This window comes from Rathayibacter sp. AY1H2 (assembly GCF_002931985.1).
GTDB lineage: Bacteria > Actinomycetota > Actinomycetes > Actinomycetales > Microbacteriaceae > Rathayibacter.
This window is the reverse complement of the sequence record NZ_PSUV01000017.1, coordinates 1-84,090: the sequence shown is the minus strand read 5'-3', so window position 1 is coordinate 84,090 and position 84,090 is coordinate 1. Positions and strand designations below refer to the sequence as shown.

Here is an 84,090-nt window from a genome sequence, read left to right as displayed (position 1 = left end):
CGATCGCCGCCTCCTGATCCCGGATCACCAGCCCCACCCCCCTGCACCACCCCGCCACTCGGGAGCCGGGACGCTCCTGAGGCGTCCCGGCTCCCGAGTGGCGGGGTGGTGCAGGGGGGTGGGGCTGGTGATCCGGGATCAGGAGGCGGCGATCGCCTCGGTGACCGCGGAGCGGGCGTCGGCGGCGCTGTCGGCGGCGAGAGCGAGCTCCGCGTACCGCTTGGCGTCCTCGAGGGTGTGCTCGGCCAGCTCGGCGCGGACGTCGGCGAGAGCCGACGGCGACATCGAGAGGGTGGTGGCGCCGAGGCCGACGAGGACCACGGCGAGCAGCGGGTCGGCGGCGGCTTCTCCGCAGATCCCGACGGGCTTGCCCAGCGCCGCTCCCGCGCGGCCGACCTCGCCGACGAGGCGGAGCACGGCCGGGTGCCACGGGTCCTGGAACGCCGAGACCGTGCCGAGCATGCGGTCGGCGGCGAGCGTGTACTGGGTCAGGTCGTTGGTGCCGATCGAGGCGAAGTCCGCGACTCCGAGGATGCGGTCGGCGAGCAGGGCGGAGGAGGGGACCTCCACCATCACTCCGGCGGTGCGGATGCCGAGCTCCCGCGCCATCGAGGTGAAGTAGCGGGTCTCGTCCACGGTCGCGACCATCGGCGCCATGACCCAGAGGTCGGCGTCGGTGGCGGCGTCGGCCTGGGCGAGGGCGGTGAGCTGGTCGCGGAGGATCTGCTCGCTGGCGCGGAGGGCGCGCAGTCCGCGGAGACCGAGGGCCGGGTTCTCCTCGTGGTCGTCGTTGAGGAAGCTCAGCGGCTTGTCGGCGCCGGCGTCGAGCGCGCGGACGACGACCTTGCGGCCGGGGAACGCAGCGAGCAGGCGCGTGTACTGCTCCGCCTGCTCGGCGACCGAGGGCGCCTCCTTCGCGTCGAGGAAGAGGAACTCGGTGCGGAACAGCCCCACTCCCTCGGCGCCGAGCTCGACCGCGTTCGCAGCGCCGTCGGCCGAGCCGAGGTTCGCGAGCAGCGGCACGGCGTGGCCGTCGGCCAGCGCGCCGGGGACGACCGGTGCGGCGAGCATCTCGGCGCGCTCGGCGATCGAGGACTTCGCGGCGCCGATCTCGGCGTCCGAGGGGTTCACCGTCACGACGCCGGAGGTGGCGTCGAGGATGACGAGCTGGCCGTCCCGCAGGTCGAGGGCGCCGGTGGTGCCGACGATGGCGGTGATCGACTTCTCCCGGGCGAGGATCGCCGTGTGCGAGGTCGGTCCACCGTCGCTGGTGATCAGGCCGAGGACCTTCTCGAGGTCGAGCAGCGCCGTGTCGGCCGGAGCGAGGTCGCGGGCGACGAGCACGAACGGCTCGTCCGACTCGGGGACGCCGGGAGCGGCGACGCCGCGCAGGTGCGCCACGACGCGCTGCGAGACGTCGTCGAGGTCGGTCGCGCGCTCGGCCATGTAGCCGCCCATCGCCACGAGCAGGTCGCGGAAGCCGGCGAAGGCCTCGTGCACGGCGCGCTCCGCGGTCTTGCCCCCGGCGATCCGCGCCTTGACGTCGTCCCCGAGGGACGGGTCCTCGGCCATCAGGGCCTGGGCGTCGAGGACGTCCTTCGCCGAGCCGCCGGCCCGCTCGCCTCGGTGGCGGATCGTCGCGGCGGTGGCGGACAGCGACGAGACGGCGCGCTCCTCCTCCTGGGCGACGCTGCGGGTGCTGGCGGTGTCCTCGGGCTCGGGCAGCGGCTCCGGCATGCGCAGGACCGGCCCGAGGGCCAGCCCGCGTCCCACTCCGGTGCCCTGGAGCTTGGCGGAGGCGTAGGCGGTCTGAGGAGTGGACAGCGTCATGGGTGCTCGTTCCTGTCGTGCGGAGTGCGGGCGGGAGAAGAGGATGCGGGGGGCCGGGAGAGAGCGGGGCGGCGGCGTGGGCCGGGAGAGGGCGGGGCCGGGTCCCGCAGGCGCCTGATGCGACCCGGTGAGGGTCGCCGTCACGCTCCAGGGGCTGCCGCGGCTACCGGCGCCGTGGGCGCCGGGGCCGGCCGCCTCGCGTGACGCTAGGCGTCACGCGTCGTGGTCGGTGGTGAGGAAGGTCGCGAGCTCCTCGAGCACGGCCTGCTCGTTGTCGCCCTCGACGCTGACGGTGAGCTCGTCGCCGTGCTCGATGCCGAGCGAGATGATCCCGAGGATCGACGCGGCGTTGACCGGGGTCGCGTCGCCCTTGGCGACGAGGACCTTCTGACCCGACTTCGCCGCGGCCTGGCTGAAGAGCGAGGCGGGGCGGGCGTGGAGGCCCTTCGACGATGCAACCTGCACGGTGCGCTCGACCATGAACGTTTCTCCTTGATCCTGCAGTCGCGACTGCATCAGTGGTGCCCGGAGTCGGGCTGGCCCGGACGGACCGGGCGGGTGGAGGAGTCCCCGTCCGCGCCTGCGACGACCGCGCGAGCGGCGAAGAGGACGGGCAGGGTCTCGAGCACGGCATCGGCACCGTGCGCTCCGAAGACATCGGGCGGGAGGAGGGCGGCCGCGGCTCCCACGAGCTCCGCACGGTGGCGGAGTCCGTCGAACTGCGACTCGAGGTGCGGCCCCACGAGGAGGACGTCGGCCTCGGGGAGGGAGTGGTCGAGACCGGTGAGGGTCTCGGAGCGGAACACGGCATCCATGCCGCGCTCCTTCGCGCCCGCTCGCAGCCGGTGGGCCAGGAACGTGCTCGACGCGCCTGCACCGCAGACGATCAGGATCTTCCGCACCTCGTTCGCCTCCTCGCGTCCGGGTCGTGATTCATCCAAGCATCCCCTCGGAGGGGCGGCACCCTCCAGCAGACAATCTTCCGCGGGGGCGGAAGACGGCCCCTTCCACCCGCGGCGCGGGGGCTCCCGGGCGCGTCGCCGGGGTGATTGACTGACGGGACGTACGACTCGCCGCCCGCGTCCTGCGGGCCCGCGGCAGGGTCGTGGCGCTCCCGGCGCCCGCCCCGACCGCACGCCTGGAGCCTGATGCCTGACAACCGCGAACGACTGCTGGAGTACCTCTCCCGCGCCGACGGCTGGGTGACGGCGCACGAGCTCGCCGACAGGCTCGGAGTCACCACCCGCAGCGTCCGGAGCTATGTCACCGCGGTGAAGGCGCAGGCCGCCCCGCTGGAGCCGGTCGAGTCCTCCGCGAACGGCTACCGGCTCGCGCGCGAGGCGTACGCGGCGTACCTGGAGGCGCAGCGCAGCCGCGACGTCGAGCCCGACACCCCGCGCGACCGGCTGTACAGCATCGTCCGCCGCCTGGTCGACTCCGACGAGGGCCTGGACGTCTTCGCCCTCGCCGACGCGCTGTCGGTGAGCGAGTCGACCGTCGACGCCGATCTGCGCCGGGTGAAGGCCCTCGCCGACGAGGCCGGCCTCGGGCTGGTCCGGCGCGGCCCGTCGGTGCGCCTCGAGGGCAGCGAGGAGGCCCGCCGCCGCCTGATCTCGCGGATGTTCCGCGACGAGAGCGCGCAGGGCGTCTTCACGCTCGACGACGTCCAGCGCGAGTTCGCCTCCCCCGGCCTCGGCGCCTTCAAGACCGAGCTGCTGGCCGAGCTCGAGACCCGCGGCTACTACATCAACGACTACGGCGTGAACAGCGTCCTCCTCCACATCGCGATCGCCGTCGACCGCGTCGCCCGGGGCATCGGGGACCCCTCCGGCTCCCGCCCCTCCCCCGCGGTCCACGGCGAGCTCGCGGCCCTGCTGGCGGAGCTGGTGGAACGGCACTTCGCGACGCACCTGACCGACGCCGAGCTCGCCCAGCTCGCGATCCTGATGACGACGCGGGTGGCGACGCCCGGGCAGAACGAGCCGGTCGCCGCCGTGGTCGAGAACTACCTCGACCCGGAGGACCTCGCCGTCGTCCGCGAGCTCGTCGCCGACGTCAACCGCGAGTACCTGGTCGACCTCGACGACGATGGCTTCATCGTCCGCCTCGCCCTGCACGTGCGGAACCTGATCGCCCGGGCCTCCGAGGGCGGCTACTCCCGCAACCCGCTCACCCGCTCGATCAAGACCAGCTACCCGATGACCTACGAGATCGCGGTGTTCCTGGCGAGCGGGCTGCAGCGCCGGCGGGGCGTCGTGGTCAACGAGGACGAGATCGCCTACATCGCCCTCCACGTCGGCTCCTTCCTCGAGCGGGTGTCCCGGCGGGAGGAGCGTCTGTCCTGCGTGATCGTCTGCCCCAACTACTACGACCTCGCGCACATGCTGCGCCTGCGCGTCGAGCGCTCCCTCGGCACGGAGGTGGAGGTCCGCTCGCTGATCACGCGGAGCGACGTCGACTGGGACCGTCTCACCGCCGACCTCGTGATCACCACGATCGACGAGCGCCCCGCGTCCGACGACGTCGTGGTGGTGCAGCCGTTCCTCACCGACCACGACGTCGAGACGGTGCGCCGCGCCATCGCCCGCGTCCGCCGGCACCGCCGCCGCGCGCAGATCAAGGACGAGCTGCTGCAGTTCTTCGACGAGGAGCTGTTCTTCCGCAACGTGCACGCGCGCGACGAGGCGGCGATGATCCGGATGCTGGGCGAGCGGATGATCGCCGGCGGCATCATCGACGAGGACTACGTCGACGGCGCCATCGAGCGCGAGCGGATGAGCTCCACGGCGTTCACCGACAACCTCGCGGTCCCCCACGCGATGGCGATGAGCGCCCGCCGCACCTCGATCGCGATCGTCGTGAACGACACGGCGATGGAGTGGGGCGAGCAGCGGGTGAACGTGATCGCGATGATCGCGTTCGCCTCGGCCGGCCGCAGCACCTTCCAGTCGGTGTTCGACCAGTTCGTCGAGGTGTTCGCCGACCGGGCGGAGGTGCAGCGCCTCATCCGGCGCTCCACGGACTTCGGCGGCTTCATCGAGGAGCTGGTGCGGGTGATCGACAGCTAGCCGACACCCGCACTCCGGATGGAGCCGGAGGGCGCTGTCGTCCTCCCGCTCCCGCGCTTCGTGGGCGCCCGACGGTCCCCCGCCGGGCGCGAGAGGCCACGAGGAGCCTCCTCCGCATCGGATCGGAGGAGCTCCGCGTTGGGGCCTCTAGGCGAAGGGCGTCGGCACGATCCCGTAGGGGGCGAGGCCGACCGCGCCGCCGTCGGCGAGCGTGGTGACCCAGATGCCGTCGTGGTGCACGGCGACGGAGTGCTCCCAGTGGGCGGCCATGCTGCTGTCCTCGGTCGCGACCGTCCACTCGTCCTCGCGGACGAAGGTCTCGGCGCTGCCCGCGGTGACCATCGGCTCGATCGCGACGACGAGTCCCGGCTTCACCTCGGGGCCGCGCTGGCGCACCCGGTAGTTGAAGACCGGCGGAGCCTCGTGCATGGTGCGCCCGATGCCGTGGCCGATGTAGTCGGTGAGGATGCCGTAGACGCGGCCCGAGCGCTCGGCCTCGTCCTCGATGTACTCCTCGATCGCCGCGCCGACCTCGTTGAGATGGCGGGCGGAGGCGAGGGCGGCGATCCCCCGCCACAGGGATCCCTCGGTCACCCGCGAGAGCTCGGCGCGTGCCGCGACCTCCTCCGGGCGGGAGGGATCGGGCAGGACCACCGTCATCGCGGAGTCGCCGTTCCAGCCGTCGATCTCGGCGCCGCTGTCGATGGAGACCAGGTCGCCCGGCTCGAGCACGCGCCCGCCGGGGATGCCGTGGACCACCTCGTCGTTGACCGAGGCGCAGATCGTGTGCCGGTAGCCCGGGACGAGCTGGAAGTTCGAGTGGCCGCCGAGCGCGACGATCGCCGCCTCGGCGATCGCGTCGAGCTCGAGCGTGGTGACGCCCGGGCGGACCGCCGCGCGGACCGCGTCGAGCGAGGCGGCCGTGGCGAGGCCCGGAGCGAGCATCGACCGCAGCTGCGCGGGCGTCTTGTAGAGCGAGGAGCGGAACGCCACGGCTCAGGCGGCCGGGGTGTCGAGGCGGCCCACGCGGTGGCCCTCGAGGGCGACGACGGTCCGCTCGGTCACCTCGTCGACCGGCCCGAGGCCGTCGACCACGACCACGAGCCCGCGGGCCGCGTAGACGTCGATGAGCGGAGCGGTCTGCTCCTCGTAGAGCGCGAGTCGGCGCCGGATGACGTCCTCGGTGTCGTCGCTGCGCCCCTGCTCGAGCGAGCGCTTGAGCAGGCGGCCGACGACCTCGTCGGGATCGGCCGTCAGCTGGACGACCGCGTCGAGCCGGTTGTCGTCCGCGGCGAGGATGCGGTCGAGCTCGTCGACCTGCTCCGTGGTGCGCGGGTAGCCGTCGAGCAGGAACCCGGTCGACGCGTCCGCCTCCTGGAGGCGGTCGTGCACGATCGCGTTGGTCAGCTCGTCCGGCACGTAGCGCCCGTTGTCGAGGTAGGCCTTCGCCTGGAGACCGAGCTCGGTCTCGTTGGCGACGTTCGCGCGGAAGATGTCCCCGGTCGAGATGGCGGGCACCCGGAGGATGTCGCTCAGCCGAGCGGCCTGGGTCCCCTTGCCTGCGCCGGGAGGGCCGATCAGCAGGAGACGGAAGCCGATCGGGTGCGACGTCATCGGAGGAGTCCTTCGTAGTGGCGCTGCTGCAGCTGGGAGTCGATCTGCTTCACCGTCTCCAGGCCGACTCCGACGATGATCAGGATGGACGTGCCGCCGAAGGGGAAGTTCTGGTTCGCACCGACCAGCGCGAGAGCCACGAGGGGCACGAGCGCGATGAGGCCGAGGTAGACCGATCCGGGCAGCGTCACCCTGGTGAGCACGTAGTTGAGGTACTCGGCGGTCGGGCGGCCGGCGCGGATGCCGGGGATGAACCCGCCGTAGCGCTTCATGTTGTCGGCGACCTCGTCCGGGTTGAAGGTGATCGCGACGTAGAAGTAGGTGAAGCCCACGATCAGGAGGAAGTACAGCGCCATGTAGAGCGGGTGATCGCCCTTGGTGAGGTAGTTCGTGATCCAGGTGACCCAGACCGGGGCCTCCTGGCCCGCGGCGGGCTGGTTGAACTGCGCGATGAGCGCGGGCAGGTACAGCAGCGACGAGGCGAAGATGACGGGCACGACGCCGGCCATGTTGACCTTGATCGGGATGTAGGTGTTGTTGCCGCCGTAGGTGCGGCGGCCGACCATCCGCTTGGCGTACTGCACGGGGATCCGCCGCTGCGACTGCTCCACGAAGACCACGGCGACCACGAGCACGAGGCCCACGCCGAGGACGAGGAGGAAGGTCTCGAAGCCGCGCGACTGCGCGATCGACCACAGGGAGGTGGGGAACTGGGCGGCGATCGAGGTGAAGATCAGCAGCGACATGCCGTTGCCGATGCCGCGCTCGGTGATGAGCTCGCCCATCCACATGATGATCCCGGTGCCCGCGGTCATGGTGATGACCATGAGGAGGATGGAGTACCACTCGTCGGTGATGATGAGCGCCGAGCACTCCGGGACGCCGGAGTTGCCGAAGAGGGCGCCCGAGCGGGCGACGGTGATCAGCGTCGTCGACTGGAGGACGCCGAGCGCGATGGTGAGGTACCGCGTGTACTGGGTGAGCTTGCCCTGACCGGACTGCCCCTCCTTGTACAGGGTCTCGAAGTGAGGGATGACCACGCGCAGCAGCTGCACGATGATCGACGCCGTGATGTACGGCATGATCCCGAGCGCGAAGATCGACAGCTGGAGCAGTGCTCCACCGCTGAAGAGGTTCACGAGCTCGTAGAGACCCGAGGTGCCCTGGTTGCCGGCGAGACAGGCCTGCACGGCGCTGAAGTCGACGAACGGAGCAGGGATGAAGGATCCCAGCCGGAAGATCGCCACGATCGCGAGGGTGAAGCCGATCTTGCGGCGGAGGTCGGGGGTGCGGAAGATCCGCGCAACGGCGCCAAACACTACCTAAGGTCTCCTGCTCAATTCTGTGGTGCGGGATACAGGTCGAGCTTGCCACGCGCTCCCGGAGGGAGTCGGCGTGACAAGCTCGACCGACAAGCTGCTGGTGCTACTTGATGGATCCGCCCGCAGCGACGATCTTCTGCTCGGCAGAGCTGGAGACCTTGTCGACCGCGACGTTCAGCTTAACCGCAATGTCGCCGTCCCCGAGGACTTTGACCTTCTCGTTCTTGCGGACAGCACCCTTGGCGACCAGGTCGCCGATGGTGACGTCGCCGCCCTGGGGGTAGAGCTCCGCGAGAGCGGACAGGTTCACGACCTGGTACTCGACCCGGAACGGGTTCTTGAAGCCGCGCAGCTTCGGGGTGCGCATGTGCAGCGGCATCTGCCCACCCTCGAAGCCGACTCGCACCTGGTAGCGGGCCTTGGTGCCCTTGGTGCCGCGACCGGCGGTCTTTCCCTTGGAGCCCTCACCGCGACCCACGCGGGTCTTGGCCTTCTTGGCTCCGGCAGCGGGGCGGAGGTGGTGGACCTTGAGCACGTGCTCCTTGGTCGCCGGCACCGCCGCGCCCTTCGTGGTGGTCGCCTGCGCGGGAGTCGTGGACTCCGCGGCGGCGGCCTTCTTCGTCTCAGCCATTAGTCAATCTCCTCGACCTTCACCAGGTGGGCGACGGTCTTCACGTATCCGCGGTTCTGGGCGTTGTCCTCGCGGACGACGCTCTGACCGATCTTCCTGAGGCCGAGCGAGCGCAGCGTGTCGCGCTGGTACTGCTTCTCGCTGACCTTCGACTTGATCTGGGTCACCTTGAGCTGGGCCATCAGGCACCTGCCTTCGCGTTGGACGCGGCGGCGAGGGCGTCGGCCTCGGCACGGACGAGACGTGCCGGCGCGACCTGGTCGAAGTCGAGACCACGACGAGCGGCGACGGCGCGCGGCTCCTCGAGCTGCTTCAGAGCCTCGACGGTCGCGTGGACGATGTTGATGGTGTTCGACGAGCCGAGCGACTTGCTCAGGACGTCGTGGATGCCGGCGCACTCGAGGACGGCGCGGACGGGACCGCCGGCGATGACACCGGTACCCGCGGCGGCGGGGCGCAGGAGCACCACACCGGCGGCGGCCTCACCCTGGACGGGGTGCGGGATGGTCGAGGCGACGCGGGGGACGCGGAAGAAGTTCTTCTTCGCCTCCTCGACGCCCTTGGAGATGGCGGTCGGGACCTCGCGGGCCTTGCCGTAGCCGACGCCCACCAGTCCGTTGCCGTCTCCGACGACCACGAGCGCGGTGAAGCTGAAGCGACGGCCGCCCTTGACGACCTTCGACACGCGGTTGATGGTCACGACGCGCTCGAGGAACTGGCTCTTCTCGGCGTCACGGCCACCGCGGTCGCGGCCACCCTGGTTGCGGTCGCGGCCGCCGCGGCGGGGCTCACGAGCCTCCTGCTGCGGCTGCGTGGACGCAGCGGTCTCGACGGGGGCCTCCGACACAGCGGCGACCTCGGGTTCCTTGTTCTCTGCGGCGCTCACAGGTTGAGCCCTGCCTCTCGTGCTCCATCGGCGATCGCGGCGACGCGACCGGCGTACTTGTTGCCTCCGCGGTCGAAGACGACCGCCTCGACACCGGCGTTCTTGGCGCGCTCGGCGACGAGCTCGCCGACCTTGCGGGCCTTGGCGGTCTTGTCGCCATCGAACACGCGCAGGTCGGCCTCGAGGGTCGACGCCGACGCGAGGGTGCGGCCCTGAGCGTCGTCGACGACCTGCACGAAGACGTGGCGGGCCGAGCGGTTGACGACGAGGCGGGGGCGCTCGGCGGATCCGACGACCTTCTTGCGCAGACGGTCGTGACGACGACCGCGCGCAGCGGACTTGCTCTTTCCTCTGGTTCCGAGTCCCATGATCACTTACCGCTCTTTCCGGCCTTGCGGCGAACGACCTCGCCGGCGTAGCGCACGCCCTTGCCCTTGTAGGGCTCGGGCTTGCGGATCTTACGAATGTTGGCGGCCACCTCACCGACGGCCTGCTTCGAGATGCCGTGCACGGTGAGCTTGTTGTTGCCCTCGACCGTGAACGAGATGCCCGCGGGCGGGGTGACGACGACCGGGTGCGAGAAGCCGAGCGCGAACTCGATGTCCGAGCCCTTCGCCAGCACGCGGTAACCGGTTCCGACGACCTCGAGGCCCTTGGAGTAGCCCTGCGTGACACCGATGATGTCGTTCGCGATGAGCGTGCGGGTGAGGCCGTGGAGCGAGCGCGACTCGCGCTCGTCATCGGGACGCGAGACCAGCACCTGGCCGTTCTCGACGGACACCTGGATGGGGCTGGCGACCGAGACGGTCAGCTCGCCCTTGGGGCCCTTGACGGTCACAGCGGATCCGGCGACGGAGACGTCGACGCCCGCCGGGATCTCGATGGGGAGTCTTCCAATACGCGACATGAGGGGTTACCACACGTAGGCGAGGACTTCCCCACCCACGCCCTTCTTCTCGGCCTGGCGGTCGGTCAGGAGACCGCTCGAGGTGGACAGGATGGCGACGCCGAGGCCGCCGAGCACGGTGGGGATCTCGGCCGACTTCGCGTACACGCGGAGTCCGGGCTTCGAGACCCGCTTGATGCCGGCGATCGAGCGCTCGCGGTTCGGGCCGTACTTGAGGGAGATGGAGAGCGTCGTGCCGACGCGCGCCTCCTCGACCTTCCAGTCGGCGATGTAGCCCTCGGTCTTGAGGATCTCGGCGATGTTCGCCTTGAGCTTCGAGCCCGGGAGGGTGATGGAGTCGTGGTGCGCGGAGTTCGCGTTACGGATTCTGGTCAGCAGATCTGCGACCGGATCAGTCATGGTCATGGCTGATGGTGCCTTTCTCGCCTGGTTTCGGCACCCTTTACAAGAGTGACGACCTGTGGTGTGGGACGGCGCCGACGACGTCGACGCCCATGCGGCCGCGCAAACGCAGGCCAACGAGCCATGCTACATGGCCGAGGCCCTGCGGTCGAGGGCCGATCGTGCACGGGATCCGGGGGTCCCGCGTGGCGCCCGCCGCCGGCTCCGGACGGACCGGTCCGGCGGCGGACGCACGACGAGGCCGGAGGGCGGTTCTCACCGTCCCCCGGCCTCGAGGCTTGCTGCTTACGCGTTGTCCGACGACTTGAACGGGAAGCCGAGCTGCTTGAGCAGCGCGCGACCCTCGTCGTCGGTCTTGGCGGTGGTCACGACGGTCACGTCGAAGCCGCGGACGCGGTCGATGCGGTCCTGGTCGATCTCGTGGAAGATCGACTGCTCCGTGATGCCGAAGGTGTAGTTGCCGTTGCCGTCGAACTGGCGGTCCGACAGCCCGCGGAAGTCGCGGATGCGGGGCAGCGCCACCGAGAGCAGGCGGTCCAGGAACTCCCAGGCGCGGTCGCCCCGGAGGGTGACGTGAGCGCCGATGGCCTGACCCTCGCGCAGCTTGAACTGCGCGATGGACTTGCGGGCCTTGGTGACCTGCGGCTTCTGACCGGTGATGGCGGTGAGGTCCTTGACCGCGCCGTCGATGATCTTGCCGTCGCGGGCGGCCTCACCGACACCGGTGTTGACGACGACCTTGACCAGGCCGGGGACCTGGTGGACGTTGCCGAAGCCGAACTGCTCCTTGAGAGCGGGGATGATGTCGGCCTGGTACTTGGCCTTGAGCCGCGGCTGAACCTTCGCAGCCACTGCGGTGGTGTCAGTCATTACAGTTCCTCACCCGACGCCTTCGCGTAGCGCACGCGAACGGTCTTGGTCACGCCGTCCTTGGTGACGGCCACGTTGCGGTGGCCGACCCGGGTCGGCTTCTTGGTCTTCGGGTCGACGAGCGCGACGTTGGAGATGTGGATCGAGGCCTCGACGGTCTCGATGCCGCCCTCCTTCGAGCCGCGCTGCGTCTGGCCGACGCGGACGTGCTTCTTGACGAAGTTCACGCCCTCGACGACGACGCGGTTGCGCTCGACCAGCACCTCGAGGACCTTGCCCTGCTTGCCGCGGTCTCCACCGCGGGCCTGGGTAGCGCCCGAGATGACCTGGACGAGGTCACCCTTCTTGATCTTGGCCATGACTAGATAACCTCCGGTGCCAGCGAGACGATCTTCATGAACTTCTTGTCGCGGAGCTCGCGACCGACCGGTCCGAAGATGCGGGTGCCACGGGGGTCCCCGTCGTTCTTGAGGATGACGGCGGCGTTCTCGTCGAACTTGATGTACGAGCCGTCGGCGCGACGGGTCTGCTTGATGGTGCGGACGATGACGGCCTTGACCACGTCGCCCTTCTTCACGTTGCCACCGGGGATCGCGTCCTTGACGGTGGCGACGATGATGTCACCGAGGCCCGCGTAGCGGCGGCCGGAGCCTCCGAGGACGCGGATGGTGAGGAGCATCTTGGCGCCGGTGTTGTCGGCGACCTTGACTCGGGATTCTTGCTGAAGCATGTGTCTCTCCTGCTAACTCAAGTAGGCCGCGGCCTACTTGGCCTTCTCGAGGATCTCGACCAGGCGCCAGCGCTTGGTGGCGCTGAGGGGACGGGTCTCGCTGATGACGACGGAGTCGCCGATGCCGGCGGAGTTCAGCTCGTCGTGGACCTTGACCTTGGACGTACGGCGGATGACCTTGCCGTACAGCGGGTGCTTCACCCGGTCCTCGACCTCGACGACGATGGTCTTGTCCATCTTGTCGCTGGTGACGTAGCCGCGACGGGTCTTGCGGTATCCGCGAGCGCCCGCCTCCTTCACGTCGTGGGCGGCCGACTCGTGGCCGGCGCTGTCATTGACGGTTGCCATTACTTGGCCTCCTCGTTCGACTCGGTCGCCTCGACCTCGGCCTTGGCGGCCTTCTTGGTCTTCGGCTTCTTCTCCGCCTTGGCCGGGGCCTCGACGGGTGCGGGGGTGGCGCGGATGCCCAGCTCGCGCTCACGGATGACCGTGTAGATGCGGGCGATGTCGCGCTTGACGGCACGCAGGCGGCCGTTGGTGTCCAGCTGACCGGTGGCCGACTGGAAGCGGAGGTTGAACAGCTCCTCCTTGGCCTTCTTCAGCTCGGTGACGAGACGCTCGTCCTCGTAGGTGTCGAGCTCGGCGGGGGCGAGCTCCTTGGATCCGATCGCCATTACGCGTCTCCCTCCTCGCGCTTGATGATGCGTGCCTTGAGGGGCAGCTTGTGGATGGCACGGGTCATGGCCTCACGAGCGAGCTGCTCGTCGACGCCGGCGACCTCGAAGAGGACGCGACCCGGCTTGACGTTCGCGACCCACCACTCCGGCGAGCCCTTACCGGAACCCATGCGGGTCTCGGCCGGCTTCTTGGTGAGCGGACGGTCGGGGTAGATGTTGATCCACACCTTTCCGCCGCGCTTGATGTGACGCGTCATCGCGATACGAGCGGACTCGATCTGACGGTTGGTCACGTAGGCGGGGGTGAGGGCCTGGATGCCGAACTCACCGAACGACACCTTGGTGCCACCGGTGGCCTGGCCGGACCGGCCCGGGTGGTGCTGCTTGCGGTGCTTGACTCGACGCGGAATCAACATGGTTATGCCTCAACTCCTGCTGCGACGGGCGCCTCGCTCTGCTGGCGGGGTGCACGGCGCGGACGGTCGCTGCGCTCGGGGCGCGACGACTTGCTGTTCGCCTGCTCGCGGGCGAGCTCCTTGTTGGTGATGTCGCCCTTGTAGATCCAGACCTTCACGCCGATGCGGCCGAAGGTGGTCTTCGCCTCGTAGAAGCCGTAGTCGATGTTCGCGCGGAGGGTGTGCAGCGGCACGCGTCCCTCGCGGTAGAACTCCGAGCGGCTCATCTCGGCGCCGCCGAGGCGGCCGGAGACCTGGATGCGGACGCCCTTGGCGCCGGCGCGCTGAGCGCCCTGCAGGCCCTTGCGCATCGCGCGGCGGAAGGCCACGCGGGCGGAGAGCTGCTCGGCGATGCCCTGGGCGACCAGCTGAGCCTCGGCCTCGGGGTTCTTGACCTCGAGGATGTTCAGCTGGATCTGCTTGCCCGTGAGCTTCTCGAGGTCGGCGCGGATGCGCTCGGCCTCGGCGCCGCGGCGGCCGATCACGATGCCCGGGCGGGCGGTGTGGATGTCGACGCGGACGCGGTCACGGGTGCGCTCGATCTCGATGCGGGCGACGCCCGCACGGTCGAGCTGCGTGGCGAGGAGTCGGCGGATCTTGACGTCCTCGGCGAGGTAGTCGCTGTACCGCTGGCCCTTCTTGGTGCTGTCGGAGAACCAGCGCGACACGTGGTCGGTGGTGATTCCCAGACGGAAACCGTAGGGGTTTACTTTCTGACCCATTACTTGGTCCCCTCCTCAGGAGTGGCCAGCACGACGGTGATGTGGCTGGTGCGCTTGTTGATGCGGAAGGCACGACCCTGAGCACGGGGCTGGAATCGCTTGAGGGTGGTTCCCTCATCGACGAAGGCGCGGGACACGATCAGGTCCTGGTCGTCGAGGTACTCGTTCGAGGCATCGGCCTTGACGCGAGCGTTGGCCATCGCCGAGGCGACGAGCTTGTAGACGGGCTCGGACGCACCCTGCGGCGCGAACTTCAGGATGGCCAGTGCCTCCTGAGCCTGCTTCCCGCGGATCAGGTTCACGACACGGCGAGCCTTCTGGGGGGTGACGCGGATGTGTCGCACGCGTGCGATCGACTCCACCATTTCTCTCCTCCTTCTCGTCGCCGCGTCAGCGGCGACGGCCCTTCTTGTCGTCCTTCTCGTGACCGCGGAAGGTCCGAGTGGGGGCGAACTCGCCGAGCTTGTGGCCGACCATGGTCTCGGTCACGAACACGGGGATGTGCTTGCGACCGTCGTGGACCGCGATGGTATGACCCAGCATCGCCGGGATGATCATCGAACGGCGCGACCAGGTCTTGATGACGTTCTTGTTGCCGGCTTCGTTGGCCGTGAACACCTTGCGGAGCAGGTGGTCGTCAACGAAGGGGCCCTTCTTGAGACTGCGAGGCATCTTCTACAACTCCTACTTGCGCTTCTTACCGGCGGTGCGGCGGCGAACGATGAGCTTGTCGCTCTCCTTGTTGGGGCGACGGGTGCGTCCCTCGGACTGACCCCACGGGCTGACCGGGTGGCGTCCACCGGAGGTCTTGCCCTCTCCACCACCGTGCGGGTGGTCGACCGGGTTCATCGCGACACCGCGGACGGTCGGGCGGACGCCCTTCCAGCGCATGCGGCCGGCCTTGCCCCAGTTGATGTTCGACTGCTCGGCGTTGCCGACCTCGCCGATCGTGGCGCGGCAGCGCGCGTCGACGTTGCGGATCTCGCCCGACGGCAGGCGGAGCTGCGCGTAAGGGCCGTCCTTGGCGACGAGGCGGACCGAGGTGCCGGCCGAGCGGGCGAGCTTGGCGCCGCCTCCCGGCTTGATCTCGATGGCGTGGATGACCGTACCGGTCGGGATGTTGCGCAGCGGCAGGTTGTTGCCGGGCTTGATGTCGGCGCCGGCGCCCGACTCCACGACGTCGCCCTGCGAGAGCTTGTTCGGGGCCAGGATGTAGCGCTTGGTGCCGTCCACGAAGTGGAGCAGCGCGATGCGCGCCGTGCGGTTGGGGTCGTACTCGATGTGAGCGACCTTGGCGTTGACGCCGTCCTTGTCGTTGCGACGGAAGTCGATCAGACGGTACTGGCGCTTGTGGCCACCACCGATGTGACGCGTCGTGATGCGGCCGGAGTTGTTGCGGCCACCGGTCTTGGACAGCGGGCGCAGGAGCGACTTCTCGGGCGTCGAGCGGGTGATCTCGGCGAAGTCGGCAACGCTGGAGCCGCGGCGACCGGGAGTCGTGGGCTTGTACTTACGAATAGCCATTGTCTGTTTCCTCTACGCTTCTTCGGCTCAGCCGACGCTCGTGAAGATGTCGATGGAGCCGGACTTCAGCGTGACGATCGCGCGCTTGGTGTCCTTGCGCTTGCCGGTGCCGAACTTCGTGCGGCGGGTCTTGCCCTGGCGGTTCAGCGTGTTGATCGACGCGACCTCGACGCCGAAGATCTTCTCGATGGCGAGCTTGATCTCGGTCTTGTTCGAACGCGGGTCGACCACGAAGGTGTACTTGCCCTCGTCGATCAGGCCGTAGGACTTCTCCGAGACCACCGGGGAGATGATGACGTCGCGGGGGTCCTTGTTGAACGCGGCGGACTGGCTCATGCGTTCACCTCTTCCTTGTTGGACTCGACGCCCGACTTGGCCGCGATGAACGCGTCGAGCGCGCCCTTCGAGAACACGATGTCGTCGGAGACGAGCACGTCGTACGCGTTGAGCTGGTCGGCCGGCAGGATGTGCACGAACGGCACGTTGCGGAGCGAGAGCTCGGCGATGTAGTCGTCGCGCTCGAGCACCACGAGGACGTTGCGCGACACCGAGAGGGCGTCGAGCAGGACGAGGACGTCCTTGGTCCGGGGGGTGTCGCCGAGGGCGAGGGACTCGACCACGTGGATGCGGGCACCGCGGGCGCGGTCCGAGAGAGCACCGAGCAGAGCCGCGGCGATCATCTTCTTGGGGGTGCGCTGCGCGTAGCTGCGGGGGGTCGGTCCGTGGACCACGCCACCGCCGGTCATGTGCGGGGCGCGGATCGAGCCCTGACGAGCGCGACCGGTTCCCTTCTGCTTGAACGGCTTGCGACCGGCTCCGGAGACCTCACCGCGGTTCTTCGTCTTGTGGGTTCCCTGGCGCGCCGCGGCGAGCTGGGCCACGACGACCTGGTGGATGAGGGGGATGTTGGTCTGGACGTCGAAGAGCGCGGCGGGGAGCTCGACCGAGCCCGCCTTCTGGCCCTTGACGTCGATGATGTCGACAGAGGTAGCCATGGAACTACGCTCCCTTCACGGCGTTGCGAACGAACACGAGGCGACCGCGGGCACCGGGGACGGCGCCCTTGACGAGCAGCAGGCCCTTCTCGGCGTCGACGGAGTGCACCTTGAGGTTGAGCACGGTGACGCGCTCGCCACCCATGCGACCGGCCATGCGCATGCCCTTGAAGACACGGCTGGGGGTCGAGGAGGCGCCGATGGAGCCGGGCTTGCGGTGGTTGCGGTGCGAACCGTGCGAAGCCGAGACGCCCTTGAAGTTGTGACGCTTCATGACACCGGCGAAGCCCTTGCCCTTGCTGGTGCCGACGACGTCGACCTTGGTGCCGGCCTCGAAGACGGCGTCCACGGTCAGCTCCTGGCCGGCCGAGTAGTCGGCGGCGTCGGAGGTGCGGACCTCGGTGAGGTGGCGGCGGGGGGTGACGCCCGCGGCGTCGAAGTGACCGGCGGCGGGCTTGTTCACCTTGCGCGGGTCGATCGCACCGGCGGCGAGCTGGACGGCGGTGTAGCCGTCCTTCTCCTCCGTGCGGACCTGGGTCACGACGTTGGGGCTGATCTCGATGACGGTGACCGGCACGAGCTTGTTGTTCTCGTCCCAGACCTGGGTCATTCCGAGCTTGGTGCCGAGGAGGCCCTTGCTGGTCTTCAGCGTGGGGGAAACAGTGACAGACATGGTGGCACTCCTCCTTAGAGCTTGATCTCGATGTTGACGTCGGCCGGCAGGTCGAGGCGCATGAGCGAGTCGACGGCCTTGGGCGTCGGGTCGATGATGTCGATGAGGCGCTTGTGGGTGCGCATCTCGAAGTGCTCGCGGCTGTCCTTGTACTTGTGGGGAGAACGGATCACGCAGACCACGTTCTTCTCGGTCGGCAGCGGCACGGGGCCGACCACCGTTGCACCGGCACGGGTGACCGTGTCGACGATCTTGCGCGCCGACGTGTCGATGACCTCGTGGTCGTACGACTTCAGTCGGATGCGGATCTTCTGTCCCGCCATGTGTGATCTCTCACTCTCTTGTTATTGCGTCGTACGCGACTCCCCCGGCCGGAGCCGGACTCGTCTCGCATTGGACGCGCTCGCGAAGGAACTCCGGTGACCCGGAAAAGTGCAACCAGTGTTCTTCTGTCAAAAGCACCGCACCCTCGGAGCGCTCCGATCGGCGTGCAGAACGCACGACGCACGGAGAACCCGTTGAGATGTCGGTTGTTGTCGTTCTGCTACCCGCCGCCTCGACGTCGCACCCGCGCGGCCGCCCTCTCGGGTCGAGCCTCCGCGATGCCGTCTCGGCACTGCCTGGCAGTGTCCCCCTCCGAGCAGCACGCCGCCCGAGAGGAAATTTTGAACTAGAAGAGTCTCCCACAGATGCCCCACCCCTGCAACCCGGGCGTGTCGCGCCGGAGGGCTCCTTCGCGAGCACGTCGTGACGGCCCTGGGGAGCCGGTCGCTCCGAGCAGCAGCGCGGGTCGGAGCGCCTCCCCCGCTACTCGAAGAGCAGCGCCCGGACGGCGGTCTCGGCCGACGCGGGGCGCGACGCGTCGATGGTCTCGCCGGCGCGGAAGTGGTCGAGCAGCCGCGGGTCGACGTAGCTGGCGCGGGCGACCGTCGGCGTGTTCCCGAGCACGTCCGAGGCGTCGCGCATCGCCTGGGCGATCGCGGAGTTCCGAGCGCGCTGCGTGGCCTGCGGGCCCGACTTCGCCAGGCTCAGCGCGGCCGCGACCGTGCCGTGCAGAGTGCGGAAGTCCTTCGCCGTGAAGTCGTCGCCGGCGCGCTCGCGCACGTAGTCGTTGATCTCGGGCGCCGAGATCGGCCGCCACTCCCGCCCGTCCTTCCAGGCGAGCAGGCGGGCGTTCGGCCCGCGACGCTTGAGAGCACGGACGACGCGCGAGAGGTCGTGGTCGAGGATCTCGCTCGTCCACGCCTGATGGCTCTTCCCGGGGAAGGCGAGGGCGACCCGGTCCCCGTGGGTCGTGGCGTGCGCGCACAGGAGCGTCGAGAGGCCGATGCTGCCGTGCTCCTTCGCGTACCTCTCGCTGCCGACGCGGAGCGATCCGGTGTCGAGCATCCGGAAGGCGGTGGCCAGCGCGCGCTCGCGGCTGGGTCCGTCCGAGCGAAGGGCGATGGTCACGGCCCGGCGCGCCCCGGGCAGGGCCTCCGCGAGCCGCAGCGCCCGGTCGAACTTGATCCGGTCCTTCTGCTCGCGCCAGGTCGGATGGTAGATGTACTGGCGGCGGCCGGCGGAGTCGACGCCGGTGGCCTGGATGTGCCCGTTGGGATACGGGGCGATCCAGACGTCCGTCCAGGCCGGCGGGATGCCGAGATGGTCGAACCGCGCGCGCAGCTCCTTGTCGGCGACGGTCGCGCCCTTCGGGTCGCGGTAGCTGAAGCCGGAGCCCGCGCGCACCCGGGTGTAGCCGCGCCCGCTCGAATCGGTCCTGCGGAGTCGTTGCGCGCGAGTGTCAGCCATCGATCCGACGATAGGACGGCGGATCCGAGGCCCGCACCCGCTTGACGGCGGGGAGGAGCAGTCGGACGGCAGCCGCTACTCGTTGCCGATCCGCTTGTCGGCCTGGCGCTTCAGGTCCTCGATGCGGTCGTCGTACTTGCCGTTGGTGAGGCGGCTGGCGATCTCGCCCGCCTTCTCGAGGGTCTGGTCGGAGACCTGCTCGGCCTTCTCGCTCCGCAGCGCGTCCTGGGCCTTCCGGCTGTTGAGCAGTTCGCCGGCCTGGCGTCCGAGCTTCCCGAGATCCACGATGATGCCTCCTAGTAAACGCGCACAGGGCAGCGCGTGCCTCAGTGTGGCGCTCCCGGCTGGGGGAACGGTGCGGGCGCGCCGGTCAGCCGGCCAGTGCGATCACCTGCTCCGCCGCGTCTGCCAGGGCGCGGCCGTAGGAGGGACCGTGACCGGCGGCGTGGACGGCGAGCGGGTGCAGCTGGTGGAGTGGCACCCGCTCCTCGTAGCCGGCCCCCAGCGGATGCTGCTCGCGGTAGCCCTCGAGGACGGCGTCGAGGTGCGGAGCACCGAAGAGGGCCAGCATCGCCAGATCGGTCTCGCGGTGTCCCCCGTGAGCGGCGGGGTCGATCAGGACGGCGTCGTCCGCCGTCCAGAGCACGTTGCCGGTCCAGAGGTCCCCGTGGATCCGCGCGGGCCCCGCACCGTCGTCGAAGGCTCCGGCCGCCACCCGGCCCAGAGCCTGCTCGACGAGCCGCGACTCGGCTGCCGTGAGGTTGCCCGCCTCCACGGCGGGGCCGAGGAACGGCCGCACCCGCTGCTCCGCGTAGAAGCGCCCCCACGAGTCGTCCGGGCGGCACGGCATCCCGCGGCGGCCGATGTACGCGGGGCCGGTCCATCCCGGGGGCGGCGCTCCGAACGCCGCGGCTCCGGCGTCGTGCGTCCGGGCGAGCGCGGCGCCGAGAGCCCGAGCCGACTCGGCCGAGGGACGCACGGAGCGGATCTCCTCCAGCTCGATGCGCCCGGGCGACACCCTCTCCACCCCGACACAGCGCGCACCGCCGTCCGCCTCGCGCAGCCAGTCCAGGCCGGCCGCCTCCCACTCGAAGAACTGCGGGAGGGCACGGGGGTCGCTCTTCACGAAGGGCATGCCGCCACGCTAGCCGGGCGTCCCCGGGAACGACGAGAGGGGCCGCCCGCCGAAGCGGACGACCCCTCTCGAGAGATCGGTAGGACGGACCTACTTGATGATCTTGGTGACCGTACCGGCACCCACGGTGCGTCCACCCTCACGGATGGCGAAGCCGAGGCCCTCCTCCATGGCGATCGGCTGGATCAGCGCGACCGTCATGTCGGTGGTGTCGCCGGGCATGACCATCTCGGTGCCCTCGGGCAGCGTGATGACGCCGGTGACGTCGGTGGTGCGGAAGTAGAACTGCGGACGGTAGTTCGCGTAGAACGGGTTGTGACGCCCACCCTCATCCTTGGACAGGATGTACGCGGTGCCCTCGAAGTCCGTGTGCGGCGTGACCGAACCCGGCTTGACGACGACCTGGCCGCGCTCGACGTCCTCGCGCTTGGTGCCGCGGAGGAGCAGACCGCAGTTCTCGCCGGCCCAGGCCTCGTCGAGCTGCTTGTGGAACATCTCGATTCCGGTGACCGTGGTCTTCTGCGTCGGGCGGATGCCGACGATCTCGACCTCGGAGTTCAGAGCGAGGGTTCCACGCTCCGCACGGCCGGTGACGACGGTTCCACGACCGGTGATCGTGAAGACGTCCTCGATCGGCATGAGGAACGGCTTGTCCTTGTCGCGCACCGGGTCCGGGATGGACTCGTCGACCGCGTCCATCAGGTCGAGGATCGACTGGGTCCAGGTGTCGTCGCCCTCGAGGGCCTTGAGGCCGGAGACGCGCACGACGGGGGCGTCGTCGCCGGGGAAGCCCTGCGACGAGAGGAGCTCGCGGACCTCGAGCTCGACGAGCTCCAGGATCTCCTCGTCGTCCACCATGTCGGCCTTGTTCAGCGCGACGAGGAGGTAGGGGACGCCGACCTGCTTGGCGAGGAGGACGTGCTCACGGGTCTGAGCCATCGGGCCGTCGGTGGCGGCGACCACGAGGATCGCGCCGTCCATCTGGGCCGCGCCGGTGATCATGTTCTTGATGTAGTCGGCGTGACCCGGGGCGTCGACGTGCGCGTAGTGGCGCTTCGGCGTCTCGTACTCGACGTGCGAGATGTTGATCGTGATGCCGCGCTGGCGCTCCTCGGGAGCGGAGTCGATCGACGCGAAGTCACGCTGGACGTTGGTCGCGGACGGGAACTTGTCCGCCAGAACCTTCGAGATCGCCGCGGTGAGCGTGGTCTTTCCGTGGTCGACGTGACCGATGGTTCCGATGTTGACGTGCGGCTTGGTCCGCTCGAACTTGGCCTTAGCCACTGTGGGTCCTCCTCAGGACTTAGGTGCAAGCATCCGCATCCGGGCGGCCGCACGGGGCGGCACGAGGACAGGAGGACTTGCGGGGGTTTTGTGTACGTATGTTACCGGCAGTGGTCGTGCGGCCGTCCCGCTGCGACAGGGGGCGCGCTGCACTCGGCAGCAAACCCGCACGACACTACCAGGCCGCCGCCGTTCCGGGGAACGGCGACGGCCCAGGGGCGGAGCTACTCGCCCTTGTTCTTCTGGACGATCTCCTCGGCCACGGCCTTGGGGACCTCGGCGTAGGTCTCGAACGTCATCGAGTAGACGGCGCGGCCCGAGGTCTTCGAGCGCAGGTCTCCGATGTAGCCGAACATCTCGGACAGCGGGACGTTGGCCCGGATGACCTTGATGCCGGTGGCGTCCTCCATCGACTGGATCATCCCGCGACGCGAGTTGATGTCGCCGATGACGTCGCCCATGTACTCCTCGGGAGTACGGACCTCGACGGCCATGAGCGGCTCGAGGAGGACCGGCTGCGCCTTGCGCGAGGCCTCCTTGAACGCGATCGAGCCGGCGATCTTGAACGCCATCTCGGAGGAGTCGACGTCGTGCGCCGCTCCGTCGACCAGGGTCGCCTTCACGCCGACCATGGGGTAGCCGGCGAGCACGCCGACCTGCATGGCGTCGCGGATGCCCGCGTCGACGGAGGGGATGTACTCGCGCGGGACGCGGCCACCGGTGACGCCGTTGACGAACTCGTAGGTCTTGTCGGCCTCGACCTCCATCGGCTCGATGGTGATCTGGACCTTCGCGAACTGGCCGGAGCCACCCGTCTGCTTCTTGTGGGTGTAGTCGTACTTCTCGACCGTGCGGCGGATCGTCTCGCGGTACGCGACCTGGGGCTTGCCCACGTTGGCCTCGACGTTGAACTCGCGCTTCATGCGGTCGACCAGGATGTCGAGGTGCAGCTCGCCCATTCCCTTGATGACCGTCTGACCGGTCTCCTGGTTCTGCTCGGTGCGGAAGGTGGGGTCCTCCTCCGCGAGCTTCTGGATCGCGGTGCCGAGCTTCTCCTGGTCCGCCTTCGTCTTGGGCTCGATGGCGACCTCGATGACGGGCTCCGGGAAGGTCATCGACTCGAGCACGACCTGCGCGGCCGGGTCGCTCAGGGTGTCACCGGTGGTGGTGTCCTTGAGGCCGATGACGGCGTAGATGTGGCCGGCGGTGACCGAGTCGACCGGGTTCTCCTTGTTGGAGTGCATCTGGAAGATCTTGCCGATGCGCTCCTTCTTGCCCTTGGTCGAGTTGATGACCTGGGCACCGGAGTCGAGCTTGCCCGAGTAGACGCGGACGTAGGTCAGGCGACCGAAGAACGGGTGCACGGCGACCTTGAACGCGAGCGCCGAGAAGGGCTCGGTCGAGTCCGCGTGGCGCATGATGACCTTCTCCTCGTCGCGGACGTCGTGCGCCTCGATGGCGGGGACGTCGAGCGGGGAGGGGAGGTAGTCCACGACAGCGTCGAGCATCGGCTGGACGCCGCGGTTCTTGAACGCCGAGCCGCAGAGCACCGGGTAGATCTCGGAGTTGACGGTCATCTTGCGGATGGCGCCCTTGATCTCCGCGACGGTGAGCTCCTCGCCGCCGAAGTACTTCTCGAGCAGCTCGTCGGAGGTCTCCGCGACGGTCTCGAGGAGCTTCTCGCGGTACTCCGCCGCCTTGTCGGCGAGGTCGGCCGGGATCTCCTCGATCTCGTACTTCGCGCCGAGCGCGACGTCACCCTTCGAGTCGCCGCGCCACGTGAGCGCGCGCATCTCGACCAGGTCGACGACGCCCTCGAAGGAGGACTCCGCGCCGATGGGCAGCTGGATGACCAGCGGCTTCGCGCCGAGGCGCTTGATGATCGTGTCGACCGTGTAGTAGAAGTCGGCGCCGAGCTTGTCCATCTTGTTGACGAAGCAGATGCGCGGGACGTCGTACTTGTCGGCCTGACGCCAGACGGTCTCGGACTGGGGCTCGACGCCCTCCTTGCCGTCGAAGACGGCGACGGCGCCGTCGAGGACGCGGAGCGAGCGCTCGACCTCGACCGTGAAGTCGACGTGACCGGGGGTGTCGATGATGTTGATCTGGTTCTTGTTCCAGAAGCAGGTCGTCGCGGCGGACGTGATCGTGATGCCGCGCTCCTGCTCCTGCGCCATCCAGTCCATCGTCGCGGCGCCGTCGTGGACCTCGCCGATCTTGTGCGTGATACCCGTGTAGAACAGGATGCGCTCGGTGGTGGTGGTCTTGCCGGCATCGATGTGGGCCATGATGCCGATGTTGCGGACCTTGTTCAGGTCGGTGAGCACATCTTGTGCCACGGAGTTCCTCCGATAGGTGATGGAGCCAGCGCACCGGGTTCATGGCCGAATGGCTGGGATTCTGGTGGTGGCGGTCGCCCGGTCGCGGGGATCGGGCGATCCGCCGCCGGGACCGGGCCCGCAGCGGTGACGCCGCGGGCCCGGTGGTCGCGGTCGCCCGGAGGCGGCCGCGGGGTGCGCTACCAGCGGTAGTGCGCGAAGGCCTTGTTCGACTCGGCCATCTTGTGGGTGTCCTCGCGACGCTTGACAGCGGCGCCCAGACCGTTCGACGCGTCGAGGATCTCGTTCATGAGACGCTCGGTCATCGTCTTCTCGCGACGGGCCTTCGCGTAGCTGGTGAGCCAGCGGAGCGCGAGGGTGTTGGCGCGGTGGGGCTTGACCTCGACCGGGACCTGGTAGGTCGAGCCGCCGACGCGGCGGCTGCGGACCTCGAGGGTCGGGCGGACGTTGTCGAGCGCCTTCTTGAGGGTGACGACCGCGTCCTGGCCGTTCTTGCCGGCGACGCCCTCGAGGGCACCGTAGACGATGCGCTCGGCGAGGCCCTTCTTGCCGTCCAGGAGGATCTTGTTGACGAGCTGGCTGACGATGGGGGCGCCGTAGACGGGGTCTGCGACGACGGGGCGCTTGGGAGCGGGGCCCTTACGAGGCATTACTTCTTCTCCATCTTCGCGCCGTACCGGCTGCGAGCCTGCTTGCGGTTCTTGACGGCCTGGGTGTCCAGGGCGCCGCGAACGATCTTGTAGCGGACACCGGGGAGGTCCTTGACGCGACCGCCGCGCACGAGCACCATCGAGTGCTCCTGCAGGTTGTGGCCCTCGCCGGGGATGTAGGCGGTGACCTCGGTGCCGTTGGAGAGCTTCACGCGGGCCACCTTGCGGAGGGCCGAGTTCGGCTTCTTGGGCGTGGTCGTGTAGACGCGCGTGCAGACGCCGCGCTGCTGGGGGTTGGCCTTCAGGGCGGGCGCCTTGGTCTTGGTGACCTTCGGCGTGCGTCCCTTGCGGACCAACTGCTGAATCGTTGGCACTGGTTTTGCTCCTTGAATGCTGCACGGTGACAGCGGATCGATGGTCGACATTCGGCCCTCCCGTCTCCGGGAACGGCCGAGTTCATCTGGACCCGACGCACCCCGCGGCCCCGCGAGCGGGACCGGGAGGGTGAGGGGTATGCCGTGGGGGCCGCCCGATCGGACGAACCCGCGGATCCTCGCGGACCCGGTGGAGCGAAGTGCGGCGACCGCATCGACCCGGAGGCACGACACGAGCGCACGGCAAAGCGCACACCCGAAGAATATTACGGGGAGTGACGGGGCCGGTCAACCGAGCGGCGTTCGGCCTGGGAGATGCCGCAGCGCCGCGCTGAGCCGCGCCGGGACTCCGTCGTCACTCCCGCTCGTCGCCCTCCCAGCCCCAGTGGGGGCTGCGGCCGCCGGCGTCGCGACGAACCAGGAGCAGGAGGAACACGAGCTGGACGGCGGCCGCGAGCACGCCGGTCGCGATCGCGAAGACAGTGGGGGCGTGGTCGAGGATCCAGCCGAGGATCTCCCCCGGCTCCTGGCGGCCGAGCCCGTAGAGCGCTCCGCCCGTGACGAGGAAGAGCAGGTAGACGACGACCCCGGTCAGCAGCGACGGGCCGAGGACGCGGTGGACGGCGGGACGGGCGGCGAGGGTCACCATCGCGACCAGCACGGCGACGACGCAGACCGCCACCGAGACCGGCCCCAGCAGCGGGCCGGCGTCGCGCTCGGGCACGACGTCCTGGTCCAGCAGGAGGCTGAGGACCCCGAACGCGCAGACGACCAGGGCGAGGTAGAGGAACGCGGCGAAGCCGGCCAGCGCGAGGCCGTAGCCCAGGCCGGCTCCGCGGCCCTGCCCCTGCCCCTCCGGAGTCACGACTGCGCGGCCGCTTCGCGCTCGGCGTTGCGGCGCTTGACGCCTCGGGCGCGGCCCGCGATCGCGGCGCCGCCCCAGACGCTCGCCTCCCGGCCGAGGACGCCGGCGGCGAGGACCGCCGCGAGGACTGCGGGATCGCGGACGTAGTCGAGCGCGAGGGAGCGGTCGATCGGCAGGGCGAGCGGTCCGACGGCGCTCCAGCCGCCGACCAGCGCGGCCGCGGCCGTGAGGAGGGCGACGAGGAAGCCGCCGAGGACGTAGGCCCACCAGCCCGCGCGGTTCACGACCAGCACGATCAGCGCCAGGCCGACCAGGAACGCGGCCACCGGGGCGAGGAAGAGCGCGGTCGGCGCAGCGTCGAGCGCGAGGGCGACCGGGTCGCCGCCGACGCGGTCGACGAGGAGGCGGATCGCCGTCAGGGCGACGAGGTACAGGACGGCGAAGACCGCGGTCGTCAGGAGGGCGAGCGCGAGGCCCGCGAGGCGGTTGCCGGAGCGCCGGACCGGCTCGGGCTCGGCCTCGACCGGCCCGAGGGCGCTGGGGGCGGACGCCGCGGCGGCCGGGGCGGCGGGCTCGACGGTCGGCTGCCGACCCGTCACGGGTTCGGGCCAGACGTACTCCCGGGTCGGCTGGGGTCCGGTTCCGCCGGACGTCTCGGTCGCGGAGGGGATCCGCGTGGTCTCGGCGTCGCTGCTCCAGGTCACCCGGACAGCATAGGCACGCCTTCCGCCGCGCCCGGTGCGCCGCGCGGCTCCCCGTCGACGGGGGACAGCGCCGACCGTCTACTCGAGCGGGTGGAGGAGGCGGTGCAGGAACTGCCGTGTGCGCGGCTCGCGCGGCTCCCGGAGGATCTCCGCAGGGGCGCCCCGCTCGACGACCACGCCGTCGGCCATGAAGACGACCTCCGAGGCCACCTGCCGGGCGAACTCGAGCTCGTGCGTCACGACGAGCATGGTCCAGCCCTCCCCCGCCAGCTCCCGCATCAGCGAGAGCACGTCGCCGACCAGCTCCGGGTCCAGCGCCGAGGTGGGCTCGTCGAAGAGGAGCAGATCGGGCCGCAGCGCGAGCGCCCGGACGATGCCCACGCGCTGCTGCTGACCGCCGGAGAGCTCGAAGGGGTAGGCGCTCCCCCGGCCGCCGAGGCCGACGCGCTCGAGCAGGCGCTCCGCCTCAGGGACCACCTCGGACGCGGGACGGCGCTGCACTCGCAGCGGCCCCTCCGTCACGTTCTGGAGGACGGTCAGGTGCGGGAAGAGGTTGAAGTGCTGGAAAACCATCGCGGAGTGGTCGCGCAGCCCGGTCAGCGCCTTCCGTCCGACGCCGCGGTCGAAGTCGAGGACACTGCCGTCGGCGAGCTCGACCACCCCGCCGTCCGGCACCTCGAGGCTGTTCAGCGAGCGCAGGACGGTGGTCTTGCCCGAGCCGGACGGCCCGATCAGGGCGACGACCTCGCCGCGGTGGACCTCCAGGTCGATGCCGCGCAGCACCTCCACCCCGCCGAACGACTTGCGGAGGCCGCGGGCCGTGAGCACGGGCCGGGCGTCGGTCGGAGTGTCAGCGGGCGACATAGCGGTCCAATCGCTTCTCGAGCAGGCCCTGGCCGCTGGAGAGCACCAGGCAGATGAGCCAGTAGATCAGAGCGGCCTCGAGGTAGAGGAGCATGAACTCGCTCGACGCGGTGGCGATCTTCTGCGCCTGCCGGAAGAGCTCGGTCACCAGGATGAGGGAGGCCAGCGAGGTGTCCTTCACCAGCGAGATGAAGGTGTTCGACAGCGGGGGGACGGAGACGCGCGCGGCCTGCGGGAGGATGATGCGCCGCAGCGAGAGCGAGCGGCTCATGCCGATCGTGTGCGCCGCCTCCCACTGCCCCTTCGGGACGCTGAGGATCGCCGCGCGGATCACCTCCGCCGCGTAGCCGCCCACGTTGAGGGCGAACGCGATGGTGGCGCTGGGCCAGGGGTCGATCTTCAGTCCGAGGCTCGGCAGCCCGTAGAAGATCACGAACAGCTGCACCAGGAGCGGCGTGCCCCGGATGACGGAGATGTAGGCACGCGCGATCCAGGAGAGGATCCGCACCCGGGAGAGCCTCATCAGGGCGACCGCCAGCGCGAGCACGAGCCCGATGGCGAAGCTCGCCAGCGCGAGCGGGATCGTCCCGACGATGCCCCCGGAGAGGATCGGCCAGAACGACCGGAGGACGAGGTCCATTGTGTTCTCCCGCCTTCGCGGGAGGATCCGCGGTCGGCTCGATCGGGTGGTGGCGTCGGGGGCGGATCGTCTCCGCCTCCTGGGGAATGCTGGCACGCTTCGCGCCGGGGCGGGCGCCCTTGCGGGCGGACCCGCTGCCTGAGCCGCTCCGCCGCTCCCCCGCGCCGGCGCCGCTCAACCACGAGACGGCCCCTCCCGGAAGGGGAGGAGCCGCCTCGGGGTGGGGCTACTGGGAGACGTCGGCTCCGAAGTAGCGCTCGGAGATGGAGGCGAGGGTGCCGTCCTCGCGCAGCTCGTCGAGGGCGGAGTCGACGGCCTCGACGAGGTCGTCCGAGCCCTTCGGGAAGGTGAAGGCGCTCTCGGAGGTGTCGTCGGTGGTGACGGCGACCTTGAGGCCCGCGGCCTGGTCGGGGTAGGTCGTGGACCAGTCGAGCCAGGTGAGGCGGTCGTTCACGGTCGCGTCCACGCGGCCCTGCTCGACGAGGGCGATGGCCTGCGCCCAGCCCTCGACGCCCTCGACCTCGGCGCCGTTCTCCTGCGCGACGGTGTACCAGTTGCTCGAGAGCGACTGCGCGGTGGTCTTGCCGGAGAGGCCGGCGAGGTCGGTGATCGAGGTGTCGCTCGAGGGGACGATCACGACGCCGGGGCTGACCGAGTACGGCTCCGAGAAGTCGTACTTCGCCTCGCGCTCGTCGTTGATCGAGACCTGGTTCGCGATCACGTCGAAGCGCGCTCCGTCCAGGCCCGCGAACATCGCGTCCCACTGCGTCTCCTGGAAGTCGGGCTCGACGCCCAGCTTCTCGGCCACGGCGGTGATCACGTCGACGTCGTAGCCGGTGAGGGCTCCCGTCCCGCCGTCGGCGTGGAAGGAGAAGGGCGGGTAGGTGCCCTCGGTGCCGATGGTGAGCTTCCCCGAGTCCTCGACCTCGGCCAGTGTCAGGCCGGAGCTCGCGGAGGCGGTGCCCTCGCCGCTCGAGCCGGAGACCACGTCGTCGGTCGAGGCGGGCGCGCAGCCGGCGAGAACCAGGGCGGCGGCGGCGGCGGTCGTGCCGAGCAGGACGCGCAGGGAGGTGCGGGCGGAGAGGGTCACGGTGTTGTCCTTCGGTGCATCACGGAGTCGTGGCGGTCCCGCTGCGCCGGATGCGGCGCGGGGATCGACGAGGGGACGGGTCGTCCCGGGGCGGACCGCTGCTCGGCGGAACCGCCCGGAGTGACGATAACCAGTGGAGGGGGCGGCCCTATTCCCGGATGTCGCCGTGTGACGCCGGGAGTCCGGCCAGGAAGTGCTCGGCACCGGCGACCTCGTCGCTCGTGAGGCCCGTCGCCGACTCCGGACGCACCAGGTGGAAGGGGGTGCTCTGCTCGCGGGCCCAGTCGTAGGCGTCCTCGTGGAGGTTGTCGTCGATCCACACCACGGCGTCGATCGCGCCGCGCTCGGCGGCCGCCTCCAGCCACACCGCGACGGGCTGGAGCTTGCCCGTCCGGCCCGGGAACCGCGGGTCGCGCGGGAGGCCGCCGTCGAAGACGATCGCCTCCGTGCCCGCCGGCAGCCCGAGGTCCTGGGCGAGGACCCGCGTCAAGCGCGGCGGCCAGGTCGTGGCCCACACGATCGTGCCGACCGCGGCCAGGCGGGCGACGAGCGCCGCCCGCTCGGGCTCGAGCTCCAGGCGGTGCGAGCCCGAGGCGCGATCGCTGCGGACGGAGGGGTTCAGGACGCCGTCGACGTCGAGCAGGATCAGGGCGGCCATGCCTGTCACCGTAGCGGCGGCGGGGCGGATCGCGCGAGGAGCGCTAGCGTGACGGGATGCCTCCGTCCCTCCTGCTGCCGGGAGGCCGCACAGCCGCGCTGGGGCCGGATCCCGTGCGGCCGGAGGCGCTGCTGCTCACGGTCGACGGCGCGGAGCAGTCGCTGATCGATCCGGGCGATCCCCGTGCTCTGCACCTCGAGTACCTCGCGCGCCTCGGCGCGGTGGTCGACGCCGCCGCCCCTCCCGGCGAGCCGCTGCGCGTGCTGCACCTCGGAGCCGGAGCCCTGGCCCTGGCCCGGTACGTCGCCGCGACCCGGCCGGGCTCCGAGCAGCTCGCGGTGGAGAGCGCGGCGGGACTCGTGGAGTTCGTGCTCGAGCACGCGCCGCTCCCCCGCGGCGCGCGCGTCCGGTTCCTCACGGCCGACGCCGCAGGGCCCCTGCCGCCCTGGAGCGCTGACCTCGTCGTGCTCGACGTCTACGACGGGGACGAGATCCCGGAGGCGTTCTACCGCGCGTCCGTCCTCGCTCCGCTCGCCGCCCGCGTCGGCGCCGACGGGCTCCTCGCGGTCAACGTCGCCGACGACGCCGACCACCGGAGGCTGGACCGCCTGCGCGGGGTCGTCCGGGAGCTGCTCCCGGTCACCGCAGCGGTCGGATCGACGGCCTTCGTCGAGGGGCGCACCGGCGGGAACGCGATCCTGCTCGCCTCAGGCTCGGCGCTCGCCGACGACGTCGCCGGCCGCCTGCTGCGCGCCGGCCCGCACCCGGTCTCCGCCGCGGCGGATGGCGACGTCGTGGTCGCCGAGGTGGCGGTAGAAGTCGACCCGTGAGTCGAGAGTGACGCCGGTCTCGAGGTACTTGGCGCGGATCCGCTTGATGTAGGTGCGGACAGTGTGCTCGGCGACGCTGAGGTCGACCGCGACGGTGCGGACCGCGGCACCCGCTCCGTAGGCGCGCATCACACGGCTCTCCTGGGGGCTCAGCACCGGGCGGCGCTCCTCGCGCCCGTGCACGAGCCGGTGGCGGGCGGTGTCCGAGATCCAGGTGCGGCCGGAGGCGACGGAGACGACCGCCGCGGCGAGCTCGCTGGGGTCGTCGCCCTTCCAGACGTAGGCCGCTCTCTCCCGTCGCAGCACGGCCCGCACCGGCTCCAGGGAGTCGGAGGAGGAGAGCACGACGAGGCCGACGGTCCGGGTAGCCGCACGCTCGAGGGTGTCGGCCACCTCCTCGCCGGGCACGCCGTCCAGGTCGAGGACCGCGATGCGGTCGACGCCCTCCTCGTCGTGCGAGAACTGCGGCAGCAGCTGCGCGAGCAGCGCCTGCAGCGCGGCGCGCTCGATCGCTGGTCCGTCGACGACGGCCAGCGTGAACCGATCGAATCCGGTCACGGGGGTCCCCTAGCAGGGGCAGGTTCGGGTCCGCCCCGGCTGCACCGTAGCGGTCCGCGACGTCGTCGTGCACGTGATGGGACATTCCGTCTCAGTGGGAGGACGCCCCCAGAGCGCTCCGGATCGGCTCACGGAGCGCGTGGAGGACCACCCGCGGCACCGTCTCCGGCTAGTGTCCCTCTCCATGGACGACAGCGCAGAGGGCTCCCGGCGGGCCCGGAGGATCCCCGCGGAGCAGGTGCGCAGCCGCATGATCGCCACGGCGCGCGACGTCGTCTCGAACCACGGCCTCACGGTGAGCTTCGCGCACCTGCCCATGGAGGAGTACATCCGCCTGGCCGGCGTGCCGCGCAGCTCCGTCTACCGGATCTGGAGCACGCGCGAGGAGTTCGTGGCCGACCTGGTCGGCGAGGTCTTCGTGCGGGACCGGTACGCGGAGGGCGCCGATCCCGAGGCCCAGCAGGAGATGCGCGAGGTCTACGAGCGCTCCACCGATCTGCTCTCCACGGCCGCCGGCCGCCGCCGGGTCGCCTGGGAGACCATCCGCATCGGGGCGCGGGCCAATGCCGAGTCGCTCCGCCGCTCCGCCGACTGGTCGTCGTACAACGCACTGCTCGCCTGCACCTTCTCGATGGAGGAGGGGCCTGCACGCGACGCCGTGCGCGCCACGGCGAAGCGGATCGAGGGCATGCTCACGCGCCGGATGCGCGACTTCTACGAGGAGACGCTGCAGGTCTTCGGCGGGACGATGCGCCCGGGATTCACGACGCTCCAGCTCGCCCACCTCACCGCGATCGTGATCGACGGGCTCGCGCACCGCGGCCGGCTCCTCGACGACGACCTCGACGCTCCGGTGACCGCCCCCGGCCTCGACGGCGAGCCGGTCGAGTGGACTCTGGCGGCCTGGACGATCCGCTCGATCGTCGACGGGATGCTGGAGCCGGTCGCGGAGGACTGAGCGGACCCCGCGACCCGGATCACTCGTCCGGTTCGGTGAACCCGTCGATCAGCAGCAGCACCGACACCACCGCCAGTGACGGCCCCTCGGGATCGGCCGGGTCGAGCGGGCCGGTCACCAGCTCCGGTGCCGCGATCCGCGCGATGCACAGACCCTCGATCAGGGCCGAGACGGCGGAGGCGAGAGCGGCGGCGCCGCGGTCCGGGCGCAGCCGGAGCCCCGCCTCGGCGAGGGTGTGCTCGTAGTACTTCGCCATGTTGTCGATGAAGTGCAGCTGGCGGGACCGCAGAGCGGATCCGATGGCGGTCCGCGCCGGCTCCTCGTGCGAGCCCACCGCGCCGGCGAGAGCGATGAAGTTGCGCCAGTGCTGCGACGAGAAGATGTTGTCGACGTTCGCGTCGACGGCGACCCGGACGGAGGCGATCAGGGCCTCGCGGCGCTGCGCCGGGGTCGGCTCGGGGTCGAGGCTGCGGTGGAGGTGGGAGTTCCCGGCCCGCAGGGACGGCTGGTCGAGGCGGGTGGCGAGGACCCGCTCCGGGATCGCGGCGATCAGCTCGTCGTAGAACGACTGGCGAGTGGGCCAGATCCGGTAGACGGTGCTGCGCGGAACACCCGCCGAGCGGATGACGTCCTCGAGGGGCAGGTGGGCGACTCCGACGCGCAGGCCCTCGGCGCGGACGACCGCGAGAGCGGCGTCCAGCAGGCGGGTGCGGACCTGCTCGCGGGTCAGGCGGGGAGGACGCGCCGGCTCCTCCGCATCGAGGGGGTCGTCGCTCATCAGGCCTCCGGCGCCGGGATGCACGGAGGAGCCTCCGACATCTACTGTCCAGCCGAGCGTACCCGGAGGGAGCGCGGAACGTGAGAGGAGATCGGGGACGGGCGCGGCCCGCGCATGCGGCTCGGGTGCCGCGCGGGCCGCGCTGCCTGTCCCCCAGGCGGCCTCCCCATGGGCCGGTCCGACCGTATGCTTCCCGACAGACGTCCGTCAACTGACGCGACATGGTGTCTCCTCGGCGGTGTCCGCCGACCGGTCACGAGGACCGCCTCCGGGACTCCTCCGCCGCCGGGAGCGCCCTCGCCGCGGTCTGCGCTCGAGAGGCGTGCGGAGCGGACAGCTCGCCCGCGACGACGTCCGACACGACGCCGGCGGCGTGCTCGACGAGGTCGACGTTCCGGGTCAGCCGCGCGTGGTGGCACGGGCTCGCGTCGACGTCGACCACGAGCTTCGCGAAGCGCAGAGCATCGCCGAGCCGCGCGAACGGCGAGAGCTCGGCGACGAGGGACGGCACGTCCGCCGCGGCGAGGTAGGTGTAGCGGCAGGTCGAGACCACGTAGTCGTCGACTCCGGCCGTCGCCGATCCGGTTGCGACCATGATGTCGCCGAGGTCGACCGGCGCGGTGGCGAGGCCGAGCGCCACCGCGGCGGTCACCTGGATGTCACCCACCAGTGCCGTCACGTGCACGCCGGCGGGCCAGGGCGGCAGGGAGCCGAGCTCGGTCGATCCCGTCCGCAGGCCCTTGCCCGCCGCCGAGGCGAGGGCGTCGATCATCGGCACTCCCGTGCACTCCCCCGCGTGCTCGGCGTCCTCCGAGACGGCGTCCCCGCAGGAGGCGAGCATCGCCGAGACGCTCAGCCGGCTCTGCGGGTCCAGTCCTGCGATCACCGCGGGGCTGACCTGGCCGGAGTCGTCGACCATTCGTCCGAGGCGCTCCGCGACGTCGGATCCCGTGTTCGGGGTGCCGAAGGTGAGGACGGACGAGACCATCGAGGCGACGGCGGTCCCGTCGACCGAGCCGCTCAGCGCCTGGCGGGCGGCGAGCCCTCCCATCGAGTGCGCGACGACGACGGCGCGGTGCCCGGTCGCGGAGACGAGGCAGGCGATCGAGGAGGCGAGCGCGTCGCTGATCCCCGGGTCGGTGACCCAGCGCGCGGCGAGCCGGCGGTAGTCGAAGGTGTAGACCGCGGCGCCGTCGATCTGCTGCAGCCGGCCGAGGAGGGACGGCTCGGGAGCGTCGAGCGGAGCGGTCGCCGACTCCGACGACACCATGTCGACGAGATGGGAGAAGGCCCCTGTGCGGTCGGCGTCGTGCGTCGCCGTGCCCAGCCAGCCGTGCAGCATCACGATGGGGACCAGCGCGGCGGCGGAGCGCGGCCGGACGTCGTCGCCCGCGAGCACGGGAGCCAGCTCCGCGACGCCGCAAGACGAGGGTGCGACCGCCTCTGCCGCCTCCGCCCGCACCGCGGGCACCACGATTACGCCGACCACCACGAGCAGTGCGGCCAGCACGACGATCACGAGTCTCATCCGCGCGTTTCCTCACGTGCCGCGACCAGGACGGGGAACGGGTACAGGCTCGACCCGACGAGCACCCAACGAGTCAATCACCCCGCTCCTGCGGGGAAGGCCGCTCGTCGCGAACGGGCGGCCCCCCGTGCGGGTGACCGCGGGTCGGGGACGACGAAGGCCCCGCCGGTGTCCCGACGGGGCCTTCGATCGTTCAGCTCACCTGGATCAGCTGTAGTTGCCCGGCTCGTAGCCATCGCTCGAGAACGAGTCGAAGTCGACGAACGAGAGGTCGGCGTCGCTGAACGCGGCGTCGTCCGCGAAGATGCGGTTGGGGTACCGCTCGGCCTTCGCCTCCTCGGTCGCCTCGACCGACACGTTCCGGTACTTGGGCAGACCGGTTCCCGCCGGGATCAGCTTTCCGATGATCACGTTCTCCTTCAGGCCCATCAGCGGGTCGCGCTTGCCCTCCATGGCCGCCTGCGTGAGGACGCGGGTGGTCTCCTGGAAGGACGCGGCCGACAGCCACGACTCGGTCGCGAGCGAGGCCTTGGTGATGCCCATGACCTCCTGGCGGGCGGACGCTGTCCGCTTGCCCTCGGTCAGAGCCGCACGGTTGACCTCGCTGTAGCGCGAGCGGTCGACGAGCTCGCCCGGCAGCAGCTCCGTGTCGCCGTGGTCGACCACGGTGACCTTGCGGAGCATCTGACGCACGATGACCTCGATGTGCTTGTCGTGGATCGGCACACCCTGCGAGCGGTAGACGCCCTGGACGCCGCCCACCAGGTGCTTCTGGACCTCGCGGACGCCCAGCACGCGCAGGACCTCCTTGGGGTCGACCGTTCCGACGTGCAGCTGCTGCCCGAGCTCGACGTGCTGGCCGTCCTCGATGAGGAGCTGCGAGCGCTTGAGCACCGGGTAGATGACCGCCTCGTCGCCGTTGTCCGGCTGGAGGATGACGCGGCGGGCACGGTCGGTGTCCTCGATGGTGATCCGGCCGGCGGCCTCCGCGATCGGCGACGCGCCCTTGGGGGTGCGGGCCTCGAAGAGCTCCTGCACGCGGGGAAGACCCTGCGTGATGTCGTCGGCCGAGGCCGATCCACCGGTGTGGAAGGTGCGCATCGTGAGCTGCGTGCCGGGCTCGCCGATCGACTGGGCCGCGATGATGCCGACGGCCTCTCCGATGTCGACGAGCTTGCCGGTGGCGAGCGAGCGGCCGTAGCAGGCCGCGCAGACGCCGACGGCGGACTCGCAGGTCAGGACGGAGCGCACCTTGATGTGGCGCACGCCCGCTCCGACCAGCTTCTCGATGAGCACGTCGCCCACGTCCTCGCCGGCCTCGGCGACGAGCTCGCCGGCCTCGTTCGACGCCGGGGTGGCGAGCGAACGGGCGTAGACGGAGTTCTCGACGTTGGAGTCCTTGATCCAGGCGCCGGTGGCGTCCTGGAGCATGATCGGCAGGTCGAGGCCCTTCGAGGTGCCGCAGTCCTCCTCGCGGATGATGACGTCCTGCGAGACGTCGACGAGTCGACGCGTCAGGTAGCCCGAGTCCGCGGTGCGGAGCGCGGTGTCGGCCAGGCCCTTGCGGGCACCGTGCGTGGCGATGAAGTACTCGGCGACCGACAGGCCCTCGCGGTACGAGGAGATGATCGGTCGGGCGATGATCTCGCCCTTCGGGTTGTTCACCAGGCCTCGCATGCCGGCGATGTTGCGCACCTGCAGCCAGTTGCCGCGGGCACCGGAGGTGACCATGCGGTTGATGGTGTTGTCCGTCGGGAAGTTCGCGCGCATGGCCTTGGCGACCTCGTCGGTCGCCTCGGTCCAGATCTTCACGAGCTCCTGGCGGCGCTCGGCCTGAGTGGTCAGACCCTTGTCGTACTCGGACTCGACCTTCGCGGCCTTCTTCTCGTAGCCCGCGATGATCTCGGGCTTCGACGGAGGCGTGAGGATGTCGGACAGCGCCACGGTGACACCCGAGCGGGTGGCCCAGTAGAAGCCGGCGTCCTTGATCCGGTCGAGGGAGGCGGCGACCTCCACCTTCGGGTAGCGCTCCGCGAGGTCGTTGACGATCCCGGAGATGGTCGTCTTGTCGGCGACCTGCTCGAAGTAGGGGTAGTCGACCGGCAGCGCCTCGTTGAAGAGGGCGCGGCCGAGCGTGGTCTCGAGGAGGACCGGCGCGGTGACCTTGCCGTTCTCGTCGATCTCGACGCCCTCGGGTGCCTGACCCTGCGCGAAGTACACGTCCGACATGCGGATCCTGACCTTCGAGTTCAGGTGCAGCGAGCCCTGGTCCTTCGCGAGGATCGCCTCCGAGACGGAGGAGAACGCGCGGCCCTCGCCGGCGGCGCCCTCGCGGATCGTCGTCAGGTGGTGGAGGCCGATGATCATGTCCTGCGTGGGCAGGGTGACCGGACGGCCGTCCGAGGGCTTGAGGATGTTGTTCGACGCGAGCATCAGGATGCGCGCCTCGGCCTGGGCCTCGACGGACAGCGGCAGGTGGACAGCCATCTGGTCGCCGTCGAAGTCCGCGTTGAACGCGGCGCAGACGAGCGGGTGCAGCTGGATCGCCTTGCCCTCGACCAGCTGGGGCTCGAAGGCCTGGATGCCGAGACGGTGCAGCGTGGGCGCGCGGTTCAGCAGGACGGGGCGCTCGCGGATGATCTCCTCGAGCACGTCCCACACCTGCGGGCGCGAGCGCTCCACCATGCGCTTGGCGGCCTTGATGTTCTGCGCGTGCGACAGGTCGATCAGGCGCTTGATCACGAACGGCTTGAACAGCTCCAGCGCCATCTGCTTGGGCAGACCGCACTGGTGCAGCTTGAGCTGCGGGCCGACGATGATGACCGAGCGGCCCGAGTAGTCGACGCGCTTGCCCAGCAGGTTCTGGCGGAAGCGACCCTGCTTTCCCTTGAGCATGTCGCTCAGGGACTTCAGGGCGCGGTTGCCGGTTCCGGTGACGGGGCGGCCGCGGCGGCCGTTGTCGAAGAGGGCGTCGACCGCCTCCTGGAGCATGCGCTTCTCGTTGTTCACGATGATCTCGGGGGCACCGAGGTCGAGCAGGCGGCGGAGTCGGTTGTTGCGGTTGATCACGCGACGGTAGAGGTCGTTCAGGTCGCTGGTCGCGAACCGGCCTCCGTCGAGCTGCACCATCGGGCGCAGCTCCGGCGGGATGACCGGGACGACGTCGAGGACCATCGCGGCCGGCGAGTTGCCGGTGGCGAGGAACGAGTTGACGACGCGCAGGCGCTTGATGGCGCGGATCTTCTTCTGACCCTTGCCCTCGGCGATCTGCAGGTGCAGCGTCTCGGCCTCGGCCTGGAGGTCGAACTGCTCGAGGCGCTTCTTGATCGCCTCGGCGCCCATGTAGGCCTCGAAGTAGACGCCGTACCGGTCGACGAGCTCGTTGAAGACCGCGTCCTCGGGCTTGAGGTCGCCGACCTTGAGGGTGCGGAACTGCTCCCACACGCTCTCGAGCCGCGCGATGTCCTCGTCGAAGGACTTGCGGATCTGGCCCATCTCCTTCTCGGCGCCGTCCTTGGTGCGGCGCTTCTGGTCGCTCTTGGCGCCCTCCGCCTCCAGGGCGGCGAGGTCGGTCTCCAGGCGCGCCAGACGGTCCGCGATGCGGGAGTCGCGCTGGTCCGAGAGGGTCTTGATCTCGAGCCGGAGCTCGTTCTCGAGGCCGGGCATGTCGGCGTGACGGCCGTCGTCGTCCACGTCGATGATCATGTACGCCGCGAAGTAGATGACCTTCTCGAGGTCCTTCGGCGCCATGTCCAGCAGGTATCCGAGGCGCGAGGGGACGCCCTTGAAGTACCAGATGTGGGTGACGGGGGCGGCGAGCTCGATGTGGCCCATCCGCTCGCGGCGGACCGAGGACTTGGTGACCTCGACGCCGCAGCGCTCGCAGACGATGCCCTTGAAGCGGACTCGCTTGTACTTGCCGCAGGAGCACTCCCAGTCGCGAGAGGGACCGAAGATCTGCTCGCCGAACAGGCCGTCCTTCTCGGGCTTCAGGGTGCGGTAGTTGATGGTCTCGGGCTTCTTCACTTCACCGTGCGACCAGCGACGGATGTCATCGGCCGTTGCGAGGCCGATGCGCAGCTCATCGAAAGTGGTTACGTCGAGCAATGTTTTCTCCTTGTCGGAAAACAGGGTGTCTCGTCAGAGACGGGAGGTCGTCAGATGCTGGCGCGGATCAGATGTCGTCGACGGAGGACGACTCGAACCGGGAGGAGATGTTGATGCCGAGCTCTTCCGCGGCGCGGTAGACCTCGTCATCGGTGTCGCGCAGGCTGACCGCGGTGCCGTCGGCCGAGAGGACCTCGACGTTCAGGCACAGGGACTGCATCTCCTTGATGAGGACCTTGAAGGACTCCGGGATGCCGGGCTCCTGGATGTTCTCGCCCTTGACGATGGCCTCGTACACCTTCACGCGGCCGAGGATGTCGTCCGACTTGATGGTGAGGAGCTCCTGGAGGGCGTAGGCGGCGCCGTAGGCCTCGAGGGCCCACACCTCCATCTCGCCGAAGCGCTGTCCGCCGAACTGCGCCTTACCACCGAGCGGCTGCTGGGTGATCATCGAGTACGGGCCCGTCGAGCGCGCGTGGATCTTGTCGTCGACGAGGTGGTGCAGCTTCAGGATGTACATGTAGCCGACCGAGACCGGGTCCGGGAAGGGCTCCCCGGAGCGGCCGTCGAACAGCTGCGTCTTGCCGGACGAGCCGATCAGGCGCTCTCCGTCGCGCGTCGGGGTGGTGGAGTCGAGGAGCCCTGCGAGCTCCTCCTCCGCCGCACCGTCGAAGACGGGGGTCGCGACCTTGGTGCCGGGCGCCGCCTCACGGGCGTGCTCGGGCAGGCGCGCGGCCCACTCCGGCTGACCCTCGACCTTCCAGCCCTGCTTCGCGATCCACCCGAGGTGGATCTCGAGGACCTGGCCGAAGTTCATGCGGCCGGGGACGCCGAGCGGGTTGAGGACGATGTCGACCGGGGTGCCGTCGGCGAGGAACGGCATGTCCTCGACCGGCAGGATCTTCGAGATGACGCCCTTGTTGCCGTGGCGGCCGGCGAGCTTGTCGCCCTCGGTGATCTTGCGCTTCTGGGCGATGTAGACGACCACGCGCTGGTTGACGCCCGAGCCGAGCTCGTCGTCGCCGTCCTGCGCGTCGAACACCTTGACGCCGATGATCGTGCCCTGCTCGCCGTGGGGCACCTTCAGCGACGTGTCGCGGACCTCGCGGCTCTTCTCGTTGAAGATCGCGCGGAGCAGGCGCTCCTCGGCCGAGAGCTCGGTCTCGCCCTTGGGCGTGACCTTGCCGACGAGGATGTCGCCGGGGCGGACCTCGGCGCCGATGCGGATGATGCCGCGCTCGTCCAGGTCGGCCAGGAGCTCCGGGCTGACGTTGGGGAGGTCGCGGGTGATCTCCTCCTTGCCGAGCTTGGTGTCGCGGGCGTCGACCTCGTACTCCTCGATGTGGATCGAGGAGAGGACGTCGTCCTTCACCAGGTTCTGGCTGAGGATGATCGCGTCCTCGAAGTTGTGGCCCTCCCACGGCATGAACGCGACGAGCAGGTTCTTGCCCAGCGCGAGCTCGCCGTTCTCGGTGGCGGGGCCGTCGGCGACGACCTCGCCGACCTCGATGCGCTCGCCGGCCGAGACGACCACGCGGTTGTTGTACGAGGTGCCCTGGTTGGAGCGGTCGAACTTGCGGAGGAAGTAGGTCTGCGTGCCGCCCTCGTCCAGCTGGACGGTGACGGAGTCGGCGGAGACCTCCTGGACGACACCGGCCTTGTCGGCAGTGATGACGTCGCCGGCGTCGATGGCCGCGAAGCCCTCCATGCCGGTTCCGACGACGGGCGACTCGCTGCGCAGCAGCGGGACGGCCTGACGCTGCATGTTCGCGCCCATGAGCGCGCGGTTCGCGTCGTCGTGCTCGAGGAACGGGATCAGCGAGGTCGCGACCGAGACCATCTGGCGCGGCGAGACGTCCATGTAGTGGACGCGCTCGGCGTCGACGAGCTCGACCTCTCCGCCCTTGGGGCGGACGAGGACCTTGCCCTCCGCGAAGCGGAAGTCCTTCGTGAGGGGGGCGTTCGCCTGGGCGACCAGGTACTCGTCCTCCTCGGACGCGGTGAGGTAGTCGATCTGCGAGGTGACGGTGCCGTCGACGACCTTGCGGTACGGGGTCTCGATGAAGCCGAACGAGTTGATGCGCGCGAAGGACGCGAGCGATCCGATCAGGCCGATGTTCGGGCCTTCCGGGGTCTCGATCGGGCACATGCGGCCGTAGTGCGAGGGGTGGACGTCGCGGACCTCGACGCCGGCGCGCTCACGGGAGAGACCGCCGGGGCCGAGCGCCGACAGGCGGCGCTTGTGGGTCAGACCCGCGAGCGGGTTGTTCTGGTCCATGAACTGCGACAGCTGGCTGGTCCCGAAGAACTCCTTGATCGCGGCGACGACGGGGCGCACGTTGATCAGGGTCTGCGGGGTGATCGCCTCGATGTCCTGCGTGGTCATGCGCTCGCGGACGACGCGCTCCATGCGGGACAGCCCGGTGCGGACCTGGTTCTGGATCAGCTCGCCGACCGCGCGGATGCGGCGGTTGCCGAAGTGGTCGATGTCGTCGACGTCGAGACGCAGCTCCACCGGCTCGCCGTCGCGCACGCCGGGGAGGGCGGTGCGGCCGTCGTGCAGGGCGACCAGGTACTTGATGGTCGCGATGATGTCCTCGACCGTGAGCACCGAGTCGGACAGCGCCTTGTCGATGCCGAGCTTGCGGTTGATCTTGTAGCGGCCGACCTTCGCGAGGTCGTAGCGCTTGGAGTTGAAGTAGAAGTTGTCCAGCAGCGCGCGGGCGGCCTCGGCGGCGACCTGCTCGCCCGGACGGAGCTTGCGGTAGATGTCGCGGAGGGCGTCCTCCTTGGTGAGGATGTTGTCCTTCTCGAGGGTCAGCTCGATCGACTCGTAGCCGGCGAACTGCTCGAGGATCTCCTCGCTCGTCAGGCCGAGTGCCTTGAGGAACACGGTGACCGACTGCTTGCGCTTGCGGTCGATGCGCACGCCGACCTGGTCGCGCTTGTCGATCTCGAACTCGAGCCAGGCTCCACGGCTCGGGATGACGCGGGCGGAGTAGATGTCCTTGTCGGACGTCTTCTCCTGCTGGCGCTCGAAGTAGACGCCGGGGCTGCGCACGAGCTGGGACACGACGACACGCTCGGTGCCGTTGATGATGAACGTGCCCTTCTCGGTCATCAGCGGGAAGTCGCCCATGAAGACCGTCTGGGTCTTGATCTCACCCGTGAGGTGGTTCATGAACTCGGCCTCGACGTACAGCGGAGCGGCGTAGGTCTTGCCGCGCTCCTTGCACTCCTCGATCGTGTACTTCTCGGGCTCGAGGTACGGGTTCGTGAAGCTCAGCTGCATCGTCTCGCTGAGGTCCTCGATCGGGGAGATCTCCTCGAAGATCTCGTCGAGGCCGGAGTTGGCGGGGAGGTCCTCCCGGCCGGCGGCCTTCGCCTCGGCGACGCGGGTCTTCCACGCCTCCGAGCCGACGAGCCAGTCGAAGCTCTCGGTCTGCAGCGCGAGCAGATCCGGAACGGTCAGGGTGTCGCTGATCTTGGCGAACGAGAGACGCGAAGCTCCGCGTCCGTTCTTGGGTGAGGTGGTGGTCGCGGTGGACGCAGCAGCCAAGGAAGGAACCTCCGTAGACCCTCGCGGGTCTCAATCTGTGGGATGTGTGGAGTGGGCTCCCGCCGGACGGGCCGCCACCCCTGCCCGCACGCCGTGCGGACCGAGGCGACTCGGTCTTGGGGGCGGGGCTAGAGTGTGGCAACGGCATCCACCATCTGATGCCGGGTTCCGGTGACCTGCCGACCGCGATATGAGGGCATGGGTACTCGGGAGCGCAAAGTACGAATATAGCCGCATCGCGCCACGCCGCGCAAGTGCGGATGCTTGCGTCGCCCCGCGGGGTCCGGTATACGAGGCCACGGCCTCCCGGATCGATCCGACCGGGCCGGGCGCGGAGCCCCGCCGTCCCGCCGCCGCGGCAGACTGGTCGGATGCAGGAACGCACCGGCCGCCGACGCGGAGACGACTCCGAGCACCCCCGCGCCGTGCTCGCCAGCGGGTACACCGCGCGGATCGAGCCCGACCGCCACTCGCCCGAGGCGGCGACCCTGGTCGTCGACGGCACTCCGCAGTCGCACGTCGACCTCGCGGATCCGACGCACCTCTCGTTCGAGTACGTCCGCCGGATCGGCCACGCGATCGACCTCGTCGCCCCCGAGGGCGAGAGCGTCACGGCGCTCCACCTGGGCGCCGGAGCGCTGACCCTCCCCCGCTACGTCGCCGCGACCCGGCCGGGCTCGCGCCAGCAGGTCGTCGAGATCGAGGGCGCTCTGGTCGAGCTGGTGCGCGAGGCGCTCCCGCTCCCCCGCGGGGCGCAGATCCGCATCCGCCAGGGCGACGCCCGCGAGGTGCTCGGCAAGCTGCCGCCCGGGCTGCGCGGCACGGTCGACGTGGTCGTCGTCGACATCTTCTCGGGCGCGCGCAGTCCCGCGCACGTGACCAGCGCCGAGTTCTACGGGGCGATCGCGCCGCTGCTCGCCCCCGGCGGCCTGGTCGCGGTGAACGTGGCCGACGGCGGCGCGCTCGCCTTCGCCCGCGCCCAGGCCGCGACGCTCGCCTCCGTCTTCGCGCACACCGCGATCATGACCGACACCCAGATGCTCAAGGCCAAGCGCTTCGGGAACGTGGTGATGCTCGCCTCGGCCGATCCGCTGCCGCTCGACGGCCTGCCGCGGCGCCTCGCCTCCGACCCCGCGCCCTCCAAGCTGGTGCAGGGGCGGGAGCTCGAGAACTTCATCGCCGGCGCCCTCGTCGTCACGGACGAGACCGCCACCCCGTCGCCGCTGCCGGCGCGGAGCATCTTCCAGGTGCGACGGGGCTGACCCGGGCCGCGCGTCGGGGCGCCGTCCGGGGACCCGCCGGTACACTCGACGCCGGGGTCAGCGACCCCGACCGTCCTCTCGTCCGCCGCGCGCGACGATCCGGATCCGCACTCCACGAGGAAGCATCGCCCTGAGCATCATAATCCGCCACGACCCCGCGACCCTCCACGAGGAGATCGACGTCGACGCCGCCCAGGAGCGCCTGGAGGAGATCGGCGCGCTGCGCAGCCTCGCCGCGCTCACCGAGAAGGCGGAGCTGCTGCGCCTGCTCGGGCGCGTCGACGAGGCGTGGGACCTCGCGAACGAGGCCGTCCGCCGCACCCGCTTCTCCGGCGACCGCGCCGAGCTGCTCACCGCCCGCGTCCGCCGCGCCCGCCTCATGCAGCTGCGGGGCCGCACCGACGAGGCCCTCTCGGAGCTCGCGCTCTGCGTCGAGGAGGCGCGCACGCACGAGTGGCACCTCGAGCACTCCTTCGCGCTCAAGCACCGCGGCCTCACCTTCTTCGAGCTGGGCGAGTACGGCCGTGCCATGCGCGACTTCGACGCCGCGACCGCGCTCGGCGAGCGCGTCGGGGTCCCCGAGGAGGAGCTCGAGGTCGCGCGCCTGGGCTACGCCGCCGCCTCCGAGTTCCAGGACGGGACCGACCGCGAAGCCCGCACCGACGGCACCGCCCGCGGCCGCCGCCGCGCCGACGGCGACGAGTCCTAGGAAGCGCCACCGGTGGCCGACCTCGAGGACGTGGCCCGCTGGGCCGACGCGCTGATCGAGGAGCACCTCGACCCCTCCTGGTCCTTCGCGCTCGACCACGCGCGCACCCGCGGCGGCGCCTGCCACTGGACGCGCCGCCGAATCACGGTCTCGCGCCACCTCGCCGCCCGCTGGAGCGACGAGGAGGTCCGGCAGACACTCCTGCACGAGGTCGCTCACGCGCTCGCGGGGCCCGACGCCGGGCACGGACCGCAGTGGCGGCGGATCGCGGCGCGGCTCGGCTACACGGGATCGCGCACCCACAGCAACCCGACCGCGGACGAGCTCGCGCCGTGGGTCGGCACCTGCCCGGGCGGACACCTCTTCTACCGCCATCGCCGGCCCACCCGGCCCCTGGCCTGCGGCCGCTGCGCGCGCCGGTTCGAGGCCGCGAACGCGATCCAGTGGCGGCGCCGACCGGTCCCGGCGCCGTGACCCCGGACGAGGCCCCGCACGGCGGGCGCACGCCGGTCACCGGGCAGTGGCTCCCCGAGGCCGACGGCCGGCGCTGGTGGTTCGACTCCGGAAGCCTCGCACTCGACTTCGCCACGACCGGAGCACTGCCTCCGGGAGCGGCCGAGCACCTCGACTCCGACGCCGCCCTGGCCGCCTGGCTCGCCGAGCGCTTCGAGGCGGTCGGCCCCGAGAGCCGGGACGCGCGCCTCGACGACGCGCTGATGCTCCGGGGCGCGATCGCCCGGCTGGCCGTCGCGGCCGAGGCCGGCACCGCGCCCGACCCGCGCGACGTCGACGTGGTCAACCTGGTCGCGGCGATGCCCGACATCCCACCGGTGCTGGGCGGAGGGTCGCGGCAGGCAGGACGGCTCCACGCGGCGGGCAGGCAGGCGCTCGCGTCCATCGCCCGGGAGGCCGTGGGGCTGCTGGGTCCGGCCGCGACCGGACGGCTGCGGCGCTGCGCGGATCCGGAGTGCCGGATGCTCTACCTCGACACGTCCCGAGCCGGGTCGCGCCGCTGGTGCTCGATGCAGCGCTGCGGGAACCGGTCGAAGGTCCGGGCCTACCGCGCGCGCGCCGCCGCCCCGCGCGGCTGACGCACCGCGCGGCTGACGCACCGCCGCGGCACCGGGAGCGGCACCGCGGCGGGACGGGTCAGTCGGAGACGCGGACCGAGCGGTCGAAGGCGACGTAGCCCGAGAAGTCCTTGCCGACGCGGTCGAACGCCGTCGGGTAGGGGTGCGGGTACGACCAGGCCTTGTCCTTCTTCAGGCCGTCGCCGGTCTGCACCGAGAAGTACTGGCACTCACCCTTCCACGGGCAGGTGTAGGGCGTAGGGCTCTCGACGAGCACGCCCTCGGCGATGCTCGACGGCGGGAAGTACCAGTTGCCCTCGATCGAGATCAGGTCGGAGTCGAGGGCGTCGGCGAGGACGACGTCGTTGAGGACGGCTTTCATGCGGGCCAGCTTTCGGTCGGGGCGGGGGGCGGAGGGACCGCCTCCGCCGAACGCTACGCCGGGGGCGTGCGACTGGTCGAGGCGGCGGCTCGGATCCGCAGGGGCTTGTGCGCTCCGCGGACGCCCTGCACCGCTCGGAGGCCGCGCACGCCGGAGCGGCGGGTCAGCGGAGGACCGACACCTCGTCGACGGCGTCGACCCGGGCGGCGGCGCGGACCTCGTCCGCCCGCCCCTCGGCGGCGAGCAGGCGGCCGGACTCGGACGCGGTGAGCAGGTGCGCGCACGCCCGGCGCAGGCCCTCGTAGGACGCGCAGGCCACCGCGGCCTCGGGCGAGACGTGGTCGATGCCCAGCCCGATGAGCGCGTCGACGACGGCGCCGGCCGCCAGCTGGTCCTCCATCGCGAACCGCGCCGCTCCGCTGTCATCGATGTCGCCGAGGGCGATCACGTTGACGCTGGTGCGCCCGCCGTTCTCGTGCTGGCGCTCCAGGATCCAGCGGGCGACGGCCGAGCGGTCGGCCAGGCCCGCGCGGACGACGCGGCCCTCCACTCCCCCGAGGTCGGGGCTCTCGCCTCCGGGCAGAGCGTCGACGAGCACCGTGACGTGGGCGGGGGCGAGCACGCGGAGGGCGCGGGCCCCCCACTCGAAGCGGATCTGGTAGGTCGACTGGTCGACGGAGGCGGCGGGAGCGGTCACCCTGACACGGTAGCGAGCACCGGAGGCGCATACACGTCCGGGGCTCCGCGCGCACCCGGTTCCTGCGCAGGGGCGGGCGGAGGAGGATGTCCCTCGTGAAGGTGATGCTCAAGCACGTGCTCGACACCGACGCCGACTCCGCCTGGCGCGCCCTGCAGAGTCCGGCCGTGTTCCGGGAGGTGATGTCCCCGCTCCTGACCGCCGCGTCGCTGGACGAGGGCGGCTTCCGCCCGACCTGGGGGCTCGGCTCCCACGAGGTCGCGATGGACGCCCTCGGGATCGTGCCGATGGGCGCGCAGGAGATCGACCTCTCCTACCGCCGCGTCCCCTCGATGCCCGACGTGCGGATCCTGCGCGACAGCGGCGGGCCCCTCACCGGCTCCCTCCGACTGATCACCGCGTGGGACCACCGCATGGCCGTCGCCCCGCTCCCCGACGGGCGCACGCTCTTCCGCGACCGCCTCGAGTTCTCGGCGGGCCTCGCCTCGGCCGCGCTCTGGCCGTCGATGTGGGCGTTCTGGCAGTGGCGCGGCATCCGCATCCGCTCCCTCGCCCCGTCCTGGCGCCACGATGTCGGTGCCGACACCCGCCCGCGCGGGGAGTCCGCCGCATGAGCCCCGACGGTGTCGCCGAGGAGGAGACCGAGCTGTCGCGCTCGGAGCTCCTGCGCCTCCAGTGGCCCTCCGCCGACGAGGAGGAGCAGGACGACGACGGCGTCTCGCCCCGCCGCCGCCTCACGACCGCGGTCGAGGTGTCGGACTGGCGCCGCCACGTCCAGGCCCTCTACGCGGAGGTGCGCCGGCTCTCGAACGTGGACCTGCTCGCCGCGCACGCGTCCTGGATCCGCGGGCGCAACGCGCTCTTCGCGCAGCACCCCTCCACCCCCCTCCTCCCGGCCGACCGTGCGCACTTCCGCTCGCTGCCGATCGCGCCCTACGACGCGGCCTGGCGCTTCGAGCTCGAGGTGGCCCCCGCCGAGGATGCGCGGCGGATGGACGTGGAGACCGGCACCGACGGCACCGTCCCCTTCGAGCTGATCGGCACGGTCGAGGTGCCGGACGCCGGCAGCCTCGACGTCTGGCGCCTCGCGTCCTACGGCGGAGGCCTGTTCCTGCCGGTCAAGGACGCCCTCGCGGGGACACCCGGCGGCACCTACGGCGGTGGCCGCTACCTCCTGGACACCGTGAAGGGCGCCGACCTCGGTCCGGGCTCCGCCCCGGGGACGCTGGTCCTCGACTTCAACTTCGCCTACAACCCCTCCTGCGCCTACGACCCGGCCTGGGCCTGCCCGCTCGCCCAGGCGGGCAACCGGCTGCCGGTCGAGGTGCCGGTCGGCGAGCGCTACCGGGGCTGACACCGACCCTGGACGTTCTCGGAGGGGCGGCCGATAGCCTCCGGGCGGCGCCGTCGTGCGCCGGAAAGCAGGAAAGCCGCATGCCCCGTCCCGTCCTCCTCGTCACCGGAACCTCCACCGGCATCGGCCGCGCCACCGCGATCGAGGCCGCGCGCGCGGGCTGGCGGGTGGTCGCCACCGTGCGGGATCCGGAGCGGGCGGAGGGCCTGCGCGCCGCCGCCGCCGAGGCACGCGTCGAGCTCGACCTGCGGGCGCTCGACGTGACCGACGCGGACTCCGTCGCCGGCTGCCTCCGCGCCGTGGAGGAGGAGCTCGGCGGTCTCGACGCCCTCGTGAACAACGCCGGAGCCGGCCACCTCGGCACCCTCGAGCTGGAGGATCCGGAGGAGCTGCGCCGCGTGATGGAGGTCAACTTCTTCGGCACCGTCGCGGTCACCCGCGCCGCGCTGCCGATGCTGCGCTCGTCCCGCGGCCGCATCGTCACCGTCTCGAGCGTCGGCGGCGCGATCGGGCAGCCGTTCAACGAGGACTACTGCGCGGCGAAGTTCGCGGTCGAGGGGTTCTTCGAGGCACTCGCCCCCGTCGCCGCCTCCGTCGGCGTCCACGTGTCGCTGATCGAGCCGGGAGCGGTCCGCAGCAGCTTCGTCGAGAACGTCGGCATCGACGCGGCGGCGATGCTCGCGCAGGCCGGCCCCTACGCGCCGGCGCTCGGCGCCTACCTCGACCGCGCCGCGTCGTCCTTCTCCTCGACCCACGCACAGGACCCGTCCGATGTCGCCGCCGTCATCCTGAAGACCCTGCGCGACCCGGAACCGGCCTTCCGCGTGCAGACCTCGGACTGGGCGGGCGACTTCGTCGGGACCAAGCTGAGCGACCGCGACGGCTCCCGCGTGCAGGCCGCGATGCGCGGATGGATCGGCATCCACTAGAGTGGGATGGTGCGAGCGCAGCGACTGCGCTCCCCCGCGTCGTAGAACGCCCCTTGTCCCCTAGGACTCTGACCGTCGAGGATCCGTCCCGACCATCTGGCGCACGTGCATGAGGCCCCCGGCCGCGCGCACCGAATCGTACGGCGAACGGATGTGACCACCGTCACCTTCGCCCGAACGCCGATCACCCGCGCCCCGGCCACCGCCCGCGCGTCCTCGATCGGCATGATGCCCCCGAAAGGCACCACTCCATGTCGAACACCCCCCCCTCCTTCAGCGCCCTCGGCGTGCCGGCCCCCCTCGTGGCCGCGCTCACCGCGAGCGGCATCACCGAGCCCTTCCCGATCCAGGTCGACACGCTGCCCGACACCCTCGGCGGACGCGACGTCCTCGGCCGCGGCAAGACCGGCTCCGGCAAGACCCTCGCCTTCTCCATCCCGATGATCGCCCGCCTCGGCGGCTCGCTCGCCGGCGGACGCCGCCGCCCCGGCCGCCCGCTCGGACTCGTCCTCGCGCCGACCCGCGAGCTCGCCACGCAGATCACCGCCGCGATGCAGCCCCTCGCCGACGCCTACGGCATCGTCACCACCACGATCTTCGGAGGCGTCTCGCAGCAGCGCCAGGTCGCCGCGCTCAAGCAGGGCGTCGACATCGTCGTGGCCTGCCCGGGCCGCCTCGAGGACCTGATGAAGCAGGGCTTCGTGAACCTCGACGCCGTCGAGATCACCGTCCTCGACGAGGCCGACCACATGGCCGACCTCGGCTTCCTGCCGGTCGTCACGCGCATCCTCGACAAGACCCCCCGCGGCGGGCAGCGCCTGCTGTTCTCCGCGACGCTCGACAACGGCGTGGACAAGCTGGTCAAGAAGTACCTCCAGAACGAGGTGCTCCACTCGGTCGACGAGGCCAACTCGCCGGTCGCGCTGATGACCCACCACGTGTTCGAGGTCGACGGCCTCGACGCCAAGAACGCTCTCGTGAAGACGCTCGCGTCCGGCACCGGCCGCCGCATCCTCTTCATGCGCACCAAGCACCACGCGAAGAAGCTCGCCAAGCAGCTCACCGGCCAGGGCATCCCCGCGGTCGACCTGCACGGCAACCTCTCGCAGGTCGCCCGCGACCGGAACCTCGCCGCGTTCGGCGCCGGCACCGTCAAGGTCCTCGTCGCCACCGACGTCGCCGCCCGCGGTGTGCACGTCGACGACGTCGAGCTCGTCATCCACGTCGACCCGCCGATGGAGCACAAGGCGTACCTGCACCGCTCGGGCCGCACCGCCCGCGCCGGCAGCGAGGGAGACGTCGTCACCGTCGTCCTGCCCACGCAGCGCAGCGACGTGAAGACCCTCCTCCGCAAGGCCGCGATCCAGGTCGCGCCCCAGCAGGTGACGGCCGACTCGGCCGCCGTCGCGAAGCTCGTCGGCGACGTCGCTCCGTACGTCACCCCCAGCGCCGCCGTCGAGCCCGTCCGCGGCCAGTCGCAGGGCGGACGCTCGCAGGGCGCCAACGCGCAGCGCAAGCGCGCGGCCCGCACCGAGGGCACCGCCGCACCCCGCGGCGGACGCTCGACGGGTGCCGCGACCGGCGGAGGCGACCGCCCCCGCCGCGACCGCACCGCCGCCGAGGGACCCGCCCGCGGCGGCGCCCGCGGAGGCCGCAGCCGCTCGGCCGCCGGTGCCCCCTCGACTTCGGGCGGATCGCGCTCGTTCTACAGCACCGCGACCGGCGGAGCGGCCTCGGCCGCTCCCGCCCGCGAGTCCGCCGGCGGCGGCGCCCGCCGCGGCGGCCGCCGCGCGCAGGGCTGAGTCCGATTGTGCGCCGCGGAGCGGCGCACCGCAGTCGGCTTCAAGCACGGTCGCGACGCGCAGAGCGTGTCGCGACTGGCTAGGCCGATCCGCTCGCACGCGGATCGACCGTTCGCCTCGCGGGGAGCCGCGGAACGGCGCACCGCGGTCGGCTTCAAGCACGGTTGCGATACGCAGAGCGTGTCGCGACCGGCTAGGCCGATCCGCTCGCACGCGGATCGACCGTTCGCCTCGCGGGGAGCGGCTGGTCCGGGGGCTGAGCGTTCGGTGATCGCACCTCAGCGCTCGTCCTGATCAGGGCGCCGACATCACGAAGGGCCGGGGCCCGCGACTACTGGTCGCGGGCCCGGGCCCTTCGTCGTTCACGCTTCACCTCTTCGAGCGGAGTCCCGCGCAGGGAGCTCCGGAAGTCCTCACCGCGTCCTGATCAGGCGATTCCCTGCTGCGCCGTCGTCGGGCAGGGGCGCCGCCTCTCCTCGCCCGGTCACAGAGGTCCCGTGGACGCCGGATCCACGAGCCGAACGGCCGAGTCGCGTGCCGGCGGATCGGTCCAGGCGGACGCCCGACGCTCCAGCCGGCCCGCCATGCTTGCGAGCCGACCGCGGCGCGCCGCTATCGGCGCGCAGAAGGGAGCGCCGCGGCCGATCCGCACCGCTAGGACAGGCGGCCGACGGAAGCGAGCGCGGCGCGGATCAGCGCGCCCCGCCCGCCCTCCATCTCGGCGGAGATCGCGTCGGAGCAGGCCTCGTCGGGGGTCATCCAGGTGAGCTCGAGGGCGTCCTGGCGGGGGTCGCAGGTGCCGGTGACGGGAACGACGTAGGCGAGGGAGACCGCGTGCTGGCGGTCGTCGGTGAACGGTCCCATGCCGGGCATCGGGAAGTACTCGGCGACGTGGAAGGGGAGCGGGCTCGCGGGGAGGAGGGGGAAGGCCATCGGGCCGAGATCCTTCTCTAGATGGCGGAACAGCGCGTCGCGCAGCGTCTCGCCGTACATCACACGGCCCGAGACGATCGTGCGGGTGATCTGGCCGGAGGGGGTCGCGCGCAGGAGCACACCGACCTCGGTGACCTGCCCGAGCCCGTCGACCCGGACGGGCACGGCCTCCACGTACAGCAGCGGGAGCCGCCGGCGGATCTCGGCGAGTTCGTCGTCGGACAGCCACCCGGAGTTCGGGTCAGGGGTGCGCACGCTCATGCAGCCATTCTCACCCTTCGCGGCTGGTGTTCCGACCGGCGGCGGCGATCCCGCACTCAGGGGGATGATGGTGCGATGGGAATCGACGCGAACGCGGTGCTGTGGTCCTCCTCCGAGCGCGACCGCGTCGGCAGGCCCCTCCTGGTGCTGCTGCACGGCTACGGCTCGCACGAGGGGGACCTGTTCTCGCTCGGCGCCTACCTGCCGCTGGAGCCGGTCCTCGCGTCCCTCCGGGCGCCTCTCGCCCTGGGCGGCGGGGCGAACGCGTGGTGGCCCCTCCGTGTCCCGCTGGTGCCGGACGAGCCGCGGGCCGATCCCGAGGCCGTCGAGGCGGCGGCGGCCGGTGTGATCGAGTGGCTCGACGGTCTGGAGCACCCGGGCCCGGTGGGGCTGCTGGGCTTCTCCCAGGGCGCCGCGCTGGCGGTGCAGCTGCTGCGGCGCGCGCCGGGCCGCTTCGCCTTCGCGGTCGCCCTGTCCGGGTTCGTGGTCCCGCTCGCCGAGGGCGACGACGCGGACGAGCGGCTCGCCCGCGAGCGTCCGCCGGTGTTCTGGGGCCGCGGGACGCTCGACACGGTGATCCCGGAGGAGCTCGTGCGGGACGCGGCGGCCTGGTTCCCGGAGCACACGGCGCTCGACGCCCGGGTCTACGAGGGCGTCGCCCACGGAGTCGGGCAGGCCGAGCTCGCCGACATCGGCACGTTCGTGCGTCTCGGCTTCGCCTGACGGGCGGACTCCCCCGCGTCAAGGGCTCGCCCCCGGGCCGCGGCCCCGGCAATGTCGGAGGTGGCAGGGAGGATGGATGCATGCCGGACGTCCTCGAGCGCTTCTCCCCCGCCACGCGCGCGTGGTTCGAGGGCGCGTTCCCGGCGCCGACCGCCGCCCAGGAGGGCGCCTGGTCGGCCATCTCGAGTGGAGCGCACGCCCTCGTGGTCGCTCCCACCGGCTCCGGCAAGACGCTCTCGGCCTTCCTCTGGGCGATCGACCGGCTCGTGCAGGGCCCGCCGCCGGAGGATCCGCAGCACCGCACGCGCGTGCTCTACGTCTCGCCGCTGAAGGCTCTCGGCGTCGACGTCGAGCGCAACCTCCGCTCGCCGCTCGTCGGCGTCACCCAGACGGCGCTGCGGCTGAGCGCCGAGGGCATCGGCAGCGCGCCGGCCACGGTCACCGTCGGGGTGCGGTCGGGAGACACGCCCGCCGCCGAGCGGCGCGTGCTGCAGAAGACGCCGCCGGACATCCTGATCACGACCCCCGAGTCGCTCTACCTCATGCTCACCTCGGCGGCGCGCGAGTCGCTCCGCGGCGTCGAGACGGTCATCGTCGACGAGGTCCACGCGGTCGCGTCGACCAAGCGCGGGGCGCACCTCGCCGTCTCCCTCGAGCGGCTCGACGCCCTGCTCCCGAAGCCGGTGCAGCGCATCGGCCTCTCGGCGACGGTGCGCCCGCGCGAGGAGGTGGCCCGGTTCCTCGCCGGCCGCTCCCCGGTCGCGATCGTGGCTCCGGCGTCCGAGAAGCAGTGGGACCTCAGCGTCGTCGTCCCGGTCGAGGACATGTCCGAGCTGGGGACGGCGGCTCCGCAGGACGGATCGACGATGGGGGCCACCGGTCCGCAGAGCGGGTCGATCTGGCCGCACGTCGAGGAGTCGATCGTCGACCGGGTCCTCGCGCACACCTCCTCCATCGTCTTCGCGAACTCCCGCCGCCTCGCCGAGCGGCTGACCGCCCGGCTCAACGAGATCTACGCCGAGCGCCGCGAGCTCGCCGCGGAGCGGGCGCGCGAGGCGGGCGAGCCCGTCGCCGTCGGGGCCCTGCTCGCCGAGGCGGCCTCCTCCTCCGTCCGCCGCTCCCCGGCCGAGGCGATGGGAGCGGCCGGGGGCACGAGCGGCAGCGGGCAGTCCGCGCCCGACGAGGAGCCGCTGCTCGCCCGCGCCCACCACGGCTCGGTGAGCAAGGAGCAGCGCGCGATCATCGAGGACGACCTGAAGTCCGGCCGCCTGCGCTGCGTGGTCGCGACCTCGAGCCTCGAGCTGGGGATCGACATGGGCGCGGTGGACCTCGTCGTCCAGGTCGAGACGCCGCCCTCGGTCGCGAGCGCCCTGCAGCGCGTGGGTCGAGCCGGCCACCAGGTCGGCGAGGTCTCGCGCGGGTCCTTCTACCCCAAGCACCGGGCCGACCTGCTCCACTCCGCCGTGACGACGGAGCGGATGCGCTCGGGCCTGATCGAGGCGATCGCCGTCCCCGCGAACCCGCTCGACATCCTCGCGCAGCAGACCGTCGCCGCGACCGCCCTCGAGAGCCTCGACGTGGACGACTGGTTCGACACCGTCCGCCGCAGCGCCCCCTTCGTGTCCCTGCCACGCTCCGCCTACGAGGCGACCCTCGACCTCCTCTCGGGCCGCTACCCCTCCGACCAGTTCGCGGAGCTGCGGCCGCGCCTCGTCTGGGACCGCGACGCGAACACGCTCACCGGCCGGCCCGGCGCCCAGCGCCTCGCCGTCACCAGCGGCGGCACCATCCCCGACCGCGGGCTCTTCGGCGTGTTCATGGTCGGCGAGCCGGGCTCGACCGGCAACCGCGTCGGAGAGCTCGACGAGGAGATGGTCTACGAGTCCCGCGTCGGCGACGTCTTCGCGCTCGGAGCCACCAGCTGGCGCATCCAGGAGATCACCTACGACCGCGTGATCGTGACGCCGGCGTTCGGTGAGCCCGGGCGCCTCCCGTTCTGGAAGGGCGACTCGCAGGGGCGCCCCGCCGAGCTCGGCGAGGCGATCGGGGCGTTCACCCGCGAGGTGGGCGCCGCCGCCCCCGAGACGGCCCGCGAGCGCTGCACGGCGGCCGGGCTCGACGAGTACGCGACCAGCAACCTCCTCTCCTTCCTCGACGAGCAGCGCCTGGCCACCGGGCAGATCCCGGACGACCGCACCCTCGTGCTCGAGCGCTTCCGCGACGAGCTGGGCGACTGGCGGCTGGTGCTGCACTCCCCATACGGGATGCAGGTGCACTCGCCGTGGGCGCTCGCCATCGGCGCTCGCGTCCGCGAGCGGCACGGGGTCGACGGAGCGGCGATGGCCGGGGACGACGGCATCGTCGTGCGGATCCCCGACACGGAGTCGGAGCCGCCGGGCTCCGAGCTGTTCCTGTTCGAGCGCGAGGAGCTGGAGCAGCTGGTCACGAGCGAGGTCGGCGGCTCCGCCCTCTTCGCCGCCCGGTTCCGCGAGTGCGCGGCGCGGGCGCTCCTGCTCCCGAGGTACAACCCGGGCAAGCGCTCCCCGCTCTGGCAGCAGCGGCAGCGGGCGGCGCAGCTGCTCGACGTCGCCCGCACCTACCCGACCTTCCCGATCATCCTCGAGACCGTCCGCGAGTGCCTCCAGGACGTCTATGACCTGCCCGCCCTGCTCCGCCTCGCCGCACGGCTGGACGGGCGCGAGCTGCGGATCCTCGAGGTCGAGACGCCGACCGCCAGTCCGTTCGCGCGGTCCATGCTCTTCGGCTACGTCGCTGCCTTCATGTACGAGGGCGACAGCCCGCTCGCCGAGCGCCGCGCGGCGGCGCTCTCGGTCGACGCGACGCTCCTCGGCGAGCTGCTCGGCCGGGCGGAGCTGCGCGAGCTGCTCGACCCGGCCGTCCTCGCGCAGATCGAGCGCGAGCTGCAGCGCGTCGAGCCCGAGCGCCGCCTCCGCGGGCTCGAGGGCGCCGCCGACCTGCTCCGGCTGCTCGGCCCGCTGACGCTCGACGAGCTCGGGGAGCGCCTGGTCGACGAGTCGGTCGCCTCGGCGGACGTCGCGAAGGCGCCCGCGATCGAGCGCGCGGTGCTCGAGGCCGACGTGGCCGCGCTCGTGAAGGCCAAGCGCGTCCTGCCCGTGGGCCTCGGCGGTGAGCAGCGGTACGCCGCGATGGAGGACGCCTCCCGGCTCCGCGACGCTCTCGGCGTGCCCCTGCCGATCGGCGTCCCCGTCGCCTTCATCGACCCGGTCCGCGATCCGCTCGGCGACCTCGTCGCCCGCTACGCGCGCACCCACGGCCCCTTCACCGCCGCCGCCGTCGCCACCCGCCTGGGCCTCGGAGTCGCGGTCGTCACCGACACCCTGCGCCGCCTCGCGGGCGAGCGCCGCGTCTCGGAGGGCGAGTTCCGCCCCACCGGCACCGGGACCGAGTGGTGCGATGCCGAGGTGCTGCGCCGCCTGCGCAGCCGCTCTCTCGCCGCGCTCCGCAAGGAGGTGGAGCCGGTGGACGCGGCCGCGTACGCCCGCTTCCTCCCCGCCTGGCAGCACGTCGGCGGCTCGCTCCGCGGTATCGACGGCGTGGCCTCCGTGATCGACCAGCTGGCCGGCGCGCCCATCCCCGCGTCCGCCTGGGAGTCGCTGATCCTGCCCGCCCGGGTGCGCGACTACTCCCCCGCGATGCTCGACGAGCTCACCGCGACCGGCGAGGTCCTCTGGGCCGGCGCGGGCACCCTGCCCGGCAACGACGGCTGGGTGAGCCTCCATCTCGCCGACACGGCAGGGCTGACCCTCCCCGTCCCCGCCGCCGAGTCCGTGACCCTGACCGAGCTCCAGCAGGAGATCGTCGGCGTGCTCGGCTCGGGCGGCGGCTACTTCTTCCGCCAGCTCTCCGACGCGGTCGGCTCCACCGACGACGCGGGCCTCGTCGAGGCCCTGTGGGAGCTGGTCTGGGCCGGGCTCGTCACGAACGACACCCTGGCGCCGCTGCGCACCCTCGTCGGCTCGACCGGCGGCGCCCACCGCCAGCCGCGCGCCCCCGCCCGCGCCCGCGCGCCCCGGGGCCGGATGACCGCCCGCCCCACGATGGCCACCCGCGTGGGGCCGCCGACCGCCGGCGGCCGCTGGTCGATCGTGCCGCTCGCGGAGTCGGACGCGACGATCCGCGGGCACGCGCTCGGCGAGACGCTGCTCGAGCGGTACGGGATCGTCACCCGCGGCTCCGTGCAGGCCGAGGGCGTCCTGGGCGGCTTCGCCCTCGCCTACAAGGTGCTGAGCGGCTTCGAGCAGCAGGGCCGCGCCCGGAGGGGCTACTTCATCGAGAAGCTGGGAGCAGCGCAGTTCGGCACAGCCGGCAGCGTCGACCGGCTCCGCACGTTCGCCCCGCAGGACGAGGCGCAGGAGCGCTCACGCCCGGTGCTCGCGCTGGCGGCGACCGACCCCGCCAATCCGTTCGGCGCCGCTCTGCCGTGGCCGCAGGGCGAGGGGCACCGCCCCGGTCGGAAGGCCGGCGCGCTGGTCGCCGTCGTCGACGGAGCGCTCGCGGTCTACCTCGAGCGCGGCGGCAAGACCGCCCTCACCTTCACCGCCGACGAGGCGGCCCTCGCCGACGCGGCCGCCTCCCTCTCGCAGCTGGTCCGCTCCCGCGGGGTCGAGAAGCTGACCGTCGAGAAGATCGACGGCGTCTTCGCGCTCGGCACGCCCTTCGGCGACGCCCTCGTCGCCGCCGGCTTCGTCGCGAATCCGCGCGGCCTGAGGATGCGCTCGTGAGCGCCGGAGGGAGCCCGCGTGCCCGAGGGTGACACCGTCTACCGATCCGCCCACAACCTCGCCGAGGCGCTGGACGGCGAGGTCCTGACCCGATGCGACGTCCGCGTGCCGAAGTACGCGACGGTCGACCTCACCGGCGAGACGATCGACGAGGTCGTCCCCCGCGGCAAGCACCTGCTGATGCGGGTCGGCGACGCGCTGATCCACTCCCACCTCAAGATGGAGGGGAGCTGGCACCTCTACGCCCGCGGCGAGGGCGAGCGGCCGAAGTGGCACCGGCCGGCGTTCCAGGCCCGGATCGTCCTCGAGACCGAGGACTGGCAGGCGGTCGGCTTCGAGCTCGGGCTCCTCGAGATCGTCCCGCGCTCGGCCGAGGAGGACGTGGTCGGCTATCTCGGCCCCGATCTGCTCGGCGCCGACTGGGACGCGCACGAGGCGCTGCGACGCCTGTCCGCCGATCCGGAGCGGCCGATCGGGCTCGCGCTGCTCGACCAGCGGATCATGGCCGGACTCGGCAACGTCTACCGCGCCGAGCTGTGCTTCCTGCGCGGCGTGCTGCCCACGCGCCCGGTCGGCGGGAGCGGCGACCTCGTGCGCACCATCGCGCTCGCGAAGCGGCTCATCACCGTGAACCGCGAGCGGATCGAGCGCACGACGACCGGCGACCTGCGCCCGGGCCAGCAGCTCTGGGTCTACGGCCGCGACCGCAAGCCGTGTCGGCGCTGCGGCACTCCGATCGAGCGCGGTGAGCTCGGCGACGACGAGCTGCAGCTGCGGGTCACCTACTGGTGCCCGCACTGCCAGAGCTGAGGGGCTACTCCTCGACCGCGGAGCGGCGCCCGGGGACGTGCTTCTCGTGGACGCCGACGTCCGTCAGACGCTCGATGCGGTCGACGTGGCGGCCGGGCTCGCCGCCGTCCGCGACGATCCAGCTGCCGACGAGGAGGAACCCGTCGCGGCCGCCGGCCGTCAGCGGGCCCGTGATCGTGAACGACCCGAGCGCCGGAGTCGAGAACGCCACGCGCACCGTATCCCCGTGCTCGAGTCCCTCGGCCGAGCGCTCCCCGCCGACCTCGTCAGCGTCCGGAGCCAGGGCGATGCTCTGGATCTCGGTCCCCGTGCCGAGGAAGACGTCCGCGACGACGAGCTCGCCGCCGACGGCCTGCCGGACGACCCCCTCGATCCCGTAGAGGCCGTAGCGCGGGGAGCGGACGAGGACGCGCACCGAGTCGCCGATCGCGACCTCGGCGAGAGCACCCCGGATCGAGGCGACGTCCCTCCGCGCGGGAGGAGCGGACAGGGCGTCGAGGATCGGGCTGGGCATCCGATCAGGGTAGCCGCTCCGGGAGCGCACCCGCCCGGCGGATCGGCGGCGGATCCCGGGCGGCCGGGGCGCCAGGTCGCATCGGCCGCCGTCGCCGCGCGCGACCGGCGGAGCGCCGGCCGGAAGGCTCCGGCACCGCGAGACCCCGGCACTGCGGAGACACCGGCACCGCCGGGAGACGCCGGTACTGCGGCAGGCACAGGCACCGCCGGGAACGACGAAGGCCCCGCCTGAGCGGGGCCTTCGGACGATGCGGAGTCGGTGGGATTTGAACCCACGGAACCCAATAAAGGGTTCTCCACCTTAGCAGGGTGGTGCACTCGACCGGACTATGCGACGACTCCTGAGCGCCCGCTGGCGGACGCACGACGACCATCATAACCGCACGCGCGAGGGCCTCGCGACACGGGCGCCCGCCCCTCCGCGGGAAGGCGGGAAGCCGCCTACTGGTCCGACAGGGGCCGGCCGATCGTGCAGGTCTCCTGCTGCGCCGTCTGCCCGGAGACGTCGCTCGGGAGGGTGACCGGCCCGTCGGGTGCGCTCGTCGCGGGGGCGTCGGTCGCGGGGGCGTCGGTGGCCGGCGACTCCGTGGCCGCCGGAGCATTGGTCGCCCCGGGCTCCTCCCCCGTCGACTGCGAGCCGCCGCCGGTGGTGCCGCTCAGCGCGATCGGCTGGTCGGCGAGGAGCGCCGCGTTCAGCGCCGCCGCCGCGTCCTCGCTGGGGTACACGCCGTTGCCGTCGATGAAGGTCGGGTACTGCACGAAGACCACGTTCGCGAGGTCGACGTCCTTCACCGCGAGGCCGATCGACACGAGGGTGTTCACGTTCTCGAGCGAGGTGGAGAGCTGCATGTTCGAGACGGCCGCCTTCGCGAGGCCGTAGAGGTTCACCGGGTTCGAGAGCGTCGACGCGCTCTTCACCTTGCGCACCAGCGATGAGAGGTACACCTGCTGGCTCGAGATGCGGGTGAGGTCGCTGCCGTCGCCGACGCCGTGCCGGGTGCGGAGGAACGCCAGCGCCTCGGCGCCGACGAGCGTGTGCGTGCCCGCGTCGAGGTTCAGCCCCGTGTACTCGTCCTGGATCGGGGTGGCGACGCAGACGTCCACTCCGCCGACCGCGTTCGACATCTCGATGACGCCCTCGAACTGGATGAGCGCCGCGTAGGGGATCTCGAGCCCGGTCAGCTGCTCGACCGTCTGCACGGTGCACGCCAGCCCGCCGGCCTCGAGCGAGGTGTTGATCTTCGCCGAGTCCACCGCGTCCGAGACGGCGCCGGTGGCCGGGTCGGTGCAGGAGGGGATCGGGACGTAGAGGTCGCGGGGGAAGCTGACGACCTCCACGGTCGAGTGGTCGGCCGAGATGTGCATGAGCATCGTGACGTCGTTGAGGTTCTCGGCACGCTCGCCGTAGGCCCCGGCGGCCGATCCGTCGGCGCTGTCGCTGCCGGCGAGCAGGATGTTGACGCCGCCCTCGATCGCCCCGATCTCGGGCACGTCGCCCCCGCCCGAGTCGATCCCGAGGTCGACGGAGGGACGCGCGCTCCCGGCGATCAGCGAGGCGGCGATCGCCACGATGCAGACCGCGCTGAGCACGCCGACACCCACGCAGGCCGCGAGGATCCGCGCGGCGAAGCGCACGCCGCTCGGGCGGCGCAGGCGGCCGTGCCGTGCTGCTGTGGTCCGGGTGGACGCGCGTTCGCTCATCGGGTCGTACTCTCTCTCGGCTGCGGGACGCGTATCGTCCCGGAGTCAGCGCGCGAGGTGGAGAGCACCCGTGGTGCCGCCCGCCCTCGGCTCAACCGAAGAAGCCGACCGAGCAGGTCTGCTGGTCGGCGCTCTGGCCGGTGACCGATTCTGGCAGGGCAACCTTGGATCCGTCCTCGGGAGTCGCTGCAGGAGTGCCGGGTGCCGCCTCGGCCGTCGCCAGCGGATCCGCGGTCGCCGGGCCCGACGGAGCGGCGGTGTCGGCCGGGGCCGCCGCCTCGCCCTCCACGGTCGCGCCGGCGCCCGTGCCGCCGGTGATGGCGATCGGCTGATCGGTCTGCAGGGCGCTCGCCAGGACGTCGCCCGCGGCGCGGTCCGGCTCCACTCCGCTCGGAGTCGCCCCGGTCGGGTACTGCGCGAAGACGACGTCCGCGAGGTCGACGTCCTTCAGCGCGAGTCCCATCTGGACCATCGTGTTCACGTTGTCGAGACCGGTCGAGAGCGTCATGTTGCCGAGCGCCGCCTTCGCGAGACCGTAGAGCGCGACCGGGTTGAGGAGGGTGTCCGCGCTCTTGATCCGGCGCACGAGCGCCGAGAGGAAGACCTGCTGGTTGCTGATGCGGGTCAGGTCGCTGCCGTCGCCGATGCCGTGGCGGCTGCGGAGGAACTGCAGCGCCGCCATGCCCTCGAGCGAGTGCACGCCCGGCTCGAGGTAGGTGTTCGTGTAGGGGTCCGCGATCTCGGTCGCGACGCAGACGTCGACTCCGCCGACCGCGTTCGACATCTCGATCACGCCGTTGAACTGCACGACCGCGCCGTAGTCGACCCGGACGCCCATGAGGTCCTCGACGACCCCCGCCACGCAGCCGAGGCTGACGTCGCTGCCCATCGCCTCGTTGATCTTGGTGTCGTACCGGGCGGGGATCGTCTCACCCGTGGCGGCGTTCACGCACTCCGGGATGTCGACGTACATGTCGCGGGGGAAGCTCACGACCGTCGCGTTGCTGTGGTCGGCCGAGACGTGCATCAGCATGTTGACATCGTTGAGGACGCTCGTCTCCTCATCGGGGTCGCCGTAGGCGTCGCCCTGGCCCTTCCGCGAGTCGCTGCCGACGACGAGGACGTTGAAGCCGCCCTCCAGTGCGCCGATCTCCGGGGCGCCTCCGGCCTCGACGCTGGAGCCGGCCGCGCCCGGGTGCAGGTCGACCGAGGGCTGCACGGACTGGACGATCAGCGTCGCCGCGATCGCGACCACCGACACCGAGGCGACCACGCCGACACCGCCCACGAGGGCGGCTCCCTTCACCAGGGTCCGCGCGAGGGTGTGCCGGTTCTGGCGGCCGTGCCGCACGAAGGGGCGCGGCGTGCGCGGAGTGTCGCGAGTCTGTGTCGAAGGGCCCGTGCGGCGCATCCGTCTCCCGGTGTCGAGGCGTCAGTGGTGCGGAGGTGAGGGCCGGGCGTCGATCCCGGGCGTCGCGCAATCCTATACAGAGGGCTGGCGCGTTCCGAAGGAGAGCGGGCAGGCCTCCGTCGTCGCGCGCCAGGACGAGCGTCGGACGGCGCCGGCGAGAAGCGACGCGAAGAACGGGACGGCGTGGCGGACGGCGTGGCGGAGGGCGTGGGATTCGAACCCACGAGACGTTTCCGCCCACCAGTTTTCAAGACTGAGAGCGACCATCCCGCGCCTCCGCGCCAGACCGCCAAACTTCCCGTTGACCAGCTATTTCTCAAAACGAACCTTGACCGCTGTTACCCCCAGGTTACCGCCAGTCGCCGCTACGAGTGGCACGAAGTGGCACGGTCCTTAACTATCTGCGCGCACGCGCGTATCACAAGGCATGACACCCACCACCGCCCTACTCACGGTCCCGGAGGCCGCCGCCTACCTCAACGTCGGAGTCCGCTTCATCTACCGCCTGACCTCCGAGCGACGCATCCGCTTCACCAAGCTCGGATCGCACGTCCGGATCGCCCGCTCGGACCTGGACCTCTATATAGAGGAGCACACCATCCAAACGATGCCCTGACCTCGGGCACCCGCGGTTGTTCGCTTCGGCCACCGTTTGGAGGAGCCGCCTGACCAGGGTTTGGAGGAGCCGCCTGACCAGGGTTTGCAGGAACGAAGCTGTATCGATGGGCTCGTCTCACACCTAAATGGAACCTTTCGATAGGCTCTCGCTCAGCACCACTGGCAGGGGGGTCATGGACAGCATCACTACCGCAGCGTTCGCGCTCGGCGGCACCATCGTCGGCCTGTTCGGGAGTTTGGTGGGAACCGTCCTGGTCCCGTGGCTCCGCGAGAAAGCCGACCTGCGTCGAAAAGATCGTGCCGTTATTCGAGAACTGATCTGGCAATACAACCGCCAGGCTTGGGAAACCTATCTCTTCAGAGAAGATAAGTCTCGATCCCTGAAGGATCAGCTAGACCTTCAAGCAATAGGCTTTCGACTTCAGTCTCTTTTGCAGGGAGAAGATGAACCTATAGGTCGGGTTATCATGCAAACTACGCAGAATATCACTGTCGATGCCAATAAGAAAGGACGTATAACCTTAGCTAGCTTTGAACTCTGTGCCACTATTTGGCTAAATGGAACCGCGGATGCAGCTAGTATCCTCAAGATTTACAACCACAACCTAGCCACGTTCAAGAATGATTGAAGCCATACCGAACACGCAGCAGCAGCAAACGCTCCTGCGCGCCGGAGGGTCAGAAACGGCCGTGCATCCCTTTGTTTGTAAAGAGTTTGTCACACGGGAGGGCTGGTTCTAACTGACACGCCCGGAGCGGCGCCTACCTATTGAGCGCCCTGTAGAGCGTCGGCCTGCTCACTCCCAAGGTCGTAGCAACGTGGGAAATGGTTTCTCCGGCGTCGATCAGTCTGCGTGCGCTGGCGATTTTCTTCGCGTCGAGCTTGGAGGGACGGCCGCCGACCCGACCCGACTCCTTCGCCACAGCCAACCCGGCGTTCGTCCGCTCGATGAGGAAGTCTCTCTCTACCTGAGCGAAGATCGCGAGCATTCCCATCATCGCTTCCCCCATCGTCGTGGAGGAGTCCAGTCCGTCAGCAATGGAACGGACGTGGATGCCGTCCTTCCGGAGCTTGTTGACGAGGGAGATGACGTGTCCGGTGTTTCGGCCGAGCCGGTCGAGCTTGAACACGACGACCGTGTCCTGCTCCACAAGGGTGTTCAACATCTTGTCCAACTCGGGACGGGACACCTTCGAGCCTGACACTCCACGGTCAATGAAAATGTCTCGCTTCTGCACACCTGCTGCGAGTAGAGCGTCAAGCTGCAACGTCTCGTCTTGTGCGGTAGTCGAGATGCGCGCGTAGCCGATCAGGCGGCCGGTCGTGTTCGTCATAGCTTTACTGTAACGGAACTCACGTAACGAAACAAGGAGTGGGCGGACACGAGTTTTGAAACAGGTTTTGGTCTGGTTCTGACACCCACAGCGGTGTTAAGCCCCAGGAACGTTTTCGTACGTCAACAGGGGGGTGCCCGCTAGGTGGGAAACCAATCACCCAGCGGGCACCCTGGGACTCCGGAGCCCCCGACCGCCCTGCGCCAGAAGAGGAAGTAAGCCCGATCAGATCGGAGCGCAGGACGGACGGCGGCACCGGGATCACAACGAACGCCGGTTTCGGGGGACAGAGGCCGCTAGAAGTGCTTCCTCTGCCGCGGTGAGGCGAGCCAGACCTAACGGCGTGTACAACTTGACTCGACCGAGAGGCGTGACCACAATCACCCCGCGCGGGGTTACCTTGAACCGACTTCCGACCGGTATTGACCGTTCGTACTTCCCGAAGAAGCCGACTCTCGAATGGTGCTTTCGGTAATACTTCTCCTTCGGCAGGATCACCCACGGTTCTGGTGCCTCTACGGGCTCAGCCGGTACAGGCGAGGACAAGGCCGCCACGAACTCAGGGAAGAACTTATCTCTTATCTTCGCAGCCTGGTCATCCTGGACGACGAACTCGACCCGCTGCGCGAAGCTCCGCACGGAGTCATCCGGTTCTAGAACCCAGAGACGAGCCCTCTCGGGATCATGGGCGACGCGGGAGCCGTCCGGCACGTCCCACTCCCGTTGACCACCGGGGTAGCTGACCCTCATCGTTCCATCGCCTCTAAACGGGTTGCTACCTCTGCAAAGGTCGCCAAAGACATTACTACGTGGCTGCCGCTTAGAGGGGCCTCTGGGGCCTGGACGACGTAGATGCCCCACGGTTTACCGTCTAGGCGTGCTGCACCTGAGGCGAGCGGGACCCAGTGGCCTGGCATGAACTTACGCATGGCATTGGCTACAACTGCAAAGTGCTTTAAACCCGTAAGGTCGGAGTGCTCAGGCGTTACGTCGTCTTCTAGCGCTTCCGAAACCTTTTTGAATCGCTTCTGTTCCCGAGCGGAAACATCTAAGCCCTCAGCGCGAAGGTAGGCGGCGACCGCATCGATGAAGCGTGCATTCCGAATTTCTGGTTTTATAGAAGTCATCGGGCGCTCCTCAGAAAGAGAATAAATTGTGATTTTGCGGTACGGCTAACCCGAGCTCCTTATTAATCGCGGTTATCGCCTTCTGCCGCGCAACACGGTCAGGCAGAGCATTAGCCTCATTGAGACGCTTCTGTCGCTCCGTAGCCCAGCTAAGTTCCCCCCTTAGGAAAATACTTTTGTCCTCGGGCCAGGGTCCGAGTGCAGCGATAGGCTCAACCTCCGCATTGACATCGGGTTCCTTTAAGTTTTCTATCCATTCAGGTAGCCGGCCGTTTCGGTCTCTCAACTCATCGAGGATTGCCTTGGTGAAAATGAGCTCTCCTCCACGCTCAATGAGTATTGGCCTGCCCTGAGTCGATGCGGGATCAGGATACGAAAAGCTGCGGTAGAAATGGACTCGTGTCCCGGCTAGTGTATTGGTGGTCATTCTAGTTCTCCTTTTTCCTGAGCCTGTTGCTCAATAACGTGCATAGCTTCTATCAAGTCTTTTGAAGCTCCCTGATTGGAGAGAGCAACACCTAAAGCCCGGGCCAATTCGGGATTACTTTCCAATGCGACGTTTCGGATCGCACGCCCCAACTTCTCTGCATCATTAAGTGTTTCTAGGGCTTCCTGATCCCGAAGACCTACCCGACTCATAAGATGATTAAGGGCGGTGGCTTCGGCCTGAGCGGCCTTGACTGCCAGAGCCGGGTTACGCTGACGGAGGGCCAAATCCCTGGTGTCCCTCAGCGAGTTTGCGATATCGAGAAGGCGGTCCCCGAACGTACCGGGGGAAATAATGTCTTCGTCCTCCTGGGTATGTCGCGCTGCTGGCTGTAGGTGAGCTCGAAGGTGTCGGCGTACAGATGCTTCCGATAGCTGGTACTGCGACGCCGCACGACGATTGCTTACCGACGAAGTAAGCAAAAGTTGATTTATCTCGTCCCTGAGCGGGCTGCTGCAGATGCTGCACTTTTGGCTCATGTTGCGCATCCTCTCTTTCAGGGTCACTTATACTATCGACACCCTCGAAACCCATTGGTTCCATCGGTTGCGATGTAGCTAATTTTTGTTTTATCCGTGCCCGTGCACGCTGCACCGTCCGTGGGTGGCATCCCAGCGCGTCCGCCTGCTGAGCCACCGTGAGCCCGTCAAGAGCTAGAAGTTGCTCCTCCGTGATCGTGGGCGTCCTGCGGCTCCTGGCGCCGTACACGGCCATACGTGCCCGTAGGGAGTCGATCCAGTCCGGGTCCCAGAACTCCACCGCCGCTTCTGCGGCCTGAACGATGGTGTTCTCGATGGAAGATGCTGTTATCCCAATGGGACCGTTCATCAGCTCATACGAATAATCTAGATCGGCCTCGTCCCAGACAATTACCCACAGCTCATCGATGAGAGCTTTGAGCGGGAGAGGGTAGTCGTTGAGAAGCCTCAGACTTCTTTGAATGAGCTTTTTGTATATCTTTTGCGCATATCGAGTCTTCGCCGCTGAGTTCGACTCCCAGGGTAACCGAGTGAAGGAAGGGAGAGTAAGGTCTTCTCTGTCCGGTACAAAAGAAGTCTTCTTCCTGCTTCTTTTCTTCTTCTTACTGACTACCTCAGCGTGGAGAGAGTAGATATCTTCTAGAGATAGATACTCGTAAAGATCATCTAGTACGTCGTCCTCTACACCCTCAGGAGAGAAGAGAGTATGTCTATAGTCACTCCCTCCGGGAGCAACTACGTTATATGTCACCCCTACTGCTGTAGCAAATGGGTCTCTACTTACTAGTTGTATCGTTCTCATGGGGGTCCTCCAACCCTGGTCTTACTACTTGTATTCGATTCCTAGATATCTCAGGTGGGCTCTGTAACGGTAGATCGTTGCCTCGTCCACCCCGAGAGCGAGAGCTTGCTTTGACGCTGATCTTCCAAAAAGTTCTGGGTGAAGTAGAACTTCTGGATCAAATTTTCGTGGCTTCGTCATGATGTCCCTTCCTGGTTGTCTCTGCACTATCGACAATATGCGATCCTCGCATTGACCGTGTGAACTATGGCAAAAAGTGTGTTACAGCTCTGTGAACAGCGCCAGGTCTGCTATTTCTAGAAACAAGAAAGGCCCCCAGCCGACCGAAGTCGAGTGAGGGCCTTGCTCTGGCGGAGGACCAAGAAAATTGTATCAGAAGGGCGCCGCTGGGATTTGGATTTCAGCGGCGCCCTCTGCATCTATTCTATCAGATATCAGCACACTAGGATTCACATTCCGAAAGCTTCTTGCGTCCCTTTCGAAGGTTAGAGTCTGCTGCTTTTCGACGGGCGACGAGTGTGCTCGCAGCTGCCGCGATATTCGTAACATATTCGGGGTCCCGCCGGATCGCTAGGTAGAAATCTTCTAGCAGGGCGTGATGGGTGGCAGTCGGGGTGAATTCTGCTAGCACCCGAGCTTTTTGATTCGTCATCCCCCCATATTAACATGGCAAGCGCTCTAGGAGGCTCTGTACGCCCTTCTGCGAGGAGTAGGGGGCAGGAGGGCATATCGCCCTAGGTATGCATGGAAAGTCTTTTAGAGAGGCGTCTGTGACCTCACAATTTGTGATGATGTATCAATATCGTTGATGACTGACGCGAATGCGACCGATGCTGCCTCAGCAACCAACTTGTTTCGCTCCTCGCTCGCGTGCATGTAAATAAGTGCAGCCCGCGGCGTCTTGTGGCCTCCCCGCGCCTGAACTTCTCGGAGGGTGGCACCCGTTTCGCTAGCGAGAGTCAAACTTGCATGCCGAAGATCGTGAAGATGAAACTGTTTTAGGCCGACTGCCGCGCGAGCACGTCGCCACTCGTAGTCGATCATCCCTCTACTTGTCCGGCGTCCATCACTTCTCGTGAAGAGGGGGTCGGTCGGCACCATCGATGGTCGAGAAGCGAGGTAGGCGCGGAGCTCGTCAAGAACAGGGTTCAGGACATGGATCGATCGAGATGTTTGTGTTTTCGTCGGGGCGGATAGGTCACCTCGACTCTCCTGCTTCGAGATTGTGACTGTCCCAGCAGCCGCGTCCAGGTCCGCGCGGAGGAGAGCCGCCGCCTCTCCTAGGCGCAGAGAGGCACCGAAGATGAGTGCTACGACAGGCTGTAGGTCCGGGACGAGCGCGTCATGTATCCGTTTGTAGTCCTGCAAGGAGAGGTACGGCCGCTCCGGCGCCGAGGCCGTACCAGCGTCCTTCACGCGCGCCGGATTCTTCACGACGACCTCGTCGTCTACAGCTTGCGCGAGCACGGCGTGCAAAAGGATGTAAGCGTTCCGAAGGGCGGTCGAGCCCGTCGTCTTCGCCTTCCGCGCGTGCCACTCCCTCACCATCACCGCTGTGATCCGGTCGACCGGGATCGGGTGGAAGTCAGCCAGATGTAGACGAAGGCTGGTCTCGTACCCGTCTACCGTCCGCGGTGCGAGTCCTCTCGCAGCGCCCGCCGAGATGTATGCCCGCGCGTAGGAGACGAAGCTGTCGGCGGTCGTCTTCGGGTCCCTCCACGTACCGCGCTGCTGGTCGGCCTGCACCGTCGCCAGGTACCCTTGCGCACCCTTGCGCGTGTCGAACGTGCCGGGGGCTGTTTGCATCCTGCCGTCGAGTCCACGGTGCCGGGCCTGCCAGCGTCCTGACGGTAGCTGTCGCACCGTTCCGAAATCTCTCTTCACTGTCTTCCTCCTACGTGGTGATACGTCGGAGGACGCAGGGAGTAAAGCTCCACCACAAGATGTGGCACGGGTGTGGCACGGAGCCCTCGTACGTCCTCAGCAGCGGACGGAGGTAGGAGTGAGAAAAACCGTGGTCAGAGGTAGGAATTAGTGGCGGAGGGCGTGGGATTCGAACCCACGAGACGTTTCCGCCCACCAGTTTTCAAGACTGGCTCCATCGGCCGCTCGGACAGCCCTCCCGGCCGCTCCCGCAGGAGCGACACCCGATAGTAACCGCCGAGCGCGCGGGACCGTGATCAGCGCAGCGCCGAGAGCGCGACCGCCACGCCGTCCTGGTGGACCGAGGGGATCACGGCGGAGGCCACGGCCCGCACCTCGTCGGGCGCCTGCCCCATCGCGAGCCCTGCGCCCTCGGCGGCGGCCCAGGTGAGCATCTCGATGTCGTTGCGGCCGTCGCCCAGCGCGACCACGTCGCTCCGCTCGATGCCCAGCTCCTCGCGGACGACCTCGAGCGCGGTGGACTTGTTGACGCCGTGCGGGGCGATGTCGAGCCAGGCGGTCCAGCCGATCGCGTAGCTGACCTGGTGCAGGCCCATCTCCTCGACCAGCGAGGTGAACTCCTCGATCCCGGTCTCGGGCGAGATCACGACGACGCGGGTGCACAGCCGGCCGAGCAGCTCCTCGAAGGGGACGTGGGTCGTCTCGGCACCCATCACGGCACCGCCCGGGAACGCCTCGGTGTAGAAGAAGGCGCCGTCCGCGTCCTCGACGGCGTAGTGCGCGTCGGGGAGGGAGCGGCGGATGGTCTCCAGGACCTCCGTCGGGTCGAAGGTCTCGACCGTCTCGGGGACGTACGCACCGGACGCGTCGCGGCGGAGCGTGACCGCTCCGTTGCAGCAGATCACGTACTCGGGCGAGATCCCGAGGCGCTCGACGACCGGAAGGGTGGAGGAGGGCGAGCGCCCGGTGGCGAGCATCACCTCGTCGCCCTGGGCGGCCACGCGGGTGATCGCGTCCGTCACCGCGCGGGTGATGGTGCCGTCCTCGTGCATGACGGTGCCGTCGATGTCGAGGGCGACGAGGCGGCGGCCGGAGGCGCGGGCCGCGCTCATGCGACGGGCTCGAGCACCTCGAGGCCGCCGAGGTGGGGCCGCAGCGCCTCGGGGACGAGCACCGAGCCGTCCGCCCGCTGGTGGGTCTCGAGGAGGGCGACGATCCAGCGGGTGGTCGCGAGCGTGCCGTTGAGGGTTGCGACCGGAGCCGTCCTCCCCGACTCGGTGCGGTAGCGGGTGTCGAGGCGGCGGGCCTGGAACGTGGTGCAGTTCGAGGTCGAGGTCAGCTCGCGGTAGGTCTCCTGCGTGGGGACCCACGCCTCCACGTCGAACTTGCGCGCCGCGCTCTGGCCGAGGTCGCCGGCCGCCGTGTCGATGACGCGGTAGTGCAGGCCGAGGCTCTGCAGGACGTCCTCCTGGTACGAGAGGAGGCGCGCGTGCTCCGCCTCGGCGTCCTCGGGGAGGGTGTAGACGAACATCTCGAGCTTGCTGAACTGGTGCACGCGGATGATGCCGCGGGTGTCCCGTCCGCCCGAGCCCGCCTCGCGGCGGTAGCAGGTGCTCCAGCCCGCGTAGCGCTTCGCGCCGCCGGAGAGGTCGAGGATCTCGTCGGCGTGGTAGCCGGCGAGGGCGACCTCGCTGGTGCCGGTGAGGTAGAGGTCGTCGTCGCGGAGGCGGTACACCTCGTCGTCGTGCTCGCCGAGGAAGCCGGTGCCGTCCATGATCTCGGGGCGCACGAGGGTCGGCGTGATCAGCGGGGTGAAGCCGGCGGCGAGCGCCTTCTCGAGGCCCAGGTTCATCAGCGCGATCTCGAGGCGGGCGACCAGGCCCTTGAGGAAGTAGAAGCGCGCGCCGCTGACCTTCGCGCCGCGCTGCATGTCGATGCCGTCCAGCAGCTCGCCGAGCTCGAGGTGGTCGCGCGGGGCGAAGTCGAAGACGGGGCGCTCGCCGACCGTCCTGACGAGCTCGAACGACTCCTCGCCGCCCGCGGGGACGCCCTCGATGATCGGGTTGGCGATGCGCTTCACCAGCACGGTGAAGGCGTCGTCGGCCTCGGACGCCTCCTGCTGGGCCTGCTTGGCGGCGGCGGCGAGGCGCTGGGCCTCGGCGACGAGGGCCGCCTTCTCGTCCTTCGGAGCCTTGGCGACGGTCTTGCCGAAGGCGTTCTGCTCGGCCCGGAGCCGCTCCGCCTCGGTGATCGCCGCACGGCGCACGCGGTCGGCCTCGAGCGCCTCGTCGACCAGCTCGACGGAGTCGCCGCGCGCCTCCTGCGAGCGCTTCAGGACGTCCGGGTTCTCGCGCAGAAGTACGGGATCAATCACCCCAGCAGTGTAGAGGAGGGCCGGGACGGGCCGCCGCCCGCGCGTACCCCCGGGGCCGGCTGAGCATCGGCCGCGCGGAGGCATCCGATCGCGCGGACGGCTGCGAATGTGAGTCGTCCCCCGAGAACGTCCCCCCGCGTTCGACACCCCTGCTCCCCTGAAGGCTCTTCCATGCACGCCACCCCCCTCATCGACGCGACCCCCGGCGTCGTCCTCGAGCGCGACGGCTCCGTCGCCCGGATCACCCTCAACCGCCCCGACGCCCTCAACGCGATCGATCTCGGCACCGCGCGACTGCTGCTGAGCACCGTCGCCGACCTCGACGCCGACGCCGGCTGCTCCGTCATCGTGATCGCCGCGGCCGGCCGCGCGTTCTGCACGGGCGGCGACATCTCGGCGATCATGGGGTCCGAGGACCCGGACCACTACCTGCGCGACGTCGCGACCACGACCGCCCAGGTGATCCGCCTGCTCGAGGACAGCCGCGCCGTCGTCGTCTGCGCGATCGACGGCATGGTCGCCGGCGCCGGCATCGCCTTCGCTCTGGCCGCCGACATCGTGATCGCGACTCCCGCCGCCCTCTTCCTCAGCGCGTACGGCGACGTCGGGCTCGTCCCGGACGTCGGAGTCACCGCCGCGCTCCCCCGCGTCGTCGGCCGCCGCCGCGCCCTGGACTTCGTGCTGTCGGGCCGCCCGGTCCGCGCGGCCGAAGCGCTGGAGTGGCAGCTCGTGACCGAGGTCGTGCCGCGCGCCGACCTCGCCGGCCGCGTCGACGAGCGCGTGCGCGCCCTGGCGGCGAAGCCGGCGCACGTCGCGTCCGCCGCCCGCCGCCTCCTGCGCACCGACCCGCTCGACCGCGCCGAGCGCATCGTCGAGGAGACGGACACCCTGGTCGAGTTCCTGGCGGTCCCCGCCACGCGCACGCTCCTGGACGCCGAGCACGAGCGCCAGGCCCGCCGCGCCGCCCGGGCGACCGCCTCGCTCTGACCCGGCGCGAGCGTCCTCGACGACGCTCCGGCCCGGGCCGGGCGGACGTCCGCCCGGCGGCCCACGGATCGGCCGGGCGTTCTCCTCCGATCTCGGCTACGGTGGTCCCCGCGAAGGGGAGTAGTTCCCACCGTCCGCCGAGCGGACGACGAGGCGCGTCGACATGCTGGTCCGGGACGATCCGGGCCCGGCGCTCCACCCCGGCTCCGGCCGGGGCGAACGAGACCTTCGGTCAGTCGACGCACGTCCTGACCGGTCCTCTCGCGCGGGTCGGCGGACCTGAGCCAGGAGATCGCATGGCGACCACCGCCCCCACCCCCAGTCCCGCACAGGTGCGCCGCTGGCGCCGCTACCTCGCCGACGAGCTCGCCGAGGCCTCCGTTTACCGCGACCTCGCCGGCCGCCGCTCCGGCGAGGAGCGGGAGATCCTGCTCGCGCTCGCCGTGGCCGAGGGACGCCACGAGGAGCACTGGCGCGAGCTGCTCGGCTCCGCGGCGGAGCCCGCGCCCCGCCCGGACCTCCGCACGCGCTTCCTCGGCTTCCTCACCCGCCGTTTCGGCTCCGTGTTCGTCCTCGCCCTGATCCAGCGCGCCGAGGCCCGCTCCCCCTACGCCGACGACGACGACGCCACCGAGGCGATGGCCGCCGACGAGCGGATCCACGGCGAGGTCGTCCGCGGGCTCGCCGAGCGCGGTCGCAACCGCCTCTCCGGGACGTTCCGCGCGGCGGTCTTCGGAGCGAACGACGGCCTGGTCTCGAACCTCGCCCTCGTGCTCGGAGTGGGAGCGAGCGGAGTCGGGACGGGCGTCGTCCTGTTCACGGGCATCGCGGGCCTGCTCGCCGGCGCCCTCTCGATGGGCGCGGGCGAGTTCGTCTCGGTGCGCTCGCAGCGCGAGCTGCTCTCGGCCTCCAGCCCGGACCTCGACGCGAACCGCATCGTCCCCGATCTGGACGTCGACGCGAACGAGCTCGCCCTGGTCTACCGCGCTCGCGGGATGACCCAGGAGCAGGCCGACGCGCGTGCCGCCTCCGTCTTCACGGGCCTGCGCGGCGGCGCCGTCACCTCCCCCATCACGCTGGGCGGTCCCGCAGGAGACCCCGACGTCGACGAGCACGAGTCGATCGGCACGGGCATGGGCGCGGCGCTGTCGAGCTTCTGCTTCTTCGCCTCGGGCGCGATCATCCCGGTGCTGCCCTACCTGCTCGGCCTGACCGGGCTCGCCGCGGTGGTCGTCGCCTGCGTGCTCGTGGGCATCGCCCTGCTCGCCACCGGCGCGGTCGTCGGGCTGCTCTCGGGCGCCCCGCCTCTGGCCCGGGCGCTGCGCCAGCTCGGGATCGGCTACGGCGCGGCCCTGGTGACCTACCTCCTCGGCCTGCTCTTCGGCGCGTCCGGAGTCTGAGCCTCGGCCTCGAGGAGCTGCGCGGACTCGCGCGGCTCCTCGGCGCGGGGCCGCACGACGACGCCGCGCCACCGCAGCGCGGCCACTCCGACCGCCAGCAGCAGCGACGCCGGCAGGCAGCCCAGCAGGGGGATGCAGGAGTAGTAGAGGAGCTGCCGCAGGATCCACGCGGGCGAGGGCACGTCGGAGTCGCCGTAGTAGGGCGGAGGCGGCGAGGAGTAGCCGGTGTAGAGGAGCGCGAGGCCGATCAGGGTCCCCGCGAGGCCGGCGAGCAGGAGCACGAGGAGCCACGGGTTCCGCAGCAGGGGCGCCTCGCGCACGGGCTCGGCGGGAGCCGCGGGAGCGGGGTCGGCGGCCGGCTCCGGCAGGGGTGCGGGCGCGGTCTCGGCGCCGAGGCGGTGCGACCGCCGGCCCTCGGCGGCTCCGGCGATGTCGGGCAGGGCCATGATGCGGCGCGGTCCCGGCACGGACGAGGAGCCGGGGCGGACCACGCGCGACTCCGGGAGCGCGGGACGAGCGGCGGCTCCGGACGTGGCGGCGGGAGCGCCGGGGGCGGCACCCGTGCCGGGCCTGGCGAACGCCCGCTCGTCGCCCCTCAGACGCTCCACCGGTCCCGAGAACCCGCGCTGGAAGGCCGGGTCGTAGCGCGGGTCGACCCGTTCGTCGTCGTCGTCAGTCATCGTCGCGACCCGTCATCGTCGTCCCCGGTCATCGTCGACCACCGGCTCGTGGGAGAGGATCCCGCGCAGCCAGTCGCGGGCCTCGAGGAACACCTCGTCGTCGTAGCGTCGCACGGAGGTGACCGGGCGGCGGTCAGCGCGCGGATACGAGCCGAGGAAGATCACCTTCGGGCTGAAGCGCCGCAGCCCCATCAGCGCGTCGGCGACCCGCTCGTCCTGGACGTGCCCGTCGAGGTCGATGACGAACCGGTACCGGCCGAGGGCATCTCCGATCGGCCGCGACTGGATCATGCTCAGGTTCACCCCGCGGGTCGCGAACTGCTCGAGCATGTCGAGCAGGGCGCCCGGCTGGTCGGCCGGGAGCTCGGCGATCACGCTGGTCTTGTCGGCGCCGGTCGGCTCGGGCAGCGCGTGCGAGCGCGAGACGTGCACGAAGCGCGTGACGGCGTTCGGGTTGTCGCCGATCCGCTCCGCCAGCACCGCGACGTCGTGGTGGGCGACGATCCCGGGAGGGGCGATGGCCGCATCCGCGGGAGATCCGCCCAGCAGGTCGACGGTGGCCTGGACGTTGCTGGAGGCCGGCAGGTGCTCGTGGCTGGGGATCTCGCGGTCGAGCCACACCCGGCACTGTCCGTAGGCCACGGGGTGCGCGGCGACGGTGCGCACCTCCTCGAGGCTCGTCCCCGGGCGGCCGACCAGGATGAACGACACCGGCACCAGGTACTCGCCGACGATGCGCAGCCCCGGGATCCGCGCCAGCGCGTCCTGCGCGGCCGTCACTCCGCCCTCGACCGAGTTCTCGATCGCGATCACCGCGCCGTCGCTGCGTCCGGTGACCAGATCGCTCAGCGCCTCCCCCACGTTCGCGACGCTGCGCCACAGCTGTCCGCGCGCCTCCGGGACCTGCGCGAGGGCCGCCTCCGTGAACGTGCCGCTGGGCCCGAGATAGCTGTAGGCACGGGTGTCGGGGGCGCTGTCGGGCATGGCGCAAGCCTAACCAGCCGCGGTACCCCTGGAGGGGGCCGGACTGCCACTATGGACCGCATGACCGATCGCGCAGGGAAGCCGGCACAGGCCTCCGATCTCATCGACGTCGAGGCCCTCGTGAGGGCGTACTACGAGAAGAAGCCGGACGTCTCCGACCCGGCTCAGAAGGTGGTGTTCGGCACCTCGGGCCACCGCGGATCCTCGTTCGACACGGCCTTCAACGAGGACCACATCGCCGCCGTCACCCAGGCGATCGTCGAGTACCGGACGGAGCAGGGCATCACCGGCCCGCTGTTCATCGGCGCCGACACGCACGGGCTCTCCCGCCCGGCCCTCACCACCGCCCTCGAGGTCCTGGTGGGCAACGAGGTCCGCGTGCTCGTGGACGAGTTCGACGACTTCGTGCCGACGCCGGCGCTCAGCCACGCGATCCTCCGCTACAACAACGACCCCGCGCACACCGACCGGGCCGACGGCATCGTGGTCACCCCCTCGCACAACCCGCCCCGCGACGGCGGCTTCAAGTACAACCCGCCGCACGGCGGCCCCGCCGACTCCGACGCGACGACCTGGATCGCCGACCGGGCCAATGAGCTCATCGCCGACGGCAACCGCGGCGTGACCTCGGCCGAGCCCTCCGCGGTCGAGACCTACGACTACCGCACGCACTACGTCGCGGACCTGGCGAACATCATCGACCTCGACGCGATCCGGAAGGCCGGCGTGCGGATCGGGGCCGACCCCCTCGGCGGCGCCTCCGTGCACTACTGGCAGCTGATCGCCGAGATGCACGGCCTCGACCTGACCGTGGTGAACGGGGAGGTCGACCCGGCCTGGGGCTTCATGACCCTCGACTGGGACGGCAAGATCCGGATGGACCCGTCCTCCCCCAGCGCGATGGCCTCGGTGGTCGCGCGCGCCGGCGACTTCGACATCCTCACCGGCAACGACGCCGACGCGGACCGGCACGGCATCGTCACCCCCGACGGCGGGCTGATGAACCCCAACCACTACCTGGCCGTCGCGATCGACTACCTCTACCGCCACCGCACCGGCTGGCGCGAGGACGCGGCGATCGGCAAGACGCTGGTCTCCTCCTCGATCATCGACCGGGTCGCGGAGTCGCTGGGCCGGCGCCTCTGGGAGGTCCCGGTGGGCTTCAAGTGGTTCGTCCCCGGGCTGGTCGACGGCTCGGTCGGCTTCGGCGGCGAGGAGTCCGCGGGCGCCTCGTTCCTCCGCTTCGACGGCACCGTCTGGACCACCGACAAGGACGGCATCCTCCTCGCGCTGCTCGCCTCCGAGATCGTGGCGGTCACCGGGAAGAGCCCGTCGGCGCTCTACCGCGAGCTGACCGAGCGCTTCGGCGACCCGGTCTACGAGCGCGTGGACGCGGTGGCGACGAAGGCGCAGAAGGCGGCCCTCGGCAAGCTGGACGGCGACGCGATCGCGGCGACGACCCTCGCCGGGTCCGAGATCACCGCGAAGCTCTCGAAGGCGCCCGGCAACGGCGCGGCCGTCGGAGGCGTCAAGGTCGTCACCGAGGACGCCTGGTTCGCCGCGCGCCCCTCCGGCACCGAGGACGTCTACAAGATCTACGCCGAGAGCTTCCGCGGCCTCGACCACCTGCACGAGGTCCAGGCCGAGGCGCGCACGATCGTGGACGCGGCGCTGAACTCCTAGGCGCTGCGCTCAGTCGCCCGAGAAGGCTCGTTCTCGGAGTGGAGAACGAGCCTTCTCGGGAGACTGAGCGGCGGTGAGGAAAGGGCCGGCTACCAGCGCGGGTGGACGGTGGGGCGGAAGTGGGTGTCGTAGAGGGCGTTCACGGCCTCCATGAAGGCGGGGCCGAGGGGCGCGGCGGAGGCGGCGGCCGCGTTGGCGCGGGCCTGCTCGGGCGAGCGGGCGCCGGGGATCACCGAGGTGACGCCCTCCTGCTGGATGATCCAGGCGAGCGCGGCCGCCGCGGGGGCGAGGCCGTGGTCGTCGGCGAGGCGGGAGAACTCCTGCGCGGCCTCCACGCCGGTCGCGAAGTCGACGCCCGAGAAGGTCTCGCCGACGTCGAAGGCGGAGCCGTCGCGGTTGTAGCTGCGGTGGTCCTCCGGCGCGAACACGGTCTCCGTCGTGTAGCGGCCGCTGAGCAGGCCCGAGGCGAGCGGGACGCGCGCGAGGATGCCGACGCCGGCCTCGCGGGCGGCGGGCAGCACCTCGTCGAGCGGCTTGAGGCGGAACGCGTTCAGGATGATCTGGACGCTCGCGACGTTCGGGCGGGCGATGGCGGTCAGCGCCTCCTCCGTGCGCTCGACCGAGACGCCGTAGGCGGCGATCGCGCCCTCGGCGACGAGGGTGTCGAGGGCGTCGTAGACGGCGTCGTCGGAGTAGACGGAGGTGGGCGGGCAGTGCAGCTGCACCAGATCGAGGGTGTCGACGCCGAGGTTGGCGCGCGAGCGGTCGGTCCAGGCGCGGAAGTTGTCGAGCACGTAGTTGGCGGGGATCTGCTCCGCGCGACGGCCCATCTTGGTGGCGACGAAGACCTGCGCATCGGGGTGCGCCGCGCGGTAGGCGCCGATCGTCCGCTCGCTGCGGCCGTCGCCGTAGACGTCGGCGGTGTCGAAGAGGGTCACCCCCGACTCCACCGCTGCGTCGAGCACGGCGAGGGCGTCGGTCTCGGCGACGTCCCCCCAGTCGGCACCGAGCTGCCAGGTTCCGAGGCCGACGACGGAGACGGGGGCGCCGGTGCGTCCGAGGATTCGAGTTTCCATGCCTCCACCGTAGGTGCGGCCGAGCCCGCGGCGGACCCCCTTGCGCGTGCTCTAACGTCGAGGGCATGCCCCTCCTCGTGCTCGGAAGCGCCAACCTCGACCACGTCCACCGGGTCGCCCGCATCCCCGCTCCCGGACAGACGGTGCTCGCCCTCGACGCGAGCACCTTCCCGGGCGGCAAGGGCCTCAACCAGGCCGTCGCGGCCGCACGGACCGGGCCCGGCACCGTCTTCGTCACGAGCCTCGGACGCGACTCGGCGGGAGACCGGCTTGCCGCGGTCCTCGGCGAGGAGCCGCTGGAGCTGCGCGCCCGCCGCGGCGACGTCCGCACCGGCACCGCGCAGATCACCGTTGACGAGCGCGGGGAGAACGCGATCGTCGTCGACTCCGGAGCGAACGCCGCCCTGGTCGGGTTGACCGCCGAGGAGTCGGCCCTTGTGGCGGCGGCCGACGCCCTGCTCCTCCAGCTCGAGATCCCGACAGCGACGGTGACGGAGGCGGCCCGCGCCGCGCGCGCCGGCGGCACGGTGTCGATCCTGAACGCCGCCCCGATCGGCCTGCTGCCGGAGGAGCTCCTCGCGGTGCTCGACGTGCTGATCGTCAACGAGCACGAGGCCCGCGAGCTCGCCGCCGATCGCGGCATCACCGCCGCCGACGACGACGCGCTCGCCGCTGCCCTCACCGCGCTGGTGCCGCTCGTGCTGGTCACCCTCGGCTCCGACGGCGTCGTCGTGGCGGTCCGCGACCGCGAGCCGGTGCGCACCCCGGCCTTCCGGGTGGAGGCCGTGGACACCACCGGCGCCGGCGACACCTTCTGCGGCGCCTTCTCGGCCCGGCTCGCCGCCACGGGAGCACGGCTCGACGATCCGGAGCAGCTGGTCGCCCTCACCCGCTGGGCGAGCGCGGCCGCGGCGATCTCGGTCACCCGCGCCGGAGCGGCGGTGTCCGCGCCGACGGCGGCCGAGACGGACGCGTTCCTCGCCGAGCGCGCCTGAGCGGGAAGCTCTTCGGGGAGGCTCGCCTGAGCGGGAAGCTCCTCAGGGGGAGACGGCGCGGACACCGACCTCGGGCGGCCCGCAGCACCGTCGCTCCGGTCGGCACGGTGCACTCCGAAGAAGCACGGGACCGCCCGGCCCGGCTCCGCTCCTCACGGCGAGGCGTCCCGCCCTGCGGACAGCCGCGCCCGCTCCCCGATCCGGCTAGTCGATCGCGGCGACCCGGACGGTCACCCGCGGCCGCAGCTCCGGATGCACCCGGACGCACCACTCGCGCACCGCGGCTCCGATCGCGCGCGCCACGTCCGGCGCGGACGCCTCAGCGGTCACGCAGAGGTCGACGGCCACGAACACCTCGTCCCCCGCGACGCGGACCAGGACCGGATCGGCGAACGTGCCGCCGCTCGCGGTGCCCAGCGGCTCGACCACGATCCCGGTCGCGCTCAGCGCCGTCGCCGCACGCGCGAGCACGTCGCGCACCTCGGGCCTGGCCGGCATCAGGGTCGCGACACCGTCCAGGGCGCGCAGCTCCGCAGCGAGCGCGGACACCGGATCGACCGGGGCCGCCGCCTCGAGGCCGCTCACGACTCCTCCGTCCCGGGGACGTAGACGTCCTCCACGCGGACGTCGATCCTCGACACCCGCAGCTCGGTCTGGGTCAGCAGCCGCGAGTGCACGCGCTCGCGCACCTGCTGGGCCGCCTCGGCGATCGGCACCCCCCAGAAGACCGAGATCGTCAGCTCCACCACGACCTCCGCGCCCGGCTCGGCGATGTCGCCGACCAGGCGGCAGCGGCCGACCAGCACGCCGGCGACGCTGTCGCCCGCCTCGCGCACGAGTCCGCGGACCGCTCCCTCGGTGATCGTGAGCGCCACGTCGGGCTGGACGCTCGCCAGTGGGATGTCGCGTCCGGCCCGCGACTCGCGGCGCACCTGGGTGAGGATCGAGCCGAACCAGCTCTCCTCCGGCGCGGGCAGGCGTGCGGCGTCGTCGTCGATGAGCGCGCCGGAGAGGGCGCGCACGCGCTCGAGGGCGCGCAGAGTGCGCCGGTGCTCCGGCGACTCCTCGATGGCGGGATCGTACGGAGTGCGCCCGCGGTCGAGGTAGTCGCTCAGCTCGTCGATGCCGATGCCGTCGCCCTCCTGCTCCGTCGCGTCCGCCTCCTGCTCGAGCGCGGGCGGCAGCACGACGTCGTGCTCCCCCGCGCGCTCCGGCCGGTCGCCGGGACCCTGGTCCGCGTTCATCGCGTCTGCTCCCTCATCGCCAGTCCTCCATCGCCACGACCAGCGACTCGCGCGCGCGGGCGAGCTTGCCCCGCACGGCGGTCACCGTGAGACCGAGGTGATCGGCGATCTCGTTGTACGACTCCCCACCGACCTCGCGCAGCACCCAGCACTGCCGCTGCGACTCCGGCAGCTCGGACAGGGCGTGCGCGAGAGCCCGCATGGCGTCGCTCTGCTCGGCGGCCTCGAACGGGCCGGGCTCTCGGGCCGGGGGATGCTCCACGGCGTCGACGTCGTCGGTCGGGCGGCGCTGGCGCAGCAGGTCGACGCTGGAGCGGCTGACGATCCGCATCATCCAGCTGCGCACGCTCGCCGGCTCCTTGAGCTGCGGGAGCTGCGCCCAGACCGTGATCAGCGCGTTCTGCACGGCGTCGGAGGCGTCGGCCTGCGAGCCGGTGAGCCGCCAGGCGTAGGCGCGGAGGATCGACTGGTGCCGCTTGACGAGCACCTCGAAGGCGCGCACGTCGCCCTCGGCGGAGCGCTCGGCGAGCAGCGCGTCGCTCGCCGCTTCCAGTCCGGCCACGGCGCCTCCTCCCTCTCCGCTCACGCGACCTCGGGCCGCCTCTCAGGTGACGCTCAGGAAAAAGTCCACCGAGCACCGTGACGAACGCCGTCCGGGCTCCGTCTCACTCATGAAAGCACAGCCCGACCGGATTCCCGCCGGGCCTTCGACCCCGGTCTGCTCAGCAACGGCAGCCGATGAGACGTCCAGGAGACCTCATGAGCGACACCACGCGCACCCCCTCCACCACCCGCGTCGACAAGACCTCCGTCGACACGGTCACGAGCCTCGGCGGCTCCCGGACCTCCGGCACCGCCCAGGGCACCACGGTCATCGACGACAGCGTCGTGGCCAAGGTCGCCGGCATCGCGGCCCGCCAGGTGCCCGGCGTCTTCGCCCTCGGCAACAACGCCGCCCGTGCCTTCGGCGCGATCCGCCAGGCCGTCGGCGGTGCCGACCACGCCCAGGGCGTGAGCGTCGAGGTCGGCGAGACCCAGGTCGCGGCCGACGTGACCATCGTCGTCGAGTACCCCGTGCCGATGCAGAAGGTCGCCGACTCCGTCCGCGCCGCCGTCTCCGAGGCCATCACCGAGCTCGTCGGCATGGCCGTCTCCGAGATCAACGTCGCCGTCGTCGACGTGCACATCCCCGGCGACGACAAGGACGACGAGGCCACCGAGAGCCGCGTCCGATGAGCGACTTCCAGCGCCCCGCGCCCACCGCCCCCGGCGGCCGCAGCACCGTCCTCGGTGTCGTGGTCGGCGCGATCCTCGCCTTCGCGGCCCTGATGTTCGGATTCTGGGGCTTCGTCCTCACCGCCCTCTTCATGGCCCTCGGCGTCGTGATCGCCCGCATCGCCGACGGCACCCTCGACGTGCGCAGCCTCGTGGACGTGTTCCGCGGCCGCACCACCTCCCGCTAGGAGCCCACCGTGACCGCTCTCGACACGCGTCCCGCATCGCGGGTGGCGGGCACCGTCACCATCACCGTCCGCTCCATCGAGCGCGCCGCCGTGGCGATCGTCCACGAGGAGCTGGGCGTGGAGGTCTCCGCGATCCGCGTCCGCCTCTCCGATGACCGGGGCGGCCTCGCCCTCGCGGTGACCGCGCCGGTCGTCGTCGAGCCGGGCACCGCCCCGGCCGGCGGCTCCCTGCTCGAGCGCCTGCACGGCGATCGCACCCGCATCGCCTCCCGCATGGAGGCGCTGACCGGGCGCACCGTCAGCCGGATCGACATCCGGGTCACGGGCACCCGCACCCGAAGCACGAGGAGAGTCGCATGAGCCCCGCACCGTCGGCGCCCGACACCCGCTACAGCCGCTACCTCCGTCGCGAGACCCACAAGTCCCGCTCCGCCGCGCAGATCGTCGTCCTGGTGCTCATCGCCCTGGTCGCGGCCTACGTCGGCACGGAGGCGGTGCTCGCGATCCTCGGCGCCGCGCCCCTGCTCGCCGCACCGTCCGCCCTGCTGGGCGCGATCGTCGGAGTCGCGTCGCTGGCGAACCCCGCCCTCATCGGCGTGGCCGTCGGCGCGGGCGTCCTCGCCCTGGTCCTGCTGGTGCTCGCACTGGCGCCCGGGGCCCGGGCCCGCCACACCGTGGACGACGACCGCCTCGCCGTGGTCGTGGACGACGGCGTGATCGCCTCCTCCCTGGCCCGCGCAGCCCGCACGGCCGCCCACTCCCGCCGCGAGGACACCCGCGCCTCGCTCGGGCGGCGCACCGCACTGGTCGAGGTGACCCCCGCCTCCGGCATCGCGGTCGACCGCGACGCCGTGCAGAGCGCCGTCGACGAGGAGCTCGCCCGCATCGGCGCGAAGCCCGCCCCGCGCTCCACCGTCCGCGTCTCGACCTCCGGGAGGATCTGATGACCACGAGCAACCGCTTCGTCAACCGGCTCGTCCTGCTCGTCATGGGCCTCGTGCTCGCGCTGGTCAGCGCCGGAGCCGTCCTGATCGCCGTCTCGCAGCCGGTCCGCGACTCCGTCCTCTCCTTCGCCGACGGCGAGGGCGCGGCCCTGGTCTCGCGCCTCTCCCCCGAGGAGGGCACCGCCTGGAGCGATGCCGCCGTCCTCTGGCCGCTCTACGCCGTCGTCGGGATCTGCCTCCTCGGCATCGTCCTCGCGCTGGTGATGGCCTTCGCCCACGGTCACGGCCGCACCGGCACCGTCCTCCGCGACGAGGCCGAGGGCGCGCCCGCCGGAGGGATCGAGATCGCGACCGGCTTCGCGGAGGACGTCCTCGAGACGGCTCTCGCCGGGCGGACGGAGCTCCTCGACGTCACGGTCGCGGCCTACCGCCACGGCTCCGAGACCGCGCTGAAGGTGCGCGTCCTCCCCCGCGGCGGCGTCTCGCCCCGCACCGTGGTCGACGCCGTGCACCAGGAGGTCGACGCGCTCGACGCCCTGCTGGGCGCCCGCCTGCCGGTCCTGCTCGAGGTCGCCTCGAGCGCCCGGGCCGGCTTCTCCAAGGAGGACCGGGTCGCCTGACTCCGGTCCCGCAGCTTCCCCGGCACCCGCCGGCGGATGGTCACACCGAACAGAAGGAGCCCCTCATGGGTGCAGACGACAAGATCCGCAACGCAGCCGAGAACCTGGTCGGCAAGGCCAAGGAGGCCGTCGGCAAGCTGACGGACAACGAGCGCCTCGAGGCCGAGGGCCAGGCCGACCAGACCAAGGCCCACACCAAGAAGGTCGGCGAGGACGTCAAGGACGTCTTCAAGAAGTGATCTGACCGGAACCTCGACGGGGCCGTCACCGCATCAGCGGTGGCGGCCCCGTCGTCGTGCGTGGAGCGGGTGCGTCGAGCGTCAGACGCCCCAGAACATGATCCGGCCGGCGGAGGCCGCGTCGATGCTCTGGTCGTGGTTGTCGGCGGTGTGCGAGGAGTAGAGGATCCTGTCGCCGTCGACGCTGGTCACGACGCCCGTGTGGTCCCAGTCGCCCGAGCCGTCCCAGTCGAACTGGACGATGTCGCCCGGCTTCACCCGGCTCCGCTCGGAGTCGGGGATCGCGGTCGCGCGCTCGGGGTGCGCGGCGAGGTAGGCGTTGAACGCTGTCGACGACGCCCAGGCGGAGCTGTACCCGCCGGAGGAGGAGTAGCTCCATTCGCCGTCCATCTCCCAGCCGCGGGCGATCAGCGACTGCGAGGTGAAGTTGACGCAGTCGTTGCCCGAGATCACGCCGTACTGGGCCGAGTTGTAGTCGTCCCAGTAGGTGGAGAGGTAGTCGAGCTGCGAGGCCAGGCGGCTCGCGTCCAGCGCGGCCTGGGCCTTCGCGGCCTCGATCGCCGGGTCGGGCGTGTAGGCGAAGGTGATCGCCGAGGCGACGACCTTCGTGCTGGCGAGCACGCCGGTCGCGGCGAAGCTGGGAGTGGCGGCCGCGGTCGGGGCGGCGAGGTCGGTCGAGGCCTCGGCCGTCATGCCCTCCGCGGAGCCCGACGTGTCGACGGCCGGCTGCACCGTGTCGGCCGGGGTCCCGTCGACGGTGACCGCCGCGGCGGAGTCGGTGACCGCGTCGAACGTGATGGCCTGACCGTCGGCGTCGAAGAAGGCGACCGGGACCTCGCCCGCTGCCTCTCCGTCGGCCGGAGGGGCGGTGAGCGTGATCTGGTCGGGGTTGTCGACCGCGACGCTGCCCTCGGCCTCGCCGAAGCGCACGGTGGCGACCGAGTCCAGGTTCGATCCCTCGAGCGTCACGCTCGTGCCGCCGGCGACGGTGCCGGAGGTGGTGGAGACGGAGCTGAGGACGACCCGGGCGGAGGCGGTGGTCGCGGGGAGCACGGCGACGCTGGTCGAGGTCGGAGCAGCGGACGGCGTCGCGGTGGCCGACTCGGCCGAGGAGCCGGTGCCGACGGTGAGGCTCAGGCTCGACGCGACGGCCACGACGACGAGCCCGCCGGAGACGGCGAGCGCCAGCGTGCGCGGGGACGGGCGGAAGAAGGAGGCTCCGCGGCGGGCGGGCGCGGTGCGGAGCCGGTGCCCCTCCGCTTCGCGGCGGTCGCGGCGGGACGAGAACGATCCCTCCGGGGCGGGGTGCACCGGGGCGGGAGCCGAGG

Annotated in this window: 91 protein-coding genes and 3 tRNA genes; 25 read left to right on the top strand and 69 right to left on the bottom strand. The window is 70.6% G+C overall.

Features of this window, described 5'->3' with window-relative positions:
* Positions 1–138: 138 nt before the first annotated feature.
* From ptsP to C5C29_RS12835, 3 genes are all read right to left on the bottom strand, one after another.
* Positions 139–1,737: a phosphoenolpyruvate--protein phosphotransferase gene (gene ptsP, locus C5C29_RS12845; RefSeq protein WP_374953994.1), complete on the bottom strand. Its 1,599-nt coding sequence runs from the start codon at positions 1,735–1,737 to the stop codon at positions 139–141.
* Positions 1,738–2,043: 306 nt separating this feature from the next.
* Entirely contained in the window at positions 2,044–2,310 is a 267-nt protein-coding gene (locus tag C5C29_RS12840) for an HPr family phosphocarrier protein (RefSeq protein WP_104224553.1), read from the bottom strand.
* Positions 2,311–2,345: 35 nt separating this feature from the next.
* Entirely contained in the window at positions 2,346–2,771 is a 426-nt protein-coding gene (locus C5C29_RS12835) for a PTS sugar transporter subunit IIB (RefSeq protein ID WP_181074977.1), read from the bottom strand.
* Positions 2,772–2,978: 207 nt separating this feature from the next.
* Between C5C29_RS12835 and C5C29_RS12830 the strand changes: the two genes are divergently transcribed.
* Positions 2,979–4,898, top strand: coding sequence for a BglG family transcription antiterminator (locus tag C5C29_RS12830; RefSeq protein WP_104224555.1), 1,920 nt, complete (start codon positions 2,979–2,981; stop codon positions 4,896–4,898).
* Positions 4,899–5,045: 147 nt separating this feature from the next.
* Here the strand turns inward: C5C29_RS12830 and map are convergent, their stop codons facing one another.
* The 37 genes from map to C5C29_RS12645 form a co-directional block, all read right to left on the bottom strand.
* Entirely contained in the window at positions 5,046–5,891 is an 846-nt protein-coding gene (gene map, locus C5C29_RS12825) for a type I methionyl aminopeptidase (RefSeq protein ID WP_104224556.1), read from the bottom strand.
* Between the two features lie 3 nt (positions 5,892–5,894).
* A complete protein-coding gene (locus tag C5C29_RS12820) occupies positions 5,895–6,512 on the bottom strand; it encodes an adenylate kinase (RefSeq protein ID WP_181027194.1) in 618 nt (205 codons plus the stop codon).
* Positions 6,509–7,831, bottom strand: a complete 1,323-nt coding sequence (secY, locus tag C5C29_RS12815; protein ID WP_104224557.1) for a preprotein translocase subunit SecY — start codon at positions 7,829–7,831, stop codon at positions 6,509–6,511. The genes C5C29_RS12820 and secY overlap by 4 nt, the downstream gene beginning before the upstream one ends.
* A 106-nt stretch (positions 7,832–7,937) precedes the next feature.
* Positions 7,938–8,465, bottom strand: coding sequence for a 50S ribosomal protein L15 (gene rplO / locus C5C29_RS12810; RefSeq protein WP_104224558.1), 528 nt, complete (start codon positions 8,463–8,465; stop codon positions 7,938–7,940).
* The gene (gene rpmD / locus C5C29_RS12805) at positions 8,465–8,647 is read right to left on the bottom strand and encodes a 50S ribosomal protein L30 (protein WP_181024623.1); all 183 of its coding nucleotides are present in this window, start codon (positions 8,645–8,647) and stop codon (positions 8,465–8,467) included. The genes rplO and rpmD overlap by 1 nt, the downstream gene beginning before the upstream one ends.
* Positions 8,647–9,351 carry a 30S ribosomal protein S5 gene (gene rpsE / locus C5C29_RS12800; RefSeq protein WP_104224559.1) on the bottom strand — a complete coding sequence of 235 codons (705 nt, stop codon included), beginning with the start codon at positions 9,349–9,351 and terminating at the stop codon, positions 8,647–8,649. Before rpsE ends, rpmD begins: the two co-directional genes overlap by 1 nt.
* Positions 9,348–9,719, bottom strand: a complete 372-nt coding sequence (gene rplR / locus C5C29_RS12795) for a 50S ribosomal protein L18 (protein ID WP_056037296.1) — start codon at positions 9,717–9,719, stop codon at positions 9,348–9,350. Before rplR ends, rpsE begins: the two co-directional genes overlap by 4 nt.
* A 2-nt stretch (positions 9,720–9,721) precedes the next feature.
* On the bottom strand, positions 9,722–10,258 hold the full coding sequence (gene rplF, locus C5C29_RS12790) for a 50S ribosomal protein L6 (RefSeq protein ID WP_104224560.1): 537 nt from the start codon (positions 10,256–10,258) through the stop codon (positions 9,722–9,724).
* Positions 10,259–10,264: 6 nt separating this feature from the next.
* Positions 10,265–10,663, bottom strand: a complete 399-nt coding sequence (gene rpsH / locus C5C29_RS12785; protein ID WP_068209423.1) for a 30S ribosomal protein S8 — start codon at positions 10,661–10,663, stop codon at positions 10,265–10,267.
* 282 nt (positions 10,664–10,945) lie between these two features.
* Positions 10,946–11,530 (bottom strand): 50S ribosomal protein L5, encoded by a 585-nt coding sequence (gene rplE, locus C5C29_RS12780; protein WP_068209425.1) that lies wholly within the window; start codon positions 11,528–11,530, stop codon positions 10,946–10,948.
* On the bottom strand, positions 11,530–11,889 hold the full coding sequence (gene rplX / locus C5C29_RS12775) for a 50S ribosomal protein L24 (RefSeq protein ID WP_104224561.1): 360 nt from the start codon (positions 11,887–11,889) through the stop codon (positions 11,530–11,532). The genes rplE and rplX overlap by 1 nt, the downstream gene beginning before the upstream one ends.
* A 2-nt stretch (positions 11,890–11,891) precedes the next feature.
* Complete coding sequence (gene rplN / locus C5C29_RS12770; RefSeq protein WP_104224562.1) at positions 11,892–12,260, bottom strand: 50S ribosomal protein L14; 369 nt, start codon at positions 12,258–12,260, stop codon at positions 11,892–11,894.
* Between the two features lie 33 nt (positions 12,261–12,293).
* The gene (rpsQ, locus tag C5C29_RS12765) at positions 12,294–12,608 is read right to left on the bottom strand and encodes a 30S ribosomal protein S17 (protein ID WP_104224563.1); all 315 of its coding nucleotides are present in this window, start codon (positions 12,606–12,608) and stop codon (positions 12,294–12,296) included.
* Complete coding sequence (gene rpmC, locus C5C29_RS12760) at positions 12,608–12,934, bottom strand: 50S ribosomal protein L29 (protein WP_104224564.1); 327 nt, start codon at positions 12,932–12,934, stop codon at positions 12,608–12,610. The genes rpsQ and rpmC overlap by 1 nt, the downstream gene beginning before the upstream one ends.
* Positions 12,934–13,353 (bottom strand): 50S ribosomal protein L16, encoded by a 420-nt coding sequence (gene rplP, locus C5C29_RS12755; protein ID WP_068209436.1) that lies wholly within the window; start codon positions 13,351–13,353, stop codon positions 12,934–12,936. Before rplP ends, rpmC begins: the two co-directional genes overlap by 1 nt.
* A gap of 2 nt (positions 13,354–13,355) precedes the next feature.
* Positions 13,356–14,114 (bottom strand): 30S ribosomal protein S3, encoded by a 759-nt coding sequence (rpsC, locus tag C5C29_RS12750; RefSeq protein WP_068209439.1) that lies wholly within the window; start codon positions 14,112–14,114, stop codon positions 13,356–13,358.
* Positions 14,114–14,479, bottom strand: coding sequence for a 50S ribosomal protein L22 (gene rplV / locus C5C29_RS12745; RefSeq protein WP_077221988.1), 366 nt, complete (start codon positions 14,477–14,479; stop codon positions 14,114–14,116). Before rplV ends, rpsC begins: the two co-directional genes overlap by 1 nt.
* A gap of 25 nt (positions 14,480–14,504) precedes the next feature.
* Positions 14,505–14,786 (bottom strand): 30S ribosomal protein S19, encoded by a 282-nt coding sequence (gene rpsS / locus C5C29_RS12740; RefSeq protein WP_055787078.1) that lies wholly within the window; start codon positions 14,784–14,786, stop codon positions 14,505–14,507.
* 12 nt (positions 14,787–14,798) lie between these two features.
* Complete coding sequence (gene rplB, locus C5C29_RS12735) at positions 14,799–15,638, bottom strand: 50S ribosomal protein L2 (RefSeq protein ID WP_068251462.1); 840 nt, start codon at positions 15,636–15,638, stop codon at positions 14,799–14,801.
* Positions 15,639–15,665: 27 nt separating this feature from the next.
* Positions 15,666–15,974 carry a 50S ribosomal protein L23 gene (gene rplW, locus C5C29_RS12730; protein WP_068209445.1) on the bottom strand — a complete coding sequence of 103 codons (309 nt, stop codon included), beginning with the start codon at positions 15,972–15,974 and terminating at the stop codon, positions 15,666–15,668.
* Positions 15,971–16,633: a 50S ribosomal protein L4 gene (rplD, locus tag C5C29_RS12725; RefSeq protein ID WP_104224565.1), complete on the bottom strand. Its 663-nt coding sequence runs from the start codon at positions 16,631–16,633 to the stop codon at positions 15,971–15,973. The genes rplW and rplD overlap by 4 nt, the downstream gene beginning before the upstream one ends.
* 4 nt (positions 16,634–16,637) lie before the next feature.
* A complete protein-coding gene (gene rplC, locus C5C29_RS12720) occupies positions 16,638–17,306 on the bottom strand; it encodes a 50S ribosomal protein L3 (protein ID WP_104224566.1) in 669 nt (222 codons plus the stop codon).
* A gap of 14 nt (positions 17,307–17,320) precedes the next feature.
* Positions 17,321–17,629, bottom strand: coding sequence for a 30S ribosomal protein S10 (rpsJ, locus tag C5C29_RS12715; protein ID WP_005050520.1), 309 nt, complete (start codon positions 17,627–17,629; stop codon positions 17,321–17,323).
* A gap of 484 nt (positions 17,630–18,113) precedes the next feature.
* Positions 18,114–19,097, bottom strand: coding sequence for a DNA topoisomerase IB (locus C5C29_RS12710; RefSeq protein ID WP_104224567.1), 984 nt, complete (start codon positions 19,095–19,097; stop codon positions 18,114–18,116).
* Positions 19,098–19,172: 75 nt separating this feature from the next.
* Complete coding sequence (locus tag C5C29_RS12705; RefSeq protein WP_159939075.1) at positions 19,173–19,382, bottom strand: antitoxin; 210 nt, start codon at positions 19,380–19,382, stop codon at positions 19,173–19,175.
* Positions 19,383–19,467: 85 nt separating this feature from the next.
* Positions 19,468–20,232, bottom strand: coding sequence for a fructosamine kinase family protein (locus C5C29_RS12700; protein WP_104308451.1), 765 nt, complete (start codon positions 20,230–20,232; stop codon positions 19,468–19,470).
* 90 nt (positions 20,233–20,322) lie between these two features.
* Complete coding sequence (gene tuf / locus C5C29_RS12695) at positions 20,323–21,516, bottom strand: elongation factor Tu (RefSeq protein WP_104224570.1); 1,194 nt, start codon at positions 21,514–21,516, stop codon at positions 20,323–20,325.
* Between the two features lie 224 nt (positions 21,517–21,740).
* Entirely contained in the window at positions 21,741–23,855 is a 2,115-nt protein-coding gene (gene fusA / locus C5C29_RS12690) for an elongation factor G (protein WP_104224571.1), read from the bottom strand.
* A gap of 179 nt (positions 23,856–24,034) precedes the next feature.
* The gene (gene rpsG / locus C5C29_RS12685) at positions 24,035–24,505 is read right to left on the bottom strand and encodes a 30S ribosomal protein S7 (protein ID WP_068251443.1); all 471 of its coding nucleotides are present in this window, start codon (positions 24,503–24,505) and stop codon (positions 24,035–24,037) included.
* Positions 24,505–24,879: a 30S ribosomal protein S12 gene (gene rpsL / locus C5C29_RS12680; protein ID WP_011186743.1), complete on the bottom strand. Its 375-nt coding sequence runs from the start codon at positions 24,877–24,879 to the stop codon at positions 24,505–24,507. The genes rpsG and rpsL overlap by 1 nt, the downstream gene beginning before the upstream one ends.
* Positions 24,880–25,234: 355 nt before the next feature.
* Complete coding sequence (locus C5C29_RS12675; RefSeq protein WP_104250880.1) at positions 25,235–25,744, bottom strand: DUF6121 family protein; 510 nt, start codon at positions 25,742–25,744, stop codon at positions 25,235–25,237.
* Entirely contained in the window at positions 25,741–26,448 is a 708-nt protein-coding gene (locus tag C5C29_RS12670; protein WP_104260912.1) for a hypothetical protein, read from the bottom strand. Before C5C29_RS12670 ends, C5C29_RS12675 begins: the two co-directional genes overlap by 4 nt.
* 78 nt (positions 26,449–26,526) lie before the next feature.
* Positions 26,527–27,312, bottom strand: coding sequence for an amino acid ABC transporter ATP-binding protein (locus C5C29_RS12665; RefSeq protein WP_104269386.1), 786 nt, complete (start codon positions 27,310–27,312; stop codon positions 26,527–26,529).
* A complete protein-coding gene (locus C5C29_RS12660; protein WP_104224574.1) occupies positions 27,299–27,952 on the bottom strand; it encodes an amino acid ABC transporter permease in 654 nt (217 codons plus the stop codon). The genes C5C29_RS12665 and C5C29_RS12660 overlap by 14 nt, the downstream gene beginning before the upstream one ends.
* 226 nt (positions 27,953–28,178) lie before the next feature.
* A complete protein-coding gene (locus C5C29_RS12655; protein ID WP_374953121.1) occupies positions 28,179–29,042 on the bottom strand; it encodes an amino acid ABC transporter substrate-binding protein in 864 nt (287 codons plus the stop codon).
* A gap of 148 nt (positions 29,043–29,190) precedes the next feature.
* On the bottom strand, positions 29,191–29,700 hold the full coding sequence (locus C5C29_RS12650; protein WP_104224575.1) for an HAD domain-containing protein: 510 nt from the start codon (positions 29,698–29,700) through the stop codon (positions 29,191–29,193).
* A gap of 707 nt (positions 29,701–30,407) precedes the next feature.
* A complete protein-coding gene (locus C5C29_RS12645; protein ID WP_104224576.1) occupies positions 30,408–31,088 on the bottom strand; it encodes a LuxR C-terminal-related transcriptional regulator in 681 nt (226 codons plus the stop codon).
* Between the two features lie 184 nt (positions 31,089–31,272).
* On the opposite strand from C5C29_RS12645, the gene C5C29_RS12640 reads away from it, so the two are divergent.
* The gene (locus C5C29_RS12640; protein ID WP_146076607.1) at positions 31,273–32,046 is read left to right on the top strand and encodes a hypothetical protein; all 774 of its coding nucleotides are present in this window, start codon (positions 31,273–31,275) and stop codon (positions 32,044–32,046) included.
* 19 nt (positions 32,047–32,065) lie between these two features.
* Here C5C29_RS12640 and C5C29_RS12635 read toward each other — a convergent pair whose 3' ends face one another.
* The 4 genes from C5C29_RS12635 to rpoB all read right to left on the bottom strand — a co-directional run bounded on the left by C5C29_RS12635 (position 32,066) and on the right by rpoB (position 42,018).
* On the bottom strand, positions 32,066–32,824 hold the full coding sequence (locus C5C29_RS12635; protein WP_104308450.1) for a TetR/AcrR family transcriptional regulator: 759 nt from the start codon (positions 32,822–32,824) through the stop codon (positions 32,066–32,068).
* A 253-nt stretch (positions 32,825–33,077) separates the two neighbouring features.
* A complete protein-coding gene (locus C5C29_RS12630; RefSeq protein WP_104308449.1) occupies positions 33,078–34,352 on the bottom strand; it encodes a triacylglycerol lipase in 1,275 nt (424 codons plus the stop codon).
* A 207-nt stretch (positions 34,353–34,559) separates the two neighbouring features.
* Positions 34,560–38,459 (bottom strand): DNA-directed RNA polymerase subunit beta', encoded by a 3,900-nt coding sequence (locus tag C5C29_RS12625; RefSeq protein ID WP_104224580.1) that lies wholly within the window; start codon positions 38,457–38,459, stop codon positions 34,560–34,562.
* 67 nt (positions 38,460–38,526) lie between these two features.
* Complete coding sequence (gene rpoB, locus C5C29_RS12620) at positions 38,527–42,018, bottom strand: DNA-directed RNA polymerase subunit beta (RefSeq protein WP_104224581.1); 3,492 nt, start codon at positions 42,016–42,018, stop codon at positions 38,527–38,529.
* A gap of 371 nt (positions 42,019–42,389) precedes the next feature.
* Between rpoB and C5C29_RS12615 the strand changes: the two genes are divergently transcribed.
* The 4 genes from C5C29_RS12615 to C5C29_RS12600 all read left to right on the top strand — a co-directional run bounded on the left by C5C29_RS12615 (position 42,390) and on the right by C5C29_RS12600 (position 45,080).
* Entirely contained in the window at positions 42,390–43,280 is an 891-nt protein-coding gene (locus C5C29_RS12615; RefSeq protein WP_104308448.1) for a spermidine synthase, read from the top strand.
* A gap of 379 nt (positions 43,281–43,659) precedes the next feature.
* Positions 43,660–43,989 (top strand): hypothetical protein, encoded by a 330-nt coding sequence (locus C5C29_RS17190; RefSeq protein WP_181027192.1) that lies wholly within the window; start codon positions 43,660–43,662, stop codon positions 43,987–43,989.
* Positions 43,990–44,001: 12 nt separating this feature from the next.
* Positions 44,002–44,463 carry a SprT-like domain-containing protein gene (locus C5C29_RS12605; RefSeq protein WP_104263210.1) on the top strand — a complete coding sequence of 154 codons (462 nt, stop codon included), beginning with the start codon at positions 44,002–44,004 and terminating at the stop codon, positions 44,461–44,463.
* Entirely contained in the window at positions 44,433–45,080 is a 648-nt protein-coding gene (locus tag C5C29_RS12600; protein WP_258069495.1) for a CGNR zinc finger domain-containing protein, read from the top strand. The genes C5C29_RS12605 and C5C29_RS12600 overlap by 31 nt, the downstream gene beginning before the upstream one ends.
* 58 nt (positions 45,081–45,138) lie before the next feature.
* Here the strand turns inward: C5C29_RS12600 and C5C29_RS12595 are convergent, their stop codons facing one another.
* On the bottom strand, positions 45,139–45,441 hold the full coding sequence (locus C5C29_RS12595) for a DUF427 domain-containing protein (protein WP_104308447.1): 303 nt from the start codon (positions 45,439–45,441) through the stop codon (positions 45,139–45,141).
* Between the two features lie 163 nt (positions 45,442–45,604).
* Entirely contained in the window at positions 45,605–46,138 is a 534-nt protein-coding gene (locus C5C29_RS12590) for a 2-phosphosulfolactate phosphatase (RefSeq protein ID WP_104288466.1), read from the bottom strand.
* A gap of 86 nt (positions 46,139–46,224) precedes the next feature.
* Between C5C29_RS12590 and C5C29_RS12585 the strand changes: the two genes are divergently transcribed.
* The 4 genes from C5C29_RS12585 (at position 46,225) to C5C29_RS12570 (ending at position 50,223) form a co-directional block, all read left to right on the top strand.
* Complete coding sequence (locus C5C29_RS12585) at positions 46,225–46,752, top strand: hypothetical protein (protein WP_104238079.1); 528 nt, start codon at positions 46,225–46,227, stop codon at positions 46,750–46,752.
* Complete coding sequence (locus C5C29_RS12580) at positions 46,749–47,492, top strand: DUF1684 domain-containing protein (RefSeq protein WP_104308446.1); 744 nt, start codon at positions 46,749–46,751, stop codon at positions 47,490–47,492. Before C5C29_RS12585 ends, C5C29_RS12580 begins: the two co-directional genes overlap by 4 nt.
* A gap of 80 nt (positions 47,493–47,572) precedes the next feature.
* Complete coding sequence (locus tag C5C29_RS12575) at positions 47,573–48,421, top strand: SDR family oxidoreductase (protein ID WP_104308445.1); 849 nt, start codon at positions 47,573–47,575, stop codon at positions 48,419–48,421.
* Positions 48,422–48,672: 251 nt separating this feature from the next.
* The gene (locus C5C29_RS12570) at positions 48,673–50,223 is read left to right on the top strand and encodes a DEAD/DEAH box helicase (RefSeq protein ID WP_104308444.1); all 1,551 of its coding nucleotides are present in this window, start codon (positions 48,673–48,675) and stop codon (positions 50,221–50,223) included.
* 654 nt (positions 50,224–50,877) lie between these two features.
* Here C5C29_RS12570 and C5C29_RS12565 read toward each other — a convergent pair.
* On the bottom strand, positions 50,878–51,417 hold the full coding sequence (locus C5C29_RS12565; protein ID WP_104225113.1) for an NUDIX hydrolase family protein: 540 nt from the start codon (positions 51,415–51,417) through the stop codon (positions 50,878–50,880).
* Positions 51,418–51,492: 75 nt separating this feature from the next.
* Here C5C29_RS12565 and C5C29_RS12560 point away from each other — a divergent pair, with 75 nt between their 5' ends.
* The 3 genes from C5C29_RS12560 to C5C29_RS12550 all read left to right on the top strand — a co-directional run bounded on the left by C5C29_RS12560 (position 51,493) and on the right by C5C29_RS12550 (position 57,713).
* Complete coding sequence (locus C5C29_RS12560) at positions 51,493–52,140, top strand: alpha/beta hydrolase (RefSeq protein ID WP_104260904.1); 648 nt, start codon at positions 51,493–51,495, stop codon at positions 52,138–52,140.
* Between the two features lie 80 nt (positions 52,141–52,220).
* A complete protein-coding gene (locus C5C29_RS12555) occupies positions 52,221–56,903 on the top strand; it encodes an ATP-dependent helicase (RefSeq protein WP_104308443.1) in 4,683 nt (1,560 codons plus the stop codon).
* A gap of 18 nt (positions 56,904–56,921) precedes the next feature.
* Positions 56,922–57,713 carry a DNA-formamidopyrimidine glycosylase family protein gene (locus C5C29_RS12550; protein ID WP_104308442.1) on the top strand — a complete coding sequence of 264 codons (792 nt, stop codon included), beginning with the start codon at positions 56,922–56,924 and terminating at the stop codon, positions 57,711–57,713.
* A 4-nt stretch (positions 57,714–57,717) separates the two neighbouring features.
* Here C5C29_RS12550 and C5C29_RS12545 read toward each other — a convergent pair whose 3' ends face one another.
* The 5 genes from C5C29_RS12545 to C5C29_RS17185 all read right to left on the bottom strand — a co-directional run bounded on the left by C5C29_RS12545 (position 57,718) and on the right by C5C29_RS17185 (position 61,619).
* On the bottom strand, positions 57,718–58,227 hold the full coding sequence (locus C5C29_RS12545; RefSeq protein WP_104226774.1) for a hypothetical protein: 510 nt from the start codon (positions 58,225–58,227) through the stop codon (positions 57,718–57,720).
* Positions 58,228–58,480: 253 nt separating this feature from the next.
* A tRNA-Ser gene (locus C5C29_RS12540) sits at positions 58,481–58,571 on the bottom strand.
* Positions 58,572–58,670: 99 nt separating this feature from the next.
* Positions 58,671–59,930: an LCP family protein gene (locus tag C5C29_RS12535; protein WP_104226775.1), complete on the bottom strand. Its 1,260-nt coding sequence runs from the start codon at positions 59,928–59,930 to the stop codon at positions 58,671–58,673.
* A gap of 91 nt (positions 59,931–60,021) precedes the next feature.
* Entirely contained in the window at positions 60,022–61,236 is a 1,215-nt protein-coding gene (locus tag C5C29_RS12530) for an LCP family protein (protein ID WP_258059448.1), read from the bottom strand.
* 301 nt (positions 61,237–61,537) lie between these two features.
* Positions 61,538–61,619: transfer RNA gene (locus C5C29_RS17185), tRNA-Ser, on the bottom strand.
* 149 nt (positions 61,620–61,768) lie between these two features.
* On the opposite strand from C5C29_RS17185, the gene C5C29_RS12525 reads away from it, so the two are divergent.
* Both C5C29_RS12525 and C5C29_RS16865 read left to right on the top strand, forming a co-directional pair.
* Entirely contained in the window at positions 61,769–61,957 is a 189-nt protein-coding gene (locus tag C5C29_RS12525; protein WP_104308441.1) for a helix-turn-helix domain-containing protein, read from the top strand.
* Between the two features lie 175 nt (positions 61,958–62,132).
* Positions 62,133–62,588, top strand: a complete 456-nt coding sequence (locus tag C5C29_RS16865; protein WP_146083494.1) for a hypothetical protein — start codon at positions 62,133–62,135, stop codon at positions 62,586–62,588.
* A 133-nt stretch (positions 62,589–62,721) separates the two neighbouring features.
* On the opposite strand, the gene C5C29_RS12520 is transcribed toward C5C29_RS16865, so the two are convergent.
* The 10 genes from C5C29_RS12520 to serS all read right to left on the bottom strand — a co-directional run bounded on the left by C5C29_RS12520 (position 62,722) and on the right by serS (position 70,447).
* Positions 62,722–63,294, bottom strand: coding sequence for a recombinase family protein (locus C5C29_RS12520; protein ID WP_104308440.1), 573 nt, complete (start codon positions 63,292–63,294; stop codon positions 62,722–62,724).
* A 261-nt stretch (positions 63,295–63,555) separates the two neighbouring features.
* On the bottom strand, positions 63,556–64,044 hold the full coding sequence (locus tag C5C29_RS16860; RefSeq protein ID WP_146083493.1) for a hypothetical protein: 489 nt from the start codon (positions 64,042–64,044) through the stop codon (positions 63,556–63,558).
* Positions 64,041–64,421, bottom strand: coding sequence for a hypothetical protein (locus C5C29_RS16855; RefSeq protein WP_146083492.1), 381 nt, complete (start codon positions 64,419–64,421; stop codon positions 64,041–64,043). The genes C5C29_RS16860 and C5C29_RS16855 overlap by 4 nt, the downstream gene beginning before the upstream one ends.
* Before the next feature lie 10 nt (positions 64,422–64,431).
* Positions 64,432–64,848: a hypothetical protein gene (locus tag C5C29_RS16850; protein ID WP_146083491.1), complete on the bottom strand. Its 417-nt coding sequence runs from the start codon at positions 64,846–64,848 to the stop codon at positions 64,432–64,434.
* Positions 64,845–65,135, bottom strand: a complete 291-nt coding sequence (locus tag C5C29_RS16845; protein WP_146083490.1) for a hypothetical protein — start codon at positions 65,133–65,135, stop codon at positions 64,845–64,847. Before C5C29_RS16845 ends, C5C29_RS16850 begins: the two co-directional genes overlap by 4 nt.
* Complete coding sequence (locus tag C5C29_RS16840) at positions 65,116–66,189, bottom strand: helix-turn-helix domain-containing protein (protein WP_146083489.1); 1,074 nt, start codon at positions 66,187–66,189, stop codon at positions 65,116–65,118. Before C5C29_RS16840 ends, C5C29_RS16845 begins: the two co-directional genes overlap by 20 nt.
* 756 nt (positions 66,190–66,945) lie before the next feature.
* Entirely contained in the window at positions 66,946–68,073 is a 1,128-nt protein-coding gene (gene xerC / locus C5C29_RS12515; RefSeq protein ID WP_146083488.1) for a tyrosine recombinase XerC, read from the bottom strand.
* Positions 68,074–68,224: 151 nt separating this feature from the next.
* Positions 68,225–68,312, bottom strand: a tRNA-Ser gene (locus C5C29_RS12510).
* A gap of 57 nt (positions 68,313–68,369) precedes the next feature.
* The gene (locus C5C29_RS12505) at positions 68,370–69,185 is read right to left on the bottom strand and encodes an HAD family hydrolase (RefSeq protein ID WP_104247582.1); all 816 of its coding nucleotides are present in this window, start codon (positions 69,183–69,185) and stop codon (positions 68,370–68,372) included.
* The gene (serS, locus tag C5C29_RS12500) at positions 69,182–70,447 is read right to left on the bottom strand and encodes a serine--tRNA ligase (protein ID WP_104233941.1); all 1,266 of its coding nucleotides are present in this window, start codon (positions 70,445–70,447) and stop codon (positions 69,182–69,184) included. The genes C5C29_RS12505 and serS overlap by 4 nt, the downstream gene beginning before the upstream one ends.
* A 171-nt stretch (positions 70,448–70,618) precedes the next feature.
* On the opposite strand from serS, the gene C5C29_RS12495 reads away from it, so the two are divergent.
* Together C5C29_RS12495 and C5C29_RS12490 are read left to right on the top strand one after the other, a co-directional pair.
* Positions 70,619–71,434, top strand: coding sequence for an enoyl-CoA hydratase/isomerase family protein (locus tag C5C29_RS12495; protein ID WP_104224964.1), 816 nt, complete (start codon positions 70,619–70,621; stop codon positions 71,432–71,434).
* A gap of 296 nt (positions 71,435–71,730) precedes the next feature.
* Positions 71,731–72,834: a VIT1/CCC1 family protein gene (locus C5C29_RS12490; RefSeq protein ID WP_104224963.1), complete on the top strand. Its 1,104-nt coding sequence runs from the start codon at positions 71,731–71,733 to the stop codon at positions 72,832–72,834.
* Here the strand turns inward: C5C29_RS12490 and C5C29_RS12485 are convergent.
* Both C5C29_RS12485 and pheA read right to left on the bottom strand, forming a co-directional pair.
* Positions 72,795–73,514: a hypothetical protein gene (locus C5C29_RS12485; RefSeq protein ID WP_104308438.1), complete on the bottom strand. Its 720-nt coding sequence runs from the start codon at positions 73,512–73,514 to the stop codon at positions 72,795–72,797. The two genes, C5C29_RS12490 and C5C29_RS12485, sit on opposite strands and share 40 nt — an antisense overlap.
* 12 nt (positions 73,515–73,526) lie before the next feature.
* On the bottom strand, positions 73,527–74,498 hold the full coding sequence (gene pheA, locus C5C29_RS12480; protein WP_104308437.1) for a prephenate dehydratase: 972 nt from the start codon (positions 74,496–74,498) through the stop codon (positions 73,527–73,529).
* A gap of 60 nt (positions 74,499–74,558) precedes the next feature.
* Here pheA and pgm point away from each other — a divergent pair, with 60 nt between their 5' ends.
* Positions 74,559–76,181, top strand: coding sequence for a phosphoglucomutase (alpha-D-glucose-1,6-bisphosphate-dependent) (gene pgm, locus C5C29_RS12475; protein WP_104224971.1), 1,623 nt, complete (start codon positions 74,559–74,561; stop codon positions 76,179–76,181).
* 89 nt (positions 76,182–76,270) lie between these two features.
* Here pgm and C5C29_RS12470 read toward each other — a convergent pair whose 3' ends face one another.
* A complete protein-coding gene (locus C5C29_RS12470; RefSeq protein WP_104226781.1) occupies positions 76,271–77,257 on the bottom strand; it encodes an aldo/keto reductase in 987 nt (328 codons plus the stop codon).
* Positions 77,258–77,322: 65 nt separating this feature from the next.
* Here C5C29_RS12470 and C5C29_RS12465 point away from each other — a divergent pair, with 65 nt between their 5' ends.
* Positions 77,323–78,252 carry a ribokinase gene (locus C5C29_RS12465; protein ID WP_104308436.1) on the top strand — a complete coding sequence of 310 codons (930 nt, stop codon included), beginning with the start codon at positions 77,323–77,325 and terminating at the stop codon, positions 78,250–78,252.
* 204 nt (positions 78,253–78,456) lie between these two features.
* Here C5C29_RS12465 and C5C29_RS12460 read toward each other — a convergent pair whose 3' ends face one another.
* The 3 genes from C5C29_RS12460 to C5C29_RS12450 are packed head-to-tail and all read right to left on the bottom strand — an operon-like array spanning position 78,457 to position 80,058.
* Positions 78,457–78,837, bottom strand: a complete 381-nt coding sequence (locus C5C29_RS12460) for a hypothetical protein (protein ID WP_104308435.1) — start codon at positions 78,835–78,837, stop codon at positions 78,457–78,459.
* Entirely contained in the window at positions 78,834–79,496 is a 663-nt protein-coding gene (locus C5C29_RS12455; protein ID WP_104308434.1) for an Asp23/Gls24 family envelope stress response protein, read from the bottom strand. The genes C5C29_RS12460 and C5C29_RS12455 overlap by 4 nt, the downstream gene beginning before the upstream one ends.
* Before the next feature lie 13 nt (positions 79,497–79,509).
* Positions 79,510–80,058 carry an RNA polymerase sigma factor gene (locus C5C29_RS12450; protein ID WP_104269400.1) on the bottom strand — a complete coding sequence of 183 codons (549 nt, stop codon included), beginning with the start codon at positions 80,056–80,058 and terminating at the stop codon, positions 79,510–79,512.
* Between the two features lie 197 nt (positions 80,059–80,255).
* Between C5C29_RS12450 and C5C29_RS12445 the strand changes: the two genes are divergently transcribed.
* The 6 genes from C5C29_RS12445 (at position 80,256) to C5C29_RS12420 (ending at position 82,762) form a co-directional block, all read left to right on the top strand.
* Positions 80,256–80,732, top strand: coding sequence for an Asp23/Gls24 family envelope stress response protein (locus C5C29_RS12445; RefSeq protein WP_104226785.1), 477 nt, complete (start codon positions 80,256–80,258; stop codon positions 80,730–80,732).
* Complete coding sequence (locus C5C29_RS12440) at positions 80,729–80,959, top strand: DUF2273 domain-containing protein (protein WP_104224954.1); 231 nt, start codon at positions 80,729–80,731, stop codon at positions 80,957–80,959. Before C5C29_RS12445 ends, C5C29_RS12440 begins: the two co-directional genes overlap by 4 nt.
* A 9-nt stretch (positions 80,960–80,968) precedes the next feature.
* Positions 80,969–81,319: a hypothetical protein gene (locus C5C29_RS12435; protein ID WP_104308433.1), complete on the top strand. Its 351-nt coding sequence runs from the start codon at positions 80,969–80,971 to the stop codon at positions 81,317–81,319.
* Positions 81,316–81,903: a DUF6286 domain-containing protein gene (locus C5C29_RS12430; protein WP_104226787.1), complete on the top strand. Its 588-nt coding sequence runs from the start codon at positions 81,316–81,318 to the stop codon at positions 81,901–81,903. Before C5C29_RS12435 ends, C5C29_RS12430 begins: the two co-directional genes overlap by 4 nt.
* Positions 81,903–82,523: a hypothetical protein gene (locus C5C29_RS12425; RefSeq protein ID WP_104273255.1), complete on the top strand. Its 621-nt coding sequence runs from the start codon at positions 81,903–81,905 to the stop codon at positions 82,521–82,523. The genes C5C29_RS12430 and C5C29_RS12425 overlap by 1 nt, the downstream gene beginning before the upstream one ends.
* 65 nt (positions 82,524–82,588) lie before the next feature.
* The gene (locus C5C29_RS12420; protein ID WP_104226788.1) at positions 82,589–82,762 is read left to right on the top strand and encodes a CsbD family protein; all 174 of its coding nucleotides are present in this window, start codon (positions 82,589–82,591) and stop codon (positions 82,760–82,762) included.
* An 81-nt stretch (positions 82,763–82,843) separates the two neighbouring features.
* Here C5C29_RS12420 and C5C29_RS12415 read toward each other — a convergent pair.
* A partial coding sequence (locus C5C29_RS12415; protein WP_104308432.1) for an amidase domain-containing protein occupies positions 82,844–84,090 on the bottom strand: 1,247 nt, incomplete at its 5' end.

Bases quoted from the DNA above. Each gene is read 5' to 3' on its own strand.
- rpsS (WP_055787078.1), bottom strand. From the start codon at position 14,786: ATGCCTCGCAGTCTCAAGAAGGGCCCCTTCGTTGACGACCACCTGCTC.
- C5C29_RS12545 (WP_104226774.1), bottom strand. From the start codon at position 58,227: ATGCCCAGCCCGATCCTCGACGCCCTGTCCGCTCCTCCCGCGCGGAGG.
- C5C29_RS12575 (WP_104308445.1), top strand. From the start codon at position 47,573: ATGCCCCGTCCCGTCCTCCTCGTCACCGGAACCTCCACCGGCATCGGC.
- C5C29_RS12830 (WP_104224555.1), top strand. From the start codon at position 2,979: ATGCCTGACAACCGCGAACGACTGCTGGAGTACCTCTCCCGCGCCGAC.
- pheA (WP_104308437.1), bottom strand. From the start codon at position 74,498: ATGCCCGACAGCGCCCCCGACACCCGTGCCTACAGCTATCTCGGGCCC.
- C5C29_RS12580 (WP_104308446.1), top strand. From the start codon at position 46,749: ATGAGCCCCGACGGTGTCGCCGAGGAGGAGACCGAGCTGTCGCGCTCG.
- C5C29_RS12535 (WP_104226775.1), bottom strand. From the start codon at position 59,930: ATGAGCGAACGCGCGTCCACCCGGACCACAGCAGCACGGCACGGCCGC.
- C5C29_RS12640 (WP_146076607.1), top strand. From the start codon at position 31,273: ATGGACGACAGCGCAGAGGGCTCCCGGCGGGCCCGGAGGATCCCCGCG.
- rpmD (WP_181024623.1), bottom strand. From the start codon at position 8,647: ATGGCCCAGCTCAAGGTGACCCAGATCAAGTCGAAGGTCAGCGAGAAG.
- rpsC (WP_068209439.1), bottom strand. From the start codon at position 14,114: ATGGGTCAGAAAGTAAACCCCTACGGTTTCCGTCTGGGAATCACCACC.
- C5C29_RS12470 (WP_104226781.1), bottom strand. From the start codon at position 77,257: ATGGAAACTCGAATCCTCGGACGCACCGGCGCCCCCGTCTCCGTCGTC.
- C5C29_RS12490 (WP_104224963.1), top strand. From the start codon at position 71,731: ATGGCGACCACCGCCCCCACCCCCAGTCCCGCACAGGTGCGCCGCTGG.
- C5C29_RS12595 (WP_104308447.1), bottom strand. From the start codon at position 45,441: ATGAAAGCCGTCCTCAACGACGTCGTCCTCGCCGACGCCCTCGACTCC.
- C5C29_RS12525 (WP_104308441.1), top strand. From the start codon at position 61,769: ATGACACCCACCACCGCCCTACTCACGGTCCCGGAGGCCGCCGCCTAC.
- rplE (WP_068209425.1), bottom strand. From the start codon at position 11,530: ATGACTGACACCACCGCAGTGGCTGCGAAGGTTCAGCCGCGGCTCAAG.
- rplV (WP_077221988.1), bottom strand. From the start codon at position 14,479: ATGGTGGAGTCGATCGCACGCGTGCGACACATCCGCGTCACCCCCCAG.
- C5C29_RS12425 (WP_104273255.1), top strand. From the start codon at position 81,903: ATGACCACGAGCAACCGCTTCGTCAACCGGCTCGTCCTGCTCGTCATG.
- rplB (WP_068251462.1), bottom strand. From the start codon at position 15,638: ATGGCTATTCGTAAGTACAAGCCCACGACTCCCGGTCGCCGCGGCTCC.
- C5C29_RS12615 (WP_104308448.1), top strand. From the start codon at position 42,390: ATGCAGGAACGCACCGGCCGCCGACGCGGAGACGACTCCGAGCACCCC.
- C5C29_RS16860 (WP_146083493.1), bottom strand. From the start codon at position 64,044: ATGAGGGTCAGCTACCCCGGTGGTCAACGGGAGTGGGACGTGCCGGAC.
- rplP (WP_068209436.1), bottom strand. From the start codon at position 13,353: ATGTTGATTCCGCGTCGAGTCAAGCACCGCAAGCAGCACCACCCGGGC.
- C5C29_RS12560 (WP_104260904.1), top strand. From the start codon at position 51,493: ATGGGAATCGACGCGAACGCGGTGCTGTGGTCCTCCTCCGAGCGCGAC.
- ptsP (WP_374953994.1), bottom strand. From the start codon at position 1,737: ATGCCGGAGCCGCTGCCCGAGCCCGAGGACACCGCCAGCACCCGCAGC.
- rplC (WP_104224566.1), bottom strand. From the start codon at position 17,306: ATGTCTGTCACTGTTTCCCCCACGCTGAAGACCAGCAAGGGCCTCCTC.
- rplR (WP_056037296.1), bottom strand. From the start codon at position 9,719: ATGGGACTCGGAACCAGAGGAAAGAGCAAGTCCGCTGCGCGCGGTCGT.
- C5C29_RS12485 (WP_104308438.1), bottom strand. From the start codon at position 73,514: ATGACTGACGACGACGACGAACGGGTCGACCCGCGCTACGACCCGGCC.
- rpmC (WP_104224564.1), bottom strand. From the start codon at position 12,934: ATGGCGATCGGATCCAAGGAGCTCGCCCCCGCCGAGCTCGACACCTAC.
- rpsH (WP_068209423.1), bottom strand. From the start codon at position 10,663: ATGACCATGACTGATCCGGTCGCAGATCTGCTGACCAGAATCCGTAAC.
- C5C29_RS12520 (WP_104308440.1), bottom strand. From the start codon at position 63,294: ATGACGAACACGACCGGCCGCCTGATCGGCTACGCGCGCATCTCGACT.
- C5C29_RS16840 (WP_146083489.1), bottom strand. From the start codon at position 66,189: ATGAGAACGATACAACTAGTAAGTAGAGACCCATTTGCTACAGCAGTA.
- rpsG (WP_068251443.1), bottom strand. From the start codon at position 24,505: ATGCCTCGTAAGGGCCCCGCTCCCAAGCGCCCCGTCGTCGCAGACCCC.
- C5C29_RS12465 (WP_104308436.1), top strand. From the start codon at position 77,323: ATGCCCCTCCTCGTGCTCGGAAGCGCCAACCTCGACCACGTCCACCGG.
- C5C29_RS12650 (WP_104224575.1), bottom strand. From the start codon at position 29,700: ATGGCCGCCCTGATCCTGCTCGACGTCGACGGCGTCCTGAACCCCTCC.
- C5C29_RS12585 (WP_104238079.1), top strand. From the start codon at position 46,225: ATGTCCCTCGTGAAGGTGATGCTCAAGCACGTGCTCGACACCGACGCC.
- rpsJ (WP_005050520.1), bottom strand. From the start codon at position 17,629: ATGGCGGGACAGAAGATCCGCATCCGACTGAAGTCGTACGACCACGAG.
- C5C29_RS12840 (WP_104224553.1), bottom strand. From the start codon at position 2,310: ATGGTCGAGCGCACCGTGCAGGTTGCATCGTCGAAGGGCCTCCACGCC.
- C5C29_RS12420 (WP_104226788.1), top strand. From the start codon at position 82,589: ATGGGTGCAGACGACAAGATCCGCAACGCAGCCGAGAACCTGGTCGGC.
- pgm (WP_104224971.1), top strand. From the start codon at position 74,559: ATGACCGATCGCGCAGGGAAGCCGGCACAGGCCTCCGATCTCATCGAC.
- C5C29_RS12505 (WP_104247582.1), bottom strand. From the start codon at position 69,185: ATGAGCGCGGCCCGCGCCTCCGGCCGCCGCCTCGTCGCCCTCGACATC.
- C5C29_RS12570 (WP_104308444.1), top strand. From the start codon at position 48,673: ATGTCGAACACCCCCCCCTCCTTCAGCGCCCTCGGCGTGCCGGCCCCC.
- C5C29_RS12430 (WP_104226787.1), top strand. From the start codon at position 81,316: ATGAGCCCCGCACCGTCGGCGCCCGACACCCGCTACAGCCGCTACCTC.
- rplX (WP_104224561.1), bottom strand. From the start codon at position 11,889: ATGGCCAAGATCAAGAAGGGTGACCTCGTCCAGGTCATCTCGGGCGCT.
- C5C29_RS12635 (WP_104308450.1), bottom strand. From the start codon at position 32,824: ATGAGCGACGACCCCCTCGATGCGGAGGAGCCGGCGCGTCCTCCCCGC.
- rplD (WP_104224565.1), bottom strand. From the start codon at position 16,633: ATGGCTACCTCTGTCGACATCATCGACGTCAAGGGCCAGAAGGCGGGC.
- C5C29_RS12660 (WP_104224574.1), bottom strand. From the start codon at position 27,952: ATGGACCTCGTCCTCCGGTCGTTCTGGCCGATCCTCTCCGGGGGCATC.
- rplF (WP_104224560.1), bottom strand. From the start codon at position 10,258: ATGTCGCGTATTGGAAGACTCCCCATCGAGATCCCGGCGGGCGTCGAC.
- C5C29_RS12710 (WP_104224567.1), bottom strand. From the start codon at position 19,097: ATGGCTGACACTCGCGCGCAACGACTCCGCAGGACCGATTCGAGCGGG.
- C5C29_RS12700 (WP_104308451.1), bottom strand. From the start codon at position 20,232: ATGCCCTTCGTGAAGAGCGACCCCCGTGCCCTCCCGCAGTTCTTCGAG.
- rpsQ (WP_104224563.1), bottom strand. From the start codon at position 12,608: ATGGCAACCGTCAATGACAGCGCCGGCCACGAGTCGGCCGCCCACGAC.
- C5C29_RS12630 (WP_104308449.1), bottom strand. From the start codon at position 34,352: ATGAGACTCGTGATCGTCGTGCTGGCCGCACTGCTCGTGGTGGTCGGC.
- C5C29_RS12565 (WP_104225113.1), bottom strand. From the start codon at position 51,417: ATGAGCGTGCGCACCCCTGACCCGAACTCCGGGTGGCTGTCCGACGAC.
- C5C29_RS16865 (WP_146083494.1), top strand. From the start codon at position 62,133: ATGGACAGCATCACTACCGCAGCGTTCGCGCTCGGCGGCACCATCGTC.
- C5C29_RS12445 (WP_104226785.1), top strand. From the start codon at position 80,256: ATGAGCGACACCACGCGCACCCCCTCCACCACCCGCGTCGACAAGACC.
- rplW (WP_068209445.1), bottom strand. From the start codon at position 15,974: ATGAGCCAGTCCGCCGCGTTCAACAAGGACCCCCGCGACGTCATCATC.
- rplN (WP_104224562.1), bottom strand. From the start codon at position 12,260: ATGCTTCAGCAAGAATCCCGAGTCAAGGTCGCCGACAACACCGGCGCC.
- rplO (WP_104224558.1), bottom strand. From the start codon at position 8,465: ATGGCTGAGACGAAGAAGGCCGCCGCCGCGGAGTCCACGACTCCCGCG.
- C5C29_RS12555 (WP_104308443.1), top strand. From the start codon at position 52,221: ATGCCGGACGTCCTCGAGCGCTTCTCCCCCGCCACGCGCGCGTGGTTC.
- C5C29_RS17190 (WP_181027192.1), top strand. From the start codon at position 43,660: ATGCAGCTGCGGGGCCGCACCGACGAGGCCCTCTCGGAGCTCGCGCTC.
- C5C29_RS12495 (WP_104224964.1), top strand. From the start codon at position 70,619: ATGCACGCCACCCCCCTCATCGACGCGACCCCCGGCGTCGTCCTCGAG.
- C5C29_RS12820 (WP_181027194.1), bottom strand. From the start codon at position 6,512: ATGACGTCGCACCCGATCGGCTTCCGTCTCCTGCTGATCGGCCCTCCC.
- C5C29_RS16855 (WP_146083492.1), bottom strand. From the start codon at position 64,421: ATGACTTCTATAAAACCAGAAATTCGGAATGCACGCTTCATCGATGCG.
- C5C29_RS12440 (WP_104224954.1), top strand. From the start codon at position 80,729: ATGAGCGACTTCCAGCGCCCCGCGCCCACCGCCCCCGGCGGCCGCAGC.
- C5C29_RS16850 (WP_146083491.1), bottom strand. From the start codon at position 64,848: ATGACCACCAATACACTAGCCGGGACACGAGTCCATTTCTACCGCAGC.
- C5C29_RS12665 (WP_104269386.1), bottom strand. From the start codon at position 27,312: ATGTCGCCCGCTGACACTCCGACCGACGCCCGGCCCGTGCTCACGGCC.
- C5C29_RS12455 (WP_104308434.1), bottom strand. From the start codon at position 79,496: ATGAACGCGGACCAGGGTCCCGGCGACCGGCCGGAGCGCGCGGGGGAG.